We start from the raw sequence: 83,242 nt of genomic DNA, 5'->3' as shown, positions 1-83,242 counted from the left end.
GCACGGGGCGCACAAACGTGCGCACGCACACACACGCGGGGCAACACAGCCTAGCGTGCGGGAAGCAGTAAACACGCCGAACAGCAAAGACGCAGGGCACGCGGCTGGGCAGCACACAAGCGAACAACACACAAGCGCGCGAGCACACAAGCGAACAAAACACAAGCGCGCAACAACACACTGAACAAACACGGTGCCAGCGAACAAACGGGCACACGCGGCAAAGACGCAGGGCGGACAAGCACAACACAAGCCCACGAACGCCCACCACGAACACGCCAAAGACGCAGGCGCACGCGAACAACACACTGAACAAACACGGTGCCACTGAACAAACAACCGAGCAACCCGCGTAGGCAGTGAAGAAACACAAGCGAGCACACAACAGCAAAGAACAACACACTGAACAAACACACACGCGGGGCGCACAGGCACAACAGGCGGGGCAACACGCGAGCAAACAACGCACGCTAAATACACGCAGGACAGAGCCCACACGCGCAAACATAAGCCCACGAACGCCCAACACGCACACGCGGCAAACACGCGAAGAAGCGAACACACGCGCATACAAACAGACTGTGCGGACAATAAACAAAACACGCGGGCGAGTAAACTCAAACGCCCAACATATATCTTTCAAATCAATGGGCGTGGGTTCCCTTCAAATGCTGCTGTTTGTCCTGAGCCTGTGTTGCGTCTGAGAGCCATAGCCGGTGCCCTGCTTGGCTCTTTAGTTGCCCCGGCGAGGGCTTGCAGCTGGTTTTGCTGTGCTCGTACTCCGGCCCTCAAAACGTTCAGTTGTAGCGTCAAAAGGTTCAATGCAGGTTATTCCTCTGCGTTTTAGGGGCAGTGAATAGGGTGAAAGCGAAGCCTAGAAAGCCACAAGCAATCGAACCAAGAGTAACCCTATGTTCTTTAACTACTCTCACTGACTTCTGACCTTATGCATGACGATTTATGAAAAGACATAACAAATGGTTCTTACTACCCCTACGGCAGGTATAAACCCCTACTGACTGAGTTAATTTTGAACAGAATTAATTCCATCATCCTGCATAAGAAATGAAAATTTTCTGAGAAAAACCTGTAACCAGCTTTCTTGTGAGGACGTAGCATCTTAAAACAGATAACGTTGTCTTAGAAAACAGCATCATGAACAGAGAGAAAATGCGACCAATGCGCGATAAACATTTTAATGGAGTGAAAACCGCGCTCCTTCTCGGTGGAATGTGGGGACTCCTCTTACTTATCGGCGGATTTATTGCCCGCAGTACTCAGAATATGATGTGGATATACATTTTTGCGGTCGTGGGAGTTCTGTCAACAGCATGGTCATATTGGAACAGTGCGACCATTGCCCTGCGCTCGATGAATGCGCGTCCAGCCTCAGAGCACGAGTACCCTCACCTGCATGCCATGATAAAAGAACTTGCGGCAGAAGCCGGACAGCCTGTGCCATCCATATGGATCGCTCCAACACTTACCCCAAATGCCTTTGCAACGGGGCGTAACCCACGTCATGCGGCTGTGTGCTGTACAGAGGGTATTATGCGAATCCTTGGCGAGAGGGAGCTTCGTGCGGTCCTTGGGCATGAGCTTATGCATGTATATAACAGGGATATTTTGACCTCATCAATCGCTGCAGCTATGGCAGGTATCGTGACCTCTGTTGCACAGTTTTTATTCTTCTTTGGAGGAAACACACGGCGTGACGATAATTCAGGTGTAGGAGCCGTGGGAGCGATTTTTGCCGTATTTCTGGCACCAATCGCTGCAAGCCTCATCCAATTTTCCATTTCACGTACACGAGAATTTGATGCAGACGAAGATGGGGCGCGTTTAGCGCGCGATCCTTTAGCTTTAGCCTCTGCTTTACGTAAATTAGAATCAGGAACTGATGCGGTGCCCCTGCCGGCTACACCTGCCCATCAAAATGTGGCCGCAATGATGATTGCCAATCCGTTCAGAGGCAGTGGTTTGAACCGTCTATTTTCAACTCATCCACCAATGGATGAACGTATTGCCCGACTTGAAAAAATGGCTGGATATTAAAATAAAGACTCGATAACTGCGTGTGAAATACTGAATCTGAATATCTGTGAGGATAAATATTATGTTCTCACAGATATTTTCATATCACTAAAATAGAGTGGTTTATATATTTATATGTATGATATTGAATCTAATAATACAGATATTCTTATAAGTGAAGATATTTACTGAAAGTAAAATTCATTTGGGGTTTAGTGCCTAAGAATTTGAATATAAATAGACAAGATTTGAGCCTGTTATAAGAACATAATGAATGAAAAATGCTTGATAAAAGCTATCATTCACTCATGAAATTTCCGATATATTTTATTTTTCTCATGGAATGTGTGACTTATCATATAAAAATATTCGCACTACTCAACCTAAGAGTAGTGCGAATACTGATAAAAGATTCAGTAGGGTAATGAAGAATATTATATAGGACTCATATTTATATTCCATCACCCTGCAGCATAAAATTAACGGTAATTAACGAATTGTAAAGCTGCGTCGAGTTTTTCTCCTTCAGGGCCTTTAAGAAGGGCAATCACGGCCTGTAAATCATCCCGTGATTTTGATGAAACACGTATCTCATCGCCTTGGATCTGGGCTTTAACACCTTTGGGACCTTGATCGCGAATAATTTTTGTGATTTGTTTCGCGATATCTTGTGGAATTCCTTCACGTAAAGGTGCAGCAAGTTTATAAATCTTGCCAGAAGCCTTAGGTTCACGATCTTTGAGGTCAAGCGCTTTTAAGGAAACGCCACGACGAAATAGTTTGGACTGAAGCACGTCAACAATCGCCATGATGCGTTCAGGAGTATTTGCCTGCATCTCGACAATGTCACCTGACAGGTGAATTTCTGCATCGACACCTCGGAAATCGTAACGCTGTCCTATTTCTTTCGCCGTTTGGTTGACAGCATTATCAACTTCTTGACGGTCAAGTTTTGAGACGATATCAAAAGAAGAATCGGCCATAACAGTTCCTTTCCGAATGGGTGATATTGCGTCCTTAGGTGAATATATCCTATGCGCACTTGTTGCGATTATTGTGATGTACCTCGTATATGGGCAAAGCGATTGGCGTTCAGACATTAAAATCTGCTATTCTTCCACGGCACCGTTAATTTAGCGGAGCATGGCGGGATTCCCGAGTGGCCAAAGGGAGCTGACTGTAAATCAGCCGCGGAATGCTTCGGGGGTTCGAATCCCTCTCCCGCCACCATCTCAGGCAACTGAGAGGACGTGTGAGTTCATTCTCATAGGTAAAATTGCGCCAGCAGTTTCCTGTGGGTTAAGCTACTCGTCGTTGCCCCGATAGCTCAGTCGGCAGAGCATCTCCATGGTAAGGAGAAGGTCAAGGGTTCGATTCCCTTTCGGGGCTCTGGTTGCGGCCGTGAGCCGCTACCGCTGCGGCGGGGTAGCTCAGCTGGTCAGAGCGCACGACTCATAATCGTGAGGTCGCGGGTTCGAGCCCCGCCCCCGCTACCATCAATAAAGGAACGTGCGCAGCACACAGACACCAAGTGAGGAATCGACATGGCGAGCAAATCGCAGGATGTACGCCCCAAGATCACTCTGGCCTGCTCGGAGTGCAAGGAGCGCAATTACATCACCAAGAAGAACCGACGCAACACACCTGATCGCTTAGAGCTAGCGAAATATTGCCCGCGTTGCCGTAAATCAACGACTCATCGCGAGACTCGCTGATTACATTTCTTCTGATCGGAAACCCCTGTGACAGCTACATGTCACAGGGGTTTCTGACGCGCACACTAATTAATGCAATAGGCGCATATGGGCTTGTATGACAAATTCGGCTTATATAAGACAGGTCAGGACCTATACGGATCTTCGGTTTTAGGTAGGTTCTAGGAGAAGATCCTGTTAAAGGAAACTCCTGTTTACTTTGCCTGCGTATATGAGTGCGTGGATACGATAATTGCGGAAATGTGTGGAACCGTATCCGATGTCTTTAATGATCCTGCCACCATATCTTTCAGGCACTGACACATGCAATCTTCACGGTAGCGTAGAACTACTGAAACTCACCATCTGCACATCAAAAATCATGTAACCACATAGCTAACAGGAGCTCATACACGTGCATAACCTTGACTCTACCTACACTGCTCGCAGAGCAGCCATCGGATGTCTTGCCGTTTTTGCCACGCTTGGTTTTGTCATAGCAACATGGCTGTCACGATTACCAGCAGTTCGTGACGCCCTTGAACTTTCACCAGCACGAATCGGAACCCTTCTGCTGATAGGCTCCTTTGGCTCATTAATTGCACTTGCCCTGACCGGCTCACTGATCGGACGATACGGACCACGTCAGATTGTCCGTGCCGGAGTAAGCGTGTGGGCCTGTGGAATGTCACTGGTTGCTTCAGCTGTTGCCATACACAGTGAAAACCTGCTCTCCGTTGGGCTTGTGATCCTCTCATGTGGCATATCAATGTGGGGCGCTGCCATGAATGTTGAAGGTGGCTATATTGAAAAAGCTCTCAAACGATCCTTCCTGCCAAAACTACACGCCCTATTCTCTTTCGGAACAGTATGCGGTGCAGCTGCCGGGGCAGGACTTGTCCACCTTGGAATACCCGTCGTTATGCACCTCGTCGCTAACGTGTGTATCGGATTAGTAACCGTATGGGGAATGTCATCCTTTTGGATCCTCATGACAGATATCTCTCCTCATGAATCACAGATAACGACCGCTCAAGAAACCGATAAAACACCCCTGAAAACACCTGCCTTTACCGCTGCTCATTCACGTGCTCAGGCAAGTCAAGGGAAAGTTCGATACGCCTGGAAAGAAAAAACAACGGTGTGTATCTCCATCATGGTGCTGTGTGCCGGATTAATGGAAGGAGCCGCAAATGATTGGCTTGCCTTATCAATGATTGACGGCTACGAATTTTCTGAAGGCAAAGCATCACTCACCCTAGCTTTTTTCCTCCTCACGATGATGACGGTGCGTTTAAGCTCAGAAAAACTCCACATACGTTTCGGAGTCGCGCCACTCCTGCGCGTCCTGCTGTTGCTTGCCTGTGGGGGACTTCTACTCGTAGCTGCTGCCCCATACTGGGGGCTAGCAATGATAGGCGTGACATTATGGGCAATAGGAGCAGCACTGATATACCCCTCGGCTGCTTCTGCGCTCTCTCAAGACCCCTACATGACAGCAGCGCGACTTTCTGTTCTTTCAACAATTAACTATGGGGCCTTCCTTATTGGACCACCTGTTTTGGGATGGATTGCTGAACACATTGGTTACGCGCAAGCAATGGCTTTTCTTGTTCCCAGTGTGCTGATAGGAATGCTTTTCACGCGGTGGCTACCTGACGGCGCACGCATAACGGGAAAGAACGTATAAGCTCATACGCGAGTAAAATGAATAATGTTGAACACAACAGGTAGGACTCACATAAGGTGTTGTGCTACCAACGTGAATAGGATGCGCATGACTTCCATACTTCCCGCAGGCACTACAGCAGGGCGAACCTCCGTTGAACTAGCAGACCTGACAACCTTACGTGTCGGCGGTCCGGTAGGCCTCCTTCTTGAGGCTGATACCACCGAAGAATTTATAGAGGCACTGCGGGAAACAGATGAAAAGAAACAGCCCCTTTTAGTTCTTGGCGGCGGATCAAATCTGATTGCTTCGGACGAACCCTGCGACCTCGTAGTTATCCGCAACAGGTACACCCATGTGCAAACTCGTGAACATCACGATGGAACAACACATGTGACAGCAAGCGCGGGAATGCCGTGGGATGAATTTGTGCACTGGACCCTCAGTGAAGGTTTCAGCGGTTTAGAAGCGCTCTCAGGCATCCCAGGAACAGTTGGAGCAGCTCCCGTTCAAAACATCGGGGCTTACGGTTATGAAGTATCAGATAACCTAGTCAGTATCCGCGCATGGGATCGTATCCTGAGCAAAGAAGTTGACATCGCAGCAAAAGACCTCGGTCTGCGCTACCGCAGCTCTATGATGAAACGCGCCTGCGAAAGAAAAAACCATGAAGAATGCTCGTGGGGACCAACAAGTCGATGGGTGGTGACATCAGCGACTTTTGCTCTGACCCGTTCGGACCTTTCCAGCCCCATCCGCTACGCAGAACTTGCCCGCCATATTGGGACTGAAAACGGGGAAAGAACAAGAGCAAAAGACCTACGAAATGCCGTACTTCACGTGAGACAAAACAAAGGAATGGTTCTTGACCCATTCGACCACGACACTTGGAGTGCAGGTTCTTTCTTCACAAATCCCTTACTGACACCTCAAGAAGCTGAAACTCTTTTACCTCCCGATGCACCATGTTTCCCTGGACGAGGTGAAGATGCAGGATATGTGAAAACATCGGCTGCATGGCTTATCCAACATAGCGGTATGTTCAAAGGATGGGCTCCTCAAGAAATATGCGATGCAGATGGGAAGCCGCGCGCTTCACTGTCAACAAAGCATGTCCTCGCACTAACAAATAGAGGACATGCCACTGCTGCTGACCTTGAATTCCTCGCACGTTCTGTGCGCACTACAGTGCAAGAACACTGGGGTATCACGCTACAGCCTGAACCTGTGGCTGTCGGTATCCGCTGGTAAACAAACAGAGAAATAAGCCGAGAAACAACGTTGGCTTAAACGGTGTTGACTTATTTTATATCCGGCTGCACGGACGTAGGAGGAGCCGCTAGCCACGCGTCTATATCGGCATGCCATTGGCGTTGCGAAAACTCGTCAGCGATACATGCGTCAATAGAATGGTGAGCCAGCACAGCAAGTTGAGCATCAGAAAAACCATGAATATCCCGTGCTGCCGCGTACTGCGCCAATAAACGCGAATGGAAAAGTAATGGATCATCTGCTCCCAAAGCCACAGTGGCTCCTGCCTCCATCAAAATAGGCAGCGGAACTTGAGACAAATCGTGATACACGCCAAGATGCACATTTGAAGCAGGACATACTTCAAAAGCAACCCCTTGGTCCACCAAAAAATGTAAAAGATCACGGTCTTCGCTGGCACGTACACCATGACCGAGCCTACGTGGAGCCAATGTATCCAATACATGACGCACAGAATCAGGCCCCAAAAGTTCCCCGCCATGAGGAGTAGATACAAGACCTGCATCGCGTGCAATACGGAATGCGTGAGCGAAAGCGGAAGTCTCCCCCACACGCTCGTCGTTTGATAAGCCGAAACCTACCACTTCACCAGGACCAGTACCCGCATATTGGGCGGCTAAGCGAGCTAAAGTGCGAGCGTCAAGTGGGTGACGTGTACGGGAAGCAGCCACAATGATAGACACCTGCACGCCCGTCGCATGACTGGCAGCACGAGCCTCATCTAAAACAATTTCCAATGCAGGGGTTAAACCTCCGACCCAAGGGGCGTAAGAAGTAGGATCCACTTGCATTTCGAGGCGAACAGATCCCTCAGCAGCTTCATCTTCGGCGGCTTCACGCACAATGCGCCTCATCGCAGTTTCTGAACGCACAAGAGCGCGAGCGCAATCATAGGAGCGTTGGAAACGGAACCAACCTCGGGCGTCGGCGGGCACAGTGAGCGGATCAAGGTCTAACAGGTGTGCAGGCAGACGTGCTCCCTGTTCACGCGCCATGTCGATAAGCGTGCCTGGCCGCATGGCCCCGGTGAAGTGCAAATGCAAATGAGCTTTCGGTAAGGTGCGTAGGTCACGACGACCCAGGGGAGTATCAGGCGGAACTGTCAGTGAAAGATGCATTAGTGTGTGTGGAGCCAAAGAAGAATGTCACGAATAATTCCAGGTCCCTCAACTTCTTGAAGAACTTCATGCCGAGCACCATCCACAAGACGTAGGTGAGCATCCCCATTACCTGCAGCAGTTGCACCATCAATAAGCTGACGTGATGCTTCAGGAGCGGTTAAGCGATCCTCAGTACCATGGAATATGAGTGTGGGTACGCTCAGGTGTGCGCAGCGTTGCAGAACCTCATCGCCTTGAACAACCATTGTGCTAGCAGTAAGTAAAGGAACTGGACCGTGATAGCACAAAGGATCCGCGTCAAAAGCCCTCTGCACATCAGGGTTACGTGAGAGAAGGGATGATTCAGGGGTTCGTTTAGTGAGGGCAACGGGTAAGCCCGGAACATACCGAGCTGCTGATAAAAGTGAACGTGCAACCTCGGCAGGAACAGCTGGGAGTGGACGTAAAGCAGGTCCTGTGAGGACAACGCCGCTGAGATTTTGCGGATGCAAAATAGCTGACGCAACAGATATGAGACCACCCATGGAATGTCCAAAAAGAAAAAGATGAGAGGTACGTGACTGTTGGAGAACCTGCTGACGCGCACGTGAATGGTCACGAATAAGTTTTCCTACATCGACACATGAGCGTGGCCCCCCAGATTTCCCATGCCCGTAGAAATCATAGTAAGCAACATCGTAACCGTCACGTTGGAGAGCATCGTGAAAAAAAGTGTAACGCCCTTGATGTTCGCCGTATCCGTGGGCAACAAGAACAATTCCGCGTGGATTTTCCGTGTCAGCAAAACGAGTGACAATCTGCATGAACCTATTGTGTCAGGTTGCATGAATATTTGAGGGAAGTAAGGGCCGGTGTGTATTTACGACTGTTCTATTGCTCTGTTGTGAACAGGAACAGGCCGGAAAGAAAAAAGAATGGCTCTGTGAGGTTGTGCCCGTGCTGCCTTGCCTAACAAAAACAGGGAGGTAAAGCATCAACACTTTACCTCCCCGGAATTTGGGTTCTGACTGATGTTCAGTGCGCCTGTGAAAGTAAGTCTTGAATACGCCCGACACCTTCTACGAGGTCTTCATCTGAAAGTGCATATGACAGGCGGATAAAACCTGACGGACCAAATGCTTCACCAGGAACAACAGCAACCTCCACCTCGTTAAGAATGAGGTCAGCAAGTTCGGCACTTGTTGTTGGCACATGACCGCGGATAGAGCGGCCAAGTATATTTTTAACATTCGGATAAGCGTAGAAAGCGCCTTTAGGCGTTGGCACTTCTAAACCATCAATTTCACGCAACATTGACACCATTGTGCGGCGGCGGCGATCAAATGCTTCACGCATGGAATACACTGCGTCTAATGAACCTTCAACGGCAGCAAGAGCCGCGCACTGAGCGACATTTGACACATTTGATGTGAGGTGCGTCTGGAAAGAAGTCGCTGCTGCAATGATGTCCTGAGGTCCAATCATCCAACCTACACGCCAACCAGTCATCGCATATGTTTTGGCGACACCGTTGAGAACGAGTGTGTGATCTGCAAGTTCTGGTACCAATTGAACGATATGAGCGGGCGTGGCATCTTCATACAACAGGTGCTCATAGATCTCATCCGTGATAACCCAAATACCGTGTTCCAGTGCCCATTGACCAATGGCTGTGGTTTCTTCGGGGGTGTACACAGTGCCGGTGGGATTAGAAGGGGAGCAATGCAGAAGTAGTTTCGTGCGGGGAGTGCGAGCGGCTTCCAGCTGCTCAACAGTTACTTTGTAGTCTTGATCTGCGCCAGCGAATACTTCGATAGGAATACCGCCAGCGAGTTTGATAACTTCAGGGTAGGTCGTCCAATAAGGAGTGGGCAATATTGCTTCATCACCGGGGTTCAGGAGTGCTGCAAAGGCTTGGAAAACCGCTTGTTTACCACCATTGGTGACAAGGACTTGACTGGCAGATACTTCATAACCTGAATCACGCAGAGTCTTAGTAGCAATAGCTTCACGTAAGGCCGGCAAACCTGCAGCGGGAGTGTAGCGGTGCATAGCGGGATTTTGAGCAGCAGCCACCGCAGCTTCAACGATGGGGGCTGGAGTAGCAAAATCGGGTTCACCCGCGCCGAAACCAATAACGGGACGCCCTTGAGCTTTCAAAGCTTTAGCGCGTGCATCAACGGCTAAAGTTGCAGAAGGAGTAATGGCAGCAAAACGATCGCTTACGCGAGAGTGTGAAATTGATGTCATAGGAGTATCGTCCCATGCTTGCGCGATCTTTGGAATAAATACGGGAATAAATATCAGATAACGGTCGCTTGAGTTTTTTATGGAGAGGGCGTAAATAGGCGAAAAATAAATTTTTTGCTTTGTGAGGAAGTGAAATGAGTTGGACAGGCGCAGAATTAATGTTTAGAATCTAGCGGGCGGGTGATATAAGCCGTATTCGTCGAATATGACTTTCATTCGCAACAGGGTAGTGGCGCAATTGGTAGCGCACCGGTCTCCAAAACCGGCGGTTGTGGGTTCGAGTCCCGCCTGCCCTGCGATTTGTATAGCATGATATAATCATGAGCCTTTGTCAGAAGCGTAAAGGGAGAACCTGAATGAGCGACATTGAAGCTGCAGGTGGCGAAATGGTCCGTAAAGATCGGACTAAAACTGCTGCCACCCGTTCGCGCGGTTCTGCTCGTTCTGAGCAAGAAGCTTGGCCAGGCCTGTTCCGTCGCCTCATCATTTACATCAAGCAGGTTATTGCTGAAATGAAAAAGGTGACATATCCGGGTCGGCGTGAAACCTGGACATATTTTACGGTCGTGGTTGTATTTGTTGTCTCAATCATGATTTTCACGGGGCTCGTTGACTTTGGATTCGGTAGACTGACTGCATTGATCTTCGGATGATCCCGAAAGACCCGCCGGCAGGAAACTGCAGGCGGGTTTCTTCTACGGGCGCCCGCGATTGCCCTACCCAGACACTCAGGAGGAATGTCATGAGCGAGGACATCACCACTCCCGCTGTTGAAACAGAAGAAGACATCATGGCTGCGCAAGAAGCAACTGATACTGAAAATGCTGTGCAAGCAGATGCCACCGTCACTGGTGACGCTGAACTGACTACAGAATCTGTCAACGAGGATACGCAAGAGGTTGCGTCTGCGGCAGAGGTCGATCCAATCGAAAAACTGCGTCAAGACCTTTACCGTATGCCCGGTGACTGGTATGTGCTTCACACCTACTCTGGGCATGAACGTAAAGTAAAAACGAATCTTGAACAGCGTATTGCAACACAGAATATGGAAGATTCCATTTTCGCTGTTGAAGTACCTGACGAATACGTGATGGAATACCGTGGAACAGCGAAGAAGCGTGTACGCCGCGTTCAAATTCCTGGATACGTCATTGTATGTATGGATTTCAATGAAGCGTCATACCGTGTGGTGAAAGATACTCCTGCGGTGACCGGTTTCGTAGGCGATCAACACCATCCTGTTCCTTTGTCGATTGATGAGGTTGTCGCTTTGCTGACACCGAATGTTCTTGAAGCTGCAGCTACACAGGCCAAGAATGGTCCTGCACCGGTTCAGCATGTGCGTGTTGCCTACGAAGTGGGTGAGATCGTCACAGTGACAGATGGTCCATTTGAAACGATGACAGCCACTATTTCAGAGATCATGCCGGAAACTCAGAAACTGAAAGTTCTGGTGACGATCTTTGAACGTGAGACTCCTCTGGAACTTGGTTTTGACCAAGTTCAAAAGCTTGAGAAGTGAAGTGTCACACCTAGACTTGGGGAAGTGGCACTGAGAGGTTTAGAATCACAGTCTGTGTGATTTGGGCGCATTGTGCCCGTCACACGACGTTGCAGTATTCGCTGCAACGCGGAAATACAAAGAAAGACCCGAAAAATGGCACCGAAGAAAAAGGTCACTGGCCTTATCAAGCTGCAAATCGCGGCTGGTAGCGCCACTCCTGCACCGCCGGTCGGTCCCGCACTGGGCCAGCACGGCGTCAACATTGTTGAATTTACGAAGGCATACAACGCTGCAACTGAATCGCAGCGTGGTTCTATCGTTCCGGTTGAAATTACCGTGTACGAGGACCGTTCATTCACCTTCGTCCTTAAGACACCACCGGCCTCAGAAATGATCAAGAAGGCTGCTGGTTTGCAGAAGGGTTCAGGTCGTCCGAACACTGAAAAGGTCGGTAAGATCACCGACGCGCAGGTTCGTGAAATCGCTCAGGCCAAACTTGTTGACCTAAATGCGAATGACATTGATGCTGCTGCAAAGATCATCGCCGGCACTGCCCGTTCCATGGGCATTGTGGTGGAAGACTAATCGACCGTAAAACCCCTGTGGTAGGGCAGGCGCTGCCCGGAAAACCACGACTGCAAGGAGAAGAAGCAGAATGACGAAGCGCTCTAAGGGCTACCGCGCAGCGGCGGAAAAGATTCACGCTGGCGAAATTTATGCCCCGCTTGCTGCCATGCAATTGGCAAAAGAAACCACCGTCACCAAGTTTGATTCCACCGTTGAGGTTGTACTTCGACTGGGTGTTGATCCTCGTAAAGCGGACCAGATGGTTCGTGGCACTGTTTCCTTGCCGCACGGCACCGGTAAGACCTCTCGGGTCTTGGTCTTTGCCGTAGGCGAGCGTGCACAGGAAGCAATTGACGCTGGCGCAGATGAAGTTGGCGGCGATGAGCTGATTGAAAAGGTAGCTAAGGGCTACACCGATTTTGACGTAGCTGTTGCTACCCCTGATCTCATGGGTAAAGTTGGTCGCTTGGGCCGTGTCCTTGGTCCTCGCGGTTTGATGCCAAACCCCAAGACCGGCACTGTGACCATGGATGTTGCTAAGGCTGTGCGTGAAATCAAGGGTGGCCGTATTGAGTTCCGTGTGGACAAGCACGCGAACTTGGCTTTCATTGTGGGTAAGTCCTCCTTCGAAGCAACTCAGCTGGCTGAGAACTATGCTGCGGTTCTTGAAGAAGTACTGCGTTTGAAGCCTGCAAGCGCAAAAGGCCGTTACATTTCTAAAGGAACCGTTTCCACTACCATGGGACCGGGTATTCCGTTAGATATCACCAAGACACGTAATCTTGCCTCTGCAGATGCCTCCTGAGGTATTGGCAAACTGATGTGTTGTCGCCCTGCTCGCATATGAGCAGGGCGACAGTCTTTTTCCCCAAAAGAATGAAAACTATTTACCTGCATGAGCGGAAGCACGCGAATTTTCTGCGGCCAAAAAATGATTTTGTTCGTGAATTTGCTCGTAGCACATGCGAGGGGAATTTTTTTGGGCGTACCTTAAGGGCAGTACGAGAGCCTCTAATATGAGGGGCTTCATAGGGGAGCGAGTGGGCGAATACACAGGCTTTCTGTTTGGCTTACGAAAATATGTCAGATAGACTTCTAAGTGCCGAAGACCGTCGGATCTTCAGGAAACTGAAGCCAAGTGCGAATGCTTCCGACGCAGGTGAGTGAATTACCTTTTCAGGTAAAGTGGACTTTTGTGCCCGACACGATCCTGCGTGTCGGGTTTTTTCACGTCTGGCGGTACATAACTGGAAGGAGGACCATGGCGAGGTCTGACAAGGTAGCAGCGGTTGCTGAACTCGTGGAGCGTTTCCGCGCGTCTGATGCCGTTTTGCTCACCGAATATCGCGGCCTAACTGTGGCGCAGCTCAAGCAGCTCCGTCGTGGTTTGGGCTCCAACGCGAACTACGCCGTGGTGAAGAACACGCTGGCGACGCTGGCGGCTCGGGAAGTCGGTCTTGACTTCTTGGCCGAAGACCTGAATGGTCCAACAGCTATTGCTTTTGTTTCTGGCGATCCTGTGGAAGCCGCCAAAGCATTGCGTGATTTTGCCAAGGAAAACCCCGCACTAGTCGTGAAGTCTGGTGCGATGGACGGTTCGCAACTGTCCGCGGAAGCAGTAAAGAAACTTGCTGATCTTGAATCCCGTGAAGTCCTGCTTGCTAAGGCTGCAGGTGTCCTCAAGGCTAAGATTTCGCAGGCTGCCTACGCATTCAATGCTCTGCCCTCCAAGGCAGTGCGCACTATCGATGCCCTGCGTGAAAAGCAGAGCGAAGCGGCCTGACTACGTGACAGGCCCCGCATGGACTCTCCCGAATCCACTGCGGATCTCACAACTAATCTGCTGTCCTAGCAGGCCAAAGAGGAAGGATGCCACTCATGGCAAAGCTCTCCAACGAAGAACTTATCGAATCTTTCAAGGAAATGTCCCTCATTGAACTCTCTGAGTTCGTGAAGCTCTTCGAAGAGGTATTTGACGTTACCGCTGCTGCTCCTGCCGCTGTTGCAGTTGCTGCTCCTGCAGCTGCTGAAGCTGAAGCTGCTGAAGAAAAGACCGAATTCGAGGTTGTCCTCGAAAGCGCTGGCGACAAGAAGATTGCTGTCGTCAAGGCTGTTAAGGCTCTCACCGGCCTCGGTCTGAAGGAAGCCAAGGACCTGGTTGACGGCGCACCTTCAACCGTCTTTGATGCAGCAAAGAAGGAAGACGCTGAAAAGGCTAAGGCTGAAATCGAAGCCGCTGGCGGTACAGTTACCCTCAAGTGATGCTTCAGATATCAGTGCCTTACTGATATCGCTGATTGCCTGACAATGGCCTAGGGACTACACGGTTCCTAGGCCACTGTTTTATTTGCCTAAAGCTACACAAGGATTAATGGCTCACAGAACGCCTGCCTAAAGCCCGTAGCGCAAGAAAGGAACCCTTTCCTGAGGTGAGTACGGATGTATTTATGAGAACTCTGTAAGCATGTACTCATATGAAAGTGAAACGATCTGTCAAGGGCCTGCCAGTTTGCAGAAGTATGTCGAAATGAACTTATAGAGTCGATAGCTTCGCCTGACCTGAATAATCCGGCATATGCAGGGAAAAGAAGAACCATCACACCCATCAACGCCTCCCCTGAAAGCAGCATGAAGCATGTAGATCTGCACGACGATGAATGCGCTAGCAGGTCCTACACACAGCCTTTTTATGTGACGAAGCACTACTAAAAAAATACCGTGTGTCCGAAATGCGGGAATACCGGCCAAAATTACTAAAAAATAGGGCAGAAATCTGACAACTAGCACTCTTTTTCGTACTCTTTCATCTGTGGCCATCACTGTGGCCTTTGACTATCAACAGAATGAGGTTTAGACATGTCAGTCAACCGCACCGAACTTGTTGCCAAGATTGCTGAACGCACTGGTCTGACCAAGGTTCAGGCAGATGCTGCTCTCGCTGCTTTCCAGGATGTCTTGGTTGAGTCCTTAGCCGCTGGCGAAGCTGTTAAGGTAACCGGACTTCTGGCTGTGGAGCGTGTGGAACGCGCCGCCCGCACGGGACGTAACCCGCGCACCGGTGAAGAAATCCAGATTCCTGCAGGCTTTGGTGTCAAGCTCTCTGCTGGCTCCACTTTGAAGAAGGCTGTCTCTGCCTGATTCCTTGTTGCCATACTTTCACTGTGCTCGCTTTTAACCGAAAGCGAGCACAGTGTTTTATGCAGATAAGTAACGCAAACCAGCGCACATATAAAGCCGCTACATCCGGGTTCCTTTAGGCCTATGTCCCTGCCTTTCTTTGAAGAAAAACATCACTATGTGGGCATTAAGACATGCGAAAAGAGGGAAAAGACCCCATGTGGAATATATGTCACACGATTGTCAGAAGGTAAGTGATTATTTTCTCCCTACCCCCCGGCTAACTAAGTACTAGGCTAAAGACAGCAATGCAGTTATCGACGACGAGGAGTGTGCCACATGCGTATTGCTATACTTCCAGATGAAAAAACTATTGCACGTGTTGCCGCGGACCGCATTGAAGCGCTTTACACACGTAAACCTCACTTTGTTCTGGGACTAGCGACAGGTTCAACACCACTACCCTTATACGCTGAACTTGTTGAACGCTATAACGCAGGACGCATATCCTTTGCCCACGTCAGTTCCTACAACCTTGATGAATATATTGGGCTACCTGAAGACCACTACGAAGGCTATGCGAATTTCATTCACCGCAACCTCGTAGACCTCGTTGACTTTGCTGAAGGCGCAGCACACGGACCAAATGCCTGGACAGGCGACAGTCATGCCGCTGCCGCTGCATATGACGAAGCAATCCGTGCAGCCGGTGGCATTGACCTGCAAGTCCTCGGAATAGGCTCTGACGGCCATATTGGTTTCAACGAGCCAGCAGGTTCATTGAGCTCACGTACACATGTGGGTGTACTCACCGAACAAACACGACGTGATAACTCACGCTTCTTTGAAGGCAACCTTGATGCGGTTCCAACCCATTGCATCACACAAGGGCTGGGCACCATCATGGAAGCTCGTGAAAACCTCATGATCGCTACCGGTGAAAATAAAGCAGAAGCCGTGAAAGAACTCGTTGAAGGGCCAATCTCAGGACGCTGGCCAGCAACAATCCTCCAAATGCACAACAACACCATTGTTTTGCTAGATGAAGCAGCAGCTTCACGTTTGGACATGAAAGATTTCTACCGCGAAGTGTGGGAGAAAGAACAACTGCCTCTCTAAAGCGGAAATACGTGAACTCGCCCGCAGCGCACCCCTGTGCTGCGGGCGAGTCTTTTCAAGAACACATACAATGTCGGTATGTGCCCACTTGATGAACCGACACCACCACAAAATCCTGCAACTCCTGCAGGTCCAGGAACACAATCGTCAACAGGGCTTTTAGAGCGCACTGAAACACAAAAAGAAAAAGCGCCAGGCGACGGCGACCGTTTCGCACATTTTGTTCGTCGTGATAAAGCAGACTCATCAATGATGACTGGACAGCCAGTCGTAGCCCTATGCGGAAAAGTATGGATTCCAAGCCGCGACGCTTCACGCTACCCTGTATGCCCCACCTGTAAAGCCTTACGCGATAACATGGGAAAACAGGGGCGTAACTGGCCATTTTCTGATGGCGGTTCATCCTCAGGGGACTCCAACTCGTGACACGAGCACCTCAACGGTCTGCACACCCCTCTCATGCTTCATCTGCGGCCGCACATTCAATGCCCCCTGCATTCCCACATCGTGCGCCATGGGGGACAGCGCAGAACCTCCGTGCATGGCAAGCCGAAGCACTACAGAAATACCTTGAAACAGACCCTCAAGACTTTCTTGCAGTTGCTACGCCAGGAGCAGGAAAAACAACATTCGCTTTACGTGTCGCTGTGGAACTTATGGGACGCGGCATTGTCGAAAAAGTGACCGTCGTATGCCCAACAGAACACCTGAAAACACAATGGGCAGATGCCGCCGCGCGTGTCGGTATCCACATTGATCCGGCTTTCACTAACTCCCAAGGACGCGCAGGATCACATTTTGACGGTGTCGCAGTTACCTACGCGCAGGTTGCCGCAAATCCTCTGGTCCACTGCGCGCGCACCCGAACGCACAAAACACTCGTTATCCTGGACGAAATACATCATGCAGGCGATGCGCTTTCATGGGGGGACGGAGTACGCGAAGCCTTCACAGACGCAACTCGTCGCCTCGCCCTCACCGGCACCCCTTTTCGTTCAGACACATCACCGATACCGTTCGTGCGGTACGTGGAAGATACCGAAGGAATACGGCGCAGCCGCGCGGACTACACCTACGGTTACGGGCATGCATTAAAGGACGGAGTAGTACGACCAGTCCTTTTCATGTCCTATTCAGGGCAAATGACATGGCGCACTCGTGCAGGTGATGAATACAGTGCTCGTCTGGGGGAACCACTGACCCGTGACCTCATGAAACAAGCATGGAGAACAGCCTTAGACCCCTCAGGAGAATGGATACGCTCAGTCCTGCAAGCCGCTCATCAGCGTTTAATTGAAGTACGACGACAAATGCCAGATGCCGGTGGCCTGGTTATCGCCTCAGACCAAAAACACGCACGCGCCTACGCGCGCTACCTGCGTGAAATCGTCGGTAAACCTGCGACGGTTGTTCTCTCTGATGATGCTGATGCTTCTGAACGTATCGACGCATTCCGTGAATCTACCGATCAATGGATGGTTGCTGTACGCATGGTCTCAGAAGGCGTGGACGTTCCCCGCCTCGCAGTGGGAGTTTATGCGACAAATACATCCACATCCTTATTTTTTGCGCAGGCCGTCGGACGTTTTGTACGCGCTCGCCGCAGAGGAGAAACCGCAAGCGTATTCATCCCCTCTGTTCTTCCTCTCCTGGATTTAGCAGGCCAGATGGAAGCCGAACGCGACCATGCTATCGACCGTCCACGCCATGAAGAAGACGGACTATGGTCACCAGAAGATAGCCTGATTGCTGCTGCGCAAAAAGAAGAAAAAGCCTCCTCAGATCTGCTGGGTACTTTTGAGGTACTGGGCGCGGATGCACAATTTGATGGAGTGCTTTTTGACGGAGCTGCCTGGGGGAGCGAAGCAGAGGTCGGTTCAGTTGAAGAACAAGAATACTTAGGTATCCCTGGTCTTTTAGAACCTGAGCAAGTGACCACTTTGTTACGGGCACGCCAAGCTGAACAATTCGCGCAACAGCGTCAACGGGCTAAAGCTGCTCAGCTACGTGAACAGAACTCAGGGATTTCCGATCATCGGCTTCGTGCCGCTAAGCGTAAAGAGCTTTCGCATTTAGTATCCTCATGGGCACGACGTTCAGGTGAATCCCATGCTGCGATTCATGCGGCTCTACGACGCAGGTGCGGTGGCCCTGAAGTTGCTCAAGCAACCACTGAACAAATCCAAGCACGTATCGCATTACTCAGACAATGGTTCGTTGGCCGTCACTGACACCGTGAAACCCTAAAATCTCACACGTGACCGTACAGATAATCAGAGAGCAAGATAACGAGTAGGAATTGCCGCTTCACCTTCAGATAAACGCCACGCATGGTACGGCAACTCATTACGTGAACGAATATGATGCTCCTGCGCCTGCTGTAAAGCCTGCGGCCCCCACAAATCCGTATTGATACGCCCGCGAGTCACCAGAGGAATCTGCAAAGGTCGTGCACCAAGCTCTTCCAACTTCGCTCGGGCAGATGATTCGCTATCAGCACTGATAAGGACTTCCTCACTGGCGTAGCCTTCACTATCAAGGACACGCCCAGCCCACTTACGGCCACCGACCGTGGATTTTGACTGGGACTTTTTCGCAACAGGATACATATTCCCATCAGAGCCTTCACGTAGAACAACTTTGTAAACCAAAGCCGCAGTGGGAACACCTGAGCCGGTCACCAGCTTGGTCCCCACACCATAAGAATCAACGGGAGCCGCACCTAAAGCAGCAATAGCGTACTCATCAAGGTCACTGGTCACTGTGATCTTTGTTGAGGTCGCTCCCATAGCATCCAATTGCCCGCGCACTGTAAATGCTTGGGCAACTAAGTCACCTGAATCAAGACGAACAGCACCTAATTCATGCCCAGTAGCGCGTGCAGCTTCGACAGCGTGACGTACACCTTCAGTCACATTGTACGTATCAACCAAAAGTGTCGTATCGCTGCCAAGTAAAGCGATTTGCGCATCGAATGCTTGACGCTCACCGTCATGTATCAAAGTAAAAGCATGCGCAGCTGTCCCTATGGGCTTAATGCCGTAACGTTTAGCGGCTTCCAGATTTGATGTTCCCGCAAAGCCGCCGATTACTGCCGCTCGCGCTGCAGAAACAGCAGCACGTTCATGTGCCCGTCGCGCGCCCATATCCATACATGGACGACCATGTGCAGCAATTGTCATACGCGAAGCAGCAGAGGCAACAGCACAATCATGATTCAAAATACTCAGCAACAAAGTTTCAAGCAGAGTGCATTGCGCGAAAGTTCCTTCCACAGTCAGCAAAGGAGAACCAGCGAAATAACATTCGCCTTCCGCGTAACCCCATATATTGCCAGTGAAACGGAAAGACTCAAGGTAATCTAATGCCAAATCTGACACGATCTGCTGTTCACGTAACCACTCAATGTCGTCAGAATCAAAAGTAAAACGCTCCAGTGCCTCAAGAATACGGCCAGTTCCCGCGACAACGCCGAAACGTCGACTGGCAGGCAGACGACGACCAAAAAGTTCAAAAACACATTGACGCTCAGCAACACCTGAACGTAATGTCGCATCGAGCATGGTGAGCTCATACATGTCAGTAAGTAATGACGTGGAAAAAGAAGCAGGCATATCTTTAATTTAATCGAATCTTGTCAGAATTTACGCAAAGTCCGGCGAAGAAGGCACAAAGACGCATAGGCTAGGAAAATGCGAGGGGAAAAAGTCACACGAGCACAGTTACGAGTGTTACCTCAACCTCATACGACAACAGGGATGGACGCACTCACACACCCAACAAGCTCACCTGAAGGAGCTGTTTTTACCCAGTGGTGCCTTGTCGTGTGGAATGATCCTGTGAATTTAATGGATTACGTCACTCAAGTATTTATGCGCCATTTTTCTTATTCGCGTGCTCATAGTGAAAAGCTGATGAGGGAAGTTCATCGAAACGGTCATGCGGTAGTCAACAGGGGAGTGCGTGAACGTGTAGAAGCCGATGCGCTCGCATTACACGGATACGGTTTACGAGCAACGGTGGAGCGGAATGAATGATTGAAACTTTCGTTGCCTTACCTGGGATGTATCAGGCGCGCATTGACGGGGCGCATAACGTGCTTTTGCAACAGTTAGCCCAAGAAGTCCTTGTGATTCTTGATGCGCCTGAAGAATCATCCGCTTTTCTAGCTGCAGTCAGCGTGGAAGATGAATGTCATGCTCCACTTGACCCGGCCCTCGGCTATTTACTGCCGGAAATGAGTCATGATCGTCATGCAGCCCAAAATTTACGCGCGATGACAGAAGAATACTTGCGTGCGGAAAAATCTCTGCGCCTACGAAAGATACGTTCTGAATTAGAGTATGCGCGTACATCCTGTGATGGATATGTGCGTATGAGCTATGAAGAAGCTTGGGATTGGGCGCGGGCACTGAATGATCTTCGTCTGGCTTTAGCGGGAGAATTAGCAATCAACGATGAATCGGATGTGGAATCTTTGATGCAGCTCATCTGTCAGTCGACTTATGGGAAAAATGCGCGTGAAAATGCGGCTCGTATCTACTGCATTGTTACGTGGTGGCAAGATTCACTTGTGCGAGTTATGCAATCACCCGTCTAAAAGAACTATGGTCCAGTTATGGACAATGCGCCGATTGGTATTTTTGATTCAGGGCTTGGAGGTCTAACTGTAGCCCGTGCGGTGATAGATAAACTTCCGGATGAGGAAATTATTTATCTGGGGGACACTGCGCATACTCCTTATGGGCCTCAACCAATTGCACGTGTGCGAGAACATACTTTGGCCGGGCTTGACGAATTAGCTTCACGAGGCGTTAAAGCTTTGGTGATTGCCTGTAATTCTGCGACTGCGGCAGCTTTATCTGATGCGCGTGAACGTTACGGAATTGATGCGGGTATTCCGGTCATTGAAGTGATTACTCCTGCTGCTCGTTCAGCTGTGAATGCGACACGTAACGGTAAGATCGGGGTGATTGGCACTGAAGCGACAGTTCATTCTCAGGCCTATCAGGATGCTTTGGCAGCGGTTCCAGGCTTAGAGGTGACATGCCAAGCATGTCCGCGTTTTGTGGAGTTTGTTGAAGCTGGAATAACCACGGGGAAAGAACTGGAATCGGTGGCTCACGAGTATTTGGATCCTTTACGTGATGCGGGTGTGGACACATTGATTTTGGGTTGTACGCACTATCCGTTATTGACTGGTGTGATTGCGAGAGTCCTTGGTGAAGGCGTGACGTTAGTTACCTCGTCAGAAGCAACGGCAAATGTGACGTATAACGAGCTGACAGATCGTGGCATGCTGCACGAGCCGTGGGCAGAAGATCAAAGGCCGCATCATCGTTTCTTTACGACGGATTCGCGTTCTGATTTCCAGCGTTTAGCGCGGCGATTTTTAGGGCCTGAGGTACAGAGCGTTGAGGAAGTACGAGTGCAAGGGAGTGCGGCCTCATGGAGTTGAGAATTATTGGATGTACGGGTTCGATGTCGGGACCTGAGTCGTCGGCTTCGTGCTATTTGGTGCGTGCGCGTGGTTTTGATGCGCAGCAAGGGCAAGAGCGTTGGTGGAATATTGCTCTTGATTTAGGGCCAGGATCTTTTGGTCGTTTGTGGCGTCATATAAAGCCTTGTGATCTTGATGCAGTGTTTTTTTCTCACTGTCACGCGGATCATATTGCTGATATTATTTCTTTGCACGTGTATAAGCGGTGGGGGCCGGGTGCTCAATTCCCACCGATACTGGTAATTGGGCCTCAGCAGACTCGCCATCGGATTCGTCAAATTGATGGTTGCGATGATACAGAAACCTATGAGGGTGAATTTTCATTTATTGAGGCATCGGAGGGCGTGCCTATTTCTGTGGGACCGTTGACGTTAACTCCGTATGCGGGGTGGCATTCAGTGCCTTCGTATGGTGTGCGAATTGAAGGGCCACATGCTACGGATTCTGCTCGTCGCGTTTCGTTGTTTTATACCGGAGATACTGACGAGTGTGAATCAATTATTCGAGGGGCGCAAGGAGCCGACCTGTTGCTTTCTGAGGTGGGTTTCACTAGCGCAGATACGACTCGTGGTATTCATATGGATGGTGCGCGTGTGGGGCGAGTAGCGACGCAGACTCAGCCGGGTCAGCTGGTGCTTACGCATATTCAGCCGTGGGTTGAGGTGGCACAGGTGCTTGGTGAGTTGCGTTCGACATGGTCCGGTCCTGTCAGTGTTGCGCAAGAAGATCGTATTTTCCAGGTGGGTGGGATTTCGAGTTAGTGCCCGTTGTGTTCCCTGCTTCTGTTTTATGTGTGAGGCCTCAGGTCTGCTGTATATGCGCACCTGATAGGCGCGCCTATGAAAATATGTAGGCACGGGTTTACGAGTGGGGCCATTGTGTTGGGTTTTTATGTACCCAGTCAACAAGTTGGTTGATGGCATGTTGTATTGCTTCGTTGCTATCGTTGTCTGGGTGACGTAGGAGGATTCGTCGAGTCCCAAGGACAGGAAGTGGTGTAGAGCGTAATCCTGTAAGGTCGATACCTGTGAGGGCCATAGCTGGTAGGACAGTTGCACCACGTCCGGCTCGTACGTATGCCAGCGCTGTTTCGTAAGTTGAGTAGGCGTCGCTGGCAAATTCGAGTGTCCCAACTTCGGAGCGTATGCGATTGAGTGGTTCTGATCCGACAACGCTGCGGTGGATACGTAGCCAGCGTAGGTGAGCGAGATCTTGAATGGAGTTAATTGGCGGGGTGTTATCTGAGGTGACAACAGCCCATGGTTCATCAATAAGGGATATGTCACTGTAGCCTTTAGGGGTTGGTGAATGGCGTGTATCCCGTTCGATAACGAGAAGGTCAAGACTTCCTTGTCGTAGTAGTGTCATTCCAACGTTTTCATCAGTTTCGGTGAGTTCAATGTTGAGACCGGGGAAATGATGTTCAAGATTTGTGAGGAAAGGCATGAATACGCAGCGCAGTACTGTTTGGAAAGCGCCGATGCTGACTGTTCCTGTGACGTGACCGGTTAAAGGCTGTAAAGCTCGGGTGAGATTTTCAATATTTTCTTCGATTTTTTCGGCAGCTGCGGCGATGAGGCGTCCTGCCGGTGTGAGGATTGTTCCGCTGGGTGTGCGTTCAAAGAGTTGGAGGCCGACCTCTTGTTCAAGTTTATGGACTTGTTGTGAGACGGCTGAAGGTGAGATGTGCAGCATATCTGCGGCAGCAACGACTCCACCTTCACGTGAGATAGCAAGTAAGACGGCTAATCTACGTGGGTCAATACGCATACATCCCCCTTATTAAGTATTACTTCATACTAATTGAAGATTGATTCAATTGTGCTGGATGAGAAAGGTCATCACAATAGAGGCATGACGATTTCGGTGACGCATGTGGCGCTGCTTCTGGGCTGGATTGGAGCAGCCGGTTCAATGTGCGCCTATTACCTGGTTTCTACTGGCCGTGTAGCCCCTGATTCCTTGCGTTACCACGCGTTGAACGTGTCAGCTTGTTTACTTTTAGCCGTCACATGCCTCGCAACAGGTTCTTGGCCTTCGATGGTGACAAATCTACTTTTTGTTCTTATCGGTCTGCGTATGACTTGGCGAGTTCGTGATCGTCTTGCTGCTCGCCTACGTCATATTGCTACATGTGTGGTGCGTCCTCTAAAAGCTAAGTCTCACATGAAAACAACAGAAGCTCAGACACTTCATATGCAACCGTAAAACACAACATAACGACGTATGGTTCGTGAACTTTAAGTCTCATATTTCACCCGCGCAGATTTGATGAAATCTGCGCAGGTGAAAATTTTAGCGAAAAATATCAACTACATGTGGTGCCAAGGAACGTAACGCGCGCCCGCGATGACTGAGCGCATTCTTTTGCTCGGGAGTAAGTTCAGCGCTGGTCACTTCAAAACCTTCTGGAACGAAAATTGGGTCATAACCAAAACCACCAGAGCCTCGTGGCTTTCGAATAATGACACCATGTACTTCACCATGCGTGACATACTCGTTGCCATCTGGCATCACCAAAGCCGCCGCGCATACGAAAGAGGCTTGACGTAACTGGTCAGGAACATCGCAAAGCTGGGCAAGTAACAAATCCAGATTGGCTTGATCGTCTCCGTGGTGGCCAGACCAACGGGCAGAAAAAATACCGGGAGCACCCCCCATAATTTTGACGCACAGACCTGAATCGTCAGCAACTGCGGGTATGCCAGTGGCATTGCATAACGAGCGTGCTTTGATGAGGGCATTTTCGGCAAAAGTTGCTCCATCCTCGATTGGCTCAGGGACGGAAAAATCTGAAAGACAAGCAATTGAACCAGTGGGAATATCCCCTAAAAACGGCTCAAGGATAGCGTGAAATTCACTGATTTTGTGAGTATTACCCGTAGCGAAAACAAGGCGAGGCCCTGATAATGCCTCATACGAATTCGCCTGAAGATCTGCGTGAGCTGTCATACGTGAACCTCAACCGTGTGGCCTTCGGGTGCTTGTAAACACTGCTGCTGTACTTTGGCAAGTTGAGCGTTACCTACAGTAGCTAAATCAAGGAGCGCCCCCAGCTCGTCACGGTCAAATGTGGCGTGCTCAGCTGTTCCTTGAACTTCAACGAAACGGCCTTCACCAGTTTGAACAACATTCATATCAGTGTGAGCGCGTACATCTTCCACATAGGGGAGGTCAAGCATAGGAATTCCGTCGATAATTCCCACAGAAATGGCGCTAACCGATGAGTGAAGTACGGGCTGATCTTTCGTGGGAATAATGAAGCCTTGTTCAGTTCCCCAACGTACTGCATCAGCAAGAGCTATCCATGCCCCTGTGATAGAGGCAGTGCGCGTCCCACCATCGGCCCGCAAAACATCGCAGTCAAGCATAATCGTATTTTCACCGAGCGCAGATACATCAATAATGGCTCGTAGGGAACGGCCAATGAGACGCGAAATCTCTTGGGTACGACCGGATACTTTTCCTTTGACGGATTCACGGCCTGAACGTTCAGATGTGGAACGGGGCAGCATCGCATATTCGGCGGTTACCCATCCTTCACCGCTACCTTTACGCCAACGTGGGACGCCCTCTGTAAAAGAAGCAACACAAAGAACTCGCGTATTGCCAAATTCCACAAGCACAGAGCCTTCACCAGTTCCAGACCAGCCTCGGGTCAGACGAATAGGGCGAAGTTGATCGGGGGTGCGTCCATCAGAACGGATAATTGTTTCACTCATAACCTTAAAGGTATCGCAGATAAGGGAAGCAGGTGCTGTGTATTCGCTGCTCAGTGTGATCTGGATAGAATATGAGGTCACAAAAGTAGCGGATAGCCTGCGAACTTTACTGAGAAAGTATGCGTTTCCTAACGTAATGATGGGGACGTGAGCACGAGCAGGAAAATCCTAGCGGTTGCACGCGTGACATCGGCTTTCGCTAATGTGAATATATGGACCTTACATTCCCTCTTGCTCGCGGCAGCATCGATCCTATGGTTGATTTGCGATCCACGCTGAAGCTTCGTGATCTGGTGGCTGCATCTCCAGACGGATATGTGCATGAACTCCACGGTCCTGTCAGTGTTTACGCTGTTTATCGTGGGAACGTGCTCGTGGAAACAGCAGAGGAAACCTTAAAATTCGACGAGGACGGTTGCGCCGCTCACGGAAAAAATGCTATCCCACATGAACGTATGCAACTTAGCCGCATAAGCGCACGATATGTGAAGGAATGCGCGCTCCCATTACTTGCCATCGGCCGTACACAGGACGGGTATTTTCATTGTGCTCTTCTTGTAGATAACGACACGGATGCATACGCATTGACTAAACAAGCGAGTACTTGCGCACAGTGGATACATTTGCGCACAATCGGCCATATGCTCAGTGATGATGAAGCCGCTTTATCAACAATGGCTGTTGCTTTGGCCGCATGGCATGAAGCAAACCCTCATTGTGTTCGTTGCGGTGGGCATACGCACATTGCGCATGAAGGATGGACACGTGTTTGCCCCTCATGTGAGCACATGGAGTATCCACGTCAAGATCCTTCGGTGATTGTCGCAGTGGTAGATGAAGATGAGCGAATTTTGCTTGCGCATAATATGAACTGGCGGGAAAAATTTATGTCTTTACCTGCAGGTTTTGTTGATGCTGGTGAAGCTCCTGAAAGGGCGGTTATCCGTGAGCTAAACGAAGAAGTTGGTTTGCGTGTAGATAAAATCACCTACGTTGGATCGCAGCCGTGGCCTTTTCCGCGTTCCCTCATGTTGGGTTACTGCGCTCAGTTACATCCAGATAGTCCACGTGAACCGCGACCAGATGAACACGAAATTGATCGTGCACGTTTCTTTAGTCGAGAGGAACTGAAAAAAGCAATTGAACAAGGAGAGCTTGAACCTCCAGCACCTACGTCAATTGCGCGCGTGCTGATTGAACACTGGTTTGGTGGAGAGCTGCCGACTCCTGCAGCCCGTCAGTGAGCTGATGTATAAATCCTGTGGACATGTGAATAACAATCCACAAGGGTGATTACACAATGAGCGCACAGCGACATGGAGGTGGGAAAATGAATGCCATGCAGCTTGCCAGCCCAGAATCGCTCCTTGAAGCCCTTGACCCAGATCAAAGGAAAGTGGCTCGCTATGTTAGTGGCCCTCTTGCTGTACACGCTGGTGCGGGCACAGGGAAAACGCGAGCAATAACCTACCGTATTGCTTATGCGGCCGCAGTGGGTGCTTACGATCCGCGTCATGTTCTGGCAGTTACTTTTACGGCGAAAGCTGCGGCGCAAATGCGCACGCGATTGGCGGCTCTTGGTATTCCTCAAATTCAGGCGCGTACTTTTCATGCAGCAGCCCTAAGACAACTCACCTATTTTTGGCCCTCAGTGATAGGTGGGTCTGCCCCAACGATCGTCGATCATAAGGCTTCGCTGGTTGCAGCGGCAGCTGCTCGTATCGGCAAAAATGTGGATAAAGCTCTTGTGCGTGATATTGCTGCTGAAATCGAATGGGCAAAAGTATCAATGCTTGATATTGATGCCTATGGCGAATGTGTCCTTTCGGGGAAACGTCCTTTAGTGGCAGATCTGACTGTAGAGGATATTTTGCGCCTCATGGATGCCTATGAGGACGCAAAAGCAGAACGTCGTGTGATTGATTTTGAGGACGTTTTGCTGATTATGTGTGGTCTGTTGCATGAAAGAACTGATGTGGCACAGCAGATACGCGCACAGTACCGGCATTTTGTTGTAGATGAGTACCAGGATATTTCGCAGGTTCAAAAACATTTGTTGTACCTGTGGCTGGGTGAGCGTCATGATATTTGCGTTGTGGGGGATGTTGCGCAAACTATTTATTCATTTGCGGGGGCTTCAGGGCAGCATCTTCTTGATTTTGCGAATGAACATCCCGGTGCGCATGTGATTGAACTGTATCGCGATTATCGTTCCACACCGCAGATTGTTGAGGCTGCAAATACTGTGATGAAAGTAGGTTTACATAAAGCGGATGCTACGTTTGAGCCAGTCATTTCATTAGTTTCTCAACGAGCATCAGGAGCGCCTATTTCCTGTAGCGTGCATGAGGATGATGAGGCGGAAGCTACCTATATTGCTACTAAGATACGCGCCTATCAGGAAGCGGGAGAATCTCTTAACGATATTGCTGTCTTATATAGAACAAATTCCCAATCTGAAGTCTTTGAGCACGCATTGACGCAAGCTGATATTCCTTTCACTTTGCGTGGGGGAGCACAATTTTTTGAACGCGAAGAAGTGCGCAAAGCCATGCTTGTTTTGCGTCGTATAGCAGCGAATACGGTTGAGTCAGTTTCGCAGGGCAAACAAGATGACATGCGGGTTGCTGGTAACGAACATTCTTTACAGAAGAAAAAGGGTGACGGGGATATTTTTGAATCGGGCGGGGAAGAAAAAAACGTGTACCCATCCTTGGTAGAACGGGTATCTGAAGCGCTGCTGATAGCAGGGTGGACACCGCAAGCACCTGAAACGAGGGGAGTAACGCGTGAACGTTGGGATAATTTGAACGCTATTGTTGAATTAGCACGTGCGCACCCTTCAATGACAATGACTGAATTTGTTACCGAATTAGAAGAACGTGCTCAAGGGCAGGTAGAACCACCCATACATGGTGTAGTACTGAGCACGATTCATGCCGCAAAAGGTTTGGAATGGAAACACGTTTTTGTCATAGGGTTGAGTGAGGGGTTACTTCCTATCTCTCACGCTCTTTCCGATCAGGCTTGTGAAGAAGAACGACGTTTACTTTATGTGGCGCTCACGCGCGCCCGTGACACTTTGGAACTTTCGTGGGCGCATGCTCGTCATGCATATTCGTCAAAGAAAAAACGTCAGCCGTCACGCTTTCTGCGTGATTTATGTGCGCAACAGGAATCATTGGCTTTGTGAAACGGATACGATATCTGATACATGAAAACCTTGATTTTTATTCGTGATTACTGGTATTGCGACGATCGTGAGGACCCTCCTGCTACACATGAGCATCGAGGGTGTGAGCGGATTCTTTCGTTTCTTATGGAACCGTCGTCCATGATCTGAAGAAGCGTATGGGAGCGCTCAGCTATAGGAATGGCGGTATCAGAACCAGTGGCGTAAGAAGCGGTTGGTAGTCCCCAATCACGAAGCGTATGTGCCAGAGAAATAGCGCACATATGACGACGCAGAAGGCTGAGTTGTGGAACTGGAATGTCGCGGAGCCTTTGCTGCATATGCGCGCGAAAAGGATCACGCTCATTGCGATATAACTCGATACATTGCGGGCATGGACTTTTCTGAGGATTCATCACGGGTGTGATGCTGCTGTGGGCCTCATCATGGATGAGGACACAATAAGGTAAAGAGAGTTGACGCGCCTCATCACATTTCATCGGATCAGCAGCGCGATTATTTAACACAATGACTCCATCCCACCGTGTCATACGACCAGCAGTGGCCGTATGCGTGGAGCGTAAAAACTGGCAGGCGCTGCGTCCGCGTGGCATTTGGAAATACCCTCCACCGAAAAACGCGTCAAGTTCAGGATCTACTTTTCCGTCATCGCGTATTTCCACGTGAATATCGCGTAACTCAGATGCAAGTTTCACAGCCAAAAGGATCGTTGAATCCACACCTAAAATCAGTAGACGCAGTTTTGTGCGTGAGTGTTTCCTTTCGGCTAGCGAGCGTGCCTGAAGTACCCATGTGAAACGATGAGCACTTACGGGTGTGGGGATATGAGAAAAAGACGGGGTCCGCCCTTTGTTTTGGGACATATCATTCTCTAAAACAAAGGAAGAATTTACATACTGGTTATCCCCTCGGATCCTAGGTGTGTGGGGGAGGTTTCCTCTTGTTAACCATGCGATTTCACGTTCTTCAAGGTGTGTGAAAATGAATTGATTATGATGATCTGTTCCTACTGCAACGGATGAAAGACCACGCCGAAAAACTGTGCTATGTGTGAAAAGATTCATGAGACCTCCTGCACCTTCAAACACCGTAAAGACAGTATCTTCAAAAAGGCGGGTCATATAGAAAATCCTGCATCAAACTGTGGATAACTTTGCTGCTATTCACACCATGAAGCGCATATGGACTAAAGACATGCCGCGTAATCTATTGGCCACTTCGCGGATTTAAGGAACCATTAACTACATGAATTCCTTATCCGGCCCTTCGCGTCCTCGTCCGCCGAAACGTTCTAATCGGCGTACAGGAACATCTGCACGTCCATCTGTCTCTCGTGCGCAATCGGATAGTGGAAAAACCCTCGCAAGGAATGATGAAGCAGCGAGAAAAGCTGCACCTATACACCAGCCACGAAGTCGAGTGAGTGAGGATCCCCCTCGGGCGGCTGAAAAAAATCAGTCAGTAGAAAAGTCACAATTACCCCATTCTTCCCGCGTTCAGCAGGCCCTGTCAGATCAAAAAACGCGAGTGCGCGTAACAAGCAGGTTGCCTCGTCAAAAAAGGGCCAGACGAAGTGCAAGTATGCAATCTGATGCCCAAACTCAGCATGATAAGCGGGTAGTGAGCTTAGGCGGGATTGAATTTTCTGTTCGTTTTCTTGGGGTTGCTATCACATGTGCTGTGCTGTGTGTTCTGCTTCTTCCTTCGTTGTATCAATGGTGGCAACAAGAGCATGAATATAACAATATTGTGAAAGAAGTGGCGCAGGCTCAAGAACGCAATGAACAGCTCAGTCAGCAACTGAAATTATGGGATGATCCGAGCTATATTGCTTCGCAGGCGCGCACCCGTTTGGGATATGTGAAGCGCGGGGAAACACAGTTTACTGTTGCTGATCCTGGTGAAGAATATCGAGAGCAATCGCAAGTTGCTGCGGCTCAACGGGAAGGACCTGCGCGCCCGTGGGTTCAGATTTTTGTTTTATCTCTTGATGAGGCTGACCGTGCTGACGAACATGCACGTGCCATGACTGTAGGAGCACCGGAAAACCTTGACGCGCACACCGATCACAGTGCGCAAGAACAGGCAGAAACTCATCAAAGTGACGCTGGGCAAAATGAAAACTCTGATGCTGACCCTGCTTCCGGGCAATAAGGCAATAGGGTCCTCAAATCACCGATAGGTATATCTGAAAGCGTATGTGCATGCGGGTTTTCGTGTGCCGAGTTTCGATCTGTGAATATGCGACAATAGGCAATGTGACTGAGACATTATGGGAAGCGGCTTCTGAAGCTGATATTGATACGTTACGCCAACAATTAGACCGTATTCCACGTGGAGTTATTGGAATCGGTGCGCGGTGTGTGTGTGGGCGGCCAACTGTTGTGGTGACGGCGCCACGCTTAGAAGATGGTAGTCCTTTCCCTACGATGTTTTATTTGACTCATCCTGGCGCTGTGAAAGGGTGTTCAACCCTTGAAGCTGAGAAAACAATGGAACAGTTGAATGACTGGTTGGCTGAGGACGACCAGGCGCGTGAGGCTTATAAGCGTGCGCATGAGGATTATATTTCTCGTCGTCGCCGCTTGGGTGAAGTTCCTGAAATTGATGGTATTTCTGCAGGCGGGATGCCTACTCGGGTGAAATGTTTACATGCGCTTGTGGGGCATGCGTTAGCGGTGGGACAAGGCATCAATGTTGTAGGTGATCGCGCTCTTGAATTGATGGAAGAACGCAATCTGTGGTCGCCTACTCGCTGTACATGCGAAATGTGACGTGTGATGAAGGGGTTTTCGTTATGACACGTATCGCTGCTATTGATTGTGGAACTAATTCGATTCGTTTGCTTTTGGCTGATGTGACGTATCAGGGTGATCGGCCTGTGTTGACGGATTATGCTCGGGAAATGCGTATTGTGCGTTTAGGGCAGGGGGTAGATAAAACGGGTCTTTTGGCTCCTGAGGCGATTGAACGTTCTTTGGTGGCTCTTCGTGAGTACCGTGCATTGATTGATGAGGCTGGGGTTTCACGTATCCGTTTTGTTGCGACCTCAGCTATGCGTGATGCGGCAAACCGTCAGGTTTTTATTGATGGTGTTGAGGAAATACTTGGGGTGACACCTGAGGTGGTGCCGGGAACCGAGGAAGCAGCATTATCTTTTTCGGGCGCTTTATCGGTGATGGGGCCTGCGCATGAACGCCCTGTGTTGGTTGTGGATATTGGTGGGGGTTCGACGGAACTTGTGTTGGGAGATTGCGAGGTGACGAGTGCGATTTCTATTGATATGGGTTCTGTTCGGGTGAGTGAAAAGTTTTTTGAGAATGTGGAGAGTCGAGGAGGTATTCCTCAGGCGGAACAAGAGGCTGCTATACGTTGGATTGATGAGCAGCTTGATTGTGCGGAAGAAATAGTGGATCTATCTTTGGTAAAGACTGTGGTGGGCGTTGCTGGAACAGTGACAACTATTACGGCTCAGGCTTTAGGTTTGGATGCTTATGATCCGCAGGCTATTCATGGTGTGGAACTTGGGTGTGAGGATATTAACTCTGCGGTACGTTTTATGGTCGATCAGCCTGTTGCTCTCAAGGCTTCCCTTGGTTTTATGCCGAAAGGTCGTGCTGATGTGATTGCCGGAGGTGCCCTCATATGGCAGAGGGTTGTTGCGCGTGTATGTGAGAGGACATGCGCGAAAGGCTATACCATTGATACGGTTCTTACATCGGAACATGACATTCTTGACGGAATTGCTCTGTCAATGGTGAAATGATCGTGTAGGGTTGTCTACTGGCGCCTTTGCCCCCGTAGCCCAATTGGCAGAGGCAATCGACTTAAAATCGATGTGTTATGGGTTCGAGTCCCATCGGGGGTACGTTTTAATCCCAGCGACTTTTTGTTGCTGGGATTTTGCCTTGTTTTGCTACCTATTTTCTTTGCTTAAAAAAACTTATTCAAATCATTGTTTTTTGGTTTTTTCTGCTGTAGGCTGCTTTTATCGGATGAGGCAAAGGCGATCTTACCGATTATTCATGCAAAGGAGCTGAAGATGAAAAAAGAATTGAAAAAACGATGGATTGCGATGGCTGTATCAGTGGGGTTATGTGCTGGTGCTTTTGTGGCTGCTCCTGCGATCAGTGCTCATGAAAGTGCGGCGACACAGGCATTTACTTGCGTGATTTTCCGAAATGAGAATGGCGGTTTTTCGCAAGCGGATGGTTGCAAAGCATCGCGTTATTGGGAAAAAGCTAACGGAAACTGGACCGATGCTGGTTGGAAGAAGCGTGGACACAAGTCCCAATTTAACGTATGTCACTACCGTTGGGAAAAGAGTGACTATGAGCAGAGTGTCTAGAACGCTTGCTTTTGTCTTCTGTATGTCCCTCTCGTTGGCGGCATGTGCTCACGTGTCGCCTGAGGGGGCTACAGATGGAGGGAGCGGGCAAAGTATTCCGCACTTTACTGGTCCCTATGCTAAAGAAATCGCGGAAGACTATGCGTCTGCTTCTGATTATTTCAAAGCCGTTATTGCTGATGAACAGGTGAGTGACGCGGAATATCAAGAAGCGCGAGAGCGAGCCGCCCAGTGTTGGCGTGATAACGGATTTACGGGGATAAAGTTTTTCGCTAGAGGTGGTGGATCAGTAGAAGATCGAAGTGATATGCCCGTAGAACAATGGCGAAAAATCTACACCGGTTGTGAGGAAAAAGCTGGGCTTATTGACACGGAGATCTGGTATTGGAACTTGAGGACGAATCCAGACAATGTGGATTGGCCTGCTGCTGAGCGTGATTGTTTGGTGGAGGCTGGCTTTCTTGAAAAAGGAAGTAGTGTAGCTGATATGAACCGTTGGTATGACAGTGCTGATCCGCGTGTGAGTTCCCCTGAAGCGCATGAATGTGCTTCAGACCCACTACACCTGCTCGACGATAGTCTTTCGGAAGAAGAGTGACTATGAGCAGCGCGTCTAGAACGCTTGTTTTTGTTTTCTGTATGTCCCTCTCGTTGGCGGCATGTGCTCACGTGTCGTCTGAGGGGGCTACAGATGGAGGGAATGGGCAAAGTATTCCGCACTTTACTGGCCCCTACGCCAAAGAAATGGCGGAAGCTTATGCGTCTGCTTCTGATTATTTCAAAGCCGTTATTACTGATGAACAGGTGAGTGACGCGGAATATCGTGAGTCACAAGAAAGAGCAGCTCAATGCCTCAGAGATAATGGTTTTACCGGGGTTGTATATTCCCCTAGGGGTGGTGGAAGTATTGACTCTCGTGCAGATATTTCTGAGGAGGAAGAAAAGAAGCTCCATATTGATTGTGAGGAAAAAGCTGGGCTTATTGACACGGAGATCTGGTATTGGAAGTTGAGGACGAATCCAGACAATGTGGATTGGCCTGCTGCTGAGCGTGATTGTTTGGTGGAGGCTGGTTTTCTTGAAAAAGGAAGTAGTGTAGCTGATGTGAACCGTTGGTATGACAGTGGTGATCCGCGTGTGAGTTCCCCTGAAGCGCATGAGTGTGCTTCAGACCCACTACACCTGCTCGACGATAACGAAGAATCATAAAAACTCAGCCGCATAAACTTCCCAAAAAGCGATAATAGAAAGCATGCGCCACAGCTCAAAGGAGAGCCTAATGAAATGGAACCGTATAGCGTATGGAGCCACTCTCGTGCTCGTCATCCTTGGCATCGGACTTGCCCTTGGAGCCTACCTCTTTCAACCTGTGACTCCGCACGGCACAGAAAAAGCAGCCCCGCTCACCAGCACGCCTGTTAGTTCACGCACCATCGACGATAAACGTACAGTCTCCCTCAGCGTCACCTATACGGAAGAAGAAAAACTTTTTTCCCCAACAACAGGACTCCTGACGCGCATGAACTGTAGCCCACGCGCCCCCATATCCTCCGGCAACCACATCATGACCCTTGAAGACCGCAATATCTACGCTCTCGCCACATCTATCCCCCTATGGCGCGACCTATCATACGGTGACAAAGGGGATGACGTTCAAGCCCTAAACGAAGAACTCCAACGCCTTGGCTACACAATCACAACTACAGACACCATCACCGCAGACACTTTCCGCGCAATCGCACATATGATGGGGCTTTTGAGCTCATACAACACGTACAACCTCCCCGTAATAAGCCCCTCATCATTCATATGGCTTCCACACAGCAGCATTACCCCCGCTGAATGTACAGCGAAAATCGGTCAGAATATCGAGGTAGGAACCCCTCTGATTACCTTAGAAAAAACTCTCACAGAGGTGCGAATTTCTGACATGCCACAGAACCTCCTCGAAGGAGAACACAATCTCACCATTGACACACTCACTTTACCTATCAACGCTGATGGCAGTGTCACTGACCCCGATGCGCTAGCGCAACTAGTAAATACACCCACATACCGCGCATGGAAAGAACAAATAACAGACGAAAATTCCAACCAAAAAATCAGCGCACAATTAGCGCTCGTTGAACCGACGCTGCTGTACTCACTATCACCGGCAGCAATCTACGCGATTGAAGGACAAGAAGGCTGTGTCCTTGACGGAACGCAAGTCCGCCCCGTTCGTATTATCTCATCTGAACTTGGACAAACATTCATCACATTTACCGATAACAAACCCGCACCAGATACCTTAAACCTGCCCACAGGAAGTGAAACACCATGCAGGTCACATTGAACCGTGTGGGACACCAATTCCCAGGAAAACCCTGGCTATTTCGTCATATGACACAAGAACTACACGAGGGTGAAGTCTATGCGCTTATTGGACCATCTGGTAGCGGAAAAAGTACACTTCTGAGCATCATTGCCGGCTGGTTAGAACCCACAGAAGGAACAATCACCACAACAGGGACAGGAAGAACCTCATGGGTTTTCCAAAACCCCTATGGAATAGCTCGCCGCAGCGCACTTGACCACGTTGTTTTCCCTCTACTTGCTGAAGGCATGGGCCGTGCAGAAGCGGAAATACGCGCATACGAAATCCTCGATACATTTCATCTGAACAGTATCGCGCAGCAAGAATTTGCCAGCTTATCGGGTGGGGAAGCCCAACGCCTCATGTTGGCCCGTGCTTTTGCTTCGCATCCGAGTTTATTCCTCATTGACGAACCAACAGCTCAACTTGATTTACATACTCGTCAAGAAGTGAACGTAGCCATTGCTGACCTAGCGTGCGCGCAGACAATCGTTGTAGTTGCGACACATGACAAAGAAACTGAACGCATGTGTACACAGGTCATTGATTTACGTGAATGGCAAGAAACAGAAAAGCCAAACAAACAGACAGAAACAGATCAATACACCTCGCATATATCCGACCCTGTCCGAGGTGAGGACCTGTGAAGTGGAAAAGCATTATCAGTGAGGCCTGGCGTAATACGATTACAGGGACAAGCAAAACAATCCTGTGGTTGAGTATTTTTACTCTGCTCATGACAATAGGCAGCCTCGCTGAAGTCGCTCACACCCACACGATCACGACTGCCGCCGAAGAATACGTGCGAGCTGGAGGCTCCATCAGTGTAATCCAATCGCCTGAAAATATTGATGGAGCAGCCTGCGAAGCACTGAATGCTTTACCCCAGGTCCGCGCTGCCGGTGCAATAAAAACTCAAGAAAGCCGTATTACGCTTACCGTGCTTCCTTCAGCTCCGATTCCTCAAGCCTTAGTTAGCCCCACATTCCCGAAAGTAGTGAGCGCCCAAACCAGTGGCCTTCCCGGAATCATCGTATCGGATCAAGTCCGTTCGCAACTCCCAATGAAGATAGGCGATTCCTTCCCGACAGTTGGAGGGGAAGTCATGATTTCTGGTACATATGACTATCCTGAGGATGGGCGCGCAAGCGGATACGGATATATGGCGCTTATTCCAACAGCATCAGAAACAACTTACGACCAATGTTGGGTTGATATATGGCCGCAATCCCCTCAAGTGCAGGGCCTCCTGACATCCGTTGTGAAAAACTCGCGTCGGGATGAACGCTCGCAAACCACAATGGAGCAACTGAACTCGCGTTTAGGTGCACGCTTTGATGGGCAAGCACGTTTCCAGACACGGAACACACGTTTCCTTGTGTGGATTGTAGGGGCGCTTTCCTTATGTGCAGGAATTATCGCGTTGCGAACACGCCGTTTAGAATTTGCTTCTGCGTTACATGCTGGTGCGCAACGGCAAGATATTCGCAGAATTATCGCATGTGAAACATTGATGTGGCTGCTACCTGCAGTTGCATTCACTGAGTGTGTGAGTGTTTGTGTCATTGCCAGTTTAGGTGCACTCAGTGATACGGCTTTGTACGTGTTGGTACACCGTATCGTATGGTCAAGCTGCGTGTGCTGTGTGATAGGTCTATGTATTGGGTGGATATTTACCCGTGAAAAACACCTATTCACCTATTTCAAAGTACGGTGAATCCTGTAAAACCTCATATAACTGCTGCGTGCGCGTTGAGTGGTTCTGAGTGAAAAATGCTCCATAGCAAAGCTACAGGTGGCGAAAAAGCGGTAAGCATGGTTCAGTGGTTTCTAAAGAAAATCAAGGAGACAGAATGACGAATCCTGTTTTTGACAGAATGAACAAAGGCTGGTCGGTCGGCCAGGTGGAAACCACCCCAGCGGGATACCCTACAATGCCTGGTTACACGGTAGGCACAAAGGAAACACTGCACAATCAGTCAAGCCAGACCTCGGCAGAACGTGGCACATATGCGCGTAATCCCTATGAGCACTATGACACCTCTGTTGGTTACACAACCACTAGTCAATGGGATCAAGACGCCATGGAATCCGCTTTCGCTGCGCCTAGTGCTGACGCAGTTGATCGTGGAATTATGACCTGGGATGACGTTCTTGTGCGTACAGGAATCTCTTTCGGTGTCCTGCTTGCTGCTGCCGTTGTCGCATGGTGGGCAACTTTGACCACGCCAACAATGGGACTTGGCCTCATGATGGTAGGTTTCCTTGGCGGTTTAATTCTGTCGATGGTGAATATTTTTTCACGGAAAATCCGCCCAGCTTTCATTCTTGCGTATGCGGTCTGTGAAGGTGCGGCTCTCGGTGCTCTTTCTTGCGTAATGGAAATGACCTACCCGGGTATTGTTGCTCAGGCTTTCGTTGCGACTCTTACGGTTGTTGGCGTGACCTTGGCTTTATTTGCTTCAGGGAAAGTCCGTAATTCACCGAGATTTGCGCGTTTTACTTTGATTGCATTGGTAAGTCTGCTCGTATTCCGTCTGCTTTACGCATTATTATCGGCCTTCGGCTGGGTTTCCTCATCAATGGTTAATGCCACTGTTTACGGTTTCCCTGTGAGCGCTATCGTAGGTGTCCTTGCGGTTCTTATTGGCGCTGCATGCCTGATACAAGACTTTGACCAAGCAAAGGTTGGGGTTGAACGTGGTGCTCCCGCGAATTTCGCGTGGATCTGTGCTTTCGGCTTTATGGTGACAATCGTGTGGATGTACCTTGAGATTTTGCAGCTTCTGGCGCGTTTACGTGATTAGTTGCCTGCGAATACACGTCAATACACAACGAAAAGAAAAGGAAAATCATGGAAAATCTGACAGTGACAGGTGAATTTGCTCGTAAGCCTGCGCTCGAATTTACTTCAGAGGAAGCATCCCCTGAACTCCTTGTGGAAAAACTTGTTGAAGGAAATGGGCAAGTCGTTGAGGCAGGGGACACTATTCACTGCCATTACCTTGGTCAGGTATGGAATGGTGAAGTCTTTGATAACTCCTATGATCGCGGTCAAGCACTGTCGTTCCAAATCGGAGTGGGGATGGTTATTCGTGGATGGGATGAAGGGCTGGTTGGTTGCAAAGTAGGCGACCGCGTACTTTTGTCGATTCCGTCAGAGTATGGTTATGGCGATCGAGGCGTCCCACAAGCTGGAATCAAAGGTGGTGACACCCTTGTTTTCGTCACCGATATTCTCGGTGTAGCGTAAGCCTTCTTTTCTTCACTACTGAATGAGGCGTGAGGTGCAGCGATGTATGCGCTTTGCGCTTCATTTGTATTTCTGAGCAAAAATTTTGAAGAATCCTTCAAAGGGTGCAAGGCGATCTGAAACAGGGAGAAGAACGCGGTATATACTGATGAAACGAGGCCACAGAAGGGAAGTACGATGGTTCGTCGTTCGCAATTGACCTCCGGCATAGCTCATGCCATGAAACGTATCGCTACTGCAGCAGCATCTGCACGCCAAAGTCAGGTACAACAGATGCCGCTCCTCACAGAACTACCGAAAACAGAGTCATTGCGTGATGATTCTGCTGAGAAAGCTGTTCCGTGGACTTTACGTGTCAGTGCAGCTTTATCGTGGCGGCTGATGGTTGTTTCGCTGGCTGCTATTGGCATTGGTTACCTGATGATACAGGTGTATATCATTGTTTTGCCTATAGCTGTGGCGCTCCTGCTGGCAGTGCTGATTTCGCCACTTGTGGGGTGGTTCCACAAAAAACTGCATTTTCCTAAGGCGTTAGCTGCTGCTGTGGGACTTGTAGTTACGCTTAGTGTGGTGCTTGTGACCTTGTCGGGTGCGGGTACGCAAATTATTAGCCAGTTACCTCGGTTATTCAGAAAAGCTATGGAAGGCTTTGATGCCGCTGCCATATGGATTGAAAAACTTCCCTTCAAAATTGATACGAAGCTTCTGACTGAAACGCAACAAACCTTGCAAAATGAAATCGGTTCCTGGCTAAAGCAACATACGGAATTAGTGGCTTCCAGTGCTTTATCAGTGACAAGTTCAGTGCTTAGCGGTTTGTCGAGTATGCTTCTGGTCTTATTCTGCTTGTTCTTTTTCCTTAAAGACGGTCGAAAGATCTGGATTTGGGTGGTGCGTCTTTTCCCAGAACCTGCGCGAGTACCGATTCATGAATCTGCGATTCGAGGCTGGGTTACTTTGGGCGGTTATGTGCGTTCACAAATTCAAGTGGCAGCCATTGATGCAATCGGTATTGGTTTGGGCGCGTACTTCCTTGGGGTTCCGATGGCGATTCCGATTGTGGTCGTCGTATTTTTCGGTAGTTTTGTTCCAATTCTCGGTGCTTTAATTTCTGGTTCAATTGCTGTTCTTGTGGCTTTAGTAGATCAAGGCCCTATGGCTGGCTTGATTATGCTCATCATTATTTTGGCTGTTCAGCAAATTGAAGGAAACCTTCTGCAACCTCTGATTATGTCCAATGCTGTGTCTTTACATCCGGTGGCTGTTTTACTTGTTGTGGCAGGGTGCGGAACGGTTGCGGGGATTCCTGGCGCGATCTTTGGTGTGCCGGTAGCGGCTTTCATTAACGCAACATTCTTGTACTTACATGGGTATGATCCGATTCCAGCTCTTGCCACAGATCCTGACCGGCCAGGCGGTCCTCCGGGAATGTTACATGACATGATTGTTGCTTCTTATAGTAAAGAAGCAAGTGCAGGAGTAGTTCATAAGGCTGAGGATGAGAAAACAGCAGCGCATAAGGATGCTACTTTAATGGGGGCATCTGATGGTGATTCTGTTCCAAAAGAGGCAGTCGCTCGGTCAGTGACTTCGCTCAATGAATCTGCGCAAGATTTTGGCGGAACACATATGAGGAGTTCCTGAGTAACCCTGTTCCTTGCCCACGCAGACCTGTTTGCCTGAAGCGAGGGGCAAGATGCAGAGACGGTGAGTAATACGTAAGCGGCGGGCGCTTCACAACTGAAGTGTCCGCCGCTTTTGATGTTGCTGCGCGTATCTGTTATTCACGCACCGAATTTACATGCCGAATGGGCGTGTGGAAATAATTTCCACATCGATGGTCTTACCGTTGGGCGCCTCATAACTTACAGTGTCGCCTGCGTGCGCTCCCATAACAGCAGCTCCCAGTGGTGCTTGGGTGGAAAATACTTGAATACCGAGGTCGCCACCAGCATCACGTGAACCTAAGAGGAATTCCACTTCGCGTCCGGCAACCCGTGCCACAACAATCATCCCAGGTTCTACAATGCCGTCATCAGCAGGGGTTTCGCCTACCTCCGCATGTTCCAACATGGCTTGCAGAGCTTTAATGCGTGTTTCGTTCAGTGATTGCTCGTTACGTGCCGCATGGTATCCGCCATTTTCGCGCAAGTCGCCTTCTTGACGAGCAGCGTCAATCAGTTTCGTAATGTGGGGGCGACGCACTTCTGTGCGTTCGGTAAGTTCAGCTTGCAGGGTATCGTATTGAGCTTGTGTCAGCCACTGTGTATCAGCCATAGAAACCTCCAATGAAAGCGTGAGCCGGCACCGCCAGGTGCCGGCCTGTGAATGGTCACGAGTCTAGCAGGAAGATCTTGCGATGAGGGAAATTAAACAGGCGTACTGTGCGCAAAGAATGAAGTGAGTATTCCCTGCCCCCTCTATTCTTTAAGAAATTTTAACAAGATAAGCGATTGATTGTTATGCGATGGAGTAACGAATTATATGAGGTGTCAGTGATTATGAATTCAAGACTGCGAGATACACAGCAACACACTGACATGCCCATGCGAATACAGTGCATAAATGAAAGATTTCATGAAAACCGAACCACCGTGGCGAAGGATTGGGGCGCTTAGTGGCATAAATAAGTGCGCCGATTGTGTAAAGGATGCCGCCAGACGCAATAAGCCAGATGATAGCTGGGCCTCCCGCAACCCATAGTGCGGGCAGGTAAGCAATAGCCACCCATCCCAAAACAACGTACACAGCTGTGATAAGCCATCGAGGGGCTGTTGGCCATAGGAGATTCAACAAAATACCGATAAATGCGCCTATCCAGACAATCAAGAGAATAGTTGTTGCATCGCGCCTATTGAGTAGGGCTATGCAGAGCGGAGTGTATGTGCCAGCAATGAGTAAAAAAATATTTGAATGATCTAAACGTTGCCAGAATTTTTCCCATCGGGGCGCCCAGTAAATTCTGTGATATGTAGCTGATACGCCGAAAAGCACGAGGGAAGCTGTGAGGTAAACCGCGCTGGCCCATTTGGTTGCAGGTGTAGGGGCCAGGCATAGCAGGACAATAGAAGCAGCGAGGGAAAGGGGAGCAGAAGTTAAATGTATCCATCCTCGTAGATGAGGTTTAATCGCAACAACCTGCTGAGGGAACCATTGAGTAGGTTTCAATGATGCGATCCGCATGGTGATCTCCTTTCCGTAAAAATAAATTTCCGTAAAAATAAAACATAACTTACGCTTCCGTAGGTTATCACTGTGGTTTACCTATGTCCTGCGAAAACTTCACAATGCATTCAAAAGGCAACTATTCGTAGACGCGGGAAGCGTCCTTGTCCTTATAAGAGAATCTGAAAGTGTATGAGGAGATATACCGATACTGAATAGACTTTTATACAGGAAATAACACGTAGCACGCCTACCTCAAGTGCAAATGTGAATAGTATTTTCTTTGTTTTAATAGGAAACAGACACACCAATGTTTATCACCTGAATAAAACAAAGGGACAGCAACACCTCAGTATGTACCCTTCCGGGCGACTAGTATTAGCCTCAACAACAATCAGCGTGGCATAGGCAGGCCAATAAAGAGGAGATGACACATCATGGCACAGTGGAACTTACTGTACGACCTCTACGAACGCCGTTTACGCTCAGGACTATCAACTGAGGACCTGCCACGCCACGTGGGAGTAATCCTCGACGGCAACCGTAGATGGGCAAAATCTGTGGGCACCACGCCTACGCACGGTCACCGAGCAGGTGCAGGACGCATCGCCGATTTTCTTACATGGGCAGATGAAGTCGGTGTTGAAATCGTTACCCTATGGATGCTGTCAACAGATAACTTATCGCGTGACAGCGAAGAACTAAGCGAACTCGTGAAAATCATATGTTCAGCAGTTGAATCCCTTGCTCAATCTGAAAAATGGTGCCTTCACCTGGTCGGTGATTTGTCGCTTTTGCCGCTTGAAGCCGCGCAACAATTACGTATTTCTGTGGAAAAAACCCACAATACGACAGGCATGATTGTCAACATCGCTGTGGGCTACGGTGGGCGTCGAGAAATAACAGAGGCAGTACGCGCTTTGATTCGTGAAGCTGCACACAACGACATGTCACTCACCGAACTCGCAGATCACCTCACAGATTCAGATATTGCCGCCCACCTATACACGAAAGATCAACCGGACCCTGACCTTGTGATCCGCACATCAGGTGAACAACGCCTTTCAGGTTTCATGCTCTGGCAATCTGTCCACTCAGAATTCTATTTCTGTGAAGCCTACTGGCCAGATTTTCGGCGCGTAGACTTTTTACGGGCACTACGTTCCTATGCTCAACGGGAACGGCGATTAGGTAAATAAAACACGTGCTTCCGCTTGCCCACATGCGAAAAACAGCGGTGTGCGCAAGCGAAAGTAAAATTCACGTGCCTCACGCAAGTTCAGACAGCCACGGAGGATTCGCCCCTGAACGTGACACCGTGATATCAGAAATAGCGCTCGCGCGAGCCAAAATCGTATCCACTTTCGTGCTATCCACATCACGCAAAACAGGACGCGACATCACGCCAACAAGCCCTAACGACCACATGGCATCAATAATGCCACCCATAAAAGAGTCGCCAGCCCCAACGGTATCCGCCACTTTCACTTTGCCAGGGACGGAGGAACAACGAACACCTGAAGCAGTAAAAGCCAGCGCACCTTGCTTCCCGCGAGTCACAATAATCATTTGCGGGCCTAAGGCTAGCCACTCGCGGACCACATCCTCAAGATCATGATTGCCAGTCAACCATGCAATATCCTCATCGGATACCTTCACAACATCGGCAACAGCAAGGAAACGGCACACCTGTGCCAAAGCCATATGCGGCTGACCCATAAGAGTCGGACGTGCATTTGGATCGTAGGTGATAATCGCATGACGACGAGCACGAATCAGAGCATCTAAAACAGCCGTCGCTCCAGGTTCAGTTGTCGACGAAATCGAACCTGCGTGGACAATGCGTTCCATTCCCGTTAAAGGCAAAGGCGCAGTCAAGTTCCAATCGAAATCAAAAGTATAGGTGGCAGCTCCACTTTCATCTAAAGTAGCAAGAGCTGTGCTTGTGTGGTCCGCTCCAAAAGAATCCGGTGTGATAGACACGTGTGAGGCAGAAAAATGCTCAACAATACGCTCACCCCGCAGATCTTGACCAATCCACGTATGGAGGGCCACAGGCCGACCTAAACGACCAAGAGTCATCGCAACATTGGCCGGAGAGCCACCAGGATACTCATTAGTAGGTTCGCTTGCTCCGAAAGGCTGAACACAGTCCATCAGTGTTTCACCGATGGCGAGGACATGAGGGCTAACAGTCAGGTCCATCCAGATCGCTCCTTGCGCACGGGAATAACTTCAGTGTCACACCGTGTCCTCATGACATCAGCAAAACGCGACGAAAAGCATGAGAATGAGTGCACAACTGACACTAGTTTAGTGTGAATCAGTTTTCAGTGGTAGGACTTCCCGCATGCGTATTTTCTAAACGAGCACGCGCAGTATCAAGTATGGAACGACAATGTGTAGCCAAGGCTTCGCCACGTTCCCATAGCTTCAACGTGTCCTCAAGCGGCGCCTGACCATTTTCCAATTGGCGCACAATACCAATGAGTTCGTCACGGGCTTCTTCATATGTCAGAGCTACGCTCTCGTTCTGCTGTTCGGGGATCATTGGATCTATTCCTTTCGTTAGCGTATGTTTAACAGGAAAATACGGGTGACTACGGGCACCAAGTAGTCTTGCTGAGATTATGCGGGCGGTAATGTCGCACGTGTGGAACCGACAACCTGAGTGACTAAACGGCCCTCAGCGAGAATACCTTCAAGCAAATCACCCTTTTTAACATCTGCTGCACTACGCATAATCTTTCCTGAAGGAGAACGCAACAGAGAATAGCCGCGTTCCAATGTGGCTTGAGGAGACAAAGCTGTGAGAGTAGCACGTGCCTGCGTTAAAGCTGTCACTTCGCGTTCAAGGACACGTTCTATTGCATGTCTCAGAGCTGTGGTATGCGTATCTAAAGCATGCGTATGTCCGTCAAGAACCGCTGAAGGCTGCTGAAGTACAGGTCGCTTCACCAATAAATCTAAAGCGTGAGCCTCCCGTACAAGCCGCGTATGCATACCGACTCGCATAGCCTCCACGCTGCGCTGTAAGCCATCCAATTCCTGCGCAAGATCAGGAACAATACGGCGGGCAGCATCTGTTGGAGTTGACGCGCGATAGTCAGCAACAAGATCTAAGAGGGGCGCATCCCCCTCATGACCAATCGCTGAAACTAAAGGTGTGCCCACAGCGGCGGCGGCGCGAACTAACACCTCATCAGAAAACGGAAGAAGATCCTCAACAGAACCCCCACCTCGGGCAACAACAATCACATCCACATGAGCAAGCCCATCTAATTCCATGAGCGCAGCGGTGACTTCACGCACGCAATTGTCACCTTGGACAGCAACTTCACGGATTTCAAAAGAAATACCAGGCCAGCGTGAACTCGCATTGACAATAACATCATCTTTCGCTTTCGCATTGCGCCCACATATCAAACCGACAGTGCGAGGAAGGAAAGGCAAAGGTTTCTTACGTTCAGATGCAAAAAGCCCTTCGGCGCTCAAACGTCGACGCAGTTGTTCAATATGTGCAAGTAAATCACCGATACCTTGCAGGTGTACTTCCTCGGCACGTAAATTCAATGTGCCGCGGCGCTCCCAGAAAACGGGCTTAACACGGGTGACAATGCGAGCACCTTCCTCAAAGCCTGCGCCGGCTTGGTCAAGGATTCCAGGGAAGGCGCTCACCGTCATTGACGTGTCAGTGTCAATGTCACGCAGAACAAAAAAAGCCATACGTGTACCCGGCCGCGGTTTGTACTCTACGACCTGGCCTTCAACCCAAAGAGTCGACATTCGATCAACGTAGATTTTGATATTCTCTGTCAGTCGACGTAAAGGCCATGGATTATCACGTGTAGTATCGGCAGCTTTGGCCGCCGGCGGTGTGTGAGCAGAGCCTTGTAAATCAGATGACATTCCTTAAGAATATCCGGATTTGAAGGACAGATGTGTTTTATCCACTCCTCAGTAGGTTGCCTGATGAGGGGCGCCGATCATTCGCCTATAAATTGTGGCGTATGTCAGATGTATAGGCGCTAACAGGGCTATCCAATTAGGCTGAGCATATGACGACCTTGCAGCCTCAAGCGGATGCTTCCTCAGCAACAACAGATATTCACGCACGAGGAGCAGAAAAAGCTGGAACCGGCCGTGTCCTCTTAGCAGCGCCACGAGGATACTGCGCAGGTGTTGATCGTGCCGTAGATGTCGTGGAGAAAGCTCTTGATCTGTATGGCGCTCCAGTGTACGTGCGTAAAGAAATCGTGCATAACAAGTATGTTGTGGAAATGCTGTCAAAGCGCGGTGCGATTTTTGTTCAGGAAACTGATGAGGTCCCTGAGGGCGCTCGCGTGGTTTTTTCAGCTCACGGTGTATCGCCTCATGTGCGGCAGGCAGCGCAGGAACGCGGTTTATACGCGATTGATGCGACCTGTCCGCTGGTGACAAAGGTTCATCGTGAAGCAGTGCGTTTTGCTAGTCAAGATTACGATATTGTTCTTGTCGGGCATGAAGGCCATGAGGAAGTGGAAGGAACCTACGGCGAAGCGCCAGAGCATATTCAAGTCGTGGGAACTCCAGATGAAGTCTCCTCTATTGAGGTGCGTGACCCGGAGCGCGTGGTATGGATTTCACAAACAACGCTTTCTGTTGATGAAACACAGCAAACAGTTGATCGTTTGCGGCAGCGTTTTCCTTTACTTATCAACCCTCCGTCGGATGATATTTGCTACGCTACTCAAAATCGGCAGGTAGCGGTGAAAACAATTGCCCCGCATGTGGATGTGATGGTGGTTGTCGGATCAGCGAACTCCTCAAATTCGGTGCGACTGGTTGAGGTTGCGCTTGAAGCTGGTGCGGGCAGCGCGTACAGGGTGGATAAGGCTGATGAATTACACGTGGAATGGTTTGAAGGTGCGCAAACAGTAGGGCTGACGTCCGGCGCCTCGGTTCCGGAGATTCTTGTCCGTGAGGTTGTGAACTGGCTGAGCGAGCATGGTTTTCCAACGGTAGAAGAAGTACGTACAGAAACTGAAACAACGACTTTTGCTTTGCCACGTAATCTGAGAGCTGACCTGAGTGCTCAAGGTCGCGATGACGCGCGTCCTCATGCGCGCCGTATGAATGGACCGGATCACACGAGCTAAAAGTGGGGCACTTCCTGCTGGGAGAATGTGCCGGAGATACCTGCCGGTCTTTGACCGGGACTCTGATGCTGTGTTTTGTTGGCTGCGCGTGTTGTCTGTCAGATGGGCCTTGTGCGTGGGAGGGAGGTTTTGTTTTCTTTTGCGCGGAAAGCAGTGAATGTGTGCGCGTGAAAGTGGCAGTGAACTCATTTGTGCATGAGCGATGCGATCCACCTTCATACTCGCATAGACTGGGAGGGTGTCTTTAACTATTGGTATTGTTGGTTTGCCTAACGTCGGCAAGTCCACACTCTTTAATGCCCTGACTCGTGCGACCGTTTTGGCTGCGAATTACCCTTTCGCAACCATTGAACCGAATGTCGGTATTGTACCTTTACCGGATCCGCGCTTACAGCAGCTCGCAGATGTTTTCCATTCAGAGCGCCTAGTCCCCGCAACGGTGTCTTTTGTTGATATTGCTGGTATTGTGCGTGGCGCAAGTGAAGGTGAAGGATTAGGGAACCAATTCCTCGCTAATATTCGTGAAGCCGATGCGATTTGCCAAGTGACTCGCGCTTTTAGTGACCCAGATGTGGTGCATGTTGATGGTCGGGTAGATCCTGCTCATGATATTGACACTATTTCCACAGAACTTATCCTCGCTGATATACAGACTTTAGAAAAAGCGATCCCGCGTTTAGAAAAAGAGGTACGTGGTAAGAAAACAGAGCCTGTGGTTCTTGATACTGCGCGTGAGGCGCTTGCTTTGCTTGAAAGCGGGCATCTGCTGAGTGGCACGGAGGGGGCAAAACTGGATCCTGCTGCTGTGAAATCATTCCAACTGATGACTTCAAAGCCTTTCATTTACGTATTTAATATGGATGCTGATGGTATGGCTGACCAGGCGCGTCAGGCTGAGCTGCGTGCGCTGGTTGCGCCGGCTGAAGCTATTTTCTTGGATGCTCAGTTTGAATCAGAGCTAGTGGAACTGGATGAGGCGGATGCGCGTGAAATGCTTGAAGATTCAGGTCAAGCTGAGTCTGGTTTAGATAAGTTGGCTCGCGTAGGTTTTGATACTTTGGGTTTGCAAACCTATTTGACGGCAGGGCCAAAAGAAGCGCGGGCGTGGACTATTCATAAAGGGGATACGGCTCCGCAGGCTGCGGGTGTGATTCATACGGATTTCCAGAAAGGCTTTATTAAGGCAGAGATAGTCTCTTTTGAGGACCTTATGGAGTATGGGTCTGTTGCTGAGGCTCGTGCGCATGGGAAAGTCCGTATGGAAGGCAAAGACTATGTGATGGTTGACGGCGATGTCGTCGAGTTTAGGACAGGGATAACGTCTGGGAGTAAGAAGTGAACGGTTCACCGTCCTTCGTATCGACGACGCGCGATTATCTTCTCGGCCCCTTTGGAGTGTCGGGGTCCGTAACGACGTTTGCCGACAATATGAAACTGCCCGTCCATCGTTGGTATCGCTACTCAGCCGGGTATTCATCAGAATGGGCTGTGAAGCTCATACGCCACTGGGGTGTAACTAGGGTGCTTGATCCCTTCGGTGGATCCGGGACTACATGCTTAGCTGCGCAAGAATCCGGTGCTTCGTCATATGCCGTTGAGGTGCACCCCACGGTGGCGCGGATCGCTCGTGCAAAGCTTTTATGGGAAACCGACCCAGACAATTTACGAGACGTAGTAAGTCGTGTTCTACGCATAGTCGATAAGAAACATGCGGTTGACGTGCCGTCATCGCCTCTCGTGGCGAAGTGTTTCCCTGATTCAGAATCCCTCGCCGATCTTCTGCGTATTCGTGACGCGGTAAATGCACTGCCCGACGGTGAATCTACAACGGAACTAGCATGGTTAGCTTTCGTCTCGATTATTCGTGCATGCTCTCCGGTGGGCACTGCGCAGTGGCAGTATGTACTTCCCAATAAGTCGAAAAGGCGGGTCGCTGAGCCTATTGCAGCCTTCCAGGCGGCAGGAGAGCTGTTTGCCGATGACATGGAAACGCACCAATTTCTTCTCGGGGCATCACCAGCTGATGCGCACTTGCTTAGCGGCGATGCGCGGACGCTTGATGGCGTTCCTGAGGCGTGGGCCGATGCAGTAATCACCTCGCCCCCCTATGCGAATAACTATGACTATGCCGACGCCCTCCGACTTGAGCAAATCGTTCTCGGCGATATTGAGGGTTGGTCTGACCTTCGACCGCTCCGAGATGTACTCCTTCGTTCGGCCACACAAAACATTGGCACATGGAAAGCTGAGGAAGCGCTGAAATCAACTTTAATGGCGCCAATTTTGGATGAGTTTATCCCCGTATACGAAGAGCTCAGTGAGGTTCGTAAGACGCGGGGTGGGCATAAGGCATATCACGCCATGCTGGCAGGCTATTTCTTTGATAACTCCAAGGTGTTCCAAGCGCTTCGCCAAAAGACATCCCCAGGAGTGAAGGTGTGTTATGTAGTGGGAGATTCGGCCCCGTATGGTGTGCACGCCCCTGTCGAGCGATGGCTCGGGGAGCTTGCCATCGCCGCAGGATTCTCATCATGGGAATTCACAAAGGTTCGCGACCGAAATACAAAGTGGAAGAACCGAAAGCATACCCATCCTCTTCACGAGGGTTATCTTTGGATTGAGGGTTGATAGATGGCTGTTTCCCCTTCCCATAAGCTTGGGCAGATTATTGGATATGCAATGGAGGAAGCCTTCTATGGCATGCTTCTTCCACTTGCACGAGAATTCTCTCTCTATGTGGATCGTCAAGGACCTCGAAGTTCCGCCCGCAAGGGTAAATTTGTCACCTGGGTTGACGACAATAAGAATAAACACAATCTCGATTTCGTTCTTGAGCGGGGCGGCTCTGTCAGTGTTGTTGGGTTGCCGGTAGCTTTCATCGAGAGTGCTTGGAGGCGCTACACGAAGCATTCCGTCAACAAGGCTGGTGAGATTGCAAACGCCCTTGTTCCCTTGCGTAGGTCCTATATTGCCAGCCGTCCATTCCTTGGTGCACTTGTTGCGGGCGAATGGACTCAGGGCGGTATCAGGCAAATGGAATCTCAGGCCATCAATGTTCTGCACTTGCCTATGTCAACAATAGTCGAGGCCTTCGCTACAGAGGGCATCGATGTGTACTTTGCGGAGGATACTGAGGCAGACTATATGCACGCGCAGGTTGAGGCGTGGAATGCTCTCGGAGATGCGGGGCAAGAGCGCGTTATTGCGGCACTTCGAGCAAAGGCTGCGACTCAATTCGGCGAATATATGGAGAAGCTTCGTTCCCACCTTTCGCGAAAAGCGGAGAGTGTTCTGATCCTATCCCTACACGGCAAGATGCAAAAGGTCTCAAGTGTGTCGGAGGCGCTATCGTTATTGTCCGCGATGAAGGTTGAAGTGCCTCAGTTTGCCGAAATGGGCTTAATTCGGATCGAAGTTCAAGTCCGATACTCCAACCAGGACAAGATAGATGCCTCATTTACCACGCTCTCCGAGGCGATTATTTGGTTAGAAAAGAACTATCTGACAAGCTAATGACCGCCAGTATTGAAGTTGTTGGTAGATCGTAAAGTCGAGTTCCGTTTCAATGTGTAGTAATGAAGATTTCAAGAACCCCGCCTAAACTCAGGGCTTAGGCGGGGTAAATGCTGGAAAAATCTGTGATTTAGACGGGCACACCAACTTTAATCAGCGAGAATAAGTCCTTTGGGTCCTCCGGTTCAGCAATCAGATCAACGAAAGTTTGCAGGTCTGTTCCTGCTGTCGCATCACGCACGTAACGCAGCGCTGAAAAATCAGAGATCGCAAAGCCAACGGAATCAAAGAGCGTGATTTCATCAGGTGAGGTTCTGCCCGGCTGCCCGCCTGTGAGAACCTGCCAGAATTCCACAACAGGGAAATCAGGGTCTTTTTGCTGAATCTCACCTTCAATACGTGTTTGCGGAGGAAATTCCACAAAAACAGTTGACCTGTCGAGGATTGAACTTTCAAGTTCCGTTTTCCCTGGGCAGTCGCCACCCACAGCATTAATGTGAACGCCCGGACGTACCTGTGAATCTTTCAGTACAGTGTTTTGGGCTTTATCGGCGGTACATGTGGTGATGATATCCGCATCTGCCACAGCTTCATCAACGGTTGTAGCAACGTGGATGCTAAAACCGAGTGGCTCAAGATTACGGCAGAATTTTTCTGTTGCAGCAGGGTCAACATCGTAAACAGAGAGTTTTTCAATGCCCAGAGCTGCTCGGAAGCCGAGTGCTTGAAATTCTGATTGTGAGCCTGCGCCGATAAGTGCCATGTGTGTGCTGTCAGGACGAGCAAGTGTTTTCGCTACCATCGCTGAGACAGCGGCTGTTCGTAGTGCTGTCAACAATGTCATTTCGGCGAGGAAAAGAGGGTATCCGTTATCTACATCAGCAAGTAGCCCGAAAGCGGTTACTGTTTGGAAACCTCGTCCTGGGTTTGAAGGATGTCCGTTCACATACTTGAAAGAGTAGGTTTCCATATCTGACGTTGGCATGAGTTCGATAACTCCGAAAGGAGTATGGCTGGCAACGCGGGGGATTTTGTCGAAACGTTCCCAGCGAGCAAAATCAGATTCGAGGTATTTCATCATGCCGCTGATAATGTTTTCTACACCATCGCGTTGAATCCAACGTGCCATATTTGCAACGTCAACAAATTCAACTAATTGAGTCATGGGATCTCCATTTTTCATGTCTGGTCATGAAATGACCGGTATTTTCCAAGGTGAACACTGCCTACGACTATAAGTGAAAAGCTGGGTGCGAGTCAGAGATTATCTGGCGTGAACCGGTGCCGTGTGCAGTGTTTTCTGATTCAACGACCACTACTTGTCTTTAGTGTCAGGGTCATTGTGGTGATTGTGACTATGCTGGTGTGGTGACCAGCCATGTTCGTGAGCGATATCAACACCTGGTCGGTGCGCGAGGACTGGGATATCACGTACTGCGGCGATTTCCATTACTCGTTTACGGACCATGAACCAGCCGATGATTAGCAGCGGAGCCAAAACGATCAGTGAAGCTAGGGTGTAGGTTCCTACAGGGTAATCGAAAGCCATGAGTACGGTGACGATAACCAAAAAGACCATGATTGCCCAGTCACTGAAAGTTCCGCCGGGCGCTTTGTAATGAGGTCGTGCGTATTTTCCTTTTTTCACGTGAAGCAGGAATTTACGGTGTGAAAGCGCGATTGCAGCCCAGCTTGCCATTGTGCCAAGTGCAGCGATATTGAGGACGATTTCAAATGCGTGTTCGGGAACCCATGCGCTTAAAACAACACCAAAGAGCGCAACAAGTGCGGTAATGAGGATACCTGCTGTGGGTACGCCCAGTTTTGATATTTTTCCTGCGCATTTTGGTGCTGAACCTGCGATGGCCATAGAGTGCAGGATTCGGCCGGTTGAGTAAATTCCTGCATTCATTGATGAGGCCGCGGCGGTGATAACAATGAGCTGCATGATCGGTGCGGCGTAGTCAACGCCGATGGAGCTAAAGAATGTGACGAAAGGTGATTCTGTATCGGAGTAGGCAGTGTAGGGGAGCAGCATACATAAGAGCAGAACGGAACCTACGTAGAAAATAGCGATACGGAAAATGACGGTGTTCACTGCTCGTGCGATGATTGTGTCAACATTTTTTGCTTCACCAGAGGCAGTGCCAACTAGCTCAATGCCAGCGTATGCGAAAACAACGCCTTGGATGACAACGAGTGCTGGGAGAGCGCCGTGTGGGAAAAATCCTCCGTTTTCACTGATGAGGGAAAAGCCTGTGGGTGTTCCTGTGGGAGTACCAAAGATGAGGAAGCATATGCCGACGATGAGGAATATGACCAGTGAAGCAACTTTGATGAGTGCGAACCAGAATTCGAGTTCACCGAATACTTTGACTGAGACTAGGTTGAGTGCGACAACCACAATGACGATCACTAATGCGCTGACCCACTGGTCAATATGTGCGATGAAAGGAATGTATCGGCTGAACCACGAGATATAGATAGCGATTGCGGTAGCATCGGCAACAGCTGTCATTGCCCAGTTGAGCCAGTATAACCATCCTGTGACGAAAGCTGATTTTTCGCCGTAAAACTCACGCATGTAGGACACGAAAGAGCCTGAAGATGGCCGGTAGACGATTAATTCGCCTAGTGCTCTGAGGATCAGGTAGCCAAAAAAACCACATATTGCGTAGATCAGGGCAAGTGAAGGGCCAGCGATTTCGAGACGGCCACCGGTACCTAGGAAAAGTCCTGTTCCAATGGCGGACCCAATGGCGATCATATGCATTTGGCGTGGAGTGAGTCCTTTGTGGAATCCTTCTTGCTCATATGCGAAAGGGTCGGGTGCTGTTGCACTTATGGAGGATGTGTTAGGCGTGTCGTGCATATTGCCTTGCTCTTTCAGTGAATTGCTTACGTGTTGAAGCGAATGGGCATGGGCAGAGGTGTTGACATCACGCATTTTGTTTGCACCCTTCGTTGGGTGTGTTCTGTTAAAAACGGATGAATATGTATTGTGTGGCGATTTATTCGCGTTTTCTGACAGGTTTTATTGGACTGTAAAAGTGCGGGTGAGAGCTTGATGTGCTTTTTCCTTCGGGTAAGTAGCTGCATGAGCAGGAGGTGATGTGTGTTGTGTGAATGTGGAGGAGTTTTCTGCTGTCAGAAAAAGTAGAAATATCCTTTCTTTTGAATATCTTGATGTCAACTATTTTTATTTTAGGATATTTCTTCCACGTGAAACATGAGCAAATTTCACAAATGTATGAACAATTTGCATTATTTATGGGACTTAGGTCATACTTTTGTTTATGGTTACGCTTACACCTATAGAAAAAAGCCTCCTCGTCGAACTGCGTAAAGATGCGCGTGTGACGGTTTCTTCATTGGCCTACAAATTAGGGATTACCCGCGCAACAGTAACCAATATGATGAATCGATTGGAAGAACGTAAAATCATCCTCGGCTATACCGTCCTTCTAGCACATGATGATTCCTTGGAAGAAATACGAGCAGTCACATTATGTGACATTGATACACGTATGACACAGCAGGTCATCCGACGTTTACGTGATTTTCTTGAAATACAGGAAATATGTGCAACAAGTGGCGTATGGGACCTGTATCTTGCTTTAGAGTGCCATTCTTTAAGTGACCTCGACAAACTACTACACGGAATATCATCTGTGAATGGGATAAATAAGATACAAACCCATATTTTGCTTTCGCGTATGGAAAACTAAAAATCTATGCCGTTCATATACGGCCGCTGCGCCTAGCCCTCAAAATCATTACGCCTGACCCCTGAAAACTGCGGACTAATACAAAGAGGTTGCCCTGCTGAAACTACAGCCTTTACCTGTATCTAAACAAAATATCTTATTTTGCCCTGCGCAATTGAGCCCACGTCTTATACACGGTTGAAATGATGATACTTGCCAAAAAAATACTCAAAAGAATGCTATTCACTTTCGGGCTGACGTATCCGGCTATCCACGCACCACATGGCGTGAACAATGCTGCGCTCATTCCAATAATGAGTCCGGTAGGGACATCAACAAGGCCATGTCGTGCATGAGTAAAAGTACCAGCCACAGAGGTAGGCACCATGACAAGTAGGGAAGTGCCACGTGCAATTAAATCGCCTGCCCCCACAACGAATTCCAACCCGGGAACAATAATTCCACCGCCTCCAACCCCGACAAGACCTGCAAAAATACCGGAAACAAAACCAACCAATATCATTGCGATAATGTTCCACACTGTGAAAACAATGTCTGCTTCTCGGGTAGGGATATGAACGTGGCTGACAAAAATGATCAGCATAATAAAAGCAACAAATATCCACGGCAGGATACGTTCAGGTAAGGTACGAAGCAAAAAAGCGCCGACCTGTGAACCAGCAAGAGCACCACCGGCAACGCATAGTGTTGCCAGTAAAGAAAGTTGTCCATGCGCGGCATAAACACAGGCACCAACACTTGCCGTCAAAATAATGGCACATAATGATGAGGCAGCAGCGCGACGCTGCTCCATTCTCAAAAGGGAACGTAACGCAGGGACGATAATCAGGCCTCCACCTACGCCAAATAAACCTGCAAGAAGCCCTGAAATAATACCAATGCCAACAATCGCAGGAATTTTACGAGTACCTACATGATCTTTTAATACCACGGTATTACTTTTTCATTTTCTTTTCATTGCTACAAGTACTCTGCGCCAATATCCCATGTTTCCCTCATGGTGTATTCGAGGATGTGCAGTGCAAGTATCACGGTATTTATCAGTGAAGACGCCATCAAATTTCATGCGATCACAAAGGCTGAACTTTTGTCCGTAAACGCGGATGAGTCCATGCCACGCTCAGACTTACCGACAGAACACATAAAGCCATAAAGAAAGGAGCTAAAGGCAGCCATGAATATAAAGCAGTGGCACAAACAGGTGCGAAAATCCACGTGACTGCACTTGTCGCATTCAAAACTCCTGCTACCCCGCCCTGCTCGTTTTGTGAAACTGATAAAGAGCCTCCGGCAGTAAAGCCTGGACCTACTAAACCAGAAGCAACTCCTAAAGAAAACATCGCAGGAATTAAAAACCATAAACTAGAAGCCACAGTGAGCACAAGTAACGCCAAGAAACCAAGAGTCATACCATAACGAACTAAAACAGAAGGGCTCCAGCCCAGTCGTGGCACCGCAATAAGTTGCATACTCATTGCCCCCGCCGCATGTGACAGTAACATAATTGCTGTCCATGACAAAGCCTCGTGGGGAGCCAATGATAGACGGTCTTGAAGGACAAAGCCGATCGTAATTTGCATAACTCCAACGGTAAAGAAAATGCCGAAAGCGCTGAGAATCCAAGGGAAAACTCGTTGATCGTGCCATTTGACACGTGGCGGTAATGACCGAATGGTTTCGGAGGCTTCTTTAGGTGAATTCTTAGGAGCGAGGTGCTTGCGTGTATGTGAGCTTAGCTGTATTGAAGTGGAATTGTCGTGACGGTTCTGAAAAATACGTGCTCTAGGTAAAAAAGAGCGTTTTGTACTTGCGCTATTATCACGAGGAAGCCCTACCCAAGCAATGACAAGAGCAACGCTAATAAACCACGGCGCTGCATATACGGGAGCTTCGATAAACCATAAACCTAAACATGAAGAAACAACAGAACCCACCATGATTGACAGATTGATTGCTCCTGAAAAAGAAGCCATCCCTCGTACACGCTCATCCTGCGTTGTTGTCAGCTGAGCAATAAGGGCTTGTCCTGTAGGCGGTATAGCAGCGACTGCTGCACCGAAAAAAGGTCCTCGTGCCAAGATAATTGCGATAGTTGTGAAGATAAGGCCAAGCGCACCGATGCTTCGTTGCCATACTGCTGTTGAAAATAGAACACTCGCAATAAAAGCACAGCATAAAGCCAAAAGAATAACGCGCCGTGGCCCCCAAGCTACTGAGCGTCGCCCCCAAAATTGTGAAAGATAAGCAACCGTGAGGGCTGCCGCTGAAACAGCGGCCCCTACTGACCATTCAGGTAAAGAAAGCGCACGGGCTAAAGGAGCTACCGATGCATTCAGCATATTTTGTGCTGTGTAGGTAAAGAGGATGACAGCGAGCAGAATCCGTATCGTGGGGTGAGAGGCTACATGAGGGGATTGCACTTAAGCACGATACTCCTTGAGCGGTAATTGCACACAATGCTGTGAGGCTCTCAGGCGATACAGAGAGGTCGGTATGAACGAATATTTATCGTGAGTTACAGTCCTACGTTTGCGCATTTACTCAGGACCAGCAATGAAGCATTGAATAAGTATTATTCGCACGCATCTTGCGTGTGATATGCGACAGATGAGGGATTACTTGCGGAAATATGTCGTCACTTTCCATTGTGCATCCCCAGAACATGGTCGCCATGATGTATCTGAACGCTGAGGATCCACGGTCCATACAAGTGGATCGATAACGGGTGCATACACGAGAGGATCAGTTGGCTCGTGGGAAACAGTGAAATCTAAATCGGTGACGACAAGCTCATCAACAAAAGACATTGCTTCCTGATAAATAAGCCCACCGCCGGTCACCCAGACCGTGTCAGCCCCATGCTCTTTCGCCCATGAGTGGCATACGTCTAAAGCTTCAGATAGTGATGAGACAACGAGTGCGCCGTCAGCCTTATAGGAAGTATTACGTGTCACTACGACATTGAGGCGGCCCGGTAAAGCAGCGCCAAGTGCTTCCCAAGAGGCTCGTCCCATCAAGATAGGGCAGCCCAGCGTTTCTTTCTTAAAATGAGCAAAATCTGCCGGAACATGCCACAACATTCCTGTGCCAGAACCAAGAACTCTACGGCGATCTTGCGCCCAAATGGAGGCAATACGTATTTTTGTAGGCGCGGCAGGGGATTCCTGAACTGAAATCTCATCAGAAAAATGATGTGCGGGATTACGATATTCTTCGTCGTCTTTATCGTGTGAGGAAAAGTATGCGCTCATACGGCTACCGGTGCTTTGATTGTTGGATGGTGGCGATAATTTTCAATGGTCACATCGTCAAAATCGTATTCGAATAACGAGGGAGCTTGGCGTAAATGCAGTGTGGGAAATTCATAGGGAGTGCGTGAGAGCTGCTCACGTACTTGCTCTACGTGGTTGTGGTAGATATGGCAGTCCCCGCCCGTCCAAATGAATTCTCCAACCTCAAGTCCTGCTTGCTGAGCGAACATGTGGGTGAGTAATGCGTAGGAAGCAATGTTAAAAGGGACTCCAAGAAACATGTCAGCACTACGCTGGTAGAGTTGCAGGCTTAAGCGCCCTTCAGAAACATACAGTTGGAAAAAAGCATGACATGGTTCTAAAGCCATACGGGAAAGATCTCCAACATTCCACGCTGAAACAATCATGCGTCGTGAGTCCGGTTGGGTTTTTAATGTTTCAAGGACACGGGAAATCTGGTCAATGGATTCACCTTGAGCTGTATTCCAATGACGCCATTGAACACCGTATACAGGACCGAGATCCCCATTTTCGTCAGCCCACTCATTCCAGATGCGAATACCGTTGTCCTGCAGCCATTTCACATTGGAATCACCCCGTAAAAACCACAGCAATTCACCGATGATAGATTTTAAATGGACACGTTTAGTGGTAATCAGAGGAAAACCTGTAGATAGGTCATATCGGAGCTGCCCGCCGAATACAGAATGTGTGCCTGTACCTGTGCGGTCACTTTTCACGCTGCCTTTTGTCATGATATGCGCTAATAAATCTTCATATTGTCGATCAATAGGTGCGCAATTCATTAGGTGTATTCCTTTCAGCAGAACGCAAATAAGCGTAGGTAACAGAGATAGGAAAGGTGGGTGTTCGCTGTGAGAACCGGGAGAGTAACCCGTGTGGGCGAATAGTTTTACGAATCTTCGGAAAGATTCTCAGAAACAAAAGCACGTGTGTAGGGCATGGGATGTTCAAAAGAATGTCCGATGGTGCAGTTGCGGTCAATTGCTTTTTCTGCGCGGCGGAGCATAGAATCCCGAGTTTCATCGTCAAGCCCGGAAAGGTCTTGTACAAGCTCGACTTGGAAAGATTCAAAACGATCAGCTTCTTCGTTGTATTGGCCTGAAACCCCAATAAATTGGGCGAAATCTTCACCGAGTGTGCCAGCCAAACGAATATCAGATGACATTGCGTTACACCCCGCAATTGCCAGTTTAAGCAGGTCGCCAGGTGTAAAACATCCCGGCCCGTCGCCTACTCGTACTTCAGCGCCGCGCGCATTACGGGCAATGTATTGACGGATGCCAGTGCGTTCAAGATATAAAGCGGGTGCAGGATTTTCGTTTGGAAGATTGTCAGATGGTGTGTCATTCATAGGTCTTATTCTTCCATTAATAACGTGTAGATGCGTGGGTAGAAGAAAATAATAGGGCAGATCTTTACGTACTGTGGATAAGTGGAAAGAGGTTCAGTAGTTGTGTTCGCTGAGCCATTCTTCGATAAGTTTTTCTTCGGAATGTGCTATTTCTTCCACAGAATGAGCGAGGAAATTTTCAATAGCGCGGCCAAAAAAAGGGATATGCACTGTGAAAGTCGCTGTAATGGCTCGTGAAGTTCCTTGAAGATCGGTAGTGAGTTTTTGATGAGCTTCCAGGGTAAACGGAAGATCTTGAGAGGAAATAACGGTGAATCCATTCCATGAAGTGTCTGTTTCTTTCAGCCATTTTTCTGTGATACGTACATTCTGCGTATCTGTTTTCTTCAGGAAAGGCAGTGCTTGTGCAGGAAAGAGGGAAGTTGGTATAGAGAGGTCTATGGTGAGGCCTTTATCAGTGGAATGATGGGTGTATTTTTTGAGTCCTGCGTGACGGATTCTGTACTCGCTGACGGCAGGATCCATCAGGGCATGCGCGACAGTGTCAATATTGCATGCATGATGGATATGTATTGTGATTTCCATGATTATCTCCGAGAAAACGTTATTTACTTCAGATAAGTGACATTCTCCCACTAGACTCGAATGTATGAGAAGCCTGACGCAGTTGGCTGAGGCCGCACGTTCGTTGCCCCTGACACCTAAAGATGTTGATTGGTTGCATCTTTTATTAGCTGATTGGCAGGTTCTTGCAGACCTTGCGGCAGCTGACCTTGTGTTATGGCTGCCGACAGAGGACGAGCGTTTCGTAGCGGTTTCGCATTGTCGACCAGCCACCTCAGCTACTGTCCATGTGGATGACATTATTGGATTGTATTTACCTGCGGCGCGTGAGGTGGAGATGCGGCGTGCTTTGCTGACGGGGAAAGTAGTGAAAGCTTCGTCAGCTCGCTGGGCGGGGACCTATTCCATGATGGAAACATGTGTCCCTGTTTCGCATGAGGGAAAAGTTATTGCGGTCGTTTCGTGTGAAGCGAATTTGTCGTCACCGCGTATGTCTATGGGATTTGAGACGTGGACTTTGCAGGCTGCCGATCATCTGTGTCATATGATGTCGCGTGGGGAATATCCGTATGATTCAACCCCTTCGGTGACATCACATGGTGTGCCGCGTGTACTTGATGGTGTGGTTCTTTTAGATGCTGATGGGCGTGTACAACAATTGACACCAAATGCGGTGTCGTGTTTGAAGCGTTTGGGTATTCATCGCACTGTTATTGGGCGTGTGCTTGTTCAAGAAATTACAGAGGTCGCTGGCGAGGAAACGTTAGCGGAAGAAACGCTTCCTGTGGTTTTGATGGGGCGTGCGTCTTGGCGGGTAGAAATAGCTGCTTATGCGTCAACGGTGACTATGCGTGCTTTACCTTTGCAGGATGGGCGTAAACGTTTGGGCGCTGTTGTGCTGACTCGTGATGTGACTGAAATGCGTCGTCGTGAACAAGAACTTATGACAAAAGATGCAACAATTAGGGAAATTCATCATCGTGTGAAAAATAATTTGCAGACAGTATCGGCTTTACTGCGTTTGCAGGCGCGACGAAGCGATCAAGCGGCTGTAAAGAAAGCGCTTGCAGAAGCTGAGCGTCGAGTCCAGTCGATTGCAACTGTGCATGAGGCCTTATCGCATAATGTTGATGAAACTGTGGATTTTGATGAGGTTGCGCGTTCGGTTCTGCGTTTATCTGGTGCTGTTGCTGTGACAGATCAATCTGTTGAGGTGGTGACCAGGGGGCGTTTTGGTATTTTGCGTGCAGAGCAGGCGCAGGCTTTAGCGTCGGTGTTGAATGAGCTTGTTGCTAATTCGGTGGAGCATGGCTTGAAATCGGGTCAGGGGACTGTAGTTGTGGATGCGCAAAGGGATGAGGACCGCTTAGTTATCACTGTAACTGATGATGGTGAGGGTTTTGATCCGAATGTGCCAATGAGTGGTTTAGGAACACAAATTGTGCGCCAAGTGGTGCGCGGTGAACTTCATGGAATCATTGAGTGGACTTCGCCGGAGCAAGGTGGTACGTGTGCCACTATTAAAATGCGCCCAGAATGATTGTGTGTGTGGACTTTTCTGAAAAAGTTCTATGTTAAAAGTTAGCTTTGTGGCTTTATACGGGAATATGTGGGGTAGGTTCAGCCGTATTTAGACTTGTGAGCCTGTTTTCTGCTTATGGCTGAATCAGGTCAATATTGTAAAAGCGCATATAAAGCATGGAATTATTCATGGGGTACTCGCACTTTTATTGCTGTAAGAAAATGTGGGAGTACGTGTCTGTACTCTTGGTGAGTGCAGCTCAGGATGTGCGTCGTGCGCGTGCTGCGCGTCGTTTAAGTGAGCGGCGTTCTTCTTCGCTCATTCCGCCCCAAACGCCTGAGTCTTGATTGTTGTCGAGAGCCCACTGTAAGCAAGTTTTCTGTACGGTGCATGTGGAGCATACTGCTTTAGCTTCGGCTGCTTGTGCGATAGCTGGACCCGTATTACCAATGGGAAAGAACAGCTCGGGGTCTACACTGAGACATGCTGCCTTACTCCGCCAGTCCATGTGTATATCCTCTTTTCAGGGTCGCTGTATCGTCACAATTTTATAGATGAAGAAAAAATCTCACTAGGGTTAAGTGTGGTGCATTCGTGTGCTCTGTTCAAGAGTTACTTTGAATATATTTGCTTTTTTTACTGTGTGAACCGTCACGTATTTTTAATACCTGGAAAAGTTGCAATAAAAATCCGCTGAAATTTCAGTTTTCATCTATGATCTATATAAAATCGTTCAAGTGTGCGCCCCTGCAAGAATAAACCGCACTTTTTTGGCCACTTACACGTATCGACACGTATTTTTCTTTCTCCTGTGAGCCCACGTAATGCTCGTACAGTTTCAGGTAAAGGTTCCGGTGCCAAAATATGTAAGTCAGGTGCAGCATGTATGCGTGGCCATTGTGTTGCAGGCACAATACACACCTCATCATGTCCTATGTCATGAGGGGAAATATCCGTGCGAAGATGCAGTGTTTTTCCTTGAAGTTCATAACAGCGTATGAGGGCATTGTGTGTGCTCTGGGTGTTATCTCCGATGATGACCCATCGTGCCTGTTTATGAATATGTAAGGGGGCTAAGTCGCTTCCGATTCGTAGGGGAATACGGGTGTTATGGCTGTTGTTTGCAAGTGGAGTGTGTTGAAGTCCTGCGTTGAAACTTTCTGCTGGCCTCGACGAATATTCTTCCAGAGTACGTACTTTCCACTTTTGCTCTTGCGTTAAGGGTATATGAAAAACAAAGGGAGAATGGCCCTGGTCAATCTGAGGGATAGCTTGGGGTATGTGACAGGGGAATACATTACCGTTCTCACAGACAAGAAATCGCCCAGGAATCCGCGATATATCTGGCGCCTGTGACAGCCCCGACCGCAATTTTTCTTCTGAAGTGAAAGCGCGAATGAAACGTTGCTGAAAAGGGGCGTCATGCGGACAAGACAATCCAGGGAATGCTGCTGCAAGAGTAAAACCACAATAAGAGGAGATATGAAATAAAGTGCGTTGTAACTGTAAAGCAGCATGCGTGCCATACTCTGTTTCAAGGGTATTCATAGTGGCAGGAAAATCCTCAATGATGAGCACCGCTGGCACGTGATCTTCGATTTCTTCACATAAAGCAGCAACTTCATACGCTGATGTGTATGGAACAATGCTGGAAATTATGGGGTGAATAAGGGAAGGATGGCAGAAGTCTCCTGATTGAGCATGTGGACGAGCAATAATATGAATAGGTCGTTGCGTAGCTACACCAATACGTATTCCCAGGCAACGAATCGTCTCGGCAAGTAGGTGAGCTTCATTTCCCGGCCCTTCGCAGGATATATGCCCTTGATTCCACATCAGCGTGGGCAAAGTATAGGGTGATACGGTTGAGCTATGTTTTTCCACCGAATGTGCGGTGCCATTGACAAGTGGAGGAATTTTTCCCGTATCTAAAAGACCAAGTGAAATGCCTCGGTCGTTATTTTCAGGTAAACAATCCCAGTCGAGTTTTTCGGGTAATTCAGGCAGCCACAATGGATCAGGGCGTTTGTGACCCCATATTCCTATCACTGAAGCAACAAATTCAGATGCACTGGGCACATAAGCCATTTGCACCTCACCATATGAGCTAATAATTGCGCGGCCCGGTATGCGTGGAAGTTGCGCTGCATCGTCAGAACCAATCAAATCGAATGAATCAGATTTCTCGGCGCATCTCAAGGCAATGCGAATATCCATATTGGCTTTCATCGTGGCATGAACGGCTCCACTTGGTCGTTGTGTTGCAGCGATCAGATGAAGCCCTAATGAGCGTCCTTGTGAAGCTAAACGTAAAAGCGAATCCATGATATCGGGATGTTCTGCACTTACTTCACGAAACTCATCAATGGCAATCACTATAAAAGGAGGAGGTTTTGGGGCTGTCCCAGCATGGAAAGCCCTATTCCAGGATGCAATATCTGCAAAACCGTGACTGTGGAGTAAAGATTCACGTAAATGGAGGTGCTGGTCAAGTGCGTGTAAGGCTCGTTGTGTTTCTTCCGGCTTAAAATTTGTTAATACTGCCACCACATGAGGCAAAGGCTGAAGTGGCGCAAAGGCGGCTCCACCCTTGTAATCAATCAAAACGAAACGTACCTTATCTGGACTGTGACGGTGAGCTAAAGAGAGTAGCCAGGTGATAAGTGCTTGCGATTTACCAGAGCCGGTTGTTCCAGCGAGTAAAGCATGAGGACCATCGCCAATAAGGTCAATTTCAACGGGAGCATGATGATGAGCAATGACCGTACTCAGCGAATGATTGCTGTGTGGCGCGTGCTGCGTAAGTAAATCACTGAGCATGACAGATGAAGGTAATTTTGCCGAATCGTGGACGTAACGAGCACATTGTAGGAACCACAACTGGCTGATAGGCGAGTGCTGTGCAGCGATGAGAGTATCACACCAAGCGGGGAGGCCGTGCATAGTGTGTGCAGTTGCCAGTGAAATCCCTTGAGAAGATAAGTCCATTGGAGTGTTTTCATCTGCAATGAAAATCTTCAAAGGATTTTTTGCTGTTCCCAGCTTTATGGACTTTCCTTGGGGCAAAGTAACATGAACGCTTCCCCAATAGGCAGCAATTTGTGCACACCACCATAAGGCCATTTCGCGTGCGTAGGGGCCATAAAAACCAGGTGCATAGACCGTTGTATCACTGTGATCTGCGGTGAAGTTTTTTTCGGCAGTTTCAGGAATAACTTGATGATAAACACGACGATGATGTGCGTGTCCGACCCAAAGCAGCATATGAGAACGGGAGTTTTTCATATGTGGGGATACAGATGCTTCGAGGACAAGGCAAAGGAAAGCAGCGTCAATTGTGCGCCATTGTTTTCGGTTGCGAAAAATACGGTAGAGATTCCACAAACCGGCTCCGATAATAAAAGAAAGACCCGCGCAAGTCACAATGATGAAAGCCCAATGCCATAACTCCTTGTGTGAATGAAATGAAAATAAAGAAGGGAGCCTCCAGAGGGCAAAAAGAATAAAAAAGAATGGTCCAATTCGTGTGGCATATGTGCGTAATGATCGTTCAGATGCAGGGGATTGAATCGTGGGCCACTGAAGGCGAGGAGGACGCGAACGTACATGAAAAATATCTGAACCGAGACGAATGTATTCTCCTGCATGCACAAGATGTTCATTTTGTTTCCTGATACGTCGCCACCAGGGTGTTCTTCTTTTCCAGTAAATAGGTTGATATTCATGTGTGCAGGTGATTGTGATACCGGTACCAGTAGCCGTATGCACATTTTTTCGCGTGGCATGTATGTAGGCATGTTGACGTGAAATCGTAGGATCAGTTAAGGGAACATAACCTGCACGTCCAAGAATGCTGTGCGCAGTCAGGGGAATAACAGCGCCTTTATCAGGTCCAGCAATGCACGCGAGGTGGTAGCGGGATCGCAAAGCGGCTGTAGCAGTCCTTTCAGTCATTACGCTCTCTTTCTTCGATCTGTAATTCATTGTGGAAAAGAAAAATACGCGTACACGACTGGGGGAACAGACATGTGGATAAAGGCGACTCTTTCCACAACTTCGTTGAGATATGCGGTTGAACGTGAAATGAAATGTCAGGAAATGACACAATACATGTCATGGTGAGTGAGTATTCTGCCTTAGGGCATGGTGCGACTGTTGATTTTTCCAGTGAGCAAGCTCAACAACGTTATATGGAACTTGTTGAGCTCATTGAAAATGCGCGTGTTGCTTACTATGACAAGGACGATCCCACCATTTCAGACGCGCATTATGATGCCGCGTATCGTGAGCTTGAAAGTCTTGAGGAAAAGTATCCTCACCTGCGCTCGCAGACATCTCCTACTCTTTCTGTCGGTGGAAGTGTCCATAATCTTTTTACTCCGAGTACTCATCTGCAACGGATGATGAGTTTGGATGACGTATTTTCTTTGGACGAACTTGCAGCATGGGAAAGCCGGGTTCATACGGATAATGGGACAGCAATTCCTATGACCGTTGAAGTAAAAGTTGACGGTTTAGCAGTAAACCTCCTGTATGAAAATGGTTGCCTTATCAAAGCGGCAACACGAGGGGATGGGCGTGTAGGGGAAGACGTCACAGCGAATGTTCTGACAATTTCACGTGTTGTACGGCAACTAAAAGGTGATTCTTTCCCTTATCGCGTGGAAATTCGAGGAGAAATTTATTTTCCAGTTGCCGATTTTCACCAACTGAATGAAGCCCGTATTGCTGCGGGTGAAAAACCTTTCGTTAATCCACGTAATGCGGCTGCGGGGTCTTTACGTCAAAAAGATCCTGCAATTACTGCAAGCCGTCCTCTGGCTCTGTTGGTTCATGGCGTAGGTGAAGTTGAGCTATCTCCAACTGATTCGGATACGCTTCCACTTTTCCATATGCCAACAACGCAGTACGAGTGGTATCAGCAGATCGCGCAGTGGGGTTTACCGGTTTCACCACATACACGCTTGCTCACAGGAAAAACAGCAATTGAAGAAAGAATTAGTGAACTGGGAGCTATGCGCCACGACCTCGATCATGAAATTGATGGAGTGGTTATTAAGGTAAATGACCTGTCTTTGCAACGCTCTTTGGGAACCACATCCCGTGCACCGCGTTGGGCATGTGCATATAAATTTCCGCCAGAAGAAGTACACACCCGTCTGTTAGATATTCGTGTACAAGTGGGGCGCACAGGACGGGTTACTCCTTTTGGTGTCATGGAAACAGTACTTGTCGCAGGCTCGTATGTTTCACGCGCGACATTGCATAATCCAAGTGAAGTGGAACGTAAAGGCGTCTTGATTGGTGATGTCGTGGTTTTACGTAAAGCTGGCGATATCATCCCTGAAATTGTGGCTCCCGTTGTTTCTCAACGAAACGGTACAGAACGACCTTTTGTTATGCCGACGCATTGCCCTTCATGCGGTGCTCCTTTGGCGCCTGCTAAAGAAGATGATGTTGATGTGCGCTGTCCGAATCAGGCGTCATGTCCAGCGCAAATTACTGAACGATTGGCTTTTATTGGCTCACGGCAGTGCTTTGATATTGAAGGTTTAGGCGCTGAAACGGCTTTAGCGCTGACACAGCCAGAGCTTCAGCGTGCGCAAGTTGCGGCCGCACTTGTCAGCGGCGAACCCGTATGTTTAGCTGACGGAAAAGTTCTCATGTACCCGGCAGATACGCCTGAAAATAACGATCATGCGCATATGCTTTCAGTTGCAGAAAATATGCTTCCAGAACTTCAAAGCCCTGTTTTACACAGTGAAGCTGATGTGTTTTCCTTGACGGCAGATATGCTTCGGGATGTGTACATATGGCAAAGAGGAATACTTCCTCAAGCAGTACGCGAAGCAACGGGTACAGAATACGGGTGGAAATATATTCGGGCTTTTTGGTCGAGCGGGCAGAGGCGTAAAGATGGTTCTTTCCGTAAAGGACAAGAAGAACGACCAACCAAAGGCCTAGTCACAATGCTCACTCAGCTAGAGGAAGCAAAACAACAACCTTTGTGGCGGGTAGTGAATGCTTTATCTATTCGTCATATTGGGCCAACGGGAGCGCAAGCATTAACTGTGGCTTTCCCGTCAATGGCTGCTCTTTCTCAAGCGAGTTTTGAGGAACTTTCGCAAGTTGAAGGTGTGGGGGCGACAATAGCTGAAGCACTTCAGGAATGGTTCAGTGTGGATTGGCATCGCCAGATTATTGAAAGCTGGGCGCATGCTGGGGTACGTATGGAAGATGAAGTGTCGCAGCCTTTATCTGACACATTACTGGGGGTGACAGTTGTGGTTTCTGGTGCGATGCCTGGCTATGACCGTGAAGGTGCTAAACAAGCAATCATTCAACGGGGAGGCAAAGCAACAAGTAGTGTTTCTCGTAAAACACATGTGGTTGTCATTGGTGAAGGATCAGGTTCTAAAGCTACGAAAGCTGAAGCACTTGGAATCCCTATTATTGATGCGCAGGATTTCACTACCCTTTTGGAAGGCGGCCTTGAGGCCGTTGGAATTTCTTAGGTTTTTCTTGCAACAAAATCTGATGAGTACTCGCCGGTGTGCTTGATGTGAGCCTGTCAGATTTGCGGAAACTACACCATAAATTCAAATGGATGAAGGATGTATTCCAGAGCCTTCGTTGTCCACGAGCGATTCTCCCATTCTTCAATGGTGAGTTTGCGAGCAGTGGTGAGGTCATTGCGGAATATGAATTCCATATGTTGCGCGAGTTCACGTGAGTGGAACTGCATATTGACTTCGTAGTTTCCTTGCAGTGAAAGTCGGTCAATATTTGCTGTGCCAACGGTGGACCATCGTCCGTCTACTGTCATAGTTTTCGAATGGACCATCGCATGACGGTAGAGCCATATTTCAATTCCCGACCGTAATAATTGACCGTAGTACGGGCGAGCAACCCAGTCTGCCATTATGTGATTGGAATATTCGGGGATAAGGACCTGAATTTTTACGCCGCGTCGAGCTGCCGCACATAAGGCGTTGAGGATCTCACGGTCAGGTATGAAATACGCCTGTGTGATGAGGATACGATCAGTAGCTCTTTCAATAGCGTCAATGTAGAGCCCTCGAACTGGGTATAACAAACGCGAAGGTAAATTAAAAGCAGCGGTGATTTCTGTGTGCCATTCACGTGCGCCTTGGTCAGGTAGGCGGGGGTGGTGGCGGAGCTTGAAGTGATTCCAGAAATCAACAAATCCGTTTTCTAATTCCCATACTGCAGGTCCGGTAATACACACGTGGGTGTCACGCCATTCTTCTGCGAAAGGAATACCGATGTTGTAGCCTCCGACGAAAGCAGCTTTCCCATCGACGACGAGGATTTTACGGTGGTCCCTGCCTGTTCTACGTAAATCGAGGAGGAGCATTCCTAAACGTATTTCTGGGAAACGTCGGACGTATAAGTGCGGTATTTTTGGCATCCGATAAAAGAAAGGATTTTGGTTGAGTACGCCAAAACCGTCATATACGACATATACATCGACACCTCTGCGCGCTGCAGATATGAGTGCGTCTTTGAATTTTTGTCCCCATTCATCTGAACGCCAGATAAAGGTTTCAAAGTAAATATGTGATGTGGCGTTTTCAATATGCGCCAACATGTCAGAGTATAAAGACAGGCCTTCAGTGTATGTGCGTACAGTGTTATCGAAAATCTGTGAGTCAGTTGGGGAGACTGTGGGAAATCCATGTCTGCCGCCGGGTATGCGGCGTTTACGCATTCGGTCAATCGCATGAACTGTGACTACTGCTGCTGCCTGTGTGAGGAGCAGAGCTTTTCCCACGGTCTTGACCGTAGATATCACTTGCGGCAGAGTTGGCTTTTTCAAAGTCCACATGAATTTAGCCTAGCTTGGGAAACTTTCTTACGCGCACGTATTCAGTGACTGAATAGGTCTGTATGAGTGTGCGTATGTGACTTTTCACCTGAAATCTCAATATCGCCACCTGGCTGGCGCGCCTTTTTTGCTGCGGTTTTCGTTAGGATTAGCACTATGTCACGTATGAGTACCGACGAGGTCGCCCGCGTTGCAGGTTTGGCCCGTATTGCATTGACTGAAGAAGAGATTATCCGTATTGCTGGGGAACTTGATGCGATTGCCTCAGCTGTCGCTAAAGTATCTGAAGTGGCAACGCCGGATATTCCCGCTACTTCTCATCCGATTCCTTTAACAAATGTATGGCGTGCTGATGAAATTGGTCCGACTTTAGATCGAGATGAAGTGATGGCTCAAGCTCCGGCCAGTGAGGACGGAATGTTCATGGTTCCGCAGATTTTGGAGGAAGACTGACTGATGAATGAATTATTAAAGAAATCTGCATGTGAACTTGCTGTTGATCTTCGTGAGGGACGTATAACGGCTGTAGAACTGACAACAGCATGTCTTGATCGTATTGAGGCCGTGGATGGCCGTATTCACGCTTTTTTGCATATTGATCGTGAAGGAGCTTTGGCGACGGCTGCTGAGGTTGATGCTTTACGTTCTCAAGGTGAGGAATTGCATCCTCTGGCCGGTATTCCTATTGCTGTTAAAGATAACATTGTGACACGTGGTATGCCGACGACATGTGCTTCAAAAATTCTTCAGGGGTGGATTCCTCCTTATGATGCCACTGTTGTGGAACGTATTAAAGCTGCTCGTTTACCTATTGTGGGTAAAACAAATATGGATGAGTTTGCTATGGGGTCCTCAACGGAACATTCAGCTTTCGGAGTGACACGTAATCCGTGGAATACTGAACGTATTCCTGGGGGTTCTGGTGGCGGTTCTGCTGCAGCGGTTGCCGCCTACATGGTTCCTTTAGCGTTGGGTTCTGATACGGGCGGTTCGATTCGTCAGCCTGCTTCGGTGACGGGAACCGTAGGTGCGAAGCCTACATATGGTGGGGTATCGCGTTATGGTTTGGTTGCGATGGCTTCTTCTTTGGATCAGATTGGGCCAGTGACACGTACAGTTGCTGATGCTGCTGCATTGACGGAACTTATTGGTGGTCATGATCCTTTGGATTCAACATCTTTGACCGCGCCTGTAACGGATCTTCATAATGCGGTGTGCAAGGTAGCGGATACGCGTTCATTACAGGGCCTCAAAGTGGGTGTGGTCAAAGAACTTTCAGGTGAGGGCTATCAGGCTGAGGTTCAATCTGCTTTTGAGGTAACAGTTGAGCGTTTACGTTCGGCAGGTGCTGAAGTTATTGAAGTGTCATGCCCGAACCTTGAGTATGCGTTGGCTGCGTATTACCTCATTATGCCGGCTGAAGTATCGTCGAATCTTGCTCGTTTTGATGGTATTCGTTATGGCATTCGTGTGGAACCAACACAAGGGCCGGTAACTGCTGAGCGTGTGATGGCTGCAACACGTGAAGCTGGTTTTGGTGATGAAGTGAAGCGTCGCATTATTTTAGGTACTCACGTATTGTCGGCGGGATATTACGACGCTTATTATGGCTCTGCTCAGAAGGTACGTACACTCGTTCAGCGTGATTTTGACCGGGTTTTCGCTGATGTTGATGTTCTTGTGTCGCCTACCGCTCCAACGACAGCTTTCCGTTTGGGCGATAAGGTGGATGATCCTATGGCGATGTACTTATACGATGTTGCTACAATTCCAGCGAATCTTGCTGGTATTCCTGCGATGAGTATTCCTGTGGGATGCGATAATGAGGGTTTGCCTATTGGTTTCCAAGTTCTTGCTCCTGCGCATCATGATCTTCGTATGTATGAGGTGGCTGCTTTAGTTGAAGCGCTGACACCGGATGACATTGCTGGTAATTGTCCAGCTGCACAGTGGGAGGAAGTACTCTGATGACGGATATGATGGAATACGCGGATGCAGTGGCCGCCTTTGATCCAGTTCTTGGCATTGAGGTTCATGTTGAATTAGGGACCGCAACGAAGATGTTTGATGCGGCTCCTAACGCTTTTGGTGGAGATCCGAATACGTATGTTACTCCGGTTTCTTTGGGACTGCCGGGGTCGTTGCCGGTGGTTAATGCTCGCGCTGTGGAGTATGCGGTCAAGATTGGGCTGGCTTTGAACTGCAGTATTGCGTCAAGCTGTCGTTTTGCTCGAAAGAGCTATTTTTATCCTGATCTGACAAAAGCTTTCCAAACTTCTCAGTATGACGAACCAATTGCTTCCGATGGTTGGGTTGATGTTGAACTGGAAGATGGCACGCTTTTCCGTGTAGAGATTGAACGTGCTCATATGGAAGAAGATGCCGGTAAGAACACGCATGTGGGAGGCGCGACAGGGCGTATTCAGGGTGCTGCCTATTCCTTGGTGGATTACAACCGTGCAGGTGTTCCTTTGGTTGAAATTGTGACGCGCCCAATTGTAGGAGCTGGGGATCGTGCTCCCGAGGTGGCTCGTGCTTATGTGCAGACGTTGCGAGATATTTTCCGTGCTTTGGATGTTTCTGAGGCTCGTATGGAGCGGGGTAATGTTCGTGCTGATATTAACGTGTCTTTGCGTTCGGATCCTCACGCGCCTTTAGGTGTGCGCACAGAAACGAAGAATGTGAATTCTTTCCGTGGTATTGAGCGTGCTGTGCGTTTTGAGATTCAGCGTCAGGCCGCGATTCTTTCGCAGGGCGGTACGGTTATTCAGGAAACGCGTCACTTCCATGAGGAGGATGGTTCTACTTCTTCGGGGCGCGTGAAGTCGGATGCTGAGGATTATCGTTATTTTCCTGAGCCAGATTTGGTTCCTGTGGCTCCTGACGCGCAATGGGTTGAGCAGTTGCGGGCTTCGTTACCTGAACTTCCTGTAGCAAAGCGTCGCCGTTTGCGTGCTGAGTGGGGCTGTACAGAAGTTGAGATGCGTGATGTGGTCAATGCGGGTGCTATGGAGCTTATTGAGGCAACTGTGACGGCAGGTGCTTCGGCCACGGCAGCGCGTAAGTGGTGGATGGGCGAGTTGTCTCGTCGTGCTAAAGAGTTAGAAGTTGAACTGGCTGATTTACCAGTGACCGTGAAACAGATTGCTCAGTTGCAGGCTTTGGTTGATTCAGGACGTTTGACAGATAAGCTTGCTCGTCAGGTTTTGGAGGGCGTGCTGGCAGGTGAGGGTGACCCTGAAGCTATTGTTGAGGCTCGTGGCTTGGAAGTTGTTTCTGATGAAGGCACGTTGGTAGCTGCAGTTCAAGAGGCGCTTGATGCTCAGCCGGATGCTGTTGAGAAGATTCGGGGTGGGAAACTTCAAGCTGTTGGTGCTCTTGTGGGTGCTGTTATGAAAGCAACGAAGGGGAAGGCTGATGCGGCTCGTGTTCGTGAGCTGATTATGGAAATGATTGGTGTCTGATTCTTTCGTTTTTATGTGGATTTACCCTGTGTCACATTGAGTGGCACAGGGTTTTTCTGTAGTGAGGTGTTTTTGTGTGCACTGCATTGAAGGCTTTGTGTTTTTGATGAGGAATTAGTGCGGAGGACAGTTGAGTTGTTTTGTTTGATACTGAGTAGATATTGAATTTACTTCTTAAACGCAATATTACGATTTGATTACAAACCGTAGATTCTTTGCTTTTTTCAGCATATTCGGAGGGAAAAAAGGGCACACTGGGGACATGCGAGGCATTGAAGACTCGCAACCACCCATATTCAACGGAGAACACATGCTGAGACAACGAAACGAACGTCGGGTCTTAGAGATGCGTAACATCACTAAAGTTTTTCCGGGCGTCGTTGCTTTAGATGATGTGAACCTCGATGTACGTGCAGAAGAAATTCACGCAATATGCGGTGAAAACGGTGCAGGAAAATCGACTTTAATGAAAGTCCTTTCTGGGGTTCACCCGCACGGAACATATAGCGGACACATCCTTTTTGAAGGAACAGAAGTACGTTTTTCAACTATTCGTGATTCTGAACAGCACGGTATCGTCATCATCCACCAAGAACTAGCCCTCATTCCGCAACTATCCATCGCGGAAAACATGTTCATGGGAAATGAAATCGTAAAAAACTGCGCTATTAACTGGCACGAAACACGTAAACGTGCCAGGAAATATATGGCAGAAGTTGGTCTTGATGAAGACCCAGATACCCTCATCAAAGATATAGGAGTCGGCAAACAACAACTTGTTGAAATTGCGAAAGCGCTAGCAAAAGATGTGAAGCTTCTTATTTTGGATGAACCTACATCAGCGCTGAATGAAGAAGAATCTGCTCATCTGCTCGACATCATGCGTAAACAACGTGAACGCGGTGTCTCTATGGTTATCATCTCGCACAAACTCGATGAAATTTCTGCAGTAGCTGATGCTGTAACCGTCATACGTGATGGGAAAACTGTCGGGTGGATGGACACAGAAAAAGGGCCTCTTAACCAAAATGACATTATTCGTCTGATGGTCGGAAGACCTCTCGATAATCGTTTTCCTGAACACACTCCTCGCATTGGCGATGTGAAGTTTTCTGTTCGCGACTGGTGGGTACGTCATCCCATGAACACGGATCGTTGGGTCTGCAAAGGAACCTCCATCGACGTGCGTTCAGGGGAAATCGTTGGACTTGCAGGTCTGATGGGGGCCGGTCGTACTGAATTGGCTCGTTCTATTTTCGGACGTTCATACGGAATCTTTGAATCAGGTGAAATCTGTATCGATGGAAAAGTAGTGAAAGCTCAATCCGTTCCTGAAGCAATTGACTGCGGTATTGCATACCTGTCAGAAGATCGGAAAATGCTTGGCTTAAATTTGCTGGATACGATTCATCAATCAATTGTGTCGGCTCGTCCTCAAAAAATCACCCACCACGGGATTCTCAATATTCATGAAGGCGTATGCGTATCTGAAAAATACCGTCACAGCATGCGAATTAAAGCTCCAAGTGTCACGACAGGTGTTGGAACACTCTCAGGCGGAAATCAACAAAAAGTGGTTCTCGCCAAATGGATGTTCACTGATCCTGAAGTCTTGATTCTTGACGAACCTACCCGCGGTATTGACATTGGTGCGAAATACGAAATCTACACGTTCATCCAAGCTCTTGCCGATGAAGGGAAAGCAGTCATTGTGATTTCTTCAGAGCTACCAGAGCTTCTTGGAATTACTGATCGTATTTACACAATTTTTGAGGGAGAAGTAACCGGCGAAGTACCCACGAAGTCGGCTACTCAAGAAACCCTCATGCATTTGATGACTTCAACACACTCCCTCAACGACGAGCGATAATGAGGATTTGCTCCCATGAAAAAGAATATGAAAGAACTCTTTGGAGGCGATTTCCGTCAATTCGGAATGATCGCTGCGCTGATTACCATTGCTCTGTATTTTCAATGGACAACTGACGGCAAAGTATTCCAAGCACAAAATCTTATGAATCTTGTCCTTGGCAATACGTATGTTTTGGTTCTTGCGATCGGTATGGTTCTGGTTATTATCGCTGGCCATATTGATCTATCTGTTGGCTCTGTCGCAGCAACAGTCGGCATTGTTGTTGCTGTCGTGATGAGGGATTATGGGGTTCACCCTTGGCTGGCAATCATTATTGGTTTGCTTCTGGGAATCCTTATAGGCGCATGGCAAGGATTCTGGGTAGCAAAATGGGGAATTCCTGCTTTCATCGTTACTTTAGCTGGGATGCTTCTTTTTAGAGGAATGAACCAATTTATCGGCCATTCATTAACGGTTCCCGTTCCTGAACTTTTCCAAACCCTTGGTGCAGGTTATTTACCTGATATTGCTCCCGAGGTCATTCCTTTTAACTTACCAACCATGATTCTTGCAGTTTTGGCCGCATCTGCTGTGGTTATCGCAGAATTACGTTCACATAAAAGGAAATCAGAACTCGCTCACACTCCAGTGCCCCTGTGGATTCCTTTAATGCGCGCTGTCGTCATCAGTATTGTGATTATTGCTTTTGGCTGGATTTTTGCGACAGGACGAGAAGGCACATCTTTCCCGATACCGGGCGTCATTGTTGTTGTTCTTGCCTTGGTGTATTCATTTATCGCAGAACGCACAATACTTGGACGCTCTGTGTATGCCATTGGTGGCAACAAAGCTGCTGCTGAACTTACCGGTGTCAAAGTTGTGAAAACGAATTTCTTTGTCATCTGTAACTCTGCTTTCCTTGCCGCTATTGCTGGCATCCTCTTTATCGGTCGCTCCACAGCGTCAGGTCCCGCTGATGGCAATATGTGGGAATTAGACGCGATTGCTGCCGTTTTCATTGGTGGAGCCGCTGTATCTGGTGGTATTGGAACCATCGGCGGAACAATGGTTGGCGCACTTGTGATGGCTTTCTTAAATAACGGCCTTCAACTGTTGGGGGTTGGTTCAGATAAAACACAGATGATTAAAGGTTTGGTCCTCCTGATTGCAGTGGCATTAGATGTGTACTCCAAACGTCAAGGACGGCGTTCGATTATTGGAACTTTCATGAATGCGCGTGCGCGACAGCAAGAAAAGACAACAGATCAGGCGATGAAAACCTCAGCGTAGCTATTTCCCCAGATTTTCACGGAACACAACTGAAAATCAGAAAACAGATTTCCGATGCGTACACATACCAAGGACAGTCAGAGCCGACGGAGCCGGTACGCCTCGGCATGGAACTCACGTTCCCAAGCCCCGTAAGGGACAACGTGCGGATAACGCACACATATGTATGAAAACAACCGAAGAAGGATCTCCCATGAAAACATGGAAAAATATTGCTGCGCTTGGAGCAGCCGCGGCTCTTGCCCTCACAATGAGTGCATGTGGAGCACGTAATGCCGATACTGCGACTAGTAGTGAAGGTGCTACATCAGGAGCAATGACCGGTAAAGTGTCAATTGGTATTGCGATGCCTCAAAAGACTTCACAAAACTGGGTAGAAGCTGAAGAAATATTTAAGACAAGTTGTGCAGAAGCATCGGTGGATTGTCAGATTCAATTTGCCAATGGCGGTGTCGCTGAGCAGCAAAACCAAATTTCAGCAATGATTGAAAATGGTGTGAAAGTCCTTGTCATCGGTGCAATTGATGGCTCTCAGCTGGGTACTCAACTTGCCGCAGCCAAAGCTGCAGGGATCAAAGTTATTGCTTACGATCGCTTGCTCACAAATACAACAGATCTGGACTATTACATCGCCTACGATAACTTTGGTGTGGGCCAGCTCCAAGGTAAAGCTTTGCTTGACGGACTAGAAGCAAAAGGCGGGAATAAGCCATGGAATATTGAAGTCTTTGCTGGCTCCCCTGATGACTCTAACTCGTTGAAGTTCTTCAACGGTGCGATGGATGTTCTTCAGCCAAAAGTCGATGATGGAACACTTGTGATTAAATCCGGACAAAGCGATTTCACTCAAGTAGCAACACAAGGCTGGCTGCCAAAAAATGCGCAGGACCGCATGGCAGCTTTGCTGACATCCACTTATCAAGGTGACGCAGTTCCTGCAGGTGTTCTTTCACCGAATGACACCTTGGGTCGCGCCATTATTACCGCCATTGAACAGGCTGGGAAGTCAATTCCTGTAGTTACCGGTCAAGACTCTGAGGATGAATCCGTTACATGGGTTGTCCAAGGCCGTCAGTACTCAACAATTTTCAAAGATACCCGCCCGTTAGTCAAAGATGCGGTGTCATTAGCTGTTGCCCTGGCACAGGGGAATGACAATCCGAAGATTGAAGGAGCCACGCTAGATCAGACCCAATACGAGTCTAAGAAAGGCAATCCTGTGAAATCATTCTTGCTCACACCCAAGATTGTGACCGCAGAAAATGCTGCTGACGTGTACAAGAATGATGAGATTCGTTTGAAGCTTGTCGAAAAAGCACAGAAGTAAATTTTTACTACTTCCATCACATTCGTAAGGTCGGGTCAAAGCTATGCTTTGGTCCGACCTTTGTGTTTCTCAGATTTTACTGAAAGCGTTGAAAACACAGAGAAAATGCCAGAAGGAAAGAAAGACGGGTTATTTCACGCGAGTTGCACCTGTAATTGCAGCAATAATGTCTTCAATTGCTGTTTTTTGGGCTGTGAAACTGCCATTATTACGGCCATGCCGAAGGACCTCTACTCGATCAGCAACCGCTGTCACATCTGTGAGATTATGCGATATAAAAATGACACCCAGCCCCAGATCTCTGAGCCGTTCGATATGCGTCAGAACTTCGGCGGTTTGACTTACTGATAGTGAGGCTGTTGGCTCATCAAGGATGACAAGTCGAGGTCTTGACACAAGTGTTCGCGCGATAGCCACGCACTGGCGTTGCCCAGCTGATAACTCATACAAGGGAACAGTCACATCGGGGATACGTGAGTTGAGCTGATCTAAATACTCGCGTGCTTGCACCACCATTGATGCCTCGTCAAGAAAAAATCCTTGGCGTTGCTCTTGCCCAAGGAAAATATTCGAGGCCACATCCAAATTGTCACATAAAGCAAGTTCTTGAAAAACAGGAGCAATTCCCATAGATAAAGCAGCTTGCGTATTTGGAATAACAACGGCTTGCCCATCTAAACGAATAAGGCCTGAAGATGGTGAAAGCACGCCGGAAATAATGCGTGCAAGAGTTGATTTACCGGCTGCATTGTCACCAACGAGTGCTACAACCTCATGTCGATTAACACGTAAGTGAACATCAACGAGGGCTTCGACTCCGCCAAAGCGTTTCGTGATTTTTCTGAGTTCCAACAGGGGAGTTTCATTCAGCATCAGGCAACCTCCGATGTTGCGGTGATTGGATCAGAAAAAGCTTGCAAGGCCAAAGCAAGTGCACCTTTTGATTCTGCGGTTCCATGCAGTGCGCTTTGTACGACACTGACACGCTCATACCCTAAAAGAGGACGCGTACGAATCGCAGAGGAAAGGGGAGCCAGGAGAATATCACCTGTTTCCGCTAGTTCACCTCCGACGACAATACGTTGCGTATCGAGCCATGTGATGAGGTTAGCGACAACTTGACCAATCGTGGTGCCCGCATCTGAAATAAGGTGCACGCATCCAGGGTCACCATCATTGGCTAAGGTAATCACATCACGTAAAGATAAATGTCCTCGTGATACGCGTAAAAGATCTATCAGCGCATCTGCGCCTACAACGGTATTGAGGCATCCTCTGTTCCCGCATTGACAAATTGGTCCGAGGGGATCTACCTGTACATGTCCGATTTCACCAGCAATCCCATGAGGACCGTGATGGAGTTTCCCATTGAGCATGATGCCCGCGCCGCAATGGTAGGAAGCGCGAATATATACGCCGTCACTGTACCCGCGAAGATTCCCGTAGAGGTACTCACCGATTGCAGCAGCATTTGCGTCATTTTCTACAAGAACAGGGCGTCCCAGACGACGTTCGAGAACATGACGAATATCGGTTTCTTCCCAGTCGCGCATGATGCCGCGGACTGAAATATTACGAGTATGCGGGTCTATGGGGGCCGGTAGTGCTAGACCAATGCCGACAATTTCATCAAGGGGGACCCCCATTTCATCTGTTAATTCAGAAATTAATAAGGCCGCGCGATCTAATGTGGTATCCGCCCGGTGATCTGTAGGCAGGGGGAGTACTTTTTCGGCGGTAACCGTATGGGAGGCATCAGCGATTTCAATACGCAGAGCACGTTTAGCAATATGAACACCGACGGCTAAAGCGGATTGCGTACGTAGATGGACAAGCTGCGCGCGCCGGCCTGAGCGAATCGTATTTTCTGTGGCGACAACTCCACGTTCAACAAGTTGTTTGACGATATTGGAAATTGTGGCGGAAGAAAGTCCTGTGACAGCAGCCAATTCAACCTGTGTGATACGACCATATCGCTGAATGGCATCAACAACCCGGACACTATTAGCTTCTCGCAGTGAAGCTTGTGACCCAGAAGGACCTCCATATAAAACCACGTACCTACGCTATCAGTTTGTCAGCACATGTACGGGGCTGTCCTCATAAATTCGATAGAAAAAAATATTTTTAACGGGATTTGTCAATATCCCTATAGGATAGGGATGTACGAAGGAACAGACAGAAGTAACGCCTGATCGTAAAGAAGCGCGGGTGAAAGGAGTCTGCAGTCGTTATGCATATCTTTGACTTTTTCCTGGGACGGAATAGGCACACGTATCTTGTAGCGAATGTGTTAATTGTTCTTGTTGTCATCTTTGAGTATGCGACGCATGGGCACATGTTGAGTGCATCGAATTTACATAATTTACTTGCAGGAAATTCCTATATTTTTGTTTTGACGATCGGCATGGTTTTAGTTGTCATCATCGGCCAAATCGATTTGTCGGTTGGCGCTGTCGGAGCTTTTGTTTCGATGACAATGGCTTTAGGAATGGCGCACGGGGGTATTCCTTTTTGGCTGGCTATTCCTGCGAGCCTTGTGCTGGGCGGTTGTATTGGAGCTTTTCACGCGTTTTTTCTTGCATATTTTGCTGTGCCAAGTTTTGTGATTACTTTGGCAGGTATGTTGATTTTCCGAGGTTTATTACTATGGGAATCTCAAGCATTATCTGTTCCTGTCCCTACGCAATTCCAATTTCTTGGGTCAGGTACGTTGCCGTATTTTGGTCGTTTCTTGGGCGTTGATATAGCGACATGCATTTTCGGTTTATGCGTTGGCTTGATCTTTATGTGCGATCAGTGGCGACGCCAGAAAAATATTGCGCGTGCTGGTGCGCAGGTACGCAAAAGTTCGTTTATTTTTCGTTGTCTGCTCTTGTTTTTCTGTGTGAGCGTATGCGTATGGCTATTCGGTCGAGGTCCTATAGGAACTGCTGTTCCTTTATCGGCTCTTGTGGTTTTTATCCTGGCAGTGATTTACCATTTCCTGTTACAAAGAACAACTTTCGGGCGTCACGTGTACGCTGTGGGTGGTAATCCGGTGGCAGCCCATTTATCCGGTGTTAATGTGCAACGGATTCAATTTATTGTCTTGACGAATATGGGAGTTTTAGCTGCTCTTGCGGGGATTTTGTTTACGGCGCGAGCTACGGCAGCTGGTCCGCAAGATGGTGCTTTATGGGAGCTTGATGCAATTGCTGCGGTTTTTATTGGAGGAGTAGCGATTTCAGGTGGGACAGGTAGCGTCATTGGTGGTGTTCTGGGTGCTCTTGTCATGGCAGTTCTTAATAATGGTTTGCTTTTATTAGGTGTGGGTTCTGATCGTGCGCAGGTAATTAAAGGAATTGTCCTTGTTGTTGCTGTGCTTTACAGTTTGCTTTCGCGTCAGCAAAGAAATGTGTCTTTTGCTCAGAAACTGATGCGTTCGCGGGCTTTTATGACTCAAAATTTTCCCCACTGAAAGAAGGGGAGCAGACCCTAGTGCGCGATGGTTACGCTCTACGTCTGTAAATGTGTAGGTGACCTGTGATGCCAAAAACAGCACATATTAATATTCGTGTTGAACCAGAAATAAAAGAGGACGCGGAACTTCTTTTCTCAAGCTTTGGTATATCGGTGACAGATGCGATCAATATTTTTCTGCGCACCTCTTTAATGGAGGGCGGGTTTCCTTTTCCTATCAAGCGCTCTCACGTATCAGATACCACGCAGGCAGCTTGCGAACAAGTACGTGACATGATTGCAGGGAAAATTCCTATGGAGTGTTTTTCGAGTGTAAAGCGTTCTTTGATGCTCTTGATGAGGAAGAAAAAAACACTAATGCTCAATGTGGCTGTATCCTCACAGTTTTGCCGAGACTATAAGCGGATGAAAAAGTGTGGCATGGATATGTCTTTGCTGGAAAAGATTCTTGAAACTTTATGTAGCGACGATTCCTTACCTGCGTGGCATAGAGATCATGCTCTTAAAGGCGATTATGTAGGGTTTCGTGAATGTCATATTCAACCAGTTCAACCAGATTGGCTCCTGATTTACACCATTAACGAGTATGAACTTATTCTTGTAGCCACACGGACCGGGACACACTCTGACCTGTTTTCTACGTGAAAAAACAAGTATCGCCACACTCTTACGCGGTCATACCCACTTTTTAGAGACTAAGACTTTGTGTGCGCAGATATGGGGATTTTTGACTAGGCGCCACACAAAAATAGGCAAGAAGTAAGGGTCCTACATCAACGATACTCACATGAAAGCAGCCCGAAGAACCCATATGATGCTTCATTATTCTCTCGCTGATATTTCAGCCAGAACATAGAAATTTACCGTTAAATACTGTCGCTATTAAGGAAAATCGCTTTAACATTGTGCCAAAGGACCTTGCCACCTGCCCTTATTAAAATGTTTTAACGGTGCAGCTTGGCAAATAAGATCTTCACAACGTCTATTTTGTATGAAAATACAGAAACTGACCTTTTGACTCCGGTTATAGGTGAGTATTTTCTTAGGAATTCATACTGTTTTTTGCAGCTACACATATGCGCAGAGAACTCCCAAATCTACGCTGAAAAACAGTGTGTTTTACGTAATTTTTGCATGTGACTTCACTTTCATTTGCTCACTAGGTGATGCAACTCGTCAGCAAAAGAAATGAAATGCCTACGATGGTCACGTTATAAGGTCCGTTAGCGGCTTTTGAGCCGCATCATACAAGGAGTATTATGCGTACTTCGCCCTCCTATACTGCTTCATATCGGTTAGATCTGGATGAAGGACAGACTTCGATTGCTGGGGTTGTTGCAGCTGTCGTTGAAACAGGGGCACAGATCAAGGGGCTGGATGTTGCCGATTCTGATCGTGGACGCCTGATCGTTGATGTGACCTGTGATATGCGTGATTCTGAACACCGCCGACAAGTTGAAGCTGTACTTGACTCATTACCGGGTGTGGCGACTTCTTCAGTTGCAGATCAAACCTTCCTGTCACATATTGGCGGTAAAATTGAGCTTGCTTCAAAGGTTCCGTTGCGTAACCGTGATGATCTTTCCCGTGCCTACACTCCTGGCGTAGCTCGCGTATGTACGGCGATCCATGACATGCCTCAAAAAGCGCATTTATTGACGATGAAGGCAAATTCGGTGGCGGTTGTCTCGGATGGTACAGCTGTCCTTGGACTTGGAGATATCGGGCCAGAGGCTGCTTTGCCGGTTATGGAAGGTAAAGCTGTCCTTTTCAAGCAGTTTGGTAACGTTGATGCCTGGCCGGTAGTTTTAGATACAAAAGACACCGATGAGATTGTTCGTATTGTTAAAGCTATTGCTCCCGCTTACGGCGGTATTAATCTCGAAGATATTTCAGCGCCGCGATGCTTTGAAATCGAGGAGCGTTTACGCGCAGAGCTGGATATTCCGGTATTCCACGATGATCAGCATGGAACAGCAATTGTTGTTTTAGCTGCACTACTGAATGCCCTCAAAATTGTCGGGAAACGTATTGAGGATGTGCGCATCGTTGTTTCTGGAGTCGGAGCAGCAGGTAATGCCATTATTAAATTACTGATGGCTCAAGGTGCGACCGATATTGTGGGTTATGGTCGTTCGGGTGCTTTGAATGCTGATGAAGTATCTGATGACATGCATCCGGCACGTCGTTGGTTGGCTGAAAATACTAATCCTCGTCGTGTGAAAGGTTCGTTAGCTGAGGGCTTGCGTGATGCGGATGTTTTCATTGGTGTTTCGCAGGGCAATATTTTGACGGCTGAAGATGTAGCAACAATGGCGAAAGATTCTATTGTTTTTGCTTTAGCGAATCCGACTCCTGAGGTTGATCCGATTGCTGCGGCTCAATATGCGCGTATCGTGGCAACGGGGCGTTCTGATTATCCGAATCAGATTAATAACGTTTTGGCTTTCCCTGGTTTATTCCGTGGTTTGCTTGATGCGAAGGTGAAAGAAATTACGACGGAGGTGCTCCGTGTCGCTGCTGTTGCTATTGCTGATGTGATTTCGGTTGATGAACTCGGTGCGAATTACATTATTCCTGGCGTATTTGACGAGCGTGTGCCGCGAGCTGTTTCGCGTGCAGTTCGGCAAGCTGTTCGTGATTTGCCGACGGTAGATATTCCTGTACAAGAACACTTAGGTACTTGTTGAGTTTCTTTCGTATATTTTGTGAGGTCCATCGCTTCTTTTTGGAAAAGCTAGGTAGCTTGACAGGTTTTTTGAGGCTGTGTATTTCCTGAGAGTGTGGCTTTGCTGAGTGAAAGTCCGTGCGGAAACGGGTGTGCAGTGGTAACTGTTCCCTGATTCTGCGCGGACTTTTCCTTGTTTTTGAGGGATTTTAGAGGGCTTTCTGTGTTTGTGTGTTTGGTGTCATAGTGTTTTGGTTTGACGTGTGTGTGGTGGGGTGGGTATTGTTTTTGTTTGTCGCCTGATGGGGTTTGCCGGTTGTGGTGGGTTTTGTTGGGTGGTGTGCCTGGCCTTGGTGCTGCGGGGTTTTTCTTGTGG

At 48.7% G+C, this 83,242-nt stretch carries 79 protein-coding genes and 5 tRNA genes; 57 read left to right on the top strand and 27 right to left on the bottom strand.

Annotation, left to right across the window (positions count from 1 at the left end):
- Both LRP57_RS07750 and htpX read left to right on the top strand, forming a co-directional pair.
- Nucleotides 1-184 (top strand): hypothetical protein (locus tag LRP57_RS07750; protein ID WP_231206016.1); only part of this gene is annotated, 184 nt, incomplete at its 5' end.
- Between the two features lie 995 nt (nucleotides 185-1,179).
- The gene (gene htpX / locus LRP57_RS07745) at nucleotides 1,180-2,055 is read left to right on the top strand and encodes a zinc metalloprotease HtpX (protein WP_231206014.1); all 876 of its coding nucleotides are present in this window, start codon (nucleotides 1,180-1,182) and stop codon (nucleotides 2,053-2,055) included.
- Between the two features lie 458 nt (nucleotides 2,056-2,513).
- On the opposite strand, the gene LRP57_RS07740 is transcribed toward htpX, so the two are convergent.
- On the bottom strand, nucleotides 2,514-3,017 hold the full coding sequence (locus LRP57_RS07740; RefSeq protein ID WP_231206012.1) for a YajQ family cyclic di-GMP-binding protein: 504 nt from the start codon (nucleotides 3,015-3,017) through the stop codon (nucleotides 2,514-2,516).
- 16 nt (nucleotides 3,018-3,033) lie between these two features.
- Here LRP57_RS07740 and LRP57_RS07735 point away from each other — a divergent pair, with 16 nt between their 5' ends.
- From LRP57_RS07735 to LRP57_RS07705, 7 genes are all read left to right on the top strand, one after another.
- On the top strand, nucleotides 3,034-3,171 hold the full coding sequence (locus LRP57_RS07735; protein WP_231206010.1) for a hypothetical protein: 138 nt from the start codon (nucleotides 3,034-3,036) through the stop codon (nucleotides 3,169-3,171).
- Between the two features lie 8 nt (nucleotides 3,172-3,179).
- Nucleotides 3,180-3,264 (top strand) — tRNA-Tyr (locus tag LRP57_RS07730).
- Between the two features lie 86 nt (nucleotides 3,265-3,350).
- A tRNA-Thr gene (locus LRP57_RS07725) sits at nucleotides 3,351-3,423 on the top strand.
- A gap of 30 nt (nucleotides 3,424-3,453) precedes the next feature.
- Nucleotides 3,454-3,530 (top strand) — tRNA-Met (locus LRP57_RS07720).
- Nucleotides 3,531-3,578: 48 nt separating this feature from the next.
- Nucleotides 3,579-3,749 (top strand): 50S ribosomal protein L33, encoded by a 171-nt coding sequence (rpmG, locus tag LRP57_RS07715; protein ID WP_231206008.1) that lies wholly within the window; start codon nucleotides 3,579-3,581, stop codon nucleotides 3,747-3,749.
- Nucleotides 3,750-4,143: 394 nt separating this feature from the next.
- The gene (locus LRP57_RS07710; protein WP_231206006.1) at nucleotides 4,144-5,418 is read left to right on the top strand and encodes an MFS transporter; all 1,275 of its coding nucleotides are present in this window, start codon (nucleotides 4,144-4,146) and stop codon (nucleotides 5,416-5,418) included.
- A gap of 87 nt (nucleotides 5,419-5,505) precedes the next feature.
- The gene (locus tag LRP57_RS07705; protein WP_231206004.1) at nucleotides 5,506-6,648 is read left to right on the top strand and encodes a UDP-N-acetylmuramate dehydrogenase; all 1,143 of its coding nucleotides are present in this window, start codon (nucleotides 5,506-5,508) and stop codon (nucleotides 6,646-6,648) included.
- 50 nt (nucleotides 6,649-6,698) lie between these two features.
- On the opposite strand, the gene LRP57_RS07700 is transcribed toward LRP57_RS07705, so the two are convergent.
- The 3 genes from LRP57_RS07700 to LRP57_RS07690 form a co-directional block, all read right to left on the bottom strand.
- Complete coding sequence (locus LRP57_RS07700; protein ID WP_231206002.1) at nucleotides 6,699-7,787, bottom strand: adenosine deaminase; 1,089 nt, start codon at nucleotides 7,785-7,787, stop codon at nucleotides 6,699-6,701.
- Nucleotides 7,787-8,593, bottom strand: a complete 807-nt coding sequence (locus LRP57_RS07695; RefSeq protein WP_231206000.1) for an alpha/beta hydrolase — start codon at nucleotides 8,591-8,593, stop codon at nucleotides 7,787-7,789. The genes LRP57_RS07700 and LRP57_RS07695 overlap by 1 nt, the downstream gene beginning before the upstream one ends.
- 211 nt (nucleotides 8,594-8,804) lie before the next feature.
- The gene (locus LRP57_RS07690) at nucleotides 8,805-10,019 is read right to left on the bottom strand and encodes a pyridoxal phosphate-dependent aminotransferase (protein ID WP_231205998.1); all 1,215 of its coding nucleotides are present in this window, start codon (nucleotides 10,017-10,019) and stop codon (nucleotides 8,805-8,807) included.
- A gap of 223 nt (nucleotides 10,020-10,242) precedes the next feature.
- On the opposite strand from LRP57_RS07690, the gene LRP57_RS07685 reads away from it, so the two are divergent.
- The 11 genes from LRP57_RS07685 (at nucleotide 10,243) to LRP57_RS07635 (ending at nucleotide 18,557) form a co-directional block, all read left to right on the top strand.
- Nucleotides 10,243-10,315 (top strand) — tRNA-Trp (locus tag LRP57_RS07685).
- Nucleotides 10,316-10,375: 60 nt separating this feature from the next.
- The gene (gene secE / locus LRP57_RS07680; protein ID WP_231205996.1) at nucleotides 10,376-10,672 is read left to right on the top strand and encodes a preprotein translocase subunit SecE; all 297 of its coding nucleotides are present in this window, start codon (nucleotides 10,376-10,378) and stop codon (nucleotides 10,670-10,672) included.
- Nucleotides 10,673-10,761: 89 nt separating this feature from the next.
- Nucleotides 10,762-11,541: a transcription termination/antitermination protein NusG gene (gene nusG, locus LRP57_RS07675; RefSeq protein WP_231205994.1), complete on the top strand. Its 780-nt coding sequence runs from the start codon at nucleotides 10,762-10,764 to the stop codon at nucleotides 11,539-11,541.
- 135 nt (nucleotides 11,542-11,676) lie between these two features.
- Nucleotides 11,677-12,108: a 50S ribosomal protein L11 gene (gene rplK / locus LRP57_RS07670; protein ID WP_231205992.1), complete on the top strand. Its 432-nt coding sequence runs from the start codon at nucleotides 11,677-11,679 to the stop codon at nucleotides 12,106-12,108.
- A gap of 70 nt (nucleotides 12,109-12,178) precedes the next feature.
- The gene (gene rplA, locus LRP57_RS07665) at nucleotides 12,179-12,895 is read left to right on the top strand and encodes a 50S ribosomal protein L1 (RefSeq protein WP_231205990.1); all 717 of its coding nucleotides are present in this window, start codon (nucleotides 12,179-12,181) and stop codon (nucleotides 12,893-12,895) included.
- Between the two features lie 456 nt (nucleotides 12,896-13,351).
- Nucleotides 13,352-13,873, top strand: a complete 522-nt coding sequence (rplJ, locus tag LRP57_RS07660; RefSeq protein ID WP_231205988.1) for a 50S ribosomal protein L10 — start codon at nucleotides 13,352-13,354, stop codon at nucleotides 13,871-13,873.
- A 95-nt stretch (nucleotides 13,874-13,968) separates the two neighbouring features.
- Nucleotides 13,969-14,352 (top strand): 50S ribosomal protein L7/L12, encoded by a 384-nt coding sequence (rplL, locus tag LRP57_RS07655; protein ID WP_231205986.1) that lies wholly within the window; start codon nucleotides 13,969-13,971, stop codon nucleotides 14,350-14,352.
- 594 nt (nucleotides 14,353-14,946) lie between these two features.
- Nucleotides 14,947-15,228: an HU family DNA-binding protein gene (locus LRP57_RS07650; RefSeq protein ID WP_231205984.1), complete on the top strand. Its 282-nt coding sequence runs from the start codon at nucleotides 14,947-14,949 to the stop codon at nucleotides 15,226-15,228.
- A 318-nt stretch (nucleotides 15,229-15,546) separates the two neighbouring features.
- The gene (gene nagB / locus LRP57_RS07645; RefSeq protein WP_231205982.1) at nucleotides 15,547-16,326 is read left to right on the top strand and encodes a glucosamine-6-phosphate deaminase; all 780 of its coding nucleotides are present in this window, start codon (nucleotides 15,547-15,549) and stop codon (nucleotides 16,324-16,326) included.
- Nucleotides 16,327-16,404: 78 nt separating this feature from the next.
- On the top strand, nucleotides 16,405-16,752 hold the full coding sequence (locus tag LRP57_RS07640) for a DUF3039 domain-containing protein (RefSeq protein ID WP_231205980.1): 348 nt from the start codon (nucleotides 16,405-16,407) through the stop codon (nucleotides 16,750-16,752).
- A gap of 59 nt (nucleotides 16,753-16,811) precedes the next feature.
- The gene (locus tag LRP57_RS07635; RefSeq protein ID WP_231206027.1) at nucleotides 16,812-18,557 is read left to right on the top strand and encodes a DEAD/DEAH box helicase; all 1,746 of its coding nucleotides are present in this window, start codon (nucleotides 16,812-16,814) and stop codon (nucleotides 18,555-18,557) included.
- 42 nt (nucleotides 18,558-18,599) lie between these two features.
- Here LRP57_RS07635 and LRP57_RS07630 read toward each other — a convergent pair whose 3' ends face one another.
- Nucleotides 18,600-19,940: a nicotinate phosphoribosyltransferase gene (locus LRP57_RS07630; protein ID WP_231205978.1), complete on the bottom strand. Its 1,341-nt coding sequence runs from the start codon at nucleotides 19,938-19,940 to the stop codon at nucleotides 18,600-18,602.
- Nucleotides 19,941-20,084: 144 nt separating this feature from the next.
- Here LRP57_RS07630 and clpS point away from each other — a divergent pair, with 144 nt between their 5' ends.
- From clpS to LRP57_RS07610, 4 genes are read left to right on the top strand one after another with little or no spacing between them, the layout of a single operon-like run.
- Complete coding sequence (gene clpS / locus LRP57_RS07625; RefSeq protein WP_231206025.1) at nucleotides 20,085-20,363, top strand: ATP-dependent Clp protease adapter ClpS; 279 nt, start codon at nucleotides 20,085-20,087, stop codon at nucleotides 20,361-20,363.
- On the top strand, nucleotides 20,360-20,926 hold the full coding sequence (locus LRP57_RS07620) for a DUF2017 family protein (protein WP_231205976.1): 567 nt from the start codon (nucleotides 20,360-20,362) through the stop codon (nucleotides 20,924-20,926). The genes clpS and LRP57_RS07620 overlap by 4 nt, the downstream gene beginning before the upstream one ends.
- Before the next feature lie 18 nt (nucleotides 20,927-20,944).
- A complete protein-coding gene (gene murI / locus LRP57_RS07615; RefSeq protein WP_231205974.1) occupies nucleotides 20,945-21,784 on the top strand; it encodes a glutamate racemase in 840 nt (279 codons plus the stop codon).
- On the top strand, nucleotides 21,775-22,587 hold the full coding sequence (locus tag LRP57_RS07610) for an MBL fold metallo-hydrolase (RefSeq protein ID WP_231205973.1): 813 nt from the start codon (nucleotides 21,775-21,777) through the stop codon (nucleotides 22,585-22,587). The genes murI and LRP57_RS07610 overlap by 10 nt, the downstream gene beginning before the upstream one ends.
- A gap of 100 nt (nucleotides 22,588-22,687) precedes the next feature.
- Here LRP57_RS07610 and LRP57_RS07605 read toward each other — a convergent pair whose 3' ends face one another.
- On the bottom strand, nucleotides 22,688-23,596 hold the full coding sequence (locus LRP57_RS07605) for a LysR family transcriptional regulator (RefSeq protein ID WP_231205970.1): 909 nt from the start codon (nucleotides 23,594-23,596) through the stop codon (nucleotides 22,688-22,690).
- An 84-nt stretch (nucleotides 23,597-23,680) separates the two neighbouring features.
- Between LRP57_RS07605 and LRP57_RS07600 the strand changes: the two genes are divergently transcribed.
- On the top strand, nucleotides 23,681-24,034 hold the full coding sequence (locus tag LRP57_RS07600) for a CBU_0592 family membrane protein (RefSeq protein ID WP_231205968.1): 354 nt from the start codon (nucleotides 23,681-23,683) through the stop codon (nucleotides 24,032-24,034).
- An 87-nt stretch (nucleotides 24,035-24,121) separates the two neighbouring features.
- Here LRP57_RS07600 and rdgB read toward each other — a convergent pair whose 3' ends face one another.
- A complete protein-coding gene (gene rdgB / locus LRP57_RS07595; protein ID WP_231205966.1) occupies nucleotides 24,122-24,778 on the bottom strand; it encodes an RdgB/HAM1 family non-canonical purine NTP pyrophosphatase in 657 nt (218 codons plus the stop codon).
- A complete protein-coding gene (rph, locus tag LRP57_RS07590) occupies nucleotides 24,775-25,548 on the bottom strand; it encodes a ribonuclease PH (protein ID WP_231205964.1) in 774 nt (257 codons plus the stop codon). Before rph ends, rdgB begins: the two co-directional genes overlap by 4 nt.
- Before the next feature lie 212 nt (nucleotides 25,549-25,760).
- Between rph and nudC the strand changes: the two genes are divergently transcribed.
- Together nudC and LRP57_RS07580 are read left to right on the top strand one after the other, a co-directional pair.
- Nucleotides 25,761-26,792: an NAD(+) diphosphatase gene (gene nudC, locus LRP57_RS07585; protein ID WP_231205962.1), complete on the top strand. Its 1,032-nt coding sequence runs from the start codon at nucleotides 25,761-25,763 to the stop codon at nucleotides 26,790-26,792.
- A gap of 86 nt (nucleotides 26,793-26,878) precedes the next feature.
- The gene (locus tag LRP57_RS07580; protein WP_231205960.1) at nucleotides 26,879-28,741 is read left to right on the top strand and encodes an ATP-dependent helicase; all 1,863 of its coding nucleotides are present in this window, start codon (nucleotides 26,879-26,881) and stop codon (nucleotides 28,739-28,741) included.
- Nucleotides 28,742-28,788: 47 nt separating this feature from the next.
- On the opposite strand, the gene LRP57_RS07575 is transcribed toward LRP57_RS07580, so the two are convergent.
- Nucleotides 28,789-29,805: a hypothetical protein gene (locus LRP57_RS07575; RefSeq protein WP_231205958.1), complete on the bottom strand. Its 1,017-nt coding sequence runs from the start codon at nucleotides 29,803-29,805 to the stop codon at nucleotides 28,789-28,791.
- 181 nt (nucleotides 29,806-29,986) lie between these two features.
- Here LRP57_RS07575 and LRP57_RS07570 point away from each other — a divergent pair, with 181 nt between their 5' ends.
- From LRP57_RS07570 to LRP57_RS07510, 13 genes are all read left to right on the top strand, one after another.
- Nucleotides 29,987-30,895, top strand: coding sequence for an FtsB family cell division protein (locus LRP57_RS07570; protein ID WP_231205956.1), 909 nt, complete (start codon nucleotides 29,987-29,989; stop codon nucleotides 30,893-30,895).
- 104 nt (nucleotides 30,896-30,999) lie between these two features.
- Nucleotides 31,000-31,515: a DUF501 domain-containing protein gene (locus LRP57_RS07565; protein WP_231205954.1), complete on the top strand. Its 516-nt coding sequence runs from the start codon at nucleotides 31,000-31,002 to the stop codon at nucleotides 31,513-31,515.
- Nucleotides 31,516-31,538: 23 nt separating this feature from the next.
- The gene (locus LRP57_RS07560; protein WP_231205952.1) at nucleotides 31,539-32,507 is read left to right on the top strand and encodes a Ppx/GppA phosphatase family protein; all 969 of its coding nucleotides are present in this window, start codon (nucleotides 31,539-31,541) and stop codon (nucleotides 32,505-32,507) included.
- A gap of 28 nt (nucleotides 32,508-32,535) precedes the next feature.
- Nucleotides 32,536-32,609: transfer RNA gene (locus tag LRP57_RS07555), tRNA-Leu, on the top strand.
- 174 nt (nucleotides 32,610-32,783) lie between these two features.
- Nucleotides 32,784-33,089 (top strand): hypothetical protein, encoded by a 306-nt coding sequence (locus tag LRP57_RS07550; RefSeq protein ID WP_231205950.1) that lies wholly within the window; start codon nucleotides 32,784-32,786, stop codon nucleotides 33,087-33,089.
- Between the two features lie 22 nt (nucleotides 33,090-33,111).
- On the top strand, nucleotides 33,112-33,687 hold the full coding sequence (locus LRP57_RS07545; protein ID WP_231205948.1) for a hypothetical protein: 576 nt from the start codon (nucleotides 33,112-33,114) through the stop codon (nucleotides 33,685-33,687).
- Nucleotides 33,688-33,728: 41 nt separating this feature from the next.
- A complete protein-coding gene (locus LRP57_RS07540; RefSeq protein ID WP_231205946.1) occupies nucleotides 33,729-34,298 on the top strand; it encodes a hypothetical protein in 570 nt (189 codons plus the stop codon).
- Nucleotides 34,299-34,368: 70 nt separating this feature from the next.
- Nucleotides 34,369-35,424, top strand: coding sequence for a peptidoglycan-binding domain-containing protein (locus LRP57_RS07535; protein ID WP_231205945.1), 1,056 nt, complete (start codon nucleotides 34,369-34,371; stop codon nucleotides 35,422-35,424).
- Complete coding sequence (locus tag LRP57_RS07530; protein WP_231205943.1) at nucleotides 35,409-36,092, top strand: ATP-binding cassette domain-containing protein; 684 nt, start codon at nucleotides 35,409-35,411, stop codon at nucleotides 36,090-36,092. The genes LRP57_RS07535 and LRP57_RS07530 overlap by 16 nt, the downstream gene beginning before the upstream one ends.
- Complete coding sequence (locus LRP57_RS07525) at nucleotides 36,089-37,162, top strand: hypothetical protein (protein ID WP_231205927.1); 1,074 nt, start codon at nucleotides 36,089-36,091, stop codon at nucleotides 37,160-37,162. The genes LRP57_RS07530 and LRP57_RS07525 overlap by 4 nt, the downstream gene beginning before the upstream one ends.
- A 136-nt stretch (nucleotides 37,163-37,298) precedes the next feature.
- Complete coding sequence (locus tag LRP57_RS07520; protein ID WP_231205926.1) at nucleotides 37,299-38,252, top strand: Bax inhibitor-1/YccA family protein; 954 nt, start codon at nucleotides 37,299-37,301, stop codon at nucleotides 38,250-38,252.
- Between the two features lie 47 nt (nucleotides 38,253-38,299).
- Nucleotides 38,300-38,698 carry an FKBP-type peptidyl-prolyl cis-trans isomerase gene (locus LRP57_RS07515; RefSeq protein ID WP_231205925.1) on the top strand — a complete coding sequence of 133 codons (399 nt, stop codon included), beginning with the start codon at nucleotides 38,300-38,302 and terminating at the stop codon, nucleotides 38,696-38,698.
- Nucleotides 38,699-38,875: 177 nt separating this feature from the next.
- Nucleotides 38,876-40,342, top strand: coding sequence for an AI-2E family transporter (locus LRP57_RS07510; RefSeq protein ID WP_231205924.1), 1,467 nt, complete (start codon nucleotides 38,876-38,878; stop codon nucleotides 40,340-40,342).
- A 153-nt stretch (nucleotides 40,343-40,495) separates the two neighbouring features.
- Here LRP57_RS07510 and greA read toward each other — a convergent pair whose 3' ends face one another.
- Both greA and trhA read right to left on the bottom strand, forming a co-directional pair.
- Nucleotides 40,496-40,975, bottom strand: a complete 480-nt coding sequence (greA, locus tag LRP57_RS07505; RefSeq protein WP_231205923.1) for a transcription elongation factor GreA — start codon at nucleotides 40,973-40,975, stop codon at nucleotides 40,496-40,498.
- 222 nt (nucleotides 40,976-41,197) lie between these two features.
- Nucleotides 41,198-41,881 (bottom strand): PAQR family membrane homeostasis protein TrhA, encoded by a 684-nt coding sequence (trhA, locus tag LRP57_RS07500; RefSeq protein WP_231205922.1) that lies wholly within the window; start codon nucleotides 41,879-41,881, stop codon nucleotides 41,198-41,200.
- A 419-nt stretch (nucleotides 41,882-42,300) separates the two neighbouring features.
- Here trhA and LRP57_RS07495 point away from each other — a divergent pair, with 419 nt between their 5' ends.
- On the top strand, nucleotides 42,301-43,062 hold the full coding sequence (locus LRP57_RS07495; RefSeq protein WP_231205921.1) for an isoprenyl transferase: 762 nt from the start codon (nucleotides 42,301-42,303) through the stop codon (nucleotides 43,060-43,062).
- A gap of 70 nt (nucleotides 43,063-43,132) precedes the next feature.
- Here the strand turns inward: LRP57_RS07495 and LRP57_RS07490 are convergent, their stop codons facing one another.
- From LRP57_RS07490 to xseA, 3 genes are all read right to left on the bottom strand, one after another.
- On the bottom strand, nucleotides 43,133-44,068 hold the full coding sequence (locus LRP57_RS07490; RefSeq protein ID WP_231205920.1) for a carbohydrate kinase family protein: 936 nt from the start codon (nucleotides 44,066-44,068) through the stop codon (nucleotides 43,133-43,135).
- A gap of 118 nt (nucleotides 44,069-44,186) precedes the next feature.
- Entirely contained in the window at nucleotides 44,187-44,414 is a 228-nt protein-coding gene (locus LRP57_RS07485; protein ID WP_231205919.1) for an exodeoxyribonuclease VII small subunit, read from the bottom strand.
- 77 nt (nucleotides 44,415-44,491) lie between these two features.
- Complete coding sequence (gene xseA, locus LRP57_RS07480; protein WP_231205918.1) at nucleotides 44,492-45,772, bottom strand: exodeoxyribonuclease VII large subunit; 1,281 nt, start codon at nucleotides 45,770-45,772, stop codon at nucleotides 44,492-44,494.
- A gap of 149 nt (nucleotides 45,773-45,921) precedes the next feature.
- Here xseA and LRP57_RS07475 point away from each other — a divergent pair, with 149 nt between their 5' ends.
- The 4 genes from LRP57_RS07475 to LRP57_RS07460 all read left to right on the top strand — a co-directional run bounded on the left by LRP57_RS07475 (nucleotide 45,922) and on the right by LRP57_RS07460 (nucleotide 50,514).
- A complete protein-coding gene (locus LRP57_RS07475) occupies nucleotides 45,922-47,001 on the top strand; it encodes a 4-hydroxy-3-methylbut-2-enyl diphosphate reductase (protein ID WP_231205917.1) in 1,080 nt (359 codons plus the stop codon).
- Between the two features lie 238 nt (nucleotides 47,002-47,239).
- On the top strand, nucleotides 47,240-48,340 hold the full coding sequence (ychF, locus tag LRP57_RS07470; protein WP_231205916.1) for a redox-regulated ATPase YchF: 1,101 nt from the start codon (nucleotides 47,240-47,242) through the stop codon (nucleotides 48,338-48,340).
- Nucleotides 48,341-48,429: 89 nt separating this feature from the next.
- Nucleotides 48,430-49,629 carry a site-specific DNA-methyltransferase gene (locus tag LRP57_RS07465; RefSeq protein ID WP_231205915.1) on the top strand — a complete coding sequence of 400 codons (1,200 nt, stop codon included), beginning with the start codon at nucleotides 48,430-48,432 and terminating at the stop codon, nucleotides 49,627-49,629.
- 3 nt (nucleotides 49,630-49,632) lie between these two features.
- Entirely contained in the window at nucleotides 49,633-50,514 is an 882-nt protein-coding gene (locus LRP57_RS07460; protein ID WP_231205914.1) for a hypothetical protein, read from the top strand.
- Nucleotides 50,515-50,644: 130 nt separating this feature from the next.
- Here the strand turns inward: LRP57_RS07460 and LRP57_RS07455 are convergent, their stop codons facing one another.
- On the bottom strand, nucleotides 50,645-51,679 hold the full coding sequence (locus LRP57_RS07455; RefSeq protein ID WP_231205913.1) for an ornithine cyclodeaminase: 1,035 nt from the start codon (nucleotides 51,677-51,679) through the stop codon (nucleotides 50,645-50,647).
- A gap of 150 nt (nucleotides 51,680-51,829) precedes the next feature.
- A complete protein-coding gene (locus tag LRP57_RS07450) occupies nucleotides 51,830-53,386 on the bottom strand; it encodes an amino acid permease (protein ID WP_231205912.1) in 1,557 nt (518 codons plus the stop codon).
- Between the two features lie 424 nt (nucleotides 53,387-53,810).
- Between LRP57_RS07450 and LRP57_RS07445 the strand changes: the two genes are divergently transcribed.
- Nucleotides 53,811-54,242 carry an Lrp/AsnC family transcriptional regulator gene (locus LRP57_RS07445; protein WP_231205911.1) on the top strand — a complete coding sequence of 144 codons (432 nt, stop codon included), beginning with the start codon at nucleotides 53,811-53,813 and terminating at the stop codon, nucleotides 54,240-54,242.
- A 136-nt stretch (nucleotides 54,243-54,378) separates the two neighbouring features.
- Here the strand turns inward: LRP57_RS07445 and LRP57_RS07440 are convergent, their stop codons facing one another.
- The 6 genes from LRP57_RS07440 to LRP57_RS07415 form a co-directional block, all read right to left on the bottom strand.
- A complete protein-coding gene (locus tag LRP57_RS07440; RefSeq protein ID WP_231205910.1) occupies nucleotides 54,379-55,173 on the bottom strand; it encodes a sulfite exporter TauE/SafE family protein in 795 nt (264 codons plus the stop codon).
- Nucleotides 55,174-55,312: 139 nt separating this feature from the next.
- Nucleotides 55,313-56,662, bottom strand: coding sequence for an MFS transporter (locus LRP57_RS07435; protein WP_231205909.1), 1,350 nt, complete (start codon nucleotides 56,660-56,662; stop codon nucleotides 55,313-55,315).
- A 195-nt stretch (nucleotides 56,663-56,857) separates the two neighbouring features.
- Nucleotides 56,858-57,493, bottom strand: a complete 636-nt coding sequence (locus tag LRP57_RS07430; RefSeq protein ID WP_269212815.1) for a dihydrofolate reductase — start codon at nucleotides 57,491-57,493, stop codon at nucleotides 56,858-56,860.
- Nucleotides 57,490-58,299: a thymidylate synthase gene (locus tag LRP57_RS07425; RefSeq protein ID WP_231205908.1), complete on the bottom strand. Its 810-nt coding sequence runs from the start codon at nucleotides 58,297-58,299 to the stop codon at nucleotides 57,490-57,492. Before LRP57_RS07425 ends, LRP57_RS07430 begins: the two co-directional genes overlap by 4 nt.
- A 107-nt stretch (nucleotides 58,300-58,406) precedes the next feature.
- Entirely contained in the window at nucleotides 58,407-58,868 is a 462-nt protein-coding gene (locus LRP57_RS07420) for an OsmC family protein (RefSeq protein ID WP_231205907.1), read from the bottom strand.
- Between the two features lie 93 nt (nucleotides 58,869-58,961).
- Nucleotides 58,962-59,453 carry a DUF2505 domain-containing protein gene (locus LRP57_RS07415; RefSeq protein WP_231205906.1) on the bottom strand — a complete coding sequence of 164 codons (492 nt, stop codon included), beginning with the start codon at nucleotides 59,451-59,453 and terminating at the stop codon, nucleotides 58,962-58,964.
- Between the two features lie 64 nt (nucleotides 59,454-59,517).
- On the opposite strand from LRP57_RS07415, the gene LRP57_RS07410 reads away from it, so the two are divergent.
- Nucleotides 59,518-60,972: a sensor histidine kinase gene (locus LRP57_RS07410; RefSeq protein WP_231205905.1), complete on the top strand. Its 1,455-nt coding sequence runs from the start codon at nucleotides 59,518-59,520 to the stop codon at nucleotides 60,970-60,972.
- Nucleotides 60,973-61,213: 241 nt separating this feature from the next.
- Here LRP57_RS07410 and LRP57_RS07405 read toward each other — a convergent pair whose 3' ends face one another.
- Both LRP57_RS07405 and LRP57_RS07400 read right to left on the bottom strand, forming a co-directional pair.
- Nucleotides 61,214-61,462, bottom strand: a complete 249-nt coding sequence (locus tag LRP57_RS07405; RefSeq protein ID WP_231205904.1) for a WhiB family transcriptional regulator — start codon at nucleotides 61,460-61,462, stop codon at nucleotides 61,214-61,216.
- Between the two features lie 200 nt (nucleotides 61,463-61,662).
- Nucleotides 61,663-64,908, bottom strand: a complete 3,246-nt coding sequence (locus tag LRP57_RS07400) for an FtsK/SpoIIIE domain-containing protein (RefSeq protein WP_231205903.1) — start codon at nucleotides 64,906-64,908, stop codon at nucleotides 61,663-61,665.
- A gap of 161 nt (nucleotides 64,909-65,069) precedes the next feature.
- Between LRP57_RS07400 and ligA the strand changes: the two genes are divergently transcribed.
- Complete coding sequence (gene ligA, locus LRP57_RS07395; RefSeq protein WP_442984720.1) at nucleotides 65,070-67,469, top strand: NAD-dependent DNA ligase LigA; 2,400 nt, start codon at nucleotides 65,070-65,072, stop codon at nucleotides 67,467-67,469.
- A gap of 71 nt (nucleotides 67,470-67,540) precedes the next feature.
- On the opposite strand, the gene LRP57_RS07390 is transcribed toward ligA, so the two are convergent.
- A complete protein-coding gene (locus LRP57_RS07390) occupies nucleotides 67,541-68,803 on the bottom strand; it encodes a phospholipase D-like domain-containing protein (protein ID WP_231205902.1) in 1,263 nt (420 codons plus the stop codon).
- Nucleotides 68,804-68,959: 156 nt separating this feature from the next.
- Between LRP57_RS07390 and gatC the strand changes: the two genes are divergently transcribed.
- The 6 genes from gatC (at nucleotide 68,960) to LRP57_RS07360 (ending at nucleotide 76,736) form a co-directional block, all read left to right on the top strand.
- A complete protein-coding gene (gene gatC / locus LRP57_RS07385; RefSeq protein ID WP_231205901.1) occupies nucleotides 68,960-69,256 on the top strand; it encodes an Asp-tRNA(Asn)/Glu-tRNA(Gln) amidotransferase subunit GatC in 297 nt (98 codons plus the stop codon).
- Between the two features lie 3 nt (nucleotides 69,257-69,259).
- On the top strand, nucleotides 69,260-70,771 hold the full coding sequence (gene gatA, locus LRP57_RS07380; protein ID WP_231205900.1) for an Asp-tRNA(Asn)/Glu-tRNA(Gln) amidotransferase subunit GatA: 1,512 nt from the start codon (nucleotides 69,260-69,262) through the stop codon (nucleotides 70,769-70,771).
- Nucleotides 70,771-72,267: an Asp-tRNA(Asn)/Glu-tRNA(Gln) amidotransferase subunit GatB gene (gatB, locus tag LRP57_RS07375; RefSeq protein WP_231205899.1), complete on the top strand. Its 1,497-nt coding sequence runs from the start codon at nucleotides 70,771-70,773 to the stop codon at nucleotides 72,265-72,267. The genes gatA and gatB overlap by 1 nt, the downstream gene beginning before the upstream one ends.
- Nucleotides 72,268-72,529: 262 nt before the next feature.
- Nucleotides 72,530-74,137 carry an ATP-binding cassette domain-containing protein gene (locus tag LRP57_RS07370; RefSeq protein WP_442984719.1) on the top strand — a complete coding sequence of 536 codons (1,608 nt, stop codon included), beginning with the start codon at nucleotides 72,530-72,532 and terminating at the stop codon, nucleotides 74,135-74,137.
- Between the two features lie 15 nt (nucleotides 74,138-74,152).
- The gene (locus LRP57_RS07365; RefSeq protein ID WP_231205898.1) at nucleotides 74,153-75,409 is read left to right on the top strand and encodes an ABC transporter permease subunit; all 1,257 of its coding nucleotides are present in this window, start codon (nucleotides 74,153-74,155) and stop codon (nucleotides 75,407-75,409) included.
- Between the two features lie 193 nt (nucleotides 75,410-75,602).
- Nucleotides 75,603-76,736, top strand: a complete 1,134-nt coding sequence (locus LRP57_RS07360) for a substrate-binding domain-containing protein (RefSeq protein ID WP_231205897.1) — start codon at nucleotides 75,603-75,605, stop codon at nucleotides 76,734-76,736.
- Between the two features lie 129 nt (nucleotides 76,737-76,865).
- Here LRP57_RS07360 and LRP57_RS07355 read toward each other — a convergent pair whose 3' ends face one another.
- Together LRP57_RS07355 and LRP57_RS07350 are read right to left on the bottom strand one after the other, a co-directional pair.
- Nucleotides 76,866-77,609 (bottom strand): ATP-binding cassette domain-containing protein, encoded by a 744-nt coding sequence (locus LRP57_RS07355; RefSeq protein ID WP_231205896.1) that lies wholly within the window; start codon nucleotides 77,607-77,609, stop codon nucleotides 76,866-76,868.
- Entirely contained in the window at nucleotides 77,609-78,793 is a 1,185-nt protein-coding gene (locus LRP57_RS07350; RefSeq protein ID WP_231205895.1) for an ROK family transcriptional regulator, read from the bottom strand. Before LRP57_RS07350 ends, LRP57_RS07355 begins: the two co-directional genes overlap by 1 nt.
- A 176-nt stretch (nucleotides 78,794-78,969) precedes the next feature.
- Here LRP57_RS07350 and LRP57_RS07345 point away from each other — a divergent pair, with 176 nt between their 5' ends.
- The 3 genes from LRP57_RS07345 to LRP57_RS07335 all read left to right on the top strand — a co-directional run bounded on the left by LRP57_RS07345 (nucleotide 78,970) and on the right by LRP57_RS07335 (nucleotide 82,888).
- Nucleotides 78,970-80,196 carry a sugar ABC transporter permease gene (locus LRP57_RS07345; RefSeq protein ID WP_231205894.1) on the top strand — a complete coding sequence of 409 codons (1,227 nt, stop codon included), beginning with the start codon at nucleotides 78,970-78,972 and terminating at the stop codon, nucleotides 80,194-80,196.
- 68 nt (nucleotides 80,197-80,264) lie between these two features.
- A complete protein-coding gene (locus LRP57_RS07340) occupies nucleotides 80,265-80,843 on the top strand; it encodes a type II toxin-antitoxin system mRNA interferase toxin, RelE/StbE family (RefSeq protein ID WP_231205893.1) in 579 nt (192 codons plus the stop codon).
- A 614-nt stretch (nucleotides 80,844-81,457) separates the two neighbouring features.
- Nucleotides 81,458-82,888 (top strand): NAD(P)-dependent malic enzyme, encoded by a 1,431-nt coding sequence (locus tag LRP57_RS07335; RefSeq protein WP_231205892.1) that lies wholly within the window; start codon nucleotides 81,458-81,460, stop codon nucleotides 82,886-82,888.
- Nucleotides 82,889-83,242 lie beyond the last annotated feature (354 nt).

This window comes from Schaalia sp. lx-260 (assembly GCF_021083645.1).
Classification (GTDB): domain Bacteria; phylum Actinomycetota; class Actinomycetes; order Actinomycetales; family Actinomycetaceae; genus Pauljensenia.
Note: the sequence above shows the minus strand (reverse complement) of the source record. Positions and strands in the feature narration are given on the sequence as shown.

Excerpts from the sequence above, each read along its gene's own strand:
- trhA (WP_231205922.1), bottom strand. The coding sequence starts at position 41,881 with ATGCGGATCGCATCATTGAAACCTACTCAATGGTTCCCTCAGCAGGTT.
- LRP57_RS07485 (WP_231205919.1), bottom strand. The coding sequence starts at position 44,414 with ATGATCCCCGAACAGCAGAACGAGAGCGTAGCTCTGACATATGAAGAA.
- rplL (WP_231205986.1), top strand. The coding sequence starts at position 13,969 with ATGGCAAAGCTCTCCAACGAAGAACTTATCGAATCTTTCAAGGAAATG.
- murI (WP_231205974.1), top strand. The coding sequence starts at position 20,945 with ATGGACAATGCGCCGATTGGTATTTTTGATTCAGGGCTTGGAGGTCTA.
- LRP57_RS07605 (WP_231205970.1), bottom strand. The coding sequence starts at position 23,596 with ATGCGTATTGACCCACGTAGATTAGCCGTCTTACTTGCTATCTCACGT.
- LRP57_RS07740 (WP_231206012.1), bottom strand. The coding sequence starts at position 3,017 with ATGGCCGATTCTTCTTTTGATATCGTCTCAAAACTTGACCGTCAAGAA.
- LRP57_RS07640 (WP_231205980.1), top strand. The coding sequence starts at position 16,405 with ATGTGCCCACTTGATGAACCGACACCACCACAAAATCCTGCAACTCCT.
- htpX (WP_231206014.1), top strand. The coding sequence starts at position 1,180 with ATGCGCGATAAACATTTTAATGGAGTGAAAACCGCGCTCCTTCTCGGT.
- secE (WP_231205996.1), top strand. The coding sequence starts at position 10,376 with ATGAGCGACATTGAAGCTGCAGGTGGCGAAATGGTCCGTAAAGATCGG.
- LRP57_RS07335 (WP_231205892.1), top strand. The coding sequence starts at position 81,458 with ATGCGTACTTCGCCCTCCTATACTGCTTCATATCGGTTAGATCTGGAT.
- LRP57_RS07370 (WP_442984719.1), top strand. The coding sequence starts at position 72,530 with ATGCGAGGCATTGAAGACTCGCAACCACCCATATTCAACGGAGAACAC.
- LRP57_RS07365 (WP_231205898.1), top strand. The coding sequence starts at position 74,153 with ATGAAAAAGAATATGAAAGAACTCTTTGGAGGCGATTTCCGTCAATTC.
- LRP57_RS07495 (WP_231205921.1), top strand. The coding sequence starts at position 42,301 with ATGGCACAGTGGAACTTACTGTACGACCTCTACGAACGCCGTTTACGC.
- LRP57_RS07600 (WP_231205968.1), top strand. The coding sequence starts at position 23,681 with ATGACGATTTCGGTGACGCATGTGGCGCTGCTTCTGGGCTGGATTGGA.
- LRP57_RS07515 (WP_231205925.1), top strand. The coding sequence starts at position 38,300 with ATGGAAAATCTGACAGTGACAGGTGAATTTGCTCGTAAGCCTGCGCTC.
- LRP57_RS07455 (WP_231205913.1), bottom strand. The coding sequence starts at position 51,679 with ATGACTCAATTAGTTGAATTTGTTGACGTTGCAAATATGGCACGTTGG.
- LRP57_RS07460 (WP_231205914.1), top strand. The coding sequence starts at position 49,633 with ATGGCTGTTTCCCCTTCCCATAAGCTTGGGCAGATTATTGGATATGCA.
- rplK (WP_231205992.1), top strand. The coding sequence starts at position 11,677 with ATGGCACCGAAGAAAAAGGTCACTGGCCTTATCAAGCTGCAAATCGCG.
- LRP57_RS07530 (WP_231205943.1), top strand. The coding sequence starts at position 35,409 with ATGCAGGTCACATTGAACCGTGTGGGACACCAATTCCCAGGAAAACCC.
- nagB (WP_231205982.1), top strand. The coding sequence starts at position 15,547 with ATGCGTATTGCTATACTTCCAGATGAAAAAACTATTGCACGTGTTGCC.
- LRP57_RS07610 (WP_231205973.1), top strand. The coding sequence starts at position 21,775 with ATGGAGTTGAGAATTATTGGATGTACGGGTTCGATGTCGGGACCTGAG.
- LRP57_RS07415 (WP_231205906.1), bottom strand. The coding sequence starts at position 59,453 with ATGGAAATCACAATACATATCCATCATGCATGCAATATTGACACTGTC.
- LRP57_RS07360 (WP_231205897.1), top strand. The coding sequence starts at position 75,603 with ATGAAAACATGGAAAAATATTGCTGCGCTTGGAGCAGCCGCGGCTCTT.
- LRP57_RS07540 (WP_231205946.1), top strand. The coding sequence starts at position 33,729 with ATGTCCCTCTCGTTGGCGGCATGTGCTCACGTGTCGTCTGAGGGGGCT.
- rdgB (WP_231205966.1), bottom strand. The coding sequence starts at position 24,778 with ATGACAGCTCACGCAGATCTTCAGGCGAATTCGTATGAGGCATTATCA.
- rpmG (WP_231206008.1), top strand. The coding sequence starts at position 3,579 with ATGGCGAGCAAATCGCAGGATGTACGCCCCAAGATCACTCTGGCCTGC.
- LRP57_RS07355 (WP_231205896.1), bottom strand. The coding sequence starts at position 77,609 with ATGCTGAATGAAACTCCCCTGTTGGAACTCAGAAAAATCACGAAACGC.
- LRP57_RS07545 (WP_231205948.1), top strand. The coding sequence starts at position 33,112 with ATGTCCCTCTCGTTGGCGGCATGTGCTCACGTGTCGCCTGAGGGGGCT.
- LRP57_RS07690 (WP_231205998.1), bottom strand. The coding sequence starts at position 10,019 with ATGACATCAATTTCACACTCTCGCGTAAGCGATCGTTTTGCTGCCATT.
- clpS (WP_231206025.1), top strand. The coding sequence starts at position 20,085 with ATGGACGCACTCACACACCCAACAAGCTCACCTGAAGGAGCTGTTTTT.
- LRP57_RS07475 (WP_231205917.1), top strand. The coding sequence starts at position 45,922 with ATGACGACCTTGCAGCCTCAAGCGGATGCTTCCTCAGCAACAACAGAT.
- LRP57_RS07340 (WP_231205893.1), top strand. The coding sequence starts at position 80,265 with ATGCCAAAAACAGCACATATTAATATTCGTGTTGAACCAGAAATAAAA.
- LRP57_RS07510 (WP_231205924.1), top strand. The coding sequence starts at position 38,876 with ATGGTTCGTCGTTCGCAATTGACCTCCGGCATAGCTCATGCCATGAAA.
- gatC (WP_231205901.1), top strand. The coding sequence starts at position 68,960 with ATGTCACGTATGAGTACCGACGAGGTCGCCCGCGTTGCAGGTTTGGCC.
- LRP57_RS07700 (WP_231206002.1), bottom strand. The coding sequence starts at position 7,787 with ATGCATCTTTCACTGACAGTTCCGCCTGATACTCCCCTGGGTCGTCGT.
- LRP57_RS07580 (WP_231205960.1), top strand. The coding sequence starts at position 26,879 with ATGAATGCCATGCAGCTTGCCAGCCCAGAATCGCTCCTTGAAGCCCTT.
- LRP57_RS07550 (WP_231205950.1), top strand. The coding sequence starts at position 32,784 with ATGAAAAAAGAATTGAAAAAACGATGGATTGCGATGGCTGTATCAGTG.
- ligA (WP_442984720.1), top strand. The coding sequence starts at position 65,070 with ATGGTGAGTGAGTATTCTGCCTTAGGGCATGGTGCGACTGTTGATTTT.
- LRP57_RS07450 (WP_231205912.1), bottom strand. The coding sequence starts at position 53,386 with ATGCACGACACGCCTAACACATCCTCCATAAGTGCAACAGCACCCGAC.
- greA (WP_231205923.1), bottom strand. The coding sequence starts at position 40,975 with ATGGCTGATACACAGTGGCTGACACAAGCTCAATACGATACCCTGCAA.
- LRP57_RS07630 (WP_231205978.1), bottom strand. The coding sequence starts at position 19,940 with ATGCCTGCTTCTTTTTCCACGTCATTACTTACTGACATGTATGAGCTC.
- LRP57_RS07410 (WP_231205905.1), top strand. The coding sequence starts at position 59,518 with ATGAGAAGCCTGACGCAGTTGGCTGAGGCCGCACGTTCGTTGCCCCTG.
- LRP57_RS07705 (WP_231206004.1), top strand. The coding sequence starts at position 5,506 with ATGACTTCCATACTTCCCGCAGGCACTACAGCAGGGCGAACCTCCGTT.
- LRP57_RS07695 (WP_231206000.1), bottom strand. The coding sequence starts at position 8,593 with ATGCAGATTGTCACTCGTTTTGCTGACACGGAAAATCCACGCGGAATT.
- LRP57_RS07420 (WP_231205907.1), bottom strand. The coding sequence starts at position 58,868 with ATGAATGACACACCATCTGACAATCTTCCAAACGAAAATCCTGCACCC.
- LRP57_RS07575 (WP_231205958.1), bottom strand. The coding sequence starts at position 29,805 with ATGAATCTTTTCACACATAGCACAGTTTTTCGGCGTGGTCTTTCATCC.
- xseA (WP_231205918.1), bottom strand. The coding sequence starts at position 45,772 with ATGTCATCTGATTTACAAGGCTCTGCTCACACACCGCCGGCGGCCAAA.
- rplJ (WP_231205988.1), top strand. The coding sequence starts at position 13,352 with ATGGCGAGGTCTGACAAGGTAGCAGCGGTTGCTGAACTCGTGGAGCGT.
- nudC (WP_231205962.1), top strand. The coding sequence starts at position 25,761 with ATGGACCTTACATTCCCTCTTGCTCGCGGCAGCATCGATCCTATGGTT.
- LRP57_RS07735 (WP_231206010.1), top strand. The coding sequence starts at position 3,034 with ATGGGTGATATTGCGTCCTTAGGTGAATATATCCTATGCGCACTTGTT.
- LRP57_RS07345 (WP_231205894.1), top strand. The coding sequence starts at position 78,970 with ATGCATATCTTTGACTTTTTCCTGGGACGGAATAGGCACACGTATCTT.
- LRP57_RS07620 (WP_231205976.1), top strand. The coding sequence starts at position 20,360 with ATGATTGAAACTTTCGTTGCCTTACCTGGGATGTATCAGGCGCGCATT.
- LRP57_RS07650 (WP_231205984.1), top strand. The coding sequence starts at position 14,947 with ATGTCAGTCAACCGCACCGAACTTGTTGCCAAGATTGCTGAACGCACT.
- LRP57_RS07445 (WP_231205911.1), top strand. The coding sequence starts at position 53,811 with ATGGTTACGCTTACACCTATAGAAAAAAGCCTCCTCGTCGAACTGCGT.
- gatA (WP_231205900.1), top strand. The coding sequence starts at position 69,260 with ATGAATGAATTATTAAAGAAATCTGCATGTGAACTTGCTGTTGATCTT.
- LRP57_RS07520 (WP_231205926.1), top strand. The coding sequence starts at position 37,299 with ATGACGAATCCTGTTTTTGACAGAATGAACAAAGGCTGGTCGGTCGGC.
- LRP57_RS07430 (WP_269212815.1), bottom strand. The coding sequence starts at position 57,493 with ATGAGCGCATACTTTTCCTCACACGATAAAGACGACGAAGAATATCGT.
- rph (WP_231205964.1), bottom strand. The coding sequence starts at position 25,548 with ATGAGTGAAACAATTATCCGTTCTGATGGACGCACCCCCGATCAACTT.
- LRP57_RS07560 (WP_231205952.1), top strand. The coding sequence starts at position 31,539 with ATGACACGTATCGCTGCTATTGATTGTGGAACTAATTCGATTCGTTTG.
- rplA (WP_231205990.1), top strand. The coding sequence starts at position 12,179 with ATGACGAAGCGCTCTAAGGGCTACCGCGCAGCGGCGGAAAAGATTCAC.
- nusG (WP_231205994.1), top strand. The coding sequence starts at position 10,762 with ATGAGCGAGGACATCACCACTCCCGCTGTTGAAACAGAAGAAGACATC.
- LRP57_RS07535 (WP_231205945.1), top strand. The coding sequence starts at position 34,369 with ATGAAATGGAACCGTATAGCGTATGGAGCCACTCTCGTGCTCGTCATC.
- LRP57_RS07635 (WP_231206027.1), top strand. The coding sequence starts at position 16,812 with ATGCCCCCTGCATTCCCACATCGTGCGCCATGGGGGACAGCGCAGAAC.
- LRP57_RS07400 (WP_231205903.1), bottom strand. The coding sequence starts at position 64,908 with ATGACTGAAAGGACTGCTACAGCCGCTTTGCGATCCCGCTACCACCTC.
- LRP57_RS07425 (WP_231205908.1), bottom strand. The coding sequence starts at position 58,299 with ATGAATTGCGCACCTATTGATCGACAATATGAAGATTTATTAGCGCAT.
- LRP57_RS07570 (WP_231205956.1), top strand. The coding sequence starts at position 29,987 with ATGAATTCCTTATCCGGCCCTTCGCGTCCTCGTCCGCCGAAACGTTCT.
- LRP57_RS07405 (WP_231205904.1), bottom strand. The coding sequence starts at position 61,462 with ATGGACTGGCGGAGTAAGGCAGCATGTCTCAGTGTAGACCCCGAGCTG.
- LRP57_RS07490 (WP_231205920.1), bottom strand. The coding sequence starts at position 44,068 with ATGGACCTGACTGTTAGCCCTCATGTCCTCGCCATCGGTGAAACACTG.
- gatB (WP_231205899.1), top strand. The coding sequence starts at position 70,771 with ATGACGGATATGATGGAATACGCGGATGCAGTGGCCGCCTTTGATCCA.
- LRP57_RS07465 (WP_231205915.1), top strand. The coding sequence starts at position 48,430 with ATGAAACTGCCCGTCCATCGTTGGTATCGCTACTCAGCCGGGTATTCA.
- LRP57_RS07390 (WP_231205902.1), bottom strand. The coding sequence starts at position 68,803 with ATGTGGACTTTGAAAAAGCCAACTCTGCCGCAAGTGATATCTACGGTC.